The sequence below is a fragment of the Aquimarina sp. AD1 genome, from assembly GCF_003443695.1.
GTDB classification, from domain to species: Bacteria; Bacteroidota; Bacteroidia; order Flavobacteriales; family Flavobacteriaceae; genus Aquimarina; species Aquimarina latercula.
Genome location: NZ_CP031966.1, coordinates 3,554,557 through 3,669,899, shown reverse-complemented (window position 1 = coordinate 3,669,899; position 115,343 = coordinate 3,554,557). Strand labels below are relative to the sequence as shown.

Sequence of the window (115,343 nt, the reverse complement as noted above, 5' to 3'; positions counted from 1 at the left end):
ATCATTGGCAGAATACAAGGAAAAACTGTTGGAGGAGGAGTTGGATTAGCTTCTGCTTGCGATTATTGTATGGCTACAGAAGCAGCTTCTATTAAGTTAAGTGAATTAACGATTGGGATAGGACCGTTTGTAATAGAACCAGCTGTATCAAGAAAAATAGGATTAGCGGCTTTCGAAGCACTAGCTTGGGATGCTTCTCAATGGAAAAATGCCTATTGGGCAAAAGATCAAGGGCTATTTACTAGAGTTTTTGAAACGATAACAGAATTGGATAAAGAGGTACAATTGTTTGCCGAAAAATTAGCTAGTTATAATCCACGAGCTACTGAAAAAATGAAAGAAGTAAATTGGAAAGGAACAAGTCATTGGGATGAGTTATTAATTGAAAGAGCTGCTGTTTCTGGAGAGTTGGTGCTTTCTGATTTTACAAAAGAAGCATTAAAAAAATTCAAAAAATAAAACAAATGGATATTTTAAATTTTTTAGGAGGAAATGGACTATTCTTAATTCTGGGAATCATATTAGTAGTAGTTTACTTTTATAATAAAAGAAAGAGAAGATAAATATCAGGATGTAAGCATCCCGATATTTATACATTTGATTTTTATAAGAAATCTCTTTTTAAAACTGCTTCTAAACTTTCGGGTTCTTGTCCTGTTAGATCTTTTATAGCTGTTGTTACTTCGATTACTTTCCCTTGTTTAATCATTCCGTAAACAGGAATCATATAATCCGCAATGAAATCTGGAGCACCAGATTCTTTTAACACCTCTTTATAGGTGTTTTCATCTGGATTTGGATATGTGATTTCTCTTTCTAATAGGTCACTTAGCATAGAGGCAACATCAAAATGAGAATAGGCTTTTGCTCCTGTAAGTATATGAGTTTCTTTAACTCTATTCTGATCTGTAAGTAATTCAGCGATGGCACTTCCAACATCTCTAGAAGAAACAAAGGATGATTTACCTTCTCCTGCAGGAGAAAAAATAATATTACGATCTTGAATATTTTCTCGCTCATAGTTACCGAAATTTTGCATGAAAAATCCAGGACGAACGATATTCCAATCTAAAGAAGAACCCCTTAGCTTTTCTTCCATTTTTTTATGAAAAGGTAATTCTTCAAGATTTTCCATTCCATTCCCCGATAAATATATGAGTCGTCCGTTATAGTTATCCTGTAAATAATCAACAAAAGGTTCTAGTAATTCATAGAGCCTAGGGTTTAATGGAGGGCCTAATAAGAAAATTCCATCTGACTGCAAAACTTCCTGATACGATGCTTTATCCTCATAATCAAAGTACGCTCCAGTAACCGAATTTTCAAAAATGTCTTTGACTTTTTGGGTATTTCGAGTACCTGCAATTATATGTTCTTTTTTAGTAAGTAGGTTGTTTACTACTTCTTTTCCTATAGTACCTGTAGCACCAGTAATAAAATAAGTTGACATAATGATGATCTTTTTTGTAACAAGGTAAATACATTAGTATCTTAGTGCAAGTAGGTACATAAAAGTGCAGTAGTTTCTTTTTATATACTAATATTGATTATCAGTATTTTAAAAATTGAATTTTATGAGTTTTTTATCAAAAAAAGAATGTGAGGGTCCGATAAAATGCCCAGTAATGACAACACTTAGTGTTATTGGAGGTAAATGGAAGCCTGGTATTTTATGGGAATTGCAAAACAATGAAATACTGCGTTTTGGTCAATTAAAAAAAAGATTGGGAACTATTACTCAGAAAATGCTGACACAGCAATTACGAGAGTTAGAAACTGATGGTATTATAATAAGAAAGATTTATCCCGAAGTCCCTCCACGTGTGGAGTATTGTTTATCTGATTATGGTAAAAGTTTGGCTCCTGTACTCAATGAAATGGCAAATTGGGGTACAGGACATTTACAAACAATCACTAGTAAATAACTCTTATTTACGTTTTAAAATAAAATAGAAAATAATCTTCACTAACTTTGCAAAAAAGTTTGATCAAAAAATGAGTAAGATTAGAATTACCAAGAAGTTTACTTTTGAAGCAGGGCATGCACTGTATGGATATGATGGTAAATGTAAAAATCTACATGGACATAGCTACAAGTTAAGTGTAACTGTAATAGGAGAACCGATTACAGATACATCTCATGTAAAGTTAGGAATGGTTATGGATTTTGGAGATCTAAAGAGAATAGTAAAGAAGGATATAGAAGATGTATTTGATCATGCTACTATTTTTAACAAAAATACCCCGCACTTAGAATTAGCCCAGGAGTTAGAAAAAAGAGGACATCATGTTATTTTGGTGGATTATCAGCCATCTACTGAAAATATGATCATCGATTTCGCTGCTAAAATAAAAGCTAAACTTCCTGAAACGATAAAATTACACTCCTTAAAGCTCCAAGAAACAGAAACTTCTTATGCAGAGTGGTATGCATCAGATAATGATGAATAACGAATATTTTTTCACTTCATAGTATCTATAGAAATTAATGAAAAAGATAAGTTTATCCGAAGGTAAAAAAATATACTTTGCATCTGACAATCATTTAGGAGCGCCAACTCAAGAAAAAAGTTTTCCTAGAGAACAAAAATTTGTAAAATGGTTAGATGAGGTTAAAGAAGATGCAGGGGCTATATTTTTATTAGGAGATCTTTTTGATTTTTGGTTCGAATATAAAACAGTAATTCCGAAAGGTTTTACAAGAACTTTAGGGAAACTTGCAGAAATTACTGATGCCGGAATCCCGGTTTATTATTTTGTCGGAAACCATGACCTCTGGATGAATGGATATTTCGAAGCAGAATTGAATATTCCGGTATTTCATAAGCCACAAGAATTTACTTTTAATGAAACTACATTTCTTATTGGTCATGGTGATGGATTAGGTCCTGGTGATAAAGGATATAAACGAATGAAAAAAGTATTTACAAACCCTGTTGCAAAATGGTTTTTTCGTTGGTTACATCCGGATTTAGGAGTAAAATTAGCGCAATATCTTTCAGTAAAAAACAAATTGATTTCTGGAGATGAGGATGTCACTTTTCTTGGAGAAGATAATGAGTGGTTAGTACAATACTGTAAACGAAAATTAGAGATAAAACATACAGATCATTTTGTTTTTGGTCATAGACATCTTCCAATGGAGATAAACCTAAATGATAAATCTAAATATACAAACTTAGGAGATTGGATTATACATTATACGTATGCAGTTTTTGATGGTGCCGAAATGAAGATGATGAAGTATACAGAAAATGAATAAAAAACGGATGATCATTTTTTGATCATCCGTTTAAGATATTTATAAAAGTAACTAAGATTATTGTTTCGCTATTTTCTTAGTTATTATAGTATTATCCAATTGTACTTTGATAATGTAAAGTCCACTAGATTGCATACTTCTTCCCATGTCATCAAGTGAGATGGATTTAGTTCCAGATTCCATAGCTCCAGTATTTTTCTTAGCGATACTGTTTCCTTTTAGATCTATAATTTCTATAGAAGAATAAGAAACTTTTTGAGGTAGTGAGATTGTAATGCTAGCATTATCTAAAGTCAGTGGAACTGGATATACACTTATAGAATAAGATGCTTTACTTCCTTTTACTATTTCGTTTATTCTATTTGAATTTAGACCGCTAATTACAAATTTTTCCCAGTCACCAATGGCATTTCTATTGCAATTAATGGCCTTGTTTCCATTTTCATGACTTACGTATTTACCATTATTTCCTTTGATCGCATAAAGATCACCTCCCAAAGACTCTAAAGTAAATTTTTCCCAAGACCCAACTGCATTTCTGTTACAGTTCATAGGCTTTCCTCCATTTTCTGAACTTACATACTTTCCATTACTTCCTTTAAAACTCACTGTTCCGTTTCCGGCAGATTCCATAATAAATTGTTCATCTGTACCAGCATTGTTTCTGTTGGCTTGCATGGTTCGCGTACCTCCTTCAGAGCTTACATATTTATTAATACTTTGCCCAAGTATAGTTACAAAATCATCCGTTCCGTTATCGTTTCCAACGGTAAAAGAGATCGTTTTAGTGGTTTTAGCTCCTTTACTATCTGTTGCTTCAGCTCTTAACGTATAATTTCCTTCGCCAAGATTCTTTAAGGCGTTATCTTGATTATTGTTATTCCAAGTATAAGGGCTAACATTTTCTTGTCTGATAAAAGAATCATTAAGATATAATCGTACGTTACTAACACCGTCACTGTCAGTTGCAGTCACAATAGCCTCTATAGTTGCAGGAGCCGAAAAAGATGCATTGTTTGATGGAGTTGTGAATGAAGTGTTAGGACCAGTGTTGTCTCCGTTTCCGTCTCCATCACCTCCAAATCGAGGTCTAGAACTTAACCAGTCCATATCAAATTTAGGCCCTTTACATTGACACCCTTTGCTACCTTGGTCTACACGACCAGGACATACTTTTTCGTCTTTAATTCTCTTACCTTGTATAGTAATGGCGTCATCATGTCCAGGTTCGTTACCACATTGTATTGTATTATATCTAGGATCTCCGTTTGCTAAATCTCTATAACTAGGGTGTTTTTTAAGCTCATCACAAATATCTTTAATATTTCTGCCTTGTCCATTAATATCGATTTTGAAATTACCAACACCGTGATCAAAAGAGGAATTACAAAAACAAAAGCCATTTGCTTGATAACTATCTTTCCACGAATTTGCATTAGGAACAATTCTCACACCTTGGTCAAAAGTATCTTGACCAGTACAACCCGTATCTTCGACGTTGGCTTTAGAACTATTGGTTGGGCTTGGTTGTTGGGCTATTGAAATATTGACGACAAATAAAAGTGCTAAAAACTTTAAAATAAATAGTTTACGTTTCATGGTATATTGGTTTTAAGGGTTAATATTTTAAAAGATAACAATAATTATCGGTGATATATATAAAAAACACCAACTTTAAAGATATCTTAATAGAGGGAATCAAAATGTAATTAAATAGAATCCGTAGAGGATTAATTAGTCTACGTAGGATCTGGTTCGATCAAGTATTCAGGATACTATTTTTAAGCTCTGAATTTGATAGTCTTAGACTAAATATTTTTTGTTCTAGAAGTAAGTGTTTTTTCAGAGACATGTATCGCTACTTCTTTAGAATTTTCTATTGCGTATGGGTGTTCAATAAAAATAATTTTATTATTAAAAATAGCTTCAATTAGATAATGATTTCCATTAAAATAGGACTTTTTTACCCTGACTTTTATATCAGAGTTCTCGACAATTTGTAATTCGTGAGGATATAATAGGATTGTTTGATCGTTATTAAAATCTGGTAAAAAAGTATTGATCGGTAATTGATTTACTTCACCAAAAAGTGATGCAATGTAATAGTTTTCTGGATTATTATAAATATTTTTTGTATTCCCTTTACTGATAACCTCTCCATTGTGGATTACAATTGTTTCTTCGGCAAAAGAAAGTATATCAGTTTTATCGTGAGTAGCAGTGATACTAGTGATCTTATTTCTTTTTAGATACGTAAAAAGATTTCTTCTTAGGGAACTACGTCTGAAGTTATCAATATTACCAAAAGGTTCATCTAATAGTAATAATTCAGGTCTTTTAGCTAATGCTTTTGCCAATGCTACACGTTGTTTTTGGCCACCGCTTAAGTTTTCAACCTTGGTATCCGAAAATGGTAACATTTCTACTATTTCTAAAAGCTCATTAACACGACCAATTTTTAATTCAGGTTCAAAATTGGATAGATATTGTCCTATATTTTCAGAAACTGTTCTATATGCTTGTAGTTCGAAGCCTTGAGATAAGAATTTCATATTTTCTTGTCCTGGAACCAAGTTATAAGCAGGGCCTAATATTTCTTGATCATCCCAGAATAACGTTCCTTGGTTTGTGTCTAAGAGTCCGTAAATTATTTTTAACAAGGTGCTTTTTCCGCAACCACTTGCTCCAATAAGTGCAACGTGTTTTCCTTTTTCAATGGTAAAATTGATATTTTTTAAAACCGGAATGGTATTATAGGCAAAGGAAACATTTTTTACTGTAAGCATATTTCAAATATAAATAACTTCAATAAAAAAATCCGTCTCTTTTTAGAAAACGGATCTTTTAATTTTAATTATAAAAAAATTATCCTTTTACATTGTCACTTACTTGCTCTGGTAAAACTTCATATCCCATATTGTATAGCGTAAAGCTAAAAATATCAGCATATTGCTCTATTGTTTTGGCAACCGGTGTACCAGCTCCGTGACCTGCGTTTGTTTCAATTCGTATCAAAGTTGGGTTAGTACCTTGTTGTTTTGATTGTAATTCTGCGGCAAATTTAAATGAGTGTGCAGGTACTACACGATCATCGTGATCTCCCGTAGTTACTAATGTTGCAGGATATGATACTCCTTCTTTTACATTGTGTACTGGAGAATATCCTTTTAAGTATTCGAACATCTGTTTGTCATCTTCCGCAGTTCCGTAATCATATGCCCATCCTGCACCAGCAGTAAAGGTGTGATAACGTAGCATATCCATTACACCAACAGCAGGTAAAGCTACTTTCATTAAATCAGGTCGCTGCGTCATGGTAGCTCCTACTAATAACCCTCCGTTAGATCCTCCTCTTATGGCTAGATATTCGCTTGATGTATATTTATTTTCTATTAAATATTCTGCAGCTGCAATAAAATCATCAAATACATTTTGCTTTTGCATTTTTGTTCCTGCATCATGCCATTTTTTTCCATATTCTCCACCACCTCTTAGGTTAGGAACTGCATAAACTCCACCTTGTTCCATCCATACCGCATTCGTAATACTAAAAGAAGGAGTTAGACTAACATTAAATCCTCCATATGCATATAGGATAGTCGGATTTTTACCTGTTAGTTCTATTCCTTTTTTATGTGTAATGATCATTGGAATTTTAGTACCATCTTTAGAGTTATAGAAAACTTGCTTGCTTTCGTAATCTTCAGGATTAAAATCTATTTTGGGTTTGCGATATAGTTCTGAAGTTCCATTTGCAATATCATATTTATAAATGCTTCCTGGAGTTTTATAATTAGTAAAAGAATAGTATAATTCTTTATCTTCTTTTTTCGCTCCAAAACCACCAATACTTCCCACTCCTGGTAATTCTAAATCTCTTACTAATTTTCCTTCATAATCGTATTGTAATACTTTGGATACTGCATCTACCATATATTCTGCAAAAAAGTAACCTCCACCTGTATTTGGGCTTAGTACATTTTCTGTTTCAGGAATAAAATCTTTCCAGTTTTCTGGTGTTGGATTAGATGCATCAACCGTTACAATTTTTTGATTAGGAGCATTTAGGTTTGTAACTAGGTATAACTTAGAACCAACATTTTCAATTACATAGGTATCACTTTCTGTGTTATCTAGAATAGTAACAAGTTTATCATTATTACTAGTTAAGTTTTTTATAAATAATTTATTTCCAGAAGTAGAGGTGCTAGCAGAGATAATTAAATACTTATCGTCTTCTGTTACACGTCCACTTATATATCGATGTTTTTCTTCTGGTGTACCTCCAAAAATTAGTTGATCTTCTTTTTGAGCTGTACCAAGTTTATGATAATATACTTTATGCTGATCTGTTTTTGCAGAAAGCTCACTTCCTTTAGGTTTATCGTAGCTGGAATAATAGAAACCTTCATTTCCTCGCCAAGACATTCCAGAAAATTTGATATCTACAAGAGTATCTTCTATAATCTCTTTAGTCTCTGCATTTTTAACAATGACTTTTCTCCAGTCACTACCACCTTCAGAAATAGAGTAAGCTAAAAGTTTTCCATTTTTAGAAAAACTAACACCACCAAGTGAAGTTGTACCATCGTCACTAAAAGTATTAGGATCCAAAAATATTTCAGGTTCATCTCCTTCGTTTTTGAATCTATATATTACATATTGATTTTGTAAACCATCATTTTTATAGAAGTAGGTATAATCACCTTCTTTAAATGGTGAGCCAACTTTTTCATAATTCCATAATCCCGATAAACGATTTTTTAATTGATCTCTAAATGGAATACTATCTAGATATCCAAAAGTTACTTTGTTTTGTTCAGCTACCCAACTTTCAGTTTCTTTACTACGATCATCCTCTAACCATCGGTAAGGATCTTTGACTTCAGTGTCAAAATAAGTATCTACAGTATCTACTTTTTTAGTTTCTGGATAATTCAAAGGAATAATTGTTTTAGCAGTTTCTATTTTTGTTTCATTTTTACATCCTATTATAGATGCTAACAAAAATAGTATTAAAAGAGTTTTTTTCATGATGAGTTAAATTTTATAGATAAATAATTAAGTATTAATTATTCGTTTTTATTTTGGCAATACTTATAAAAACCAAATAAAGTAGTTTACAAAATTATCAAAACTTATAACTGTAAAGTGCTAAATAAAGCATAAAAAAAGACTGCTCTAGCAATGATCAGATAGCTATTACACATTTAGAGCGTTGCTTTGGGGTTTAGCAACTCAGTTGATCATTTTCGTAGAGCAGTCGGAATTTTCTGTCCTCTAAGAAACGAAAAATTTTACTTTTATACCAGTAATGTTTTAGAAGTAGTTTATCGAAACAGACTTTTAAAAGTATTCCAATTTTTGTAAATCAAGAACGCATTTGCGAGAAAAACAAATGCTCCAGGACCTATGTTAGCTGGATCAAGGGTAGCGTGAAATAGGATGATATTGACAGAAATAGGAGCCATCAATACCAGTGCAAATGGTACTGCTTTATTACTTACTAATAGCAATCCGACAATTATTTCAATAAGACCAACTGTTTTTAGAATATAACTATTTGCAAGAGCTCCAAATAGAATTCCTGCATCTGGATTTGTAAATTCAAAATCAGGTAAAAATCCTATAAATTTATTACTTCCAAAAACGATTAATAAGATACCTAATAGGATTCTTAAGGCTAAAATTATTTTAGTATTCATTGTTTGTTTTTTTATGATTAAGTGATTTATTAGAGGGCTAAATGTTAAAAACCTTACAAATGTTATTAAAAACTGAAGCTAAAAAAATATCTTACGGCTTCTGAAAACTAACTGATTGACCTAACTTTTTTAATCTTATTTCTAATGAAGATCACACAACTTTTCATACTCTCTTCCTTAATCTCTTTGTTCTCTATATCATCTATTGTAGGACAAGATTATTTTTTTAAGGATAAGGCTCCTTTTAATTCTGAAATACCGACACCAGAAGAATTTCTTGGATATCCTATTGGAGAACAACACACACGTCATGATCAAATTGTAGCATACTTAACTAAGCTGGCTGAAATATCAGATAGAGCCATTATAGAGAACTACGGAAAATCTCATGAAAACAGAAAATTAGTAATACTTACTATTTCTAAACCAGAAAACATTGGCAGTTTACCAAGTATAAAAAAACAACATCTTGCATTTACTGATGCTTTGGCTAACCCAACGAATTATAATGGCATACCTATTTTTGTTCAACTAGGTTATAATGTTCATGGAAATGAGCCTTCTGGTGCTGAGGCGGCTATGCTAACCGCATATACGCTTGTTGCTTCTAATAGTTCCGAAGTAAAAACATATCTTGATAATGCAATTGTATTTATTGACCCTACGATTAATCCAGATGGTCGAGATAGACATACGCAATGGGCAAATCAATTTAAGGGAAGTCCGTTGGTTAGTGACAAATATGATGCAGAACATAATGAAGGATGGCCTCGTGGGAGAACTAATCATTATTGGTTTGATCTTAATAGAGACTGGTTATTAGCTATTAATCCTGAGAGTAGAGGAAAATTAAAATGGTATCACGAATGGTATCCTAATGTGGTTACTGATTTTCATGAAATGGGAACGAATAGCACATACTTTTTTGAGCCAATGAAACCTATTGGTTCTTTAGATCCTATTATGCCAAAAGAGAATTATGAAGATTTAAACAATTTGTTTGCTCCTTATTTTTCGAAAGCATTGGATAATATTGGATCTTTTTATTTTACAAAAGAGGCATTTGACGGGACATATCCAGGTTACGGGTCGTCATACCCGGATCTTCAAGGAGCACTAGCATTATTGTTTGAGCAAGCTAGTTCTCGAGGACATTTACAAGATACTGATTACGGAACAATCTCGTTTCCTTTTACAATTCGTAATCAATATGTTTCTAGTATAGCCACAGTAAAAGCTGCAGTAGAAAATAAAGCTAGGTTACGAAAGTATCAGCAGGACTTTTTTAAATCATCGGAATCTGGGGTTGCTAAAAATAATTTTGCTGGTTATGAATTTGGAGATGCATATGATAATAATAGAAATAAAGCATTTATAGATAAATTATTACTACATAAAATAAAGGTTTATAAAAAAGGAAATAAATATGTAGTTCCTGTAAAACAAGCACAAAAAAGAATGGTTCAAACGGTATTTGAAACATACAACAAATATCGAGATAGTGTTTTTTATGATGCTTCTGCTTGGAGTGTAGCCAATTTTTATAACATGAAATATAAAGGGTTAAAATCTATTGATTTAGGGCAAGAAATAACATCTACAAAAGAGATAACCATCGTTTCTAAAGTATCTAAGTCCGATTATGCATATATTATGAATTGGGATGATTATAATGCACCGGCGGCATTGTATTACATGCAATCAAAAGGATTGTTAGTTGCTTCTGCATTTAAACCGTTTAGTATTATTACTTCAGAAGGAAATAAAAGCTTTAATTACGGAAGTATTTTAGTTCCGGTAAGTAAGCAGAAAAAAGATATTGATGAGGTGTTTGCTATTGTAAAAACAGCCCAAGAAAAATTTAACGTACCTATTTTTAGTACTAATACAGGATTTAGTTCATCGGGAATTGACTTAGGAAGTGGTAATTTTAGAAAATTAGAAACACCTAAAGCATTGTTGTTAATTGGAGAAGGTATTAATTCTTATGAGGCAGGAGAAGTATGGCATTTGCTAGATACCAGAATTCATATGCCAATAACTAAATTAAGAATGAATAGGTTTAATGGTATTCCATTAAAAGAATATAATACGTTAGTCATGGTGTCCGGAAGATATTATCAATTGGATTCTCTACAACAAAAAAGAATAAAGGAATGGGTTTCTCACGGAAATACGCTGATAACTATTGCAAATGCTTCTAAATGGGCTATTGATAAAAAAATCGTTAAAGAACAATTAACCAAAAAAGAAAAAGATACTTCTAAGAATAAAATTGTAAAACGATTACCATATGTAGATGCTGGAGAAAATATTGGGAGAGAGCAAGTAGGAGGTGCTATTTTTGAGGTGGATCTTGATACTACCCATCCATTAGGTTTTGGATATCGAGACAATTCATTACCTGTATATAAAAATAATGAAGTATTTATTTCGCCAAGTAAGAATCCGTATGCTACGGTGGCAAAATATACTAAAAATGCCCATATTGACGGGTATATATCGATTGATAATTATGAACATTATCTAAAACCTTCTGCTTCACTTGTTGTAAGTCCTATAGGAAGTGGCCGAGTTATTTTATTTGCAGATAACCCTAATTTTAGAGGTTCTTGGTATGGAACGAATCGTTTATTTATGAACGCTTTGTTTTTAGGAAAACATATGTATGTACCAAGAGTAAGAGAATAGATGTATTTCTAATCTAATAAAAATGAGAAAGCCCTTGTTATTTCTTTGATATAACAAGGGCTTTTTATAATAGTGGTTGGTTATTAGCCGATTAAATTATTTTCTACTAAATATTCTCCAATTTGTACTGCATTTGTAGCGGCTCCTTTTCTAAGGTTATCTGCTACAATCCACATGTTTAATGCATTTTCTCTAGAATGATCTCTTCTGATCCTACCTACAAAAACATCATTTTTCCCTTCCGCATAAATGGGCATTGGGTATGTATTAGTATCTGGATTATCCTGTACTGTAACTCCAGAAGTGTTATTTAAGATTTGACGAACTTCATTTTCCTGAAACTCGTTTTCAAATTCTAGATTTACACTTTCACTATGTCCACCAACAACAGGAATACGAATAGCAGTGGCGGTAACTGCAATAGTTCGATCATCAAGAATTTTTTGAGTCTCATTAACCAATTTCATCTCTTCTTTTGTATAACCATTTTCCTGGAACACATCACAATGTGGAATTGCATTACGATGGATTGGATAAGGATAAGCCATTTCACCTTTTTCTCCAGCGTATTCATTTTCTAATTGTTGAACAGCTTTTACTCCTGTTCCGGTAATGGATTGGTAGGTAGAAATAATAGCACGTTTTATCTTATATGATGAGTGTAACGGTCCTAGTGCCATTACTAGTTGTATAGTAGAACAATTAGGGTTGGCTATAATTTTATCTTCTTTAGTTAAATCTTTAGCATTAATTTCTGGTACAACCAACTTTTTGGTTGGATCCATTCTCCAGGCAGAAGAGTTATCGATTACCGTGATCCCAGCATCTGCAAATTTAGGAGCCCATTCTAGAGAAGTACTTCCACCGGCAGAAAACAAAGCTACATCAGGTTTCATTTCTATAGCTGTAGTTAAACCAACAACAGAAAACTCTTGACTTTTATACGATATTTTTTTTCCAATAGACCTTTCTGAGGCAACAGGAATTAATTCTGTTACTGGAAAATTACGTTCTTCTAATACTTTTAACATTACAGTACCTACCAATCCAGTGGCACCAACAACAGCTACTTTCATCTGCTTAATTTATTAATGACTTTTATAGACACAAAAATCGGTCTTTTTTTTAGATTCCAGCAAATGTGCTGATTATTTATAACAGTTTTATATTTTTTAATAAAATAATATTAATTTAAACAATTTGTTATATACATAACAAATTGTAAAAAAGAACCACTCAATTTCTTGAGTGGTTTAGTTAGAATATGTAGTATAGCGGTAGCTATAGATAATTCATTTAATAATAAGATTAGGTGTTACTTTTTAAGTAGATCTCTTATTTCTGCTAATAACTCTTCTTGACTTGGTCCAGCTGGTTCAGCAGGAGCTTCTTCTACAGGCTTCTTAGTTTTATTATATGCTTTAACAATCATAAACATTACGAATCCAACAATGATTAAATTAATAATGGTATTAATCCAAGCTCCATAAGTTATTGCGTTTTCAGCGGTAGTTATGGCACCTGTAGCATCTACAACTGCTTCTTGAAGAATGATTTTTTTACTGCTAAAGTCCATTCCTCCTGAGAAATAACCTACAACAGGCATTACAATATTGGATACAAAACCTTTGACAACGCCACCAATTGCAGTTGCCATGATAACAGCGACAGCAAATTCAACGACATTACCTGTCATTATAAATTCCTTAAATTCTTTAAGCATGATTATTTTATTTTAGTTAGTATTATTGATAACAAAATACGTAAAAAATAAATCAATATTTAAAAAAGTGTTAAAAAAAATAGACTGTAAATTCGATCAAATTCAATTATTACCGATAATAACACGTTTTACTCTTGGAGAAATAGCTGTAAGGAGTTCATAAGAAATTGTTCCTGCACTTTCAGCAATTATAGATGCAGAAGAAATGTTGTCGAATATAATTACTTCATCTCCTTCTTTACAATCAATGTCTGTGATATCAATCATTATCATATCCATACAGACATTTCCAAGGATAAAAGCTTTTTTTCCGTTTACAATAAAGAAACCTTTCCTATTTCCATATTGTCTTCCGATTCCATCCGCGTGACCGATTGGTATAGTTGCCGTTTTGGTATAGCCATTAGAAACAAAAGCTCTGTTGTATCCTAAAGTTTCACCAGGCTCTAGTGTATGAATCTGTGAGATAATCGACTTAAGGGATGCTATAGGTTTTAAATGAGTATCATAATCTGCATCATTCCCATAACCGTATAATCCTATTCCGGCACGAACCATATCAAAATGCGCTTCGGGATAATTCAATATTCCTGAGGTATTACATTGATGAAGTATAGGTTTATAACCTAACTTATTAATAATGTCTGAGCTTATTTTCTGAAATGAGTTGACTTGACTCACTGTAAACTTTTTCTCATTATGATCCTCACTTGCTGCAAGGTGAGAGAATAGCGATTTTACTTTAATAGCGTTGGTTTGATGTAAACAACTCATTATATAATCTACATCATTCTCCCAAAAACCTAATCGATTTAAACCCGTATTAAACTTAACATGTACAGGATAATCTTTTTGATTTTCCGCTTCTGCAACCTTTATGAATTCTTGTATAATTCTTGGACTATATACACTAGGTTCTAAATTATATTCAATTAGTGCTGAAAAATTTATGGGTTGTGGGTGTAGTACTAATATAGGTGTTTTTACTCCTGCTTTTCGTAAAATAATTCCTTCTGAAACATAAGCAACAGCAAAATAATCAGCACCTATTTTTTCCAGATGTTTTGCTATTGTTACAGCATCACTTCCATATCCTGCAGCTTTTACTACAGCTAACAATTTAACTTTTGAATCAAGCTTACTTTTTAAGTATGTGTAATTATGAGTAAGATGAGTCAGATTAATTTCAAGAATTGTTTCTTTTACTTTACTCATCAGATTTTTTAGAATTTTCAGATAATTCTTTGGGATCGGTAACTTCTATTTGTTTTACTTTTTCTTTTAAAGAAGCTTTATAGTAAGCTGCACGACTTAAAGGTTCGTATTCATCAGTTTCGCCAAGTAGTACTAAATCATCTTTTTTAGATTTTCGATAACTAAATTGAGCAAGATTACCAGTTCTTGTACAAACTGCGTGGACTTTGGTTACGTATTCTGCTGTAGCCATAAGTGCCGGCATAGGTCCAAAAGGATTTCCTTTAAAATCCATATCCAAACCTGCAACGATAACCCGAATACCTTTATTCGCTAAGTCGTTACAGACACTTACGATTTCATCGTCAAAAAATTGTGCTTCGTCAATACCGACTACATCACAAGTATCTGCAAGAATTCTAATATTTGCTGCTGCAGGAACAGGAGTAGAACGAATTTCATTGGCATCATGAGAAACAACCATCTCGTCATCATATCTGACATCGATAGCTGGTTTAAAAATTTCAACTTTTTGTTTAGCAAATTGCGCGCGTTTTAATCTACGGATCAATTCTTCGGTCTTTCCCGAAAACATCGAACCACAGATAACTTCTATCCAGCCAAATTGCTCTTTATGATTTACTGTATTTTCGAGAAACATTTTGTATTTTTCAGCATCAATTAAAAGAAACCCTACTCTTTAATAATACCAATTGAATTTTAAGATGATAATGGAAATAATCCTTCATTTCATTTTTACTTTTTGGTATTGCTTTAAAGATGAGGTAAATTTATTAAAAAACAAAAAGCATAGCCCAAACGAATAAGAAAGTTATGAAGAAGAAATTGGAAGCAGAATTGATAAGTATTGCACATAGGATATTGCAACTTAAAGATAGATCTACCTTACCACAATTGCAGGAAGAGGCAAGGTTGTTATATGAAAAATTAAGTGTTTTAAATTTTGCAGAGTCTCATTTTGCAGATATTCAACCAACAATAGGGAGTATCAAGGAGGCTTTAGAAGTAACAGATACATCAGATACTCATACAGAGGATGTTTCAGATGAGATAAAACCTAAACCAATTGTTAGTTTAGATCAAGAAATAGAAACAAATGAAGTTGCAGAGACTATGTTTAGTCTGGAAGATAAAGTTGCGGAATCAATACCTGAAGTAATTGAGGAACAAAAACCAGAAATCGTAATCGAAAAGATTAATGAGAAAGTTACAGAAGATCTTTTTGTCCCTGCTCCTAAGTTTACAGAAGAGAATGTTTCTTTATCCGAACCTGTTTATGAAAAAAATGATATGGAAGAAATAGGATCAGTACCTCAAAGTATGCCTATTTTAGAAAAGATGAATGATGTAGAAGAAAAACCAAAATCACTAAATGATCAATTAAAAAGGGGAATCAATATTGGATTAAATGATAGATTGGCTTTTATAAAACATTTGTTTGATGGGAGTTCTACAGATTATAATCGTGTACTTTCACAATTAAATACACTTAATAGTAAAAGTGGAGCGAAGCAATTTATTAAAAATATGGTAAAGCCTGATTATAACAATTGGCAAGGAAAAGAAGAGTATGAAGAACGTTTTATGGAGATCGTAACTAATAAGTATGAATTCTAGGTAAGGATTAACATTCTTTTGTTACTAATAACCTTAATAAAAATAAAACTATTTATATGAAAATTATCTACTGGATTGCCACGGTAGCGATGTGCGGAATTATGTTGTTTTCTGCACAGATGTACTTTAGAAATACAGAAATGGTAAGAGGTTTTTTTGAAAACCTAGACTATCCAACATATCTGGTTATTCCTCTGGCGATAGCAAAAATAGGCGGGATTATTGTAATTCTTACTAATAAAATAAAATGGTTGAAGGAATGGGCGTATGCTGGATTCTTTTTTGATATGGTACTTGCTTTTACCGCACATTATATGAAAGATGATGGGCAAGGATTATTCGCAACTTTAGGATTAATATTCCTTATTATATCATATACAATAGGAAAAAAAGTAAGACCCTAAAATATGTCCAAATTATTTATCGTCCCTACTCCAATTGGTAATTTAGAAGATATGACTTTTAGAGCTATTAAAGTGCTAAAAGAAGTGGATTTAATTCTAGCCGAAGATACCCGTACTAGTGGTAAATTGTTAAAACATTTCGAAATTACTACTCATATGCAAAGTCATCATATGCATAATGAACATAAAACTATAGATAGTGTCATTAGAAAGTTGCAAAGTGGAGAAAATATAGCTTTAATTAGTGATGCTGGAACACCTGCAATTAGCGATCCTGGATTTTTATTGACCAGGGCGTGTGTAGAAAATAGTATTGATGTAGAATGTTTACCAGGAGCTACGGCATTTGTTCCAGCCTTGGTTAATAGTGGTTTGCCAAATGATAAATTTGTTTTCGAAGGATTTCTTCCAGTAAAAAAGGGTAGGCAAACACGATTGAAAATATTGGCAGAGGAAACTAGAACCATGATATTTTATGAATCTCCACATAAACTTATTAAGACTTTAGGTAATTTTGTAGAATATTTTGGAGCTGATAGAATGCTTTCTGTATCGAGAGAATTAAGTAAACTTCATGAGGAAACCGTTCGTGGAACTGCACAAGAAGTATTATCACATTATGAAAATAAACCTCCTAAAGGTGAAATAGTTATTGTCGTTGGAGGAAAAAAATAATATATGAATATATCTGATTTTATTAAGAGACTTAGAAAATATCCTACAGAAATTACATTCCAGAATACTATGGATATTATTGAAGCTCACTATAGTTTTGAGCCTACATCCTTCATTAATGGAAATGTAACTAATGAAACTGGACAAAACTCTGGTTCTTGTAAGTTATTTTCGTTTGCAAAAATTCACGATTTAGAAGTAGAGGAAACATTGAATTGTTTTGGAGAACATTATAGAAATGTTTTGCAAAACCCTGAAGGAACTGATCACCAAAATATTCGGAATTTTATGAAAACAGGTTGGAGTGGAATTTCTTTTAAAGATCAGACTCTTACTAAAAGACTTGGGTAATTTGACTTAATTGTTTTTCAAATTTTCTTTGATTTCTTTCAAGGTTTTTAAATTAACCTTCGCTAAGGAATTCTTAGATTTAAATTCTAAAGAAAGATAAGGCTTATATATTGGCATTATAGGATCAGTATCATTAATAAGGGTGTTTTTTATTTGTTCATCTAACTTATAGTTGGGTTTATATATGGGCATTGTGGATTTTTCTGACGAAGATTTTTTGTTTGAAAAAAATGTTTCTTCTGTAACTTTTTCCTGGCCATATATACCAATAGTTAGGAAGCAAACTAGAATAGAAAGTAAATATTTGTTTTTTGGAGAGTTCATAAGAATGATTTTTGTGAATTTGAAGTTGCAAATTTTGCCTCTATACTATAAACTGTAAAATAATTTAAAAATTACAAGTATCTCTAAACGTTTCGATTATACTATAATTATCGTGGCTATTGTTGTAGTCATATTATGGCAGTTACCATATTTTGGATGGTTTCAATATCCCTTTAGATTATTGGGAACTTGGTTCCACGAAATGGGTCATGGCATTATGGCGGTATTACTAGGAGGTAGTTTTGAGCATTTAGAAATTTATGAGAATGGAGGTGGTGTTGCTTACTACCATTTAGGAGGAAGCTATGTTTCTCCTTTTATAGGTAATGCCTTAGTAGCGGCAGGAGGATTATTAGGACCAGCTGTAATTGGAGCTTTGTTAATAATGTCTGCAAAATCGCACAGAAATTCTATGATAGCACTTAGAGTATTAATAGGAGTTATGATACTTTCGTTGTTATTATGGATTAGATCTTTTTGGGGAGTATCTGTAATGAGTGGTTTTGCGATCTTTTTATTTGTTATTACCTTATTTAAGAGTAGAAAACTCGAAGTAGTTGTTATCTTGTTTTTAGGTTTACAATCTGTATTAAGTACATATCTTCAGCTGGATTATTTATTTACAAAACAGTTCGAAAGAGAAGGAGCAATTCAGATATCAGATACGCAGGCTATTGCAGAAAATACCTTTGGTACTTATTGGATGTGGGCTATTCTTATTATACTTATGAGCGCTTATTTACTTTGGGAAAGTTTTCGATTTTACTTTAAAAAATAACAACCTAAATCCAGTGATAAAGGTTGCTATATGGTTATAGAAGTGTAAGATGATTTTTTTCAAAATCGTTAATAAAACTAACAAGAGATTTTTGCGTATTTAGGATCTAAGGTAGTACCATACACCTTATAGCATTCTGTTACGGGCTTATCGTAGCTCTTTGTAAAAATAGTTGACCATCCAAATGCCCAGTTTTCTTCCACTTTTAAGTAAATAGAAGTAGCACCTTCTGGGATAGTTTCGGATTTATTCACTCCTAATGATATATCTCCAGAGTGTTTACTAAACTCCTTGCCATTTAATGTATAAGATAACGTAAAACGGGCTACGTATCCACCTTCACACCTTATCAGAATAGAGCCTGTTTGTTTTGCATCTAAATGAGTTAATACTGCTTCTTTTAATTCCATGATTTATGTTATTAATCCTCTACTCTGTTTAAAATTAGGCTTTTCGAATCCGCCGATGTAATCAAAAAAGTAGCTACCCTTTAATGTGTTTTTTAATTACATTCAAAAGTATTGTAACTGGTTGTTTTTCAATAGCGTATAAGTATCTGTTTTTATATTTAAGTATTTACTGCAATTATGCCGTAGAATTACCTGTTTGTAAAAATTAATGGTAGGTTCAACGAAATAAACACGTGGTAAATACGTGTTTTTTAATGGTTATTACTTGTTAATGCATTCATTATTAGCTCCAAAGGTGTTTTTTGTTTAGTTTTAAAGGAATAAACCAATTTAACGTATAAATTTTCACACAAATGGAACAGGCAATCCAACCAAAACAATTAATGACTTTAGAACAAGCAGAGAAAATTGAGAGATGGCAACAGGAAGAAGTATTGTTGTTAGCCAGACACTTTCAACGCCTAAATGAAACAAAAGGTAGGCCCTTTAGTGGATACTATACTAGAGCTAATTACTTTCAGATGGATGCTGTAGATGTTGCTATATTAAATAGCCTTAAAGATGATGGAAAAACTATTCAAAGAATTAAAACTCATATGGCATTAGAAGTAGAAGACAAAAAGAATTTCACTTTTGTGCCAATTATAGAAGTAGACCTAGAAGATACAATCAACAATTTGTTTTTTACTTTGATTCCAAAATATAAGGAACCGGTAGAGCCAATTCAGAATGGAACAATAGGAGATCTGGATACTGGAGGAGTATTGGTGCCAGGGATTTTTAAAGAGATGATTTTAACCAATTGGAACAATCTTGAAGATAATTTGATAGATGATCTTTTTGTAGCGGTTGATACAAAAACAAGACAAAGAGAGCGAGTAAATTATTATTTAATTGATAATATTGATATAATCGATCTTATTAATGATTCTTTATTGGGAGAAATTGAGGAGTTTATTCTCTATCCCGGAGTTGATATGAATAAGTTTCATAAAAGAGATATGATTTCGTTTACTCCAGTCATAGGAATCACTCCTGTGGGTGAAGTTATCACTGAAATTTTATCAAGGCATGCGTTATTAGAATTTACTGATGAAGAGATTTTTATAGAATATTCTAGTCCTTGTCCACCCACGTGTCCCGAAGCATAAAGGACAAAAATTCAATTCGAATGAGTAAAGAACTTTTTGATAGTTTACGTCTGATTTCATCTTTTATAGTGGTTATACCTTTAATATTATCAATATTTAAATTCAAATCATTATCCGCAACCCAACTAAAACTATTTTATTTACTCATAATCGTTTTTATAGTTGAATTCATTGCTAATATATTATGGTATCAAAAAATTAATAATCTCCCTCTTTATCACTTTTATGCAGTGATCGAGTTTATATTAATTATTAATATCTATAGAATTGTACTGTCAAAAATTTTCCCAAAACAGTTTTTTATTATTCTGGGGATTACATTTACTGTTTTTGCCATAACAAATACGCTATTTTTTCAAAATTTAAATACATTTAATTCTAATGTAACGACACTTTTAGGTATCATAGTAATATTTCTTTCACTTAGTTATTTTTATGCTTTATTAAAGGAAGTAAAATACAATGCGCTGGAAACCAATCCTATGTTTTGGATCAATGCTGGTTTTTTAATTTATTTTTCCAGTAACTTAATCCTGTTTTTTATTAATAACAATATGTTTCAAGGGTCTACAGAAGCTAGTTATCTCGTTTGGGGACTCCATGCTATTGTAAATATTGTATTGACAATTTTTTATACCATCGCTTTATGGGTGAATCCGAAGAAGCCATAGCATTAAAGATTATTATCATTGGTATGATAGTGATTTTTTTATTATCACTATCAGTGATTGTATTTTTTATTATTTATCAGCGAAGACTATTAGAACAACAAAAAAGGCATCAAAAAGCAGAGTCAGATTATCAAAAGGAGTTACTAAAAACAGCTATCCAAAGTCAAGAAGTAGAACGCAGCAGAATCGCAAAGGAATTACATGACGATGTTGGAGCTATGTTAACAACTACTAAATTATATATTGGTCAAATAACTCATGAATTAAATCCAGAAGAATTAACAACGATAGCAGATAAAATAAGTGGTTTTTTTGATGATATGATACAGAGTGTACGCAGTATTTCTAAAGATTTAAGACCTGTAGTATTAGAAAAATTGGGATTTATGGAGGCCATAGATAGTTTAGTGCAAACCATACGAGACACTGGTAAAATCAATATTTCTTTTATAAATAACACCACATATTCTGTATCTAAGACAAAAGAGCTAAATCTTTATAGAATTATTCAGGAGTTAATTACCAATACACTTAAACACGCAGAAGCTACAGAAATAAAAATCGAAATGAAAAATGAAAAAGAGACATTAATCATTGTTTATGAGGATGATGGAAAAGGTTTAAATCAAAAACAGCTTCAATATAGAAAAGGATTAGGACTAAAAAATATAGAAAGCAGGTTGTCCATTTTATCAGGAACCATTAGCTTTTTAGAAGAAAAATCTGGAATGAAAGTATTACTCAAAATACCATAGTAAATGCACTCTTAACAACCTAAATAAATACCCATGGAAATTATAAAACTAGGATTAGTAGATGATCATAATTTGTTTCGAGAAGGGATTAAATCACTTTTGGATAAAATGGACAATATAGAACTGGTTTTAGAAGCTGTAAGCGGCAAAGATCTATTAGCTAAATTAAATAAACTTGTTCCAGATGTGATTCTATTAGATTTAGAAATGGAAGAAATGAATGGAGTAGACGCTACGTTAAAAATAAAAGAGTCATATCCAAATATGAAAGTTATTATTCTCACTATGCATAAAGAAGAGCGAATGATATCATATTTGATGGAAGTTGGAGCTAATGGATACTTGCTTAAAGATACCAATCCACAAGAATTAGAGGATGCAATACGATCTGTATGTGATAAAGGTTTTTATTTTAATCCTTTTGTTTCTCAGGCGTTACTGAAAGGATTAAAGAATAAGTCCAACAAACCTCCTGTAATTGGAAAAGATTATCATCTTACTACTAGAGAGTTAGAAGTGTTGGAGTTGGTGACCAAAGAATTTACGACGGCAGAAATTGCGGCGGAATTATTTTTGAGTGTTCGAACCATAGAAGGCCATCGAAAAAATTTAATGATGAAATTAGAGGTAAAAAACACTGCGGGATTGATTATTAAAGCAGTACGAGAGAAGATTATTTCTGTCTAAAAACAATCATAAAAAGGCCTCACAGATTATTGAAATTTGTGAGGCCTGATATTTTAAGAGATAAGAAAACCTATATGTTCAATAGATATTATACGTGTTTTCCTTTTTCCCAACCGTGTTTTCCGAGATATTGTTCGCCAGATTCAATAGCGCCTTCTTCTACGGTAGTTCCCATAGAGTCATTCCAACGATTTAGATATCCAAACAAAGAAATCACACCAAGCATTTCTACGATTTCACCTTCATCCCAATATTTATAAAGTTCTGTTTTGATAGCCTCATCAACATTGTTAGGTACCAAAGAAGCAGCAAGTGAAAAATCTAGTGCAGCACGTTCCGCATCACTAAAAGCTGGGTGTGTTTTATATTCCCAAATATTATCTAACTGTTCCTGTTCTGCACCATAACGTTCTGCAGCACGTATAGCGTGCGCTTGACAATATCTACATCCTGTAGCATTACTACTTACCCAAGCAATCATACGTTTTAGAGCAGAGGTTACACGACCTTCATTTGCCATAACCGCTTTGTTAAGATTAATAAAGGCTTTAGAAATGGCTGGTCTTCGCTGCATGGTCAATACAGAATTTGGACAGAAACCTAAGGTTTCGTTAAAGAATTCCGCCAATTCTTTGGTTTCTATATCATGTTCTGCGGATAGAGGTGTAACTAATGGCATGTGTATGTATATTTTTTTGAGTTAATTTAATTTTAGCAAACCAAAATACAAAACTAATGTCAAACCGGAACGAGTAGCGATGTTTTTTGTACTTTGGTTTTTTAAATAATTTCGGAAGGATAATGCCAATGAGATGGACGCTTAGACCAAAACCAAATATTACTGCAATTACCAACCTGTCAAAAGCACTTAATGTAGATGAAATCATTGCTTCTTTACTAGTTCAAAGAGGAGTTGATACATTCGATCAAGCTAAACAGTTTTTTAGACCTTCCTTAAAAGATTTACATGATCCTTTTTTGATGAAAGATATGGATATTGCTGTTTCTAGAATAGAAAAAGCAATATCAGATGAAGAGAATATTATGGTTTATGGAGATTATGATGTAGATGGAACTACTTCTGTAGCTCTGATGTCTTCGTATTTAGAAACCATTACATCACAAGTAGCAACATATATTCCGGATCGATATGCAGAAGGATATGGGGTTTCTTATCAAGGAATTGATTATGCCTCTGATAATGATATTTCACTTATTGTAGCGTTGGATTGTGGTATAAAAGCAATAGAAAAGGTGGCATATGCAAAATCAAAAGGAATTGATTTTATCATTTGTGATCATCATAGACCGGGAGATATAATTCCAAAAGCAATTGCAGTATTGGATCCTAAGAGAGAAGATTGTGATTATCCTTATAAAGAATTATGTGGTTGTGGAGTAGGTTTCAAACTAATACAAGCTATTGCTTCTAAAAGAGGTGATTCTATAGAAGATCTTCTAATATATTTAGACCTTGTTGCTACAGCAATCGGAGCGGATATTGTTCCGATAACAGGAGAGAATAGGGTGCTTGCTTATTTTGGTTTAAAAGTAATAAATCAAAATCCAAGAACAGGTTTTAAAGCAATGTTATCGCAAGTAAAAAAGAAAACGCTAACAATTACTGATGTAGTATTTATGTTGGCTCCTAGAATTAATGCAGCAGGAAGAATGAAACATGGATTGCATGCGGTAAACTTGCTTAAGGAGAATGATTTAGAGCTTGCATTACAATATGCTTCTGAGATAGAAACGTATAATAGTGATCGAAAAGATGCTGATAAAAGTATTACTGAAGAAGCTTTAGAGCAAATAAGCCAAAATTCTGAAGAAGATAAATTCACAACAGTAGTTTATGATGAGAATTGGCATAAAGGAGTAATCGGAATTGTAGCATCCAGACTTACAGAAACATATTATCGACCAACCTTAGTTTTCACAAAGAGTGGTTCTAAGTTAGCCGCTTCTGCCAGATCAGTTAAAGGATTTGATGTATATAACGCATTGAATGAATGCGCAGAATATATAGAACAATTTGGAGGTCATAAATACGCAGCAGGATTAACATTGAAAGAAGAACAGTATGAGCCGTTTAAGAAAAAATTTGAAGAAGTAGTAGCTACCACTATCGACAAAAGATTATTGACACCAGAAATAATGATAGATACAACAATGGAGTTGGATCAAATTACACCTAAGTTTTTTAGAATTTTAAAACAATTTGCACCCTTTGGTCCAGGGAATCTGGCGCCTGTGTTTATGACAGAAAATGTAAAAGATACGGGGTATGCAAAATGCGTAGGAGCAGATGAGAAACATTTAAAGTGCAAGATGCAAAAAAATGGATTGGCAATAGGAGGAATTGGTTTTAATCTAGGACCTAAATTTAATTTGATATCCGATAATCAGAATGTGAAAGTAGCATATAACATTGATGAAAATGAGTGGAACGGAACAGTTTCTCTACAATTGAAGTTAAAAGATATAATTTAATCTATTTTTATTTAGATTAATTATAAATAATTAATATTTTTGAATCAAATATGATTCAGAATGAGTGCTATAGATAGAATTTACAGTAATAAAATTGGAATATCTTTCTTTTGGAGAAAACAAAAATCAGATGATTCGCCAAAAGTTCAATTGGTATTTAGGGATATTGGATTTTTACTTACCTTAAATGAACTTAAGGATTTTTCGGATTCATGCAGACTTACCGAGCAATCTCAATGTTGTGATCAATGTAGTCATAATTGCAGATCACTATTACTTAGAACGCCATCTGATAAAATTGATTTAGCAATAAGTAAAGATGAACTAGAACAAGTACATGAGTTAATCAACGGTACTGTTTTTAGAGTAGAATTACAAAAATGGATAACCAGTACTGGACGAAACTAATAGTATTTTTCTATCGAAGAAAATCCAAAATTTTATAAGATATTTCTTCTGCTTTAGTTTCTTGTATAAAATGTTTTTCATCTATAAAATGAATATCTGCCTCATCAATTTTCAGGGCATTTGTCACTTTAGTTTGTTGAGGAGTCCATTGTAACATGGTGTCATGAATCCCCCAAATAACTGCAACAGGAATTTCAATATTTTCAAAAACTAAAGAATAATCAGGAAAATAATTACAAGTTCTTGTAAAGAAATAATACATCCCATCAGTTTTACCTTCTAATAAAGGAGTTTTATAACCCTCTACATCTATTTCGTTTAAAGTATTTTCTTTAAGCCCTTCTTTGAATAATGATTTCAGAAGTGTATTGGTTGTAACTCCATTCCGATAGGACCACATTGCAGCTTTAGCAGCTGGACCAGGACTAAATCGTATTGGCGGATAAAAACCTTCCTCATACAATAATGTATTTAGTATAATAAGTTCTTCAATTCGTTTAGGAGCTTGATTAAAGAGCTCCCAAGTCCATACACCTCCTACATCGTGCATTACGTGAGACCAATATTCAATACCTAAACCATCCATTAAAGCGAGAAGCCTTTTAGCATGTTCTTTTTCACTATAAATTTTATATCCTTCTGGAGAATCGCTAGAACCATATCCTAACATATCTGGAACAATAACTCGATAGCCTCCAGCAACCAGAGGGTCTATCATTTTACGATATAGCCATCCAGAAGTAGGAACCCCATGAAGAAGTACAATTGCCGGTCCACTTCCTTTATCTATATATTTAATTATGCCATCTTTACTTGGAAATGATCGTTGTTGGGCTCTAAATTCTTCATAAGTCATTTGACCTTTTCTGATTTTAGTATTCTGATATGGTTTACACCCAAAAACAATTACTACGATTAGAAGTAATAAAGAAAGCTTCTTCATTTAGATTGACAATTTGTGAGGTAGCAATTTACTTAAAATCATTTTTTTATACTATTAGATTTAACAAATTTCTAGTACCTCTATTTATATATTATATTAATGGGGGCGTTTGATCTATTCTGTTATAACAATACCATTTAATAATTCTTCGGCAACGGGCTTATATTCCTCTAAAAGATTTTGAGATGTATATGCTAAAAATTGAACTGATCCTTCTTCATTCGAAAAATAGTACCCGTAATAAGAAATCTTTATTCCTTGCATGGTACCGTCCATCTGCATCAATAACATTTTCAATCCATTGACCATTCTGTATTCTTCTTTTACAACTTGTATGTCAGGAGCAATTTCTCTTCCATTTTCAAGTGCTAATTCTTTAAATGATTCTAGAGGAATTTCTACTTTTTCAGTAATAATTATAGCATATAAATCTTCTCCACGTAATTGAAGTTCGTACTCAGCATCATCATTATTAACCCCTTTTTTAAAAGACCATTTTTTGGGGTTTAACCAAAACCCTAATTTAGTACTGTTGCTTTTTAATAAGAAAGTTGATTTCTCACTTTTTTCGAATGTAGCAGGATTCGTAGTAATTTCTTTTTCAATTTCCTCTTCTTGATTTAGGTATTTCCATGTACCATCGGTATATAAAATTACTTCTTCACCAGTTTCTGTTACAGCTTTTGTTTGAGCTTGTAATGAACTAGTGATCAAAAGAATAATTATAGAAAGTAATGAGTAGTTGTTTTTCATTATTGTAGATGTTTATATTGTACAAATCTATTAGATTTTATTTTATAATTACACCAAATTTTTTATTTGTATTTCATTCCCATTAAAGTTAAAATAATCACCTATCTTTTTTCCTAATAGTAATTTTCCAATTGGAGTATTGGTAGCTATTGCGAAATACGTTTTATTGTCTATAATAATTTTCCCGGACGAAATGCTTAAGAAATAATTCCCTAGTGATGTTTCTATGATGTTTCCTAATCGTATTACTTTAGAAGACGAGTATATATCAATTTTAGCTAAGGTTTCTTGAAGTTTTTGAACCTCTGCTAATTGCGCTCCTGCTTTTTCTCTTTCTAATTGCAACATTGCCCTCCCAGTTTCATGTTTGTCACCAGCGGTACTTTTTGTCTCAGAGTTAAGAGATTCCTGAATATTAGCAATTCTATGTTCAATACGATTTAAGCGATCCTGTACAAATTGTTGACAATGATCATATAGAGTTTCTTTAATGTTTCCCAAAAAAAAATAGATTTAGAATTCTAATATAGAACAACTGTAATAATTGCACAAATATGAACTTCGTTAAGCAAAAAGAAGACTAATTTTAAACTAATAATTTTCTTCTTTAGTGGATTCACTAAAATTAAGTTTTTGGAAGAAAAACATCTACAATACCTTCTAGATATCCCATATTATTATAATTAAAATCGATAACTCTACAATTTTCTGCTACTATAGCAATTTCATCAATTAATATTCTTGGGTCGTCTTTAAAATAAATTTGAGTTTCCAATGAATGATGCCCTTTAGCAGAAATTTTATAATGAAAATGCCTAGCTCTATATCCATATACACCTGGTCGTATAGTTTTTATTTTATAAGCTCCAGATGCGTCCGTAATAATACATCCTGTTAACGTTGTTTGGGATGGAAAATAAAAATTACCATCATTATGATACGCACCTGCATCGTCTGCATGCCAGATTTCTATTTTTGCATTTGGTACTATCTGTTTGTTTTTGGTAAAGATTTTTCCCGATATTATTGTGGGAATTCCAGGTAGGTTTTTGGTATTTAGATTTACAAATTGAGGTGATGTAGAGAAGTCAGAATATTGGGTAGCTAAGCTATTTTTTATCCCATTCGTATGTTGTAAAAAGGTATTATTTCCTGAATTGGTTTTCATAATAAAGAATTTTAAGGGATTTACTTTAAAACAAACCACTCGGATTTTACCCTACCATCTGGAGATATTTTTTCTACTTAGAAATAGAAAAAGCTCCATAATTACGCATCTGTAGGAGAATCCATTTTTTTCTTTTTTGTATATAATTAGATGCTGGTTCTGCTAGATATTTTCTAGGGTTAGGAAGTATTGCTGCTACTGCGGCAGCTTCATTTTTAGTAAGACTTGTGGCAGGTTTATTAAACCAAAATATAGCGGCAGCTTCTGCACCATAAATTTGATTTCCCATTTCTATGCTGTTAAGGTATACTTCAAGAATACGTTCTTTACTCCAGAGAGTTTCTATCAAAAAAGTAAAATAACTTTCTAGCCCTTTACGTATCCAACTTCGTTGTGGCCATAAGAAAACATTCTTTGCTGTTTGTTGGGATATAGTGCTAGCACCTCTTAATCGTTTCCCTGTTTTGTGTTCTTTAATTGCTTTTTCAATTGCCTTGGTGTCAAAACCTCTATGTTCTAGAAAATGTTGATCCTCACTACAGATAACGGCAAGTTGTAAGTTTTTAGAGATATTTTTTAGGTCAACCCATTGATGTTCTATTGGGATTTTTTCGATGGATTGAGCGTTTCTAATAATCATCAGTGGAGTCACGGGAACATTGACCCATTTGTATATGAATACCCAGATTACACTAAGGATTAAGAAGGCTAAAAAACCTTTGAAAATCAAACGAAAGATTTTTTTCATAGTTAATCGGAAATTGATTTATAACAAATCTGCTAGCTCCATGCCAACCTGACTTCCAATTGCTATACCCATACCACCAAGCCGAACTCCGCAGAAAATATTATTGGATACTTGTTTGACAATAGATTTTTTTTGGGAACCAACTCCCATAATACCACTCCAGCGATATTCAATTTCAAAAGTAGTACCTGGTAAGATAGTTTCTTTTAAAATCTTTTCTAGTTCTTGTTGTACTAATTCTGTTTGACCTTGTTTAGTAGTCTCCTCAGCTTTGAAATCAAGATTTCTTCCTCCACCAAAAAGTATTCGATTATCAATATTTCTGAAGTAATAATACCCTTTGTCTAGGTGAAATGTACCCTTAATATTTAAGCCTTCAATTGGTTTGGTTATTACTACTTGTGCTCGCGCAGGCTTTACATTTTGAATTCCAAATTGAGAGGCGAAACCATTGGTGGCGATTAGTACTTTATTAGAGGAAAACGTAAAATGATTTGTTTTTATTTCGACAGTGTTCGGATTTTCAATAAGATCCTCGACAATACAGTTGTTTAATATCTTAACACCAGAAGTTTGAACTTTTTGCAGTAATGCGCTCATCATTTTACCGGTATCGATTTGCCCTTCAAATTGATTTACGATATAATGCGGTTGAATATTTTTGAAGCAGAAAGTATTCTTTGTTTCTAAAAATACGTCATCTTTAAAAACAGGTGTTAATAGGGAGTTTATATCTGAGATTTTAGAAATGCAATTTTCATATAGATTAAAATCAGTTTTTGTAAAAAGCTCGTAACCTCCGTTACGATGATAATCAATATTAGAATCACCGAGATTATTACGCAATAATTGAAGGCCATTTCTTCTCTTTTGTACTAAATCTAAAACTTCTTCTTGAGAGTGAGTCTCTAGGTCATCCAGAATTTCGGAGATACTTCCAAAACAGGCGAAACCTGCATTTTTAGTGCTTGCTCCATTAGGAAAAACTCCTCGTTCTAATATAAGTATTTTAGCCTTTGGAAACTTTTGGTGTATTCTTAGAGCACTGTTTAATCCAACAATTCCGCTTCCGATGATAGTAAAATCGACATTGGATAACCACGTTTTATATTCCCAATAGCTAAAATCCATTATAATAAGTTCATAAAAAAAGCCTCAGTAATGAGGCTTAATTGTTAGTTAGTTATCTTTTGGTTCTTCCATCTCAAAATCCTCCATAAACTTCGTGGTGTAATTTCCAGAAACATAATCGGGATGATCCATAAGTTGCCTATGGAATGGGACAGTAGTTTTTATTCCTTCTACTACAAATTCATCAAGAGCCCTTTTCATTTTATTGATTGCTTCTTCGCGAGTTTGAGCAGTGGTGATTAATTTAGCGATCATAGAATCGTAATTCGGTGGAATAATATAACCACTGTATACATGAGTATCTATACGTACTCCGTGACCACCTGGAAGATGTAAATTCGTTATCTTACCTGGTGAAGGGCGAAAATCTTTGTACGGATCTTCAGCGTTGATTCTACATTCAATAGAGTGTAATTGTGGGTAATAGTTTTTACCAGAAATTGGTACTCCAGCAGCAACTAGTATTTGTTCTCTAATTAAATCATAATCTACTACTTGCTCTGTGATAGGATGCTCTACTTGGATTCTAGTATTCATCTCCATAAAGTAGAAGTTACGATGTTTATCAACTAAGAATTCTACAGTTCCAGCTCCCTCGTATTTAATATATTCTGCAGCTTTAACTGCTGCTGCTCCCATTTCATCTCTTAGTTCATCTGTCATGAACGGAGAAGGAGTTTCTTCAGTAAGTTTTTGGTGTCTTCGTTGTACAGAACAGTCTCTTTCAGACAAGTGACAAGCTCTACCATTACTATCACCTACAACTTGGATTTCGATATGTCTTGGTTCTTCGATAAGTTTTTCCATGTACATATCATCGTTACCAAAAGCTGCTTTACTTTCTTGTCTGGCAGATTCCCAAGCATTTTGTAAATCTTCTTCTTTCCAAACTGCACGCATACCTTTACCACCACCTCCAGCACTTGCTTTAAGCATTACTGGGTAGCCTGTTTCTTTAGCAACTTTTATACAGGTTTCGAAATCAGGAATTACACCTTCGCTTCCAGGAACACAAGGGACTCCTGCTTCAATCATAGTAGATTTAGCAGATGCTTTATCTCCCATTCTATCAATCATTTCTGCACTAGCACCGATGAACTTTATCTCGTGCTCTTCACAAATTTTAGAGAATTTAGCATTTTCTGATAAGAATCCATACCCTGGATGAATAGCATCGGCATTTGTGATTTCTGCAGCTGCTATTATATTGGACATTTTTAAGTATGATTCGCTACTTGGTGCTGGTCCTATACATACAGCTTCATCAGCAAAACGAACATGTAAACTTTCAGCGTCAGCAGTGGAGTATACTGCTACGGATTTTATACCCATTTCTTTACAGGTTCTGATTACACGCATTGCAATCTCACCTCTATTGGCTATTAGAATTTTTTTAAACATAACGTTCTAAATTTAAAAATCTCAAATTCCATGTTCCAAATTCCATACTATTGGATTTTGGGATTTGTCAATTGGAATTTTAAAATTGGGTTATGATGGGTCTATTAAAAATAATGGTTGATCAAATTCTACAGGAGAATTATCATCAGCTAAAATCTTAACAATTTTACCTGAGACTTCACTTTCAATTTCATTGAAAAGTTTCATTGCTTCGATGATACAAAGCACATCTCCTTCTTTGATTGTGTCTCCAACTTCTACAAAAGTTGATTTATCCGGAGATGGTTTTCTATAAAGTGTTCCTATGATAGGAGATTTTATAGTAATGTATTTAGAATCGTCTTCTTCTTTTGCTGCGGGTGTTTCTGCAGCTGCAACTGGCGCAGCAGCTTGTACTTGTGTTACAGGTTGTGCTGCTGGGACTGCACTACCTACAGGTATTTGTTGCACAATTGTTGTTTCTTTGTTGTCTTCTGAAGTTGTTCTGATAGTAATTTTTACATCTTCCATCTCTAACTTCACTTCGCTAGCCCCAGATTTGGCCACGAATTTGATTAAATTCTGAATTTCTTTTAAATCCATAATGTTGGGTATTGTGTGTTTTAGTTGTTTAGGAATTATAGGCCCATTTTAAGAAAATGGAACCCCAAGTAAAGCCTCCACCGAATGAGGCAAATACTATATTATCTCCTTTTTTGAGTTGTTTTTCGTAATCACTTAATAATAAAGGTAAAGTTGCTGAGGTAGTATTACCATATCTATGAATATTCATAAGAACTTTACTATCATCTAGGTTCATTCTATTAGCAGTAGCATCAATAATACGTTTATTAGCTTGATGGGCAACAAGCCAATCTACATCATCTCCTGTAATATTATTACGCTCCATGATTTTAGTACTAGCATCTGCCATATTGGAAACAGCGTACTTAAAAACAGATTTACCGTCTTGTTGTACAAAATGTTGTCTATTTGCTATTGTTTCTTCGGTTGGTGGTAAAATAGATCCTCCGGCTTCAATTTTTAAAAATTGGCGACCCACTCCATCCGTACGTAAATATTCGTCTTGTAGTCCTAATCCTTCTTCATTAGGTTCAAAAAGGGCTGCACCACCTCCATCTCCAAAGATGATACAAGTCGTTCGATCTGTATAATCAATTATTGAAGACATTTTATCAGCTCCGATTAGTAATATTTTCTTATATCTTCCTGCTTCTATATAGCTGGCTGCGGTAGACATTCCGTATAAAAAGCTAGAACAAGCAGCTTGTAAGTCATAAGAAAAAGCGTTTATCGCTCCTATCTCAGATGCAGCATATGCTGCTGTTGCTGCTACTGGAAGATCCGGAGTAGCAGTTGCGAATATTACCATATCTATCTCTTTGGGATCGAGATTTTTTTTAGCAATTAAATCTTCTGCTGCTTTTATACCTAAGAAAGAGCTTCCTTTGCCTTCTTCTTTAAGTATTCTTCGTTCTTTAATACCAGTACGAGTGGTGATCCATTCATCGTTTGTATCGACCATGGTTGCTAATATATCATTAGATAACACATAGTCCGGCACATAAGCGCCTACAGCTGTGATAGCGGCTGTGATTTTACTCATATTTTGATTTTAGTTTCACCTGAATCTTTTATTTGGTTTCAGATGGAATTCGCTAATAACTCTGTTGCTTGCTCGCTTTTCAGGAATTAGCATCAATAAATTGCTTAGCTCATTTCGTTACTTGTTATACAAAACGCATAAAAAGTGGTTGAAAATACTAAATTACATGCAAATATGGCGCAAAATAATTGGATTTTGACACATATTCAACTAAAAACAAAAAAACTCTCACATTTGTGAGAGTTCTTGTTAGAATTTTAACAATATACTTAAGCTACTTCTTCTTCAGTATTGTCAATAATTACTTGACCACGGTAATATAATTTACCTTCGAACCAATGTGCTCTGTGGTATAAATGTGCTTCTCCTGTTGTAGGATCTGTAGCTATTTGTGGTACAGTAGCTTTATAATGTGTTCTTCTCTTATCTCTTCTTGTTTTGGAGATTTTTCTCTTAGGATGTGCCATTGCTTAGCTATTATTTATCGTTTAATAAGTTTTTTAATTTATCCCAACGAGGATCAATTTCCTCGTTATCATTTTCTAATGTTTTCTCTTTCGGGCTTAATTCTTCTAGTTTTTCAAGTATATCAGATTCTAATGTTCCATCTTCGACACCAGGGTGAACTCTTTTAGAAGGTACTCCTAATACAATAAGTTCATAAATATATTGTTGAACGTTGATTTCATATTCTCCGTAAGGAATAATAAGAATTTCTTCGTTCTCATTGTTGTACTCTTCTCCAAATTTAACAACTAAAAAGAATTCATTCTTAATAGGTAAATTAAAAGGTTCATTGGTGACATCGCAATTAACATTTATGGTACCATTGGCCACAAATCCAAGCTCTAACATTGTCGTTTTTTTATTAAACTCCAAATCAACTTTAATTGCAGATGCATTAAATTCATCATACTCAAAATGTTCAAAGAACGTATTGCCAATCTGATACTCAAACTTGTGTAATCCTTGCTTCAGTCCAACAAAAGGGATATTAAACTCTTTTAGTGGTTTCATTTCATCATCAGTTTTGAGTCTCTGCCAATTCGGCAAAGGCGGGTGCAAAGATAACAAAAAATCGTTATGAATGCATTTTTGTAAATAAAATTATATCAGAAAGTTAGTCTCTGACAATGTTTTAGCTCTTAAGTATGGATATACTCAATTAATTTTCTTTTTAATTATTGTTCTTTGTTGCTTTTATATTGGGGTTTTCGAGGTTGTTTCTTTAATGGGTTTTTTGTTAACTCTTTGTACTCATTTCTGTTTTTGAAAATTTTCAAAGCCGCAAACACAGCCTCCTTAAACGATCCATTATCAGCTTTATTTTTTCCTGCAATTTCAAATGCAGTCCCATGATCGGGAGATGTTCGTACTTTGTGTAAACCTGCTGTATAGTTAACGCCTTTGCCAAAAGATAATGTTTTAAAAGGAATCAAACCTTGATCATGGTAAGATGCAACGATCGCATCGAATGTTTTATAACTATTTGATCCAAAAAAACTGTCCGCTGCATAAGGTCCGTATACTAATTTACCGGACTCATTTATTTTCTTGATAGTAGGTTTTAGAATTTCTTCATCTTCTTTTCCTATGACACCATTGTCTCCACTATGAGGATTAATTCCTAAAATTGCTATTTTTGGTTTACTAATGCCAAAATCTTGTTTTAAAGTAGTGTAAATGGTATCAACTTTTTGCTCGATAAGTTTAGGAGTTATCGTATCAGCAATGTCCTTAACGGCTACATGATCTGTGAGCAAACCAACTTTTAATGTATCTGTAATCATAAACATTAAGCTGTTTCCCTCTAATTCTTTATCTAAATAATCTGTATGCCCTGGAAAATTAAAATCTTCTGATTGAATACTATGTTTGTTAATTGGAGCGGTTACAAGTACATCTATTTCATCATTTTTTAATGATTTGGTAGCTGCTTTTAGTGATTTTATAGCATAAGCTCCAATTTTTTCATCTTCTTCTCCAAAATTAATATCAACTCCTTCTTTCCAGACATTTAAGACATTTATTTTTCCATCTATAATTTGTGAAGTCTTATCAATTCCATGAAGATTAACATTAATATTATACTTCTTTTTAAGAAAAGAAAGAATTTTAACGGATGCAAAAATTACAGGAGTGCAGAAATCAAGCATTCTAGAATCTGCAAATGTCTTTAAAGCTACTTCACTTCCTATGCCGTTTAGATCACCTATTGATATACCTAATCTTATTTTTTCTTCTTTCTTCATTATAATCTACTTTATAAGTATTTTTGAAATCTAAAAAAAGATCTCAAATTTTGAGGTCACAAATTTAACTAAATAATTCGCATTTATGTTTACAGGAATCATCGAAGAATTGGGAACAGTTACTAATCTGAAAATTGATCAAGAAAATTTAGATATTACCGTTCGTGCGAATTTTACTTCAGAATTAAAAATTGACCAAAGTGTTTCCCATAATGGAGTTTGTCTTACTGTTGTTTCTATTTTAGATGACACTTATACTGTTACTGCTATTAAAGAGACTTTAGAAAAAACTAATTTAAATGATCTTACAGAAGGAAGTGTTGTGAATCTAGAAAGAGGAATGAAACTTGGGGCTAGATTAGATGGCCATATTGTTCAGGGGCATGTAGATCAAACTGCAGTTTGTAATAATATAAAAGAGGCAAATGGGAGTTGGTATTTTACTTTTGAATATGATCCTTTGCTAAATAATATCACGATCGAAAAAGGTTCTGTTACTGTTAATGGAGTTAGTTTAACAGTTGTGAATTCTAAAAAGAATGAATTTAGTGTAGCTATTATCCCGTTTACATATGAACATACTAATTTTAATACTTTTAATGTTGGTACTGTGGTAAATTTGGAGTTTGATGTTATTGGTAAATATGTGAAAAGAATTACAGAATTAGGTTAGGTAATAGTTAAGAAAATGAAGAAAAGGATTTTAATGATACTAGCTTTTTTGTCACTTCTTTCTTGTAATGAGACTAGTGAAGTTCTATATAAAGATAGTTTCGAGGCGTATTCTGTTGGAGAAACGCCAAGTGATCCTTGGGAAAAGACAGGTAATGGAATTGCTGTTATTGATGATACCAAATCGTTTAACGGAAATAAATCAGTCCATTTTGTAACGGGAGAAGGATATAATAACCGTGCTTTTTTAGGGATCAATCATATTTTTCCATTAAAAAATAATGCATACTATGGTAGTCTAAAAATGTATGTTCAAGAGGCTTCTCCTAACGGAATCCATTGGACAATGATCCAGAGTTCAGGTAAGGTAAAAAGTGAAGATTATTCTTCGGAAATTAGATATGGTGGTCAGCATAATAAAAAGTTGATGGCTAATTATGAAACACAAGGGGTAAAAAGTGATTGCTGGAAGCATTCTGATATAGAAATACCAGAAGGTAAATGGTTTACGTTACAATGGTATTTTAATGGAAATCAAGATACAATGCGGTTATGGTTGGATGGAGAATCAATAGAATCCCTAACTGTGGTAGGTAATGGAGAAGGTTGTGTGGAAAATGATACTAATGGTCAATGGAAATTTCCGATAATGGAAAATATACTACTAGGTTGGGTTGATTATCAAACTGGAGGTGGAACAAGAAATATCTGGATTGATGACTTGATCATATCTTTGGAAAAGATAGATTAATAATTAATTTAATAAACCTATGTTGAATTATGGAATTACTCCAGTCCAATTAAAAATCTGACGTATCAATTAATGATATATTTTAACTAGCAAGAATCGTATCTATTTTTTCTACTTCATTAAACCGAAAAAGAGAGAAAGTTTCTTCATCTATCTTTAAAATTACACCTCCTAGATCTTTAACATCGGCGCACGATTTAAAATCCAATACTTTACCAAAATGTTGGCTTTTAGTATCAATTACTTTATACTGCATAATCACAAGTTTTGATTTGTATTCCCTTATATCATTATAGCTGTTCTTTCCCCAAAAAACATACCATAATGTAGTGATCCTAGGTTGTAAATCTAAGATGAGTGATTCAAATTTAAAAATTATTTTATCAGGTTTTATTAACAATATTGGTTTAATGCTTTGATTTTCAAGGTTTAAGTAGGTTTTTAGGGTTGTTGGACTAAAACCTCCGAAAACCTTAGTTTTTTCTAAGGCTTTTAAAACTTGCTAACGGTTTTTCTTGTTTTGGATTTACTGATTGTCTATTAAAATAAGTGTACAATCTACCTTCTAGGAACTCTTTTTCTAGAAGACTTAGATATAAAAGACCATATGGTGTGGCTAATGTATAATGATCTTTGCTGCCTAAATAATAAATAGGATTGGATTTTAAAAAGTTGTCATTTGTAGTCTCTAATAATCCGTTTTTTTGATCAAACGAAAGTGTTCCTTTAAATTCTTTTGAACCTTTATTAGAGTTAAAAGTTAACTCGACTTTTTGATTTTTTATTCGTAGAAGTGAATTTGTTTTGTGATGCTCTCTCACGATTTGAGCAAATATATGTGCGGTTTCTTCAATAAGAACTTGACAACTGGTATTTACCATCAGGGAAATACTTACATTTTCTTCTGGAAAATAGGCGACTACAGTTCTAGCACCTAACCAATTGCCAGCATGTTCAATAACTTTGTTTCCAAAAGGATCAATTGAGGTGCGCCAAGCAATTCCTACATTGGTTTTTGTCCCATTTAGTAATTGATGACTTTTAAACATTTCTGCAACCACAGCTTCTGAAATGAAATCAGTGCTGTATGCATTCATCATTTTTACTAAGTCTATGGAGGTACTTCTAAAGCTAGCTCCAGGAATTTTATAACTTCCGTTAGTAATTCTCTCCTCGCGTAATTGGTTCTTTTTTATATAATATAATTGTGCATCTTTTTTAGATAGCATATTTATATTTTCAGCTTTGGTGTTAACCATTTTTAAAGGATCGAATATATATTTTTGCATATACTCCAAGTAGCTTTTTCCTGATGCACCTTCAATAACTGCTGCTAATAAATTATAAGCGTGCGTGGAATATTTATAACCTGTATCAGGTGGAAAAAGAAGCGGAGCCTTCATTAATTCTACTGTTTCCCTAATAGAAGTGTATTGTTTTTTTTTATACCGATTTCCTTTTGGACGGTGCTCTAATCCAGCAGTATGTCCTGCTAATTGCTGTGTAGTTAGATTAGCGTATGTTTCATTTATATAAGGAACATATTTTTTTATTGGAGCATCAAAATCTAATTTTCCTTCTGATGCCAAACGACCCAATGCGGTGGCGGTTATGACTTTGGCTACAGATGCTGTACGTACTCGTATAGTTGGTTCCATTTTAATACCCTCTTCAATATTTGCGTAGCCAAATCCATCTGCATATATCAGGTCTCCATTTTTACTAATGGCAATTGACATTCCTGCAGCATGGGTTTGTGCTAAAAAGGCTTTTGCTAAAGTTTCAATTTTAGAATTTACCGAATTTGAAAGTTTACTGCTGTTGTTTTGAGCCCGTACAACAAAAGTTGAAAATAATAATAGTAAAAAGTAGATATATATTGTTTTCATTAGTATGTAAATTATGAATTTATCTTACCGCTCCTTTGTCTACTAAATAACTAATAACCTCTTGATGATTTCCTCTCTTAGCCATTTTTAAAGCACTTCTTTTTTCGGATAGTATAGAGTAACTGTCTCGTACAGATTTATTTATATCAGCACCTTTATCAACTAGGAATTTTACTGTTTCTAAATGTCCATTCCACGCGGCTCCGATAAGAGGTGTTTCATCTCCAGAAACAAAAGCATTTACATCGGCACCTTTGTTTACCAAGAACTTAACGATTTCTAAATGGCCTCTTTTAGAAGCTACGATTAATGGATTTCCATCGCGATCACTTTTTTTATTCACGTCGGCACCAAGAGATACCAAAGCTTCTACCATCGCAAGATCTCCTTTGACTGACGCTTGTATCAAAGCAGTACCATCACCAATAGTTTCTTTATCAATATCTCCATTAGATGAAAGCAGTAGTTTTAAGATTTCGATATTTCCTGAAGCTCCTGCTAATTGAATTGGATTGCCATCTCCTTCTACTTCGCTATTGGGGTTAGCGCCTTCTTTTAAAAACAGTTTTACAATTTCGCTATTATTTCCTTTTACGGCGGACATTAATGGAGTTCCATCACCACTAATTTTTTGGTTTACGTCGGCTCCTTTTGTGATCAAGTATTTTGAGAATTCAAAATGACTGTTTTGCGCAGCAATCATAAGTGCACTTGCATCATTTTTATATCTATAAGAGGTTTTAGCTCCTGCGCTAAAAAGCAGTTTCGCGATAGGTAGATTCCCGTTTAAAGATGCCATTCCTAATGGAGTTCTTGGTTGTATTAATCCTTTATATGTACAATTGGGATTAACAGTTTTTAAAAGCTGTTCGACTTTGTTTTTATCATTGCTTTTAACTGCTTTTAGGAGATCTTCGCAAGTTTGAGATTTTGCAGATATACTGCTAATAAATAAGATGATCAAAAATGTAATTAAAGTTTTCATAAGTATTCGTTTTATTTTGATTATAAACCAAAAGTATTGGTTAAAAGACCACATAAAATATTAAATAGACAAACTGATGTTTTCTGCAAATAGAAACTTGATTAATAAGGATTGTTACATTGATCAGTTGGAAACAGCTTTCTGTACGGAGTTATTCAGTGTTAGGAGTTTTGTGCTCTATTACGCATCATTAATATGTATTTTTATGGTGTATGAAAAACAATAATTCATTTTTGGATAATGTTCTACAGAATAGAGTTCTTTCGCATATACTGTTTTGGTGTTCTTTTCTAGTGATATTTACAATATTAGGAGTTTTGGATTCAGGAACTTTTAAACCTAATGCGCTAAGCAATTTGGCAATGTTACCCTCGCAAATTGCCGCAGCTTATTTTCTTAATTATTATCAGTTACCTAAACTTCTTTTAAAAAAGCGATACTTTTTATTTTTTGTATCCATTTTTTTAAGTGTATATTTTCTATCTGCTTTTGCAAGGTTTAATGTAGTTCATATTGTAGAACCCTTTTTTAGAGAAAATTTTGAACAAGAAACTATTAAAGAAATCTTGCTAGATTTTATCTATATATTTTCTGTATACTGTCCTGCAGTGTATACATATGCCCTTATCATGTTAGCTGTTAAAGCTATTAAAACTCGATTCGAAGAGAAACATCAAATAGAAATATTGCAGAAAGAAAAAGCTACGAGTGAATTGAAATTCTTAAAGGCGCAAATTCAACCACATTTTTTATTTAATACACTTAATAATTTATATGCGCTTACATTGGCAAAATCAGATTTAGCACCAAAAGTAGTTTTGAAACTATCAGAATTACTTGATTTTATTTTATATCAAAGTGATCAGGCAAGTATCTCGATTGAAAAAGAAATTGAACTAATACAAGGTTTTATAGATCTTGAATCCCTACGATATGGTAATGCACTGGATGTTTCGTTTGAAAAGAGAGTAGATGATCTGAATACTCAAATAGCACCCTTGGTTTTATTACCACTTATAGAAAATGCATTCAAGCATGGAGTGAGCAGCGATCCTAAGAATGCCAAAATACATATTGATTTATTAGTTTCTGGTAATAGTATAAAGTTTAAAGTATTTAATACAAAACTTAATGATTCCGTAAAAGAAGTAACGAATACAAAATCAGGAATTGGAACTAGTAACCTTAAACGCCAATTAGAAATTAATTATCCTAACAAGTATACATTAGAAATAGATGAGAAACAGGATAGTTATTTTGTAGAATTATTGATAGATTTGAGTTAGACCATGAAAAAAATAAGATGTATAGCTATTGATGATGAACCTCTAGCGCTCGAAGTAATACAAGCTCATTTAAAGCAAATTCCGGATGCAGAACTTGTAGCAAGTTATACGGATCCTATTGAAGCTTTTGATAAGCTTAAAGATTCAACAATTGATCTTATTTTTTTGGATATTGAAATGCCTTTATTGTCTGGTTTAGATTTTGTTAAATCACTTAAAAACCCACCGAAAATTATTTTCACAACGGCTTATCGTAACTATGCTATTGAAAGTTATGAACTGCTGGATGTAGTAGATTATTTATTGAAGCCAATTTCATTTATGCGTTTTTTTAAAGCTATCAACAAATACAAAGCATTAGTTAATACTGTAGTTATAAGAGAAGAAATTAAGGAATCTGCAATTACTAATGATCATCTATACGTGAATTCTAATAAGAAGTTTATTAAAATTAATTTTGAAGAAATACTTTATATTGAAAGTATTAAAGATTACGTAAGAATCCACTTGAAAGATGCCTCTATTATGACAAAGGATTCGATTACTAATTTTAAACTTAAATTGCCTGATAATTTTTTAAGAATACATCGTTCATTTATCGTTAATATTATAAAAGTAACAGCTTTTACTAAGGTTGATGTAGAGATCGGGGATAAAGAAATTCCTATTGGAGCAAGTTATAAGGAATATGTTATGAGTTTTCTTTCTAGTGACCAATAATTCTATAAAACAAAAAAAACCCTAGTTTTCACTAAGGCTTTTCGGTGGTCCCACTTGGGCTCGAACCAAGGACCCCCTGATTATGAGTCAGGTGCTCTAACCAGCTGAGCTATGGGACCTAAAACGGAGGGCAAATTTAAGTAATTGCATCAAACACGCCAAACATTTTTTTAATTTAATTTATCTCTTGGCAAAGCTCTACCAAAACACCATTCGTAGTTTTTGGATGTATAAAGGCAACCAGCTTATTATCAGCTCCTTTTTTAGGAGTTTTGTTAATTAGCTGAAACCCTTCTTTTTCTAATCTTTCTAATTCTTTTTCGATATCATCTACATCAAAAGCAATATGATGTATACCTTCTCCTTTTTTAGAAATAAATTTTCCAATAGGTCCATCTTCTTTAGTACTTGCTACGAGCTCAATTTTATTTTCACCTACTTTAAAAAAAGAAGTAATAACAGATTCACTTTCTACTATTTCCTGTTTATAAGGAGCAACGCCCAATAATTGTTCATATAGACTGTTGGATTTATCAATATCCTTTACAGCAATTCCGATGTGTTCTATTTTATTAATATGATTCATGAGATGTTGTTATAACTTTGGAAGTAAAAGTACAAAATAGGTGTAAGCAAAGGATTTTATACCAAAAGAAAATCAATACATCACATATTTAGCTATTTTTGCAGTTATGGAAACAAATAGACAGAAAAAAATAGGTGGAGTATTACAGCGCGATGTTGCTGATGTAATACAACATGCATTACGTGAAGCAGGAGTACAGGGGATTTTAGTTTCTGTTACTAAAGTAAGTGTTACGACTGATTTATCGATCGCTAAAGTATACATGAGTGTTTTTCCGCATAACGAAGGAGAGAAAGTCTTAGAGGAAGTGAATGCGGTAAAATCACAAATAAAACATCAAGTAGCGCAGCGAACAAAGAATCAACTTCGTCGTATGCCAGAATTATCCTATTATATCGATGATTCTTTAGAGTATATTGATAATATTGATAAAGCAATAAAAGGAAAAGAAAACCCGTTAGAAAATCCAGATTTATTGCCACGTCGTAAGAAGAAGTAAAATTTTATCGTTCTTAGAAAATAAAAGTAGTTCATTATTCTATTATCTTTAATTAAAATTAAATTCACCTAAAACTTAGGATTTAACAATTTGAAATTTTCTTATTACATCGCTAAGCGTTATTTATTTTCTCCGGGTAGTAGTAATGCCATCAATATTATTACTGGTATTGCAGCAGCTGGAGTTGTAATAGGAGCTATGTCGTTATTTTTAGTGTTATGTGGGTTTGCGGGTTTGAAAGATTTTAGCCTTCAATTTTCATCTTATTTTGATCCGGATCTTAAGATTTTTCCAACAAATGGGAAAACATTTGTTTTTGCAGATGCTCAAAAGGAAAAACTAACCGATTTAAAAAGTGTAGTAAATTTTTCTGAAATTGTAGAAGAACGTGTGTTTCTTAAGTTTAAGGACAAACAAAAAACGGGCATTATCAAAGGTGTTGATATTAATTATAAGAATGTAATTCAGACCGATAGTATTATTATTCATGGGGAGTGGTTAACTGGTAATGATGCACAGGTGGTTGCTGGTTTTGGAGTTAGTAGAGAGTTAGGAATGGTTGTTGAGCAGGTTTATACTAATTTTTTAAACATATATGTACCAAAACCTGGTAAAGGAATCCCCAAGGATCCATCCAAAGCCTTTCGAAAAAAGAGCGCTGTAAATATTGGAGTTTATTCGGTAAATGAAGATTTAGATAAAAAGTATGTTTTTAGCACTATTGGTTTAGCAAGAGAGTTATTGGCTTTGCCAAATGACAGAGTTACTAATGTAGAGCTTAAATTAACACCTGAATCAGATCCAGAATCTGTAAAAAATGATATTTTAAAGATTTTTGATAATCAAGTTATTGTAAAGGATAGAGTACAGCTTAATGATACTTTGTACAAAATGTTAAATACTGAGAACCTTGCAGCATATTTAGTGATTACCTTGATAGCAATTATAGCTTTGTTTAATGTTGCTGGAGCTATTATTATGATGATTATTGATAAAAGAAAAAATATTAAAACATTGCATAGTGTTGGAGCATCATTACAAAATATTAGAAAAATATTTTTGTTTCAAGGATCTTTAATGACAATTCTAGGAACCTTATTAGGATTACTTTTAGGATTTATAGTGATTACGTGTCAGCAACAGTTTGGTTTGTTAATGATTACACCTACATTGCCATATCCAACTAAAATTACATTAGTTAGTTTTCTGCTGGTATTTTTTACAATAACAATCATTGGAGTTATTGCATCTTTATTAGCATCGGGTAGAATTAATCAAAAGCTAGTTAATTTTTAGATAAGAAGCTTTTTTTATACAAATTCAAATCCACTGAATTTTTCTTGTATTTCATCAAATGCATTAAATACATCGATAGAATCATCACTAGTTACCATTTTCATGCGATACTCTTTAAAGTGAGGAATTCCTTTAAAATAATTAGTGTAATGTCTTCTAGTTTCGAAAACACCTAGCTTTTCTCCTTTCCAATCAATTGCCATTTGCAGATGTCTACGAGCGGCAATTACTCTTTCTTCTATCGTTGGAGGAGGTAGATGCTCTCCTGTTTTAAAATAGTGTTTTACTTCTTTAAAAAACCACGGATATCCAATACTAGCTCGTCCAATCATTGCGCCATCTAATCCATATTGATCTCTCATTTCCATAGCACGTTCAGGGCTGTCAACATCTCCATTTCCAAAAACAGGAATATGCATTCTTGGATTGTTTTTTACTGCTGCAATTGGTTTCCAATCTGCATTACCTTTATACATCTGCGCACGTGTTCTGCCGTGGATTGCAATCGCTTTTGCACCAACATCTTGTATTCGTTCTGCCACTTCCACAATTTTGATAGAGTCATGATCCCAGCCTAATCTAGTTTTAACGGTAACTGGTAATTTGGTATGTTCTACCATTGCTTTGGTTAAGGATACCATTAGATCGATATCTTTTAGAATACCTGCTCCTGCACCTTTACTAACAACCTTTTTAACTGGGCATCCAAAATTTATATCAATAATATCTGGACCGGATGCCTCTACAATCTCTACAGATTTAAGCATGGAATCAAGATTAGCACCAAAAATTTGAATTCCTACAGGACGTTCTTTTTCGTAAATATCTAACTTCATTACGCTTTTTGCAGCATCACGAATCAGCCCTTCGCTAGAAATGAATTCAGTGTATACCACATCCGCCCCTTGTTCTTTGCACAAAGCTCTGAATGGTGGGTCACTTACATCTTCCATTGGTGCTAACAGCAACGGAAATTCTCCTACATCTATGTCTCCTATCTTTGCCAAAACCCTATGTTTTAATGAATTTTATTGTTGTAATAGGTAGCAAAAGTACGAATTATAAGTAATCTTCAAAGATGAATGAGATTTCAATTATCGTGTAGGTTTAAAAATGATGTAGTAGATGATATAAACCTTTTAAAATCGATTATATTTGCAGACTAAATGATTTTGGTTCAATTGGATCGAATTTTTTCGGACAGGGATAGAAGTGTCATCCTTTTTTGTTGCTGATGGAAAGAGCGGTGGTAAGCAAAAAAGATATAATGGATAGCCCGGTTCAGTCCGCCAAAAAAAAGAAAAATGAAAAACATAAGAAATTTTTGCATTATTGCGCATATTGATCACGGTAAAAGTACATTAGCAGATCGATTGTTAGATTTTACAGGGTCTGTTACAGCTCGTGAAGCTCAAGCGCAGTTATTGGATAGTATGGATCTAGAACGTGAGCGTGGAATTACGATCAAGAGTCACGCGATCCAGATGGAGTATACATATAAAGGGGAAGAATATATTTTGAATCTTATTGATACTCCAGGTCACGTGGATTTTTCTTATGAAGTTTCTCGTTCTATTGCCGCTTGCGAAGGCGCTTTGCTTATTGTAGATGCAGCACAAAGTATACAGGCTCAGACGATTTCTAATTTATATTTAGCATTAGAAAATGATCTGGAAATTATTCCAGTTTTAAATAAAGTAGATTTACCTAGTGCTAATCCCGAAGAAGTAACTGATGATATTGTAGATCTATTGGGATGTGATCCCGAAGAAGTAATTCCTGCTAGTGCAAAAACGGGTATTGGGATTGAAGAAATTCTTGCAGCTATTGTAGAAAGAGTTCCAGCACCAGAAGGAAATCCTGATGAACCATTGCAGGCATTAATTTTTGATTCTGTCTACAATTCTTTTAGAGGTGTAGAAACTTATTTTAAAGTAGTAAATGGTGAGATCAAAAAAGGTCAGCAAATCAAGTTTGTTGCAACTGGAAAAGATTATTCTGCGGATGAAGTAGGAACACTAAAGCTAAATCAAGTAGTAAAGAAAAGTATTAAAACGGGTGATGTAGGATATCTGATCACAGGTATTAAAGATGCCAGAGAGGTAAAAGTTGGAGATACTATTACAGATGCTAAAAATCCTACTCAGAATGCTATTGAAGGTTTTGAAGATGTAAAACCAATGGTATTTGCTGGTATTTATCCGGTAGATACGGAGGATTATGAAGAGTTACGTTCTTCCATGGAGAAATTACAGCTTAATGATGCTTCATTGGTGTTTGTACCTGAGAGTTCAGCAGCATTAGGATTTGGTTTTCGCTGTGGATTCTTAGGAATGCTACATATGGAAATCATTCAAGAGCGATTAGAGCGTGAGTTTAATATGACTGTGATTACTACAGTGCCTAACGTATCTTATCATGCATTTACTAATAAAAATCCGGATGATATTATTATCGTAAATAACCCTACTGATTTACCGGATCCTTCCTCTATGAATCGTGTAGAAGAACCTTATATAAAGGCAACTATTATTACCAAGTCAGATTTTGTAGGTTCGGTGATGTCTCTATGTATTGAAAAGCGTGGTGAGATAACAAATCAGACATATTTAACTACAGAACGAGTAGAGTTGACATTTGATATGCCACTAGCAGAAATCGTATTCGATTTTTATGATAGACTTAAAACAGTTTCTAAAGGATATGCTTCTTTTGATTATACGCCTATAGGAATGCGTCCATCAAAACTGGTAAAAGTAGATATGCTACTTAATGGAAATATTGTAGATGCTTTATCTGCATTATTGCATAAGGATAATGCTTATGGTATTGGTAAAAAAATCTGTGAAAAACTAAAGGAATTAATTCCTCGTCAACAATTTGATATTCCAATTCAAGCTGCCATTGGTGCAAAGTTTATTGCTCGTGAAACAGTAAAAGCATTGCGTAAAGATGTTACTGCTAAGTGTTATGGAGGTGATATCTCTCGTAAACGTAAATTATTGGAAAAACAGAAAAAAGGTAAAAAGCGTATGCGTCAGGTAGGTAATGTAGAAATTCCTCAGGAAGCATTTATGGCTGTATTAAAGCTAAATGATTAATTGCTTACAATTTATATTCGGTAAGAAAAAACCTATGTTAATCTGAAATAAAAAGGGTGAAATGCATTTTTTTAAGATAAAAAACTACTTTTAACCTTTTTTTTATATATTTGTACTCAGATACATAGTTCGAAAATTCACTTTTGTATCTGGAATTAATTAAATAACGATAATATAAATAGCTATGCAGAATTTTTTTACTAAGCAACCTATCTACGTTTATTTTTTCATTATTTCTATCGTATTAGCTTGTATTTCATAAAGAATTATCGATAATATAGAGAAACATTAAGTTTTCCTGTAGATGATGTATACTTTATTTAACAGCGTTTTTCTTTTTAGCTTCGATCATCTTCGATAGCATATATTCAACACCGTTTTCATCATTACTTTTGGTAGTATAATTAGCAGCAGCTTTTACATTAGGATGTGCGTTTTGCATTGCAAAGCTATATGTTGCCTGAGACATCATTTCTAGATCATTATTATAATCACCAAATACCATGGTCTCATTGGTAGAAATATTTAGACTTTTCTGAACATTTTTTAAGGCATATCCTTTATTGGCGTTATTATGAGATAAGTCTAGCCAGACTTTTCCCGAGACTTTTACTTTTAGTCGATTTTCTAGATGCTTAAGTGCTGGATATAGATATTTTTCTGCTCCTTTTTCATTGCATATAGCAATTTTTAGATATTGATCATCTATTACCTCCGATAAGTTTTTTACTATTTCGTATCTACCATAAAATTCGTCTAGCATATTTTCAAAATCTTTACCATAGTCTTCTATATATGCTTTTTTTCGTCCACATAGTATTACTTGAGAGCCTTTAAGATCTTTTGTAGCATCTAAGAGTTCTAAATAAGTTTTGCGATCAATCTCTGTGGTTTGTAATTCTTCATCTCTATGCATTGTTAAAGCACCGTTTTCTGCAATAACAATCATATCATCTTTAATGGCTTTTAGTTTATGAAGAATACTGTAGTATTGTCTACCGCTTGCGGCAACGAATGTAACCCCCAACTCTTTTAATTCATCAAATAAGTAAAAAAAGGATTGACTTACTTCCCCTCTTGAGTTAAGGAGAGTGCCGTCCATATCAGTAGCTACTAATTTTATTTGAGATAAATCCATTTTATAAAAGTTAAGATAGCAAAGGTATAGTAGTTTAAAATAAGAGACTACAATGTTATTGTAATATTTGTATTAAATAAGAAAAATTATCTTGGTCTTTAAGAAACTAAATTTTTCTTATTAAAACTTCCTTAAAGATATACTTAACAAAGTATAACGCTTTTTACAAAAAATATAACAGTTGTTAATCTTAAAAATAAATGATTTTACAGTAATTTTAGGGGAGAAAATACTTTTTACAATTTTCATTAACTCTTAAAATCAAGTAAATATGAAAAACTTAAAATCCTTAAAAAAATCATTATTATCTAAAAATCAAGGAAGTAGAGAATTGACAACTGAAGAAAGGAAAGTCATAAGAGGCGGTTACTATACTTCTGAAGAAGAATGTAAAGAAGATTGTAATGGATCAGGAGGTGGTTGGGGTTTTTGGTCACATAAAGACTATTGTGTTAGAGGTAGTGACGGATATTGGACTTGTTATGACAGCTAGAAGTTAATAATAAACTATTGATTAACAAAATACGATCTATTTTTATAGATCGTATTTGTTTTTAATATGTCTTGATTATAAAAAATGATATGGAGACAGAAATAATGTATTCTGAGCTTATTGATATTATAAAGGAAATCGTTGTTAAGAATTCAATAAAAGAAACTGAATTAAATACAGTATTACTTGTTGGAAGTAATCATCATATAAAAACTGTTGATGAAGCTCGTAATAGAGATTCTGATATAGATATTATTGTTTTATCAGAAGTGGATGCTTTTCAAATTCATACAGTACATAATGGAGTAAAATTTGATATATCTATTGTTAATCAGAATGAGATTATTAATCTCATTCTCACAGCTGTTAATGGTTCTCCTATGGCAGGTAAGATATTTTCTTCGAGTAGTAAAAAAACTATTATTAGAGATAAAAAAGGTGTAGGCGTATTTTTTATTAATATTGTAGAAAAAATTTATAGTATTTTTAACCAAGCTTGTTTGCCAAATTATAAGGCGAATCATATGTTTTTGCACAATATAGCAGCGAATCTTTCGGATACTCGAAAACAAAATCCTTCAGAATCGTTTTTTGCTTACCATAGATTATCCAACCATTTATTTGATTATATTTCTAAACTAATCTATCCTTTTTATACAAGTGGATCTTATCGAGGGAAAGTTTTTGAAAAATATCTTACTGATTTTCAGGAAAGAATATTTGAAAACACATACGATAATGTCAATACCATGGTTGTTTATTACCGTAATAAATTTTCTCCGATTTTTCAAAGTGATTACGAAGCAGTTGTATATTCCTCGGCTTTAGAAAAAGAAATTTTATCAAGTAATATAGTCTCTTTTTATTTTGGGATTGACAATCCAATTTCAGAATCCACAGTGATATTTCTGCCAAAGGAAGAGCTTCTGAAAAACAAAAATAGGGTATCGTATAAATTGCTTGAATTATATAGTATTATACCTTTTCTTTCACAAGATCAATTAGACGTATATAATTCATTTTTGGTAACCATATCTAAGGAGTACCTTTCTTTGGATGTAAACGAAAGAAAATTTGTACTGAGTTTAATTATTAATAGATTTGAAGAAGAAGGTTTTGGAAGGGTAATTCTAGAATCTTTAAAAGCAATATTGATTATAAAGACCTCTCAAGAAATCTCGAAAGAAAATATTTTTATAGGTTTAGAAGGTTTTAAAGAATGGATGCTGGAATTAGACATTGTTCTTCCTTCTGTAAAGCAGAATAATGATGTGCCTGAAAATATAGAATATACACTTTCGATACTTTTTGAATATATAAATTGTAGCGATTTTACAAAAGAAAAGGAAATTAAAGTAGGTTACATGTTTTTCGGTATCATGAGTGCTTTGAGAATACAAATTGCAGATCTTGATCTATGAAATTTTTCCAAAAAGAAATAAAACTACAGCCCTACTCTAGAGGTTTTCATTTGATTACAGATGTAATTCTTTCCGAAATTCCAGAGATTAGCAAAATTAAAATCGGACAATTGCAGGTATTTATCAAGCATACTTCTGCAAGCTTAACAATAAATGAAAATGCCGATCCAACAGTTCGTCAGGATTTTGAAAGTCATATGAATCAAATGGTGCCAGAAAACCAATCATACTATATTCATACCTATGAAGGTCCTGATGATATGCCTGCCCATATTAAGGCTTCATTAATGGGCGTTTCTGTACAAGTGCCAATTACTGGAGGTAAACTTAATTTAGGAACCTGGCAAGGGATCTATTTATGTGAACATAGAAACTATGGAGGTTCTAGAAAATTAGTGCTAACCTTATTTGGTTCTTAGAACCAGTTTGCCCAAGGAATTCTAGATAGCATTAATAACCATGCAATTGTATAAAAAATTGCCAACATTTTAAGTTTTGGAGTAGAGGTCAATTTCTTTTTATGCTTAGAATATCCAATAGTAATAAAAACAACCATAGCTATCATCATCATAGGGTGTTCTACATTGTACAATCTTAGTAAAGGATCTCCCATGATATCGCTTACAGAAACTCCCTCTGTAAACCACATGATACTTGGAGATACAAAAAAGATTATAATTCCTATTAATAACTGAAGATGCGTAACTATTAATCCAAAAAGAGATATTCTAAAATCTTTTGGAGCATATTCTCTTTTAGTAAAAAAACCAATTAAAGCGTTGAAGGTAGCAAGGGTAACAACAAGAACAACTAGGTATGCCCAATAAGAGTGAACGATTTGTATAGCTTCGTACATAATGATGTGTTTAGTTTATCCAAAGGTAAACATAATGTATAAAAAAACCTCGCTCAATTTGAGCGAGGTTTTTACAATAGCTTAATGGGAATTATTCTACTACGATTTTGCGAACATAACTTTTTTCTGGAGTTTCTAATAGAATAAAATATAACCCAGTTGGAATGGTTCCTTCCAGATTAAAGGGAATGGTATATTCTGTTTGTTGTTCATCGCTATATTGATAAATCAAACTGTTATTTGCTATGCTAAATAATTTAACGTCTATAGGAATCTCTTTGTCAAAAGATAATTCGATTGTAAAGTTTCCTCTTGTAGGGTTTGGATACATCATATATTGTTGTAATCCACTTTGATTTTCTTCTTCCTGATCAAATACTGATTGTCTTACAGTAATTCTTTTAGAGAAGAATGTTTCGCAATCTCCTATAATTGTTTTTAAAGTGATGATATATTCGCCTTCTTCGGTAAACATGATTTCTGCATACTGATCTGTGATATCAATTTGTTCTGCAGTTTCAGGAAGTATCCATTCTAAAGTATCTGGAATAGGATTACTAACATCTACAATAATAAAGCTTTCATTCACAAATAAGTCTGTAGAGACTAAGAATTCAGCAGATATCTCATCTTCTAAAGCAATAATTTCTATAGTATCTGTACTAACGCATCCGAGTGAGGTAGTAACAGAAACCATATACGTTCCACTTTCAGATAGTGTTACTTCTGATGAATTAGCTGTAAATCCATTGTCTCCTGTCCAGGAATATGTTGCTCCAGAATCCAAAATAACAGCATCTATTGTATAAGATTGTCCTAGACATAATGTTTTGTCAGGCCCTAGATCAATAATTAATTCTTCTGGATCAATAAGTTCAAAATCTTGAATGATAGAACATCCTTTACTATCGAAAATCTCTACGGAATATAATCCAGCTGAGAGTCCTGTTAGGTCTTCGGTGTTGGATCCGTTATCCCAAAAATAGGAGTATGGAGGAGTTCCACCATTAGGAGTTATATCAATGGTTCCATCATTACCTTCAAAACAAGTTGGATTGGTACTAGTAAATGTAGTGTTTAGCATTTCAGGAGGAACTAATGTAATATTTTCCTGAGTGCTACATCCTTGGCTATCTCTTACGATAAGTATATATGTTCCTGGTAGTACATCTGTTATGTTTGGAGTATTCTGATTTACATTTGTCCAAAAATAGGTGTAAGGTGCAGTTCCTCCAGTGACAGTGCTTTCTATCGTCCAATCAAATCCATCTCCACACAAAATAAAATCAGCAGATAAGCTAAGTGTTAACTCGTCAGGTTCAGAAACTAGTACGTCGCCACTTTGAACCATATTGGATTGCGAATCAGTAATAATTACATAATACGATCCTGCTGGAATATCTGATAATAGTTGGTCTGTACCTAATATATTAGAATTGCCGTTTTCAAACCATTGATAACTGTAAGGGCCAATTCCTCCAGTAGGAACAGCTCTTAGACTTGCTCCGTTATCTCCTTTACATAAAACAATATTTACAATTTCTACAGTTACTAATAACTCATCTGGTTGCGTTAATATATAAGTTTCAGAAGTTTGACATCCTAATGAGTCAGTGATCGTTATGGTGTATGTTCCTGTTCCTATATTAGTAATTGTACTACTTGTCTCAGTAAGCACACCATTAGTGTCTGACCATTCGAATATGTAAGGAGGCGTTCCTCCAATAATTGTAGTCGTTATGCTTCCATTAGTTAGCCCAAAACCAGTAGGATTATTTGGTACTACATTGCTTATTAAAAGCTCATCTGGTTGATTGATAACTATTGATAACGTTCCTATGCTACCATTATTTTCATAAAAACAACCGTTTCCATCCTGTAATTGTACTTGGTAAGTTCCATCAACGAGATTTCTAATTTGAGTGGTTGTTCCATTATCAAAAGAAATCCAATCGCTATACACACCATTTATTAATCGATATCTATAAGAATAGCTGTTGTTTCCTCCAGATGCAGTGATGGTAATACTTCCATCAGTTCCACCAAAGCAATCTGGATTATCTCCAACAAGATTTCCGGTTACAGCTGCTGGTTGTGTTACGTTAAATACAGCACTTTGTTCAGAGATTCCTTCTGCATTGCTTACAATGATATAGTAAGATCCTACAGAAATACCGCTAAGTATATTTGTGTTTCCTATCTGTGTATTGGTAGTTGCATCAAACCATTGATAGTTATTTCCACCCACACCTCCGGTAGTGATTACTTCCAGGATTCCATCGCTTCCTCCAAAGCAACTGATTTGCTGCGTTTGATTAATGTATACTAATAATTCACCAGGATTTGCTAAGTTATAAGTATCATTAATGGTACACCCATCGGCATCAGTAACTAGAATATTGTAAGTTCCTTCTGCTTGGTTAACTAAGGTACTTGAAGTGTTAGTTACATTAGATTCTAATAATATAACAGCATTTGTATTGTCTGTCCATTGATAGGTATATGGAGCTACACCTCCAGTAATAGAGATGGCAATACTTCCATCTGTGGTTCCTGTTGCTGAAGGACGTATAATAGCCACATTTGTGATATCATATACTACTGGTTGTGTTACTGTAATAACTCCACTACTCGCAGAACAATTGTTTTCATCAATAACAGTTACCGTATAATCTCCAGCATTTATGTTAGAGAGTGTATTGGTAGCGGAGCCTAATGTATTCCATTGATAGGTATAATTTCCTGTACCACCAGAGACTGTAATTTCTATATTTCCATCACTACCATTATAACACCCTACATTTGTGATGTTAATATTGGTAATTTCTAGAAGATCTGGTTGTGTTAGGTTGATATTGGTTAGTTCTGTTTGGTTTGTATTCGCATCGATAACTACCACACGATATACTCCTGCAGGAATAGCCTCTGTAGTATCGGTAGTACTTATTTCGGTATTACTAGCATCAAACCATTGATACGAATATGGCGGTACACCACCAGTTACATTCGCAATGAGTTCTCCATTTTCACCAAAACAAGCAATGGCGGTTTCAGAAGTTGTCACTAATAACGAGGCCGGTTCATCTACTGTATATGCTATAGGTCCAAGCACACAATTATTAGTATCTGTAAGTGTTAAAAAATAATTTCCAGCACCTACATTGTTTAATAGATTACTATTAGTTCCAATAGGGGTATTCGTGGTATCCGTCCAGTTATAGGTATAAGCAGGAGTTCCGCCATTTGCTACAACTTCAATACTTCCATTGCTGAGTCCATTCCCAGAGGCATCGATAATAGTAAAATCAGTAATATTTAATCCCACTGGAGGTTCTGTGATAGTAACGCTAAGAGTAGTTTCACAAAGATTGGCATCTCTAATGGTAAGATCATAAGTACCTATGCTAAGTCCTGAAATATCTTCGGTATTAGCTCCATTACTCCAGAAAAAGCTATACGCTCCAGTACCACCAGTAACCGTTACATCAATACTAGCATCATTTCCACCATTACAAGAAACATCTTCAGAAGTATAGGATGCTTCTAATAATGGAGGGTTGACTATTATAGTGGTTTCTGAAGTTCGATTTCCATTTGCATCTACGATTTCAACAATATAGGTTCCTTCTCCTAAATTGGCAATCGTATTAGTAATGGATAGATCATTGGTAGGATCTAGTGTATTGTACCATCTATAATTATAAGGGGTCACACCTCCAGCTACTGTGGCTATTAGTGATACAGAAGTATCTCCAAAACATTGCAAAGGATTATCCAATTGTATATTGGTAATTTCTAAAAGATCTGGTTCGTCTACAAAATAATCTTTGATTAGTATACAATCATTATCATCCATGATGGTAACTTCATAGGTTTCTGAAGCTAGATTCTCGATACGACTAGTATTTCCTATGACAGTAGTATTTCCTTGTACACGCCATTCATATCTATAAGGACTGGTACCTCCAGAAACCGTAATGTCGATACTTCCATTACCTGTTTGAAAACCAGAAAGTTCTGACACAGTTTCATTTGTAATTCCTAAGGGTGCTGCAGGCTGAGGTAAATTAATGGTAGAAGAAGAAAGTACGCAATTATTAGCATCAGTTACAACAACTGAATAATCGCCTGTAAGAAGTCCTGAAATATCTTCTGTAGTTTCTCCATTAGACCAGAGGTATCTATAAGGAGTGGTACCACCAGAAACGGTAATATCGATGGCACCCGTTGCATCACCAAAACACTTTATCTCGGTTTCTGCAACACTTATTGCTAAGGGATTCGGTTCATCTACATAAAATTCATCAAAAGTCATTGCTCCATTAGGATCGCCTATCTCTACTCGGTAATTTCCTTCATCTACTCCTATTAATAATGCTGAAGTATCTGATAATGGATCAAAAATCCCTGATCCTACAAAAGTCTCTTTAAACCAATTATAGGTATATGGAGTGTCTCCGCCTGATACCGCCGCGAATAGACGCGCATTATCATCGCCATTACATTTTAGATTGGTATTTAGTGTTTCATAAGCAATCGTTACTAGTAATTCATCAGGTTCTGTAACGGTAAATGCTCGGATTGCTTCGCAACCACTGTTATCAGAAGTGCTGCCAAAACGATTATCTTGTACGGTAACTGTGTAGGTTCCGGCAAATAAATTAGAAAGATCCTTATCGGAACTCGAAAATCCATTCGGGCCTGTCCAGCTATAGGTATATCCATTATTTCCACCTGTTGGATTGATGGTAATGACTCCTGTATTTTGACCAAAAATGGTCACAGGAGTTTCTGTTCCAGGAATGCTGATCGGATTGGTAGGTCCGGCTACCGTTTCGGTAAATACAGAAGATTCACAATTATTAGCATCTTTTACGATGATTTGGTACGTATTTGCAGCTAAGCCTGTAAAAGTAAATGTATTGGTGTTATTCGTTTCGTATGAAACACCATTATCAATAGAGTATTCTAAAGCACCAGTTCCACCTGTTGCATTTATGCTTAGTATTCCATCATTACCACCAAAACAATTAACATCAGTTACGCCAATGTTATTTATAATAATTTCTGGTTTACCTTCTAAATTAAATGTAGCTGAACGGTTCGAAATACTGTTGTTATCGGTAACTTCTACTTGATAAAAACCTGCTGATAAATTGGTAGCCACTTCATTAAATTGACCAATTGAAACAAATACGTTGGACGCATTTCTTCTAAACCAGTTATAACTATACCCAGTAATTGGGTTTGGAACTCCACCTGTTGCACCCGCTCGTAAAGCTCCAGTAGAATTAGAACCAGAAGAGCACAAAATTTCTATTTCTTCTGTAATAGAGGCTATTAGTGGCTCTGGTTCCTCAATTGAAATAGCTAAGATCTGATCACTACAACCTGTTACATTTTCCGTAACCGTTACATTGTATACTCCATCGGACAAACCAGTAATATCTTGGGTGGTTCTACTAAATCCTGGGTCACCGTTTTTGGACCACAAATAAGTATATGTCCCATTACTGCCACCGTTTACTTCTATATTAATACTACCATCTGCAGCACCGTTTGCACTTGGATTTTGTACTCCTCCTACTGGAATACTTACGGTAACAGCCGTTGGTGGTTCAATGATCTCTACAGAATATTCTACAACTGGATTTACAGGAGTACATCCTAAAGCGTCTACTAACTCCAATGTATATAGTCCAGCAGGAATATTACTTAGATCTTCTTGGTTATATACCGTTCCAGAATCCGAAGTCCATCTTAATCGGGAATAGCCCCCTGTATTTCCACCGGAAATGGTAAGATCGATACTTCCTGTTGAGTCTCCTCGGCAAACTACATCTGTTTTATTAGTACTAAATGAGAAAACAGGAGGTACCGTAATTTCAAGATCTGTACTGATGGTGATGCCAGTTCCATTATTATCCGTTGCAGTTACTCTGTACATGCCCGCAGATAAATTGGATCTTTGAAAATTAACTCCATCACCTAATGTTTGAGGAGCTCCTTGAGAGATATATTGATTAGATGCATTTCTTAAGAACAATTCATAGCGGTAGTTTGTTAGCCCGCCGATTGCTCTTACGGTAATTGTTCCATTATCATTAGAAGAGTCATTATCACCACAGGTTACATTACTTGAACTTTCGGTTGTGAATTGAAATAATGGGGGTTGAGTTATGGTAAAACTTCTAGAAGTACTACAACCTTCTGGGTTATCCGTAACGGTAAGCGTATATATACCTGCAGGTCGACCTGATATGTTTTGTTGATTAGATGAAAATCCATTAGGTCCCGTCCAGCTATAGGTAAGCGGTGGAGTGGTTCCTCCAGAAACATCAGGAGAAATACTTCCGTTATTGCCTCCAAAAACGGTTACGTTTGTAACAGGAGAAGGAGTACTTTCTATAGTTATGGCTGTGGCTGGATTAATAGTAACCGATGGTTGATTATTTCCTCCAGCAGTTCCAATACATTCATTACCATCCCTTATTCGAACGGTGTAGGTTCCATTAGTTCTGGAAATAGTTACATTATTACCAGAGAAAGATGTCCAAGCACCTCCAGATATGCTATATTCGTAAGATCCTGCTCCGCCTGATACACCACTGATAAGAATAGCTCCATTATTACTAGTTCCTTGACCCGATACACATGAAATATTGCGAGAAGAAACACTGTAAGTAACAGGAGTCGGTGTTCCTATATTAAAAATTAAAGGTTGATCTGCTGGTGGTTCTAGTGTTCCTAAGGGGTTCAATTGGTATTGGACTCTATATTGACCAGCTTCTAAATCGTTCCAAGTATAGAAGAATCGACCACTAACCTCTTGAATATCGCTAGGAAATACATCTCTATTTACTTGAGGTCTCGAAGGATTGATACCAAACAAATTAAAGTCAAGTTTTTCTCCTGCATCTATTGTTCTGTCTAATTCCAAGGTAAACGATCCACCACCAAGACCATCTGAGCAATCAGTTTCATCAGTTGAAATACCAAGAATTTCAGGAGATTGTATTGTCGATATACTAAAAATATACGTATCAAGGATAATAGTTCTACTATTAGTAGAGACTGTTGGAGGTGGATCAAAAGTGGGAAATTGTAAATCAATGTATTTTCCTGATCCTGATCCAAATAGTTTAAATCGTAAAATTACTGTATTCCCCAATGAAATAGTCTCTGGTATGATGGCATCAAAATCTTCTACTGATATGTCCAACGGGAATCTACTTCGATAGGTAGTATTGGTTAGCTCTTGAAAAGGAGCACCACCAATAGAATATTCCCAATAACCATCTTGAATATTTTGACCAGGAACTTCAAAAAATAAACTTTCAAAAGATCTGGTATTGTCAGCAGTTGGAACTTCTACAAAGGGTAATAGCCATACCTTACCATAGGTTCTTCCTCCGTTTGCATTTATTGTAGATCCAGTAGCGTCTCCATATTCCGAAGTTCCATAGAGACTTACATTTGTGTTTACAATATTATATGGGTCAAAACAATTATTAGTTGCAAATGAACATTCATCACTCCCAGGAAATCCATTTGTAGATGTATAATTTTGTGTTAATTCTTCGTGAAATCGTAAATCAATTAAATTTGAAGAATTATTAATATCTGTTCTTAATGACCCTGTAATAGAGGTGTAATCTGTTTCGCTAGGTAGCTTATAAGCTGCTCTATTAGCTATTGTTCTATCTAATTCTCTATCTCCGGAAAAACCAGTTCTTATATCAATTTCTACCTGAGCGTTAAAACCCATATAAATTATAGTTTGATCTTGACCATAAGCGGATAAAAAGAAGAATCCCAAAAATATACTTAGTACTAATTTCCTCATAACAATTAATATTCTACGGTTATTGTACTATACTTAGAGTATGTACCATCATAAAAAACAGCCCTGATAATGTATTTGTATGAAGAGTTAATGGTTAAGCCTGTGTCACTAAACCTTTTTGTTCCGGCAGGAAGCACTCGATACAATGAAGATGGTTGTTCATTCACAGCTCTGAATAATTCAAAACTCGAAACTTCTTCTTTTTTATATCGCCAACTTAATAAAATGGTTTTGTCATAGGTGTTGACATTTCCATAAAACCCTTTTACTGCCGGTTTTAATGTAGTTTTTGGAATTAATACAGAAACTGGAGGCGATGGTTGAGATTCTAAGCCACTGATATCTCTCGCCAAAATGGTGTAACTGTAATAGTTCCCTTCTTCTACTTGTTTGTCCGCAAAAGTAGTTGTTTTGTTTTTATCAGTACTATGTATAAACTGCCAATTGCTTTCGTCCTTAGCTTTTCTGTAGATATAGTGTGCTTCTACATCGTCACTAGAGCTATTAGCCCATTCTAAGTTTACTTTGCCATCAACAATTTTATAGGAGGTAAATACTGGGGATGTCGGTGGAATTACATCAGGTTTTACCAATTCTAGTACTTCAGAAAATTCAGACATATTATACCGCTTGTCCACAGCCATAATTTGATAATACACTTTGCTGTTCAAGCTTTCCACTTTTACCGTATCTATATACGTATTAGAACTATGTGGAGATTTAGTTACCTGTGAGTATTCTTCATTTTTAAGATTTCCACGATAGATTCTGTATCCTAATAAATCTTCTTCCTTGTTAGCAGTCCATTCTAAAGAAACGATACCAGTACTGTCTACAACTCCTTTAAGACCAATGGGTTTTTCCGGAGGAATAGAATCAATGGGTTGTACCAACATCGAAAAAGAATCTCGTTGATCATTATTTTTCCCAATTGCTGTAATTTTAAAATAATTAGAAGCTCTTAGTTTATCATAACTTATTTTTCGAGCAGTAGGTGGAATATTCGTAACAACTGGTTTATAAGCTCCGCGATCTGTATCTGATCTTTTTAAGGTAAATCCGGTTATGGCATCATTCCCTTCTTCTGGGAATTTCCAGGTGAGTTCCACTTCATCTTCAGATTTGATATGTTTTGTTTTTAAATGCGGTACATATTTTAATACTTCCTTTCCTTCACCTTCTACTATGATAGAGGCAGGACCTATTTCTCCAAAGGAAGAAACTCCTTTAATTCTATATTGATAATTGGTGTTATTAGCTATGGAGTCTATGTACACTGTACGGGCAGTTTCTTTTTCGTCTCTGTTGATAGCAGCATAAGGTAAATCTCCTAGTTTTTTGAAGGTACTACCATCTTCAGATCTTTCGATGATGTAACTGTTATAGGTGTTTTTTAGCAATTTAGAGTCCCAACTTAATAAGGTGGCACCATCCTGAAAAATCCCTACAAAATCCACCGGTTCTGGGAGTGGCTCATAGTCAATGATTCCAGTATACACACCACCTTCTTTGGTGGCTAGTTCTGTTTCGGGAATATTAGCAATTACTTTATACAAATATTTTTCATTGGGTTTTATAGCGGTATCTACATATCCTAATCCTGCTTTTTTCGCAATCTCAAAATCCTGATCTGCTGCATATAATCCAAAGGCAAAACGTTGTTGCTGCTCTTCGGCTTTATTAATAATAGAAGCAAAACCTCCACCACCTTCTACCACAAAACTCTCTCCATATAAGGCTTGTGCCATAATAGCACCGTTGTCACTAGTTTCGGCAATAGTTTCCCATTCCATCATTGGTGCAGGAATGAAGTTCTGACCAATGATCAACTTTTCGGGATCGGCTAAGGTTTTTCTATCTCTAGAAATGGTATAGCGTTCTAAGGTATATCCATATCTGTTTGCTTTTCGCCATGAAACAGGAGTGTTTAAGGTCCATCGCAATAGGATTCGATCTTCTTGTGCTCTTGCAATAACTCTTACTTCTGGAATCACCTCTGTTGATTGTGCAAAAGATAGTTTTGGTGTAATCAGAAGTAAAAGTATTGTTATGATTAATTTTTGATTCATTTTTATGTTTTTCAACTTTTTGTCTTGATCTGGATTTCGACAGGCTCAGTCTGACATTTTGTTTCTAGTTTTTTATCTTTTTTGTTACTCGTAGCCTTTCGAAGGGCTAGTTTGGGTTTACATATGTAAAATTGGCTGAGGTCCCATTAATTCCACCAGGTAATACATATCTGTAAGTACTATTGTAGTTTCCTGGTTTTATATATGGGAATATGCCATTTATGATGTAATGATATTGTTCTATTTCGTTTTGATATGATGATGGATTTCCTAGATAAGCATTCACCACTTTATACTGGATATCTATAAAGTCTGCTTTATAATAGATTGGCAAATTATACGTGTGTGGTAATCGTTCTCGCAGATAACCACTATTTACCTCATTTTCTAAATAGGTTTGATACCATGTCAATTGATCCATTCCTTTTTTAGGAGGTAATCCTAATTGATTGATATCTCTATCCACAGTAAATTGAGGTTTAATCGGATAATTTTTATAGATTAAAGGATAGATCTCATTTTGATAATAAGAATCATCTAGTTTAGCTTCTACCTGAATTAAAGGTTTGTTCTCAGAATATGTACTACCTACTAATTCTGTAAGGTCAAAAGCTTCTCCATCTGCCACCACGGCTTTTAGTTTATGCACATCGGCATAAATAATTTCTCGTAAAGAAGAAGTAAGGTTTTTATTTTCTACTTTTTCTCTAAAGGTATCGTGTGCACTTGTGGTAAATTCGTACGATAACATTTCAATCGTATCAGGATTTGTAGCAAGTCCTTCGATACTTACATTTCTGACTTCTAACGTATTTTCACCATCTCCTGTAGTGGTATAATTCTCAGTAGTATTACTTGATGCAGCACCTGGAGGAAGCGTGAGTAGTTTTATCATTAGCGTTTTGGAGTTTTCTATTTGTGGCATTGGAATATTCACCATTTTTTCACCAGCATTATAGGAAACAGAACTTTCTACTGCCATATCATATTCATCAGAGAAATAAGCACGTTGTGACCATCCTTCATCTAAACTAAACAGATAAGACTGCCCTCTTTTTAACTTTATATAGGCCTTATTATATTCTTTGGGGAAGAAATATTGTTGTCCAATCACTGGATAGCTGTATACAATATTCTCTAGCGGAATGTAGTCTGGTGCAGTACCCGTTACAAAAGAAATCGTTTCTTCTTCTTTCAGTACTTCTCCATTATACGTAGCAGGTACCCATTCTTTATTTACTTTTTGTTCGAAAGTAACCGAAACATGAAGGCTCATGGGTGTTTCTGGTGATAAGATTTCATCAGAAGTAAAACTTAACAGATCATTGGTGTTATTAAGTTTTGCATCACCAGAAATAATCTTTCCAGTATCATCTTTGATCCAGAAATCATCGAGTTTAAAGCGATAATAATTTACATTAAAGTCATCATCTTCTACAGGAATTTCGCTTCCAATTTGCATATTAAAGGCTACTTGTGGCACTGCGAAGACATCAACTTCATTTGTTTTATCTCTTGGAGAGATGCCTCCGATAATTTTGATATCTGCTAATGGAGATCCACCACTAATGACTTCACATTCTTCTCCGAACTGTAACTCGAATCTAAAACGTCCTTTTACTAAACCACCTAATAGGTTATAATATCCGCCAATATATCCTCTAAACCAAACCGGGTTAGGAAGTTTAGCTTGCATTAATGTGGCTGCTCCAGCTTCGATAATTGGAATCTTTTTTCTTTTTCCAAAAAGCTTGAAACTGATTCCTAAGGATCCTTGCAGATACACATAACTCTGTCCGTTGGCGTACCATCCGTTAATTCCAATCTGGCCGCTTCCTTTACAAGCAGTATCTCCGTAATCCTTGACCATAATGTCAAATCCAAATCCTGCATTGAATCGGGCATAGAACATTAAAAATGTCATGTCTCCTGTATCAAAATCAAGACTAGCACCAAATGCGACACCACGTCCTGCTTCTAATGCATTTTCATCACGCATATAATCTAATACTTCAGCATCTAAGCCAAGGATTTCTGCCACTTGAGGTGGAGGTGGAGGAGAAGGCGGCATGTAGTCTCCCATCATGAAATAACTTTTAGATGTCAGTGCTACGCTACCGACTCCAATTTTAATACCTACAGGATCGGAAGGAGTTCCGATATGAATATACCATTCTCCAGGTCCAAAATGAATCACTGCCCAGGCTGCTCTTCCGCCAGGACCAATTCCTTTGAAGACGCCTCCAAGGATATCTATATAAAGTTCAAAAGTACCATGGAAGGTATCCGCCTGAAAATCCATCTCAATCGCCATGTATGCATTTAACCCTTTTTGGCCCGTCATAACAGCTGGATAAATGGCTTTAGAGGCTTCTATCAGATCCGTTTCTTTTAGTTCATTTTCGACAGCATCGGGCATTTGGGATTCGTTCTCTACAATACCACCAAAATTTTCGGTGATTTCATCTCCGGCATCATCAAAACCTGGTATTTGTAGCATGTGAGCTTCTCCATAAAGGCTTACTCGATTAATTCCTCCTCTACTATTAAATGCTACTTCAAAGCCAAAACCACCATTAACTAGGCTATCGCCATTGGCTATAGAAAATAGCATCATTGCTTTTACGGTAAGTCCTGAATTACGATCAGGAACATAATTGGCACCGGATTTCCCGATTCCAATATTAGAACTAAATCCGTCTTTTCTCATGTGATAGGAAGCACCACCACCAAATCCGGTAATTGTAAATACAGGAGGGATAAGAATGGTCAATCCTTCGACCAGTCCATCTACATACCAATATCTAAAATCTGTTTTTCCAAAAGTAGCACTAATCGTAACTGCTATACCACCACTAAATGTAGCTTTAACCATGCCCGCAAAACCGTTTCCATAAACGGGATCATCTTCTCTAAACTCTACATAACCTTTGATCTTAAAGCCTATATCAGCGTCTATTTCTACACGACGGAGTTTAATTCTTTTAAATTTCCATTTTTCAAAACCATCTCCTTGTTTTAGATCTCCTTCTATAGATAGACTTGCTGCTCCAGAAAAGCCACCATCTCCAGATCCCATAAGGTTGATAGAAATGGTAAAATCTAAGGCTGCAATGTCATCTTCTGCTCGGATACCAATTTCGGATATGGTTACTGGGAATTTCCCAAAACTTACCTCACCTGTATATCCTGCATGGCCAATTGATATAATAGGACTTACAGTTTGTAATTGAAAGTCCCGAAAAGTAATCCCCTGAAAATCCGCCGTAGCGGTGGCCGATGAATCTCCGCTGTTAGACCCTTTGATCGCCATATTACCATGCAGAACAGCTTTGGGTCTAAATTTACCCTCAGTAAGCTTTAGTTCTACAAAACTATTACTCGTAAGTGTGGCTTTGGCTTTAAATACATTGAAAGCGATACTTTCTTCCGGACTTGCATTAAGAATATATTCTTCGTTTAATGGGTCAATTACTGCATTGTATACCAATACTGTAGCACCAGATTCGTAATCAATATTGCTTAATCTACTTTGTTCCTTACCATCATCATCGATATATTTTTCTGTTTGCGTGCCCGAAACAGTTTCTGTAGTTACAGGTAATACCAAAGCACCACCAAAGCCTGCACCCGATAAACTACCGGCCACAAAATTAAGCTGTAATCGGTCTACAGAAATTTGCCATCCGTCTGCGTTTCCTTGATTGATAGGTAATACGTTTTCGGCTTCGAAGTTTCCAGATACTCCATTGTTATCAATCAGTAGTTTTTCTGCTCCAAAACTAATCCGTTCATTACTACCTTTTCTTTGGAACTGTTCTGGTAATACTACGGTTACCGATTGCACATATACGCCACGCCATAAATCTTCTTCTCCGGCAATTAGATACGTTTCCTTATAATCTTTTGGCCATTGCATACCAGAAGAATTTCTAAGATCACTAAAATCAAAAATGGCAGTATTCAGTTCGAAAATGGTGTTTTTTAGAGAAGGCACCTGGAATCTAGGCATATTAATCTCTACTAAAATATCATTCCAATCGCTTGCCACTAACTCAAAGCTAGTGGTTACCTTTTTTAGTCTATTGGTACCAGGAATAGGAGTATTATCTACCTTGTTATTGGCATTAACGGGTAATAATTTATTTCTGGAAAATTCTACATCTACAGCTAATCCTAATTCTTTGAAACCGTCGCAGTCTATGGTAACGTATGTTTTTTTGTCCAGATCTCCTGTTTTAAGATCAAATCCTCCTTTGAGGATCATCATAACCTCTTTTCCTTGGAATGGGATACCTACATCACCCAATAATACCAAATCTGCATCGCCAAACAATCCACCTTTGTGTGAAAGTTTTACACCACTGGCTCCAAAAAACAATTGACGTCTTTTTCCTGTATCATCTACTTGTGGTAACATCAGTCGCACAAATACTTCTAGCTCAGAATAATCTTTCCCAATTTTAATCTGGCTTACGCCCATGATGAAATCAGAATTACCTACTTTTTTCTTGATTCCGATGGGTAAGGTTACAGGTTGCTGACCGGTTAAGTATTCTTTTAGTGACTCCAAAAACTTATCACCTTCGATAAGCTCATCGATCACAGCTTCTGCTTTGCCACGTAGATTATTTACGATGGTATCACTTTCGAAACGTTCATATAATTCGTTCTGCCAAAAATCTTGCCCTTCAGAACTTTTTACGAGCGTTTGTATATCTTTTTCGATTTTGATATCCAAATCTGCAAAAGAACGCCTCATCATCATAGCTGGCAAAGGTGCAGCCACTTCTTTTGAAGTAGTTTTTTTATCCTCACCGTCTTCCGTACTTGCCTGGGCAGGAACTACGAAGAGTAGTAATAACAATAGTAGGTAATATTGCTTCATATTTTGGGTTTTATATTTTGGAATTCGCCAAATCATTTCGTTGATCATTCTCAAAATTTCTGTGGCTCATTCTATATTCTTTTTTCTTTGGTCTTTTAAAGAGTTATTTTTTAAAGTACTTCTTCTATTATTATGTGCGGCTTTTGGGCCATTTGTTACCATCACTAAGCTGTATTTTACTCTTTTCTACTAGTTTGGTAACGCTTCGAACGAATATTGTAAGGGGCTTATCCTATTACTTTTATGGTTCGAAGGGTTGGTGTCTATTTATCTATTCCAGTTGTTATTTATTTTTAAATATTCTAAAAAATCTTTTAATTCCTTCCAATTTGTTTGGTATAAACATTTTAGTTCCAGATTCCCTATGGTCTTTAATTTGATGGTACATAGAAAAAGGTATGAGAAGTAAACCTACTCCAGATACTATTGTCGTAATGTATCCTCCTAATATCATTGCCCAACTTTGTAATTTTTTATCTCTTCCTTTTATTATTGTATTATTAATTTTCAAATAGTCTATCTTCTTTTTGTTTGTGTTGAGGATTTTATTAGAAACTTCTATATGTTTAATAAAATCTGTCTTAGACCCTACTATTTCTAAATTTGATTTTTTTGTCAAATCTTTTTCTTGTAGTACGTTGTTTTTCTCTAAAAAAGCAATGATTTTTTTATAACTCTCACTTTTTGAATTGAGTAAACTATATATCTCTAAAGTGTCTTTATAAAATATTAGTTCTAATTTTTTATCGATATTTTGTTTTAGTTTATAAGAATTCACGATAGGCAAAGAATCATATTCTTTTCCATTAAAAATGATTTTACGCTTAGTAACTTTTAGATTAATAGACACTTTATCCAAATTTTCAATCAGCAGGGTATTTTTATTAATCTCTTTTCCTTTTCGAATAAGGGAAGGACCAAAGCTAAAAGTAAGCCAAATAGCAATAGCTAAGTATATTAATGATGATATGATAAAGTTATTTTCTGACAATATTTTTTGTTTATCTAATTTTTATTTTGAGTTATCTCACTATATTTATTTAGTTTTTTCGTTTTTAGTTGTTCCACGAAGTTGAAAGGCTTTGCGGACTGATATTCTATCTGCGCCAATGATTTAATGTAATTAAAATAGATTTAAAGTAATTTAATCCGTAAGGCATGTCTAATAATTGATTTATGGTATAGTCAAGTTTATACTCTAGATAATTATCTGTTAAATCAGGTCTTGTCCAATAATTACTGTTAAACCAGTCTTGTAGACTACTTTCGTGTTTATCAAAAAAATGACTACCAGCCATAAAACCAATGAACTTTCGAGTCTCTTCATCTAAACGCTCATCTTTCTGTAAATCATTATAAAACATATTTTGCTTTATAAAGTCATGATCATCATAAGATGAATAACCAAAGTTTTTGATCATTTCTTCATATCGATCTTTACTAAACCCCGGTTCTATATATTTTGATTGCCATTTACTCCATTCTTCAGAGTTATAACTATTCATTGATTTATGATACTTGAATAAATATTCTTTAAATGGAAGATTATTTATATCATATAAATGCCTTTGCCATGTTTTTTCTTCGAAATCTTTATACTTTGAGTAATCTTCCATTATTTACTGATTTTTGTTGGAGTAATGCCTGATAAAATTTCATCAATATAGTTTTGATCAAAGATTATAACATTATCATAGTCTTTTGATCCTCGAGCACCATTCGCAATAATTCCATTATAGCCTTTTTTTCTGGCCCAAGATGCTATTTCATTAGTAAATTCATACATTTCTTTTTTGATTTGAGATAATTGATCATAAGGGATATTTTCAGGTATATCTATGACCTTAGTAAGTTGATCAAATTCGGTACCTAATTGTTTTCTGACAATATCATCCGTAAGATCAAGTAAATTATCAGCCTTTATATTTGAAAAATTATATGTATTATAATCAGTCCAATCTCCATAATGGGGTACAAGTTCTGTTTTGTTTCCAGATAGCGTTTTACTCAAGTACATGGCGTTTTCTTGACCGTCAAGATCATATCTTCCCCAGGAACTATAGACTGAATGATCTGTCATTTTATCCGGTTTTGCATTAAAATTGGTTTCTGCATTTTTTGAGAGAGAACGATACAAATCGCCTGTATATGTTTTTCCGTTTGGAATATAAGTAAGATCATTAAGGTGTTTTCTAAGCTCACTTGCACTTTTTGCAATGAATCTACTTCCAATATTATTAATATCTCGAAATCCAATCTCATTACCTCTTCTAAGAATGTCATCTTCAGGTTTAGTTCCATTTTTAGCAATCGTTACACCATCACCATCAGGAATAACTTTTCTTTTTTCTAGGATACCATCAATAAATCTGGCTACTTCATCACCATCACCGTTTTTATCTATAACCTTAGCTAGATCTTCAGTACTTTCGATATTAGCGATTACTTCTCCTCTTTTTACCCCACTAAATGTAACCGGTAAAGAAGAATCAAAAAGTTCATCTGCTTTATTTAAACCGTCAATTAATTTTTGCTTGCTGGCAGCACTACCATTAAATAAATCTGTTAAACCTTCGAAGGATGTTTTATTATTATATTTAAATCTTTTACTAACTTTTAGTAGGATGTCGATGTTTCCATTTGCGACCCTTATGTTGGGAAACTCTTTTAAAACTTCCCATGATTTAACTAGATCAGGTTGATTAGAGAATTTAGAAATAATAGACGATTTGCTAAAATCAAAATCTTTACCAAACTTAACTACATCATCTCCTAATTTATCTATTCTATCAAGTAACGTAGCATCTATATCATCAAGTTTGTTAATCCAATCTTTAAATGTTAATATTTTAGGGTCTGTAATACCATCTAATTTTGCTAAAATGCTATTTTTAGAAGCTGATACACCTAGTTTTAATTCTAATAGAATTCTTCGATATTCGGAACTCAAACGTTCATTGTCTCGAACTAAATTTTTGCTTTTGGTTATTAGTTCATCAAACTCTTTTAAAGTAATTTTTTGTCCTTCATTATTTAAAATTTCTAGGTCGTCTAAATACTTTTGCTTTTGAACAGCGGAGGCATTGTCAATCGTAGCTAGGCCTTTTAAGCCACCATTTAGCAAGTCATAAGTTGTTTTTGCAGCAAGGAAGTAGCCCACATATTCAAATGCTTTTGGAAGTTTATCTCCAGTACCAAACTGATAAGCTGTGCCACCTACTGTAAGTGATAAATCTATTAATGAATAGGATTGTCTTAAAATAGTTCTAAAGAGTATTTTTGTTCCAGAACTCGCAGCCACTCTTACAGCGGAAATAGCTGCGGCTCCTTCACCTAAAGTTGCTACGGTGATAACAACATTGAAAGTGTTCCATCCGAAGTTTTTAGCTATTTGTTCTCCTGTTTCTTTATACATATACTCAAGGAACACTATTGGAATTATATGTCCAGTAGCTTCCAAAGCTGGTTCATCATATAATCGGGTATCAGCTACTGGACTATATGGAGATGCGTTTTCATAAAAATACACCATAACCATGTCAAAAGGGGAACCACTTTCTTCCAACAAATTAATCTCATCTACACATCTAGTACCTCTTCTGGTATGTACTGTATTTTTACAAGTTAATAGTTGAACTTTATTTGTAGATTCATCGTAAACGTACTTGTAATCATTTTTATCTCGTACAAAACTTAGTAATACGTAGTCTCTATTTTCAACTTTCCAACTTATTTCAGCTTTTATACCATAGGTATTCGGACTTTCTAGGGATCTTTCTGCGCATAGTCTATTTATTTCTTTAAAAAATGAACTATATGCATCACTATCTGTGAAGAAATCTGTTAATCTTGTTTTTAAATGAAATACAAGAGGTTTTTCATCAAAACTTTTTGTAGGATCTTCTAAAGAAGTTAAAAATGATGCTGCTTCTTCATTTTTGACACTTTTAAGTAGCTTTGTAATAACATCTTGATAATGATACTTGGTCCCAAATAGTGAAAATATATTACCATTAAGCATTCTACTTAATGCTTCTGTTTTAATTTTTATATCAAGATCTTTTAATCTATTAAACTCAAGCGCATGGACTATTTCAAAAAGAACATCTCTTTTCTGCGATAGCCCGCTTTGTTCATCGGGAGCATATGTTTTATTTCCATTAACAATTTTATCAAGCAGAATATTGAGGTTATCATCTTCAATACTTCTAATAACTTTTTTTATTAAGGAAACATCACTTGTGCCATCAACAAAGAAATTTTCAGAAATGAAAATATTATGTTCGAATATTAGTTCTAATAACTTTTCTTTTTCTTCATAATTTAATGTTTTAATAAAATTATCATTTAGGTAGTATAGTGCAGAATAAAATTCTTCTTTTGAAACATTTGAACCAAGTTTTTCGTTATAAGCATTAATATTCTGGTTTACTTTTAATAATGCTTCTAAATAAACCGTGAAAGTACCTCCCCGATCCCAGAAACTATCTCTTGCTCTTTCAAATAATGCTCTGTCACTTCCCCAAAAAACATTATTTAACTGATCTGAAAAATCTTTGTTAATTTGAGCTACAAGAATATCATAATCAATATTGCCTCCCCCTTCAGCACAAATCAATGCTGCGATTGATTCTATCGACTCTTTTTCAGTAATATCAGAAACCTTATTAATATAGTTTTCTATAAACTTTTTCCCGTCTGGACAACTAGCACATTTTATTCTACCAGAATCTTTAATATTACTATTAGTACTATCATAAACTATAGAAGTTTTATTAGCGATTGCGTATTCATATGTTGTTTCATATGCGGTATTACAATTATCATCTCCTTTGACAAATAAATATACTTTATCAATATCCTTTTCATTAATACTAGTTATTTTATATTTATTACCATCGCTTTTTCCTCCTTCATAATATCCAGAAAAATCTCCAGTGCTACTAAATAAGGCAGTATATCGAATTCCATCAACTCTAAAACCAGGTAAAGTCCCTTTAACTTGAGAAGATTGAGAAGTAGAAACGATTCTAGAGCTCCCCTTTATTTTTATGGGCTCCCATTTAGGTGTAAACCAAACCTCTCCGGCCAATTCCCCATCCTCATCACCTTGGAACCAGTAGATTTGAATACCTGGCGCATGCATTTTTTCCCAATCCATATGAGATAAGCGCACTCCAGTACCATAATCCATTAATAAGTCTGTTGTTCCGGTAGTATTGTATTTTTTAAATGGGTGTTCTAATCCAAAGACTCCATGTCCCAATTCATGAGCTGCAGTTCGGCCTTTATCATCACCAGCGAAGACAAAACCAAATTGTCGTTTTAGAGGCATAAACCCTTCTGTACCCGAATCAGAAGGTGGAATATCGGTAACAAATAAATAATAGGTGTCTCGTTGATATCCTAGTAATGTTTTAAACTGGCTAATCCATGCTTTTTCACCTTCGGTATATTGCGATAATAAACTACTATCACCTACATCCAAGGTGGTATCTGATACTGTTAATGGCGAGGCAGAGGTAACATTAAATTGAACGCCTGCTGGGTTGTAAATTTTATTGATACGTTCACCAATACCAGATAAACTTGCGCCATTAACCGAGATTAATTTTACATTGATCGTGGTTACATCCTGATTTGCTAGATGCCATAAATTTGCTGCTCCCGCTACTTTATACTTATCCGTAGAATCCTTAGACCTAACCGTAGCGATGATCTGCTGTTTGGCAAAGTCAAAAGCTTTTTTAAGGGATAAGGTTGCGGTTGTGCTATCGCGATTCCATGAGGCTTGTACTTTGGTTCCTTCTTTGGTCTTAAAAATAATATCCGAAGCACTGTGATCATTTGTACTAATAGCTACTTCTGCTGTTATAAAATCTGTAGGATGATCTGGTAATGCAGCGATTGCTTTATACGGGATGTTATATTCTCCACCGCCAGATATCGGTACTTTGTCATATTCATTGGCAATGGAACCACCAGCATTTTCTGGTACCGTATCGAAGCTATAAAATCCGTTAGTATTGTTAAAGGTAACCGAAATCCCAACGGCTGTAATTTCATTAACACCACCACTGGATACTCCATCGGTGTTTCCTGAATTAGCAGGACCTCCTTCTGCTTGCTCTCCTTTAGATACATCGCCATCTGCATCTACATGCCACTCTTCTCCGGTATTGTCTACAAATATGATGTCATTGCCACCATCAAATGTATCTGGTAGTGGGCCATCTGAAGTAATAATGATAATATCTCCATTTTCATCAATCTTAATATCAGTAATATCTACATCTACATCGATCACCTGAACATCACCATCATCTCCAAGAATCGTATCTATGATAACGTCACCATCCACAATACTACCCCAGTTCGGGTCATAGGTAGTAACAACAAAACCATCTACCAGTTTCATCTCGGTATTGATTTTGATATTTTCGAATTTTACAGGAATACGTACTGTTGCCAACCAAGGTGTACTGATATACCCTTCTCCGGTAAAAGAAGTGGATCCTGATACTTCTTTCACATATACAGGAAAATCGCCAGCAGTAAATACATCGTTTACAAAAAGTTCGGTGAGTAGTTCTTGATTCGATAGATCCACAGGATCTGGTTGTATACCACAAGAAACATAATCTGCTAATTCTTCGCTAAGTGTTCTAAAGGTGTCTACTGGAGATTCTCCAAAACTATTCTGAGTACAGTTCCCAACAACCCTATATTCATAAACGGTGTCTGCTTTAAATTCATCGATGGTTACATAATCTCTTGGAGTAGTTTTACTATACCATCTGTCGCTACCGGCTTCTCGATATTTTATGGTATAATCTAAATGATCCGGATGTCCAATCCAACTAATAGTAGCATTGGTCATACTTACATCTTGCACCTGAATATTACTTGGTAATTCGCAACTAGCTTGGTAATCGAACCAGAAGATTTCACTATTTCCGTTATTATTAAATACTGAAACTTCTTCGCCATTATTAGTAGCAAATGCTCGTACGCGCCAAGCATATCTTTTGCCCGCTAATAGCAATGGTTGAAAAGGTCCGTACAACAAGGAGGTATTGGTTGTAACTTCTTGGTATAATGGTGGCGATGCTACAAAAATAGCTTGCGGATCTATATAAGGATCCCAAACTTCTACAAGACTAAATTCGTACGAAACATTCGGCACATTGATATGTCTTGGTGTCCATTGAAAAATAATATTCGTGGGGTTTTGCTCACTTATTTTAGCTTGGTTATCAGGTTTATTTAAAAATGGGGGATCGTTATTGATCAGAAAAATAGTGGCACAATTTTTTGATGACAATCGATTTCCCGTAAAAGCATCAAATACTTCAAAACAAAACCTATACGATCCATCCGGTAATGGACTGTTATATTGTACTGCGGATATCCCTCGTAAGTTTTGTTGTTCGAAATAGGGTGCTAATTCTGATATCGTTAGGTTTAAAGGAATACCACCATCTAAGATTAAAGTGGGTGCTCCGATAACTACTGGGGCACTAATGGCGTTGATTCCATTGCCTTCTATAGCCACTGCTAACCGAACTTCTCTGCTGGATGCCGTTACATCACTTAATACTAGTTGAACTCTTAGAGGACTATTGGTAATTCCAGAATTAGCATATCCAGACAGATTGGTAGGATATGGAGGAATGGCTTGTGGAGTAACACGAACAGGAAAAGTCTGCGCCAAGGCAACCTTTAGCTGGAATAGTGCTATTAGTATAAATAATAGTTTCTTCATAAGCGTTTTGGGGTAATTATCAACTAGTTATCCGAACTGCGATATAGCTCGTCGAAATAGATGATAATTTGCTCCTCTAAATATATGTTAATTTTTTCTAAATCTTTTTTCTCGGAATACATCCTAAATGTAGCTTCCTGAGTACGTTCTTTTATGTTTTTAGTGTGGTCACTGTTAGCGACTACCTTATTACCTTTTAATAATTGATCTACTTCTATTCTAAGGAATAGATATGCTTCAAACTTTTCTCCTTCTACCTCATATTTGGTATAGATCTTCATGTATTCGAATTGTGCTTCATCTGAGGCAGCATTTCTTTCTGATTCACTAAGGGTGCGTAATGGATTATTTTCTAATTCGAATTTTGTTTTAGCATATACATCCTTCATTTTTTGATCTTTATTCACAAGCTCTTTTTGTAAGCTTATTAGAACAGATTGTAAGCGTCTCTGATATACGGGGATATAATCTTTTCGCATGTATATGCTATCAAGAAAATCAATAGCAAGATTTTTGAAATCTTGATCGTTTCTTGCTTTTTCCTTAAGATCGGCAAATAATGATTTCAATTTATCTTTGGCAAAAGCATCCTCTTTGTTGTAATATTCTTTCTGAGCAATGGCTTCTATTTGATCTGCTACAGCATCCGCATTATTGTCATAGATCTCACCTCTATAACGGAATCGATAGTAATTTTGCTTATCAAGCTTTTCTTCTATTTGCTTAAGAGTGTCTTTTGATTTTTTAGTATTCTTTTTATCATTCGAAGAATTAGGATCTCTTTTTCTGAATCGTAAATCAGGTTTTTTAACATCAAATGAATAACTATACCCAAGAGTAACCGTAAAATCATTAGCACTGGCTGTCGAAGTATTATTTCTAAACAAGGCTAGTGCATTTAAATTCAGATTATGCTTTTCCTTATATACATAACCAGCATTGGCTCTAAAATTCGTGACATTTCCTTGTGAAGTTCCGTTGGCTAAACTTTGATTATAAGAAGCAGAAACCCCTGTTCTTAGTTTCTTGTCAAAAAACTGTTTATTAATAGATAATGTTGGGCCATAGGTTAGGGCATCGTTTTCTTCGATAACGTTGTAAGCAGCATTTATAGCTCCACTAATTGTTAAAGCACGTTCTGGATATGCTATAGAATAGTTAGCGCCCGCATTGTAAAAGTCTGTTTGATTATTCGTTTCATCTGCGGTGCCTTGTTCATCTTTGGTCGTTTGATATGTTAAACTAAGACCCACATTTTGTTGCTTTTGCTTGCTCTGAGATAAAATGTATCCCAAGTTTAACGATGCATTTTGGGACACTTGTTTAAAATCTAACGTATCTAAATTTTGCAACGGATCTACTTCATTGATGACATCAAATGCTGTTCTGATATTAGTATACGATTGGAAGTTAGAATAGGATGCTGCAATATTAAGTCGATCAGAAGCTTTGATGTTTGCATTGATTGCGGCAACGATCCTATTCGATTGCGATTCTTTTTGGTTTTTAAGATCATCACGCTGTAATCCGGCATTAACGGCTAAAGATACATAGCCATTAAATAATTCTTGAGAAGCATTTACGGTTATGTTTTCGAGATCATTATTAAAAAAGTATGCTCCGAACGTTCTGTATTGAGGATCGATACGTTCATACCCGACACCTAAACTTCCTTTTCCATAGGAATAGGTAACATCAGCATTAAAAGCCGTATAATAATCGGTAGAAGCTTTTTCTTTAATTAAAAAACCTAAAACATTAGCATTGGAATTCGTTTCTTCGTCCTCTAGGTTTTCTGTAACCGCACTTTGTGCTACTTCTAGATTAAAGCTTAACCCTTTGGTGATTTCTACAGAAGACTCTAAACTGACTACCAAATTTTCTTTGGGATCAATATTTAAGTCTTCGGGTATTGGAATATCTAACGATGAAGCTTGATCTTTTGCTTTGAAGAAGATCAATCCAACATTGAATCTATTAAAATCATAGGACGTTTTTAATCCATACCCTATTCTTTTATAGGCAGGAATTGCTTCAGGAATCTGATCATTATACTCAGTAGGTTTTAAAAATCTACCATATAAGGCACTTATTTTAAAAGGACCATTGGGTGTGAGATCGGTACCAAAACCTGTAAATTGATGTCCACTAACTGTATATGGAGAAAAAGTCATAGCAACATCTCCGATATGTGTTGCCACCCATTTATAGGACGGATGAATACTTAATCTATTAATCTTGAACGGTGTGCTGTACGCAAAATCCTGATTGGTATACGAAAAGGATAAAGGAATGTTATAAATTCCGCTAATATTGAAATTTAGATTACCATTAAGAAAGTAAGTGAATGGCTCTCTATTAGCTGTCCCATTATAGTACACAGAATTAGCAGAAATTCCCCCATTAATCTTGACTAAAGGAGCTTTTCCAATTTGACCAAGATCTTGACCAAGAAGGGGATAAGTGAGTAAAACCAGTAAATAAAGTAATCTTTTATTCAATATGAGGCTTGATTTGGGGTTGGCGAATTTAAGTTTTTTTTAACATTTAACAAAGGGAAAATTCTAACTTTCAGAACTTTAACAGAATATGTAATCTTATTCTTACTAACCTGATATTGTTTATGCTATTAATAAATGGTTTTATTATTAAGTGTACTTAATGACCATAATGTTACCCCTATAGAACAAGTTTTTTAATTTTTAAAATTAGATATGACAAATTATTATATAAAAAAACCTCGCTCAATTTGAGCGAGGTTTTCAATTCTATGTATATAATTTTTAGTTAAAGATATATCTTAAACCAATTTGCATTTGCCATCTTGATGATTGTAATCCAGCATCATCTAATTGCTCTAAACCACCTTCAAAAGAAGCAGGGTTAAAACTAAATTCTGGATCAGGACCAGCTTGTTCTGTTTCTAATAAACGAACATCACTTATAAACTTACGTTTTCCCCAATCTTTATTAAGAAGGTTAGTGAAGTTAAAGATATCTAAAGATACCTGAAGTGTGTTTTTATATTTTCCAGTATTGATATAAAAGTCTTGTAAGAATTTTAAATCAATAGTGTTACTCCAAGGACCTCTAGATCCATTACGCTCTGCATATTGACCTCTTCTACTTCTTAAGTAATCATTTCCTTCGATAAATGCATCTAAAGCATCCCACTGTTGTTGAGAACTTAATCCATTTTCTCCATCAACTAATACAATTTCACTCTGATTAGCTGGGATATAGATTAATGCGTTATCTCTAGAATCATCATTTAAAAGATCTCTACCTTCTCTGTAAATAAAAGAATAAGGAGAACCTTGATTAGCTTCGTAGAAAAGAGCAATAGTAGATTTCATGAATCCAAGATATTCTTTTTCATAACTTACATTTGCTGTTATACGAGATCCAGCTGAGAAATCAGATCTTGCTAGAGGTATATCTGCATTCTTACCGTTTACAGTTTGTATGTTTCTCCATTGAGAACTATTCTGAGAAGAAGTTCCATCAAAAATTGATTCAGCTTCACCATAAGAATAAGATACACTTCCTTGGAAACCATTAGAGAATGGTTTTCTTAAAGTAACAGAAGCGTTATAAGAGAAACCTTCACCTGTATTTGTTCCTAATGTAATTCTTCCATATGTGTTATCAATTAAATCACCAAAACTATCGCTGTAAAAAGGTCTGTTATCAGCACCATTCAAGAAACCTTCTGCTTCAGCAATGTTTAAGTTTTCATAATAGATATTTGTAATTACATCTGTATATAAGAAATCTGCGCTAGCAATTAATCCCCAGAATGGTAATTTTTGATCTATCGCAATATTATATTTCATGAATTGTGGTAATCTTAGGTCAGGACTAAAGATATCCACATTCCCAGCTAAACCTCCAGTACCTGGCTCTACTGCTACAGGCTGTTGGTTGATATCAGGATTAAAAGTAATCGTAGAAGGATCTAAGTTAAATCCACCTGTAAATCCACCTGTAATTCCATTATTGTTGTAAGATCCTCCAGGCCATACTAATGGAATTCTAGAAGTAAACATTCCTAATCCACCACGTATTTGAGTAGTTCTATCATTTTTTACGTCCCAGTTAAATCCAACTCTTGGAGATAAATGTGCTTTAGGATTAATTGCTTTACCAACTCTAGCTCCACGTAAATCTTTTCCAGCTGCTTCTAAGATAGGAATAGTTCTATTGTTAAAGTCATCATTTACTGGACCGTCTTCAAAAATAGGAACATCTACTCTTAAACCAGCAGTGAACTTAAAGTTTTCAGAAATACTAACTTCATCCTGAACATATACACTTGGCTGGTATAATTTAAATTCTGAAGCTCCATCAGACTCATCACCAACAGCAGTACCTCCAACTAGAGAATAACCTCTTTGATATTCGTCAATAATTCCAGCATAGAAATCACTAACACTATTAAAAGTGTAATCACCGTAGTTAAATGCAAAGAAAAGGTTCTTTATTTTAGAAAACTCGTGTTGAGTACCAATTGTTATGGTGTGTTTACCACTATAGATTTCAAAATTATCAGCAATGTTTAAGATATCCTGATCTAATAAGTTCGCTGTAGAGAACGGTTCTGCACCAAAAGTAATAGTACCATTACCATCTCTAATATCTACAGAAGGGAATGGGTCACCTGATGGGTCTCTATCATCTCTTACTGTTTTGTATCCTACTAATAAACTGTTAGATGCCCAGCTACCAAATGATGAGTTAAGCTCTAATGTTGTTTCGTTCTTTACACTTTCGAAAAGCTCAGATCCGTTGATGAAACCAATTCTTGTGTTACCACTGTTTCTAGCTTCTAGATTATCTGCACTAACATAATTATGTTTTACACTTAATTGATTGTTTTCATTAATATTCCAATCTAATCTTACTGTAAACTTGTTACTTTCTAGTGTTCTAGTATTGTTGTCAAAACCACCTGGATTAAATCCGTATGTTGTTTGTAAGAAGTTAGAAAGATCTTGAACTTCGGATAAACTAGAATCTCCTTGGTAATTACTAAAGTTAAATGGTTGTGGAGTTTCAGTTTCTTCTCTTTCGTAATTTACAAAATAGAATAATTTGTCTTTTATAATTGGACCACCGATTCTAACACCATAGATATTAGAAGAAAAGTCAGCTAATTTTTCTCTAGACTCTCCATCACCAACTAAGCTAGGAGGAGTTTTTCCTGCAAGATCTTGGTTTCTAAAGTATGTGTATGCAGATCCTTCGATTCTGTTTGTTCCAGATCTAGTAATTGCATTAATAGCACCACCAGCAAAACCTGATTGTCTTACATCAAAAGGAGCAATGTTAATCTGAAAAGTTTCAATCGCATCAATAGAGAATGGATTTACTCCAGTTTGTCCTCCATCTGTTCCCGAACCAGCTAAACCAAATACGTCATTACTTACACCACCATCGATGTATAATGCATTGTATCGGTTGTTTTGACCTGCTAAAGAAACTGAGAATCCGTCATCACCTTCAGTAATCTGTGCTTGCGGAGTAATTCTTACGAAATCCGCTACCGATCTAGATACAGAAGGCAGAGAGTTAATTTGTCTTTCGCTTACTGTAGTTTCAGTTCCAGTTTTACCAGAATCAAATACTCCATTACGATTAGCTGTAATTACAACTTCTTCAAGAGCATTTGCTTCTTCTTTCATTTGAGTGCTAATAGATTTAGAGCTTCCTAATTGAAGAAATACTCCATCCTGTACGAAACCTAAAAAACCAACATAAGAGATTGTTACTCTATATGGTCCACCGGTTCTCATATTGGCGATTCTATAATAACCATCAAAATCTGTAATTGCTCCATACTTAGTACCAGATGGTGTATGAATTGCAATTACATTAGCACCCGGAAGTGCGGCACCTGTATTATCTGTAACTTTTCCATTCATGGAAGATTTTGTAACACCTTGGGCAGACATTTCTGCAAACGTCGCCAAAAGAATTACAACAAATAAAAATGTAATCTTTTTCATTATAATGAATTGAGTTAATTGTTTGGCGCAAAAGAACGAATCTTTGTGCAATCTAAGTTTATCTAAACGTTAAAATTTTTCACATAAAAATTTAACGGTTTTAAGGTAACTCTATTTCGTATTTAATTGATTTGTAATTGGTTGAAAATATCAAAAAGTTATTAACCAAAAGAATAATTAATCTAAATACTTTTTTAACAATGTTTTTGTAGATGAATCATGGTCAGAAATCTGCGAATTATCGATTTCGTTTAGAATATTTGTAGCTAATTGCTTACCAAGTTCTACGCCCCATTGGTCATAACTGAAGATGTTCCAGATAACTCCTTGAACAAATATTCTTTGTTCGTACATGGATACGAGTTTGCCTAAACTTTTGGGAGTTAGTTTGTTGATAAGTATGGTTGTGGTAGGCTTATTACCTGTAAATATTTTAAAAGGTTTTAACTTATCTAATGTTTCTGTAGGAAGATTTTTAGACTTTAATTCTTGAACAACTTCTAACTCAGTTTTTCCATTCATTAAAGCTTCGGTCTGTGCAAAAAAATTAGCCATTAATTTATCCTGATGATCTTTATCAGCAAATAAGGACTTTTTAAAACCTATAAATTCTGCAGGAATAAGCTTTGTACCTTGGTGTATTAGTTGAAAGAATGCATGCTGAGCATTTGTTCCTGGTTCACCCCAAATGATGGTTCCTGTTTGATAGTCAATTGTTTTTCCGTTGCGATCTACACTTTTTCCATTACTTTCCATAATCCCTTGTTGTAGATATGCAGGTAATCTATGTAAATATTGAGAATAGGGTATAATGGCTTCACTTTCGGCTTTAAAGAAATTATTATACCATACGCTTAATAACCCTAAAATAACAGGTATGTTTTCTTCGAAATCAGTAGTTTTAAAATGCTCATCCATTTCGTGGGCACCTTCTAATAAAGCTTCAAAATTTTTATATCCAACAGATAAGCTTATAGATAGTCCAACTGCGCTCCAGAGAGAAAAACGACCTCCAACCCAATCCCATAATGGGAAAATATTATCTTCAGAAATACCAAATTTAGTAACGTTAGGAATATTACTAGATACTGCAACAAAATGTTTGCCTACAGCTTCTTGAGAAGCTTGTTTTATAAACCAACTTCTAGCAGTAGTAGCATTTGATAATGTTTCTTGTGTAGAGAAAGTTTTTGAAACTACAACGAATAATGTAGTTTCTGGATCTAGATTTTTTAATTTTTGATGTACATGATCACCATCAACATTGGATATGAAATGTACTTTTAAATGATTTTTATAATACTCTAAAGATTCTGTTATCATAGCCGGACCAAGATCCGAACCGCCAATACCAATATTTACGATATCTGTAAAAGCTTTATTGGTATGTCCTTTTAGTTCTCCATTGATAACTTTGTCACAGAATCCTTCAATTTTGTTTTTTACAGCGACTACTTCTGGAACAACATTTTTGTTATTAACAGTTATGGTTTTATCTGATGGTGCTCTAAGGGCAGTGTGTAAAACAGCTCTTCCTTCTGTTTCATTAATAAGATCTCCGGCAAAATAACTTTGTATAGCTTTATCCAGCTTAACTTCTTTTGCAAGATCGATTAATAATTTTTTAGTAGTTTCATCTATCCTGTTTTTAGAGTAATCGATATAAAAATCTTTCCATTCAATAGAGAGTTCTTCTGCACGATCTGGAGATCCTGCAAAAAGATCTTTTAGATGAGTGTCTTTAATATTTTTGTAATGGTTTTCAATTGCTTCCCAAGCTTTTGTGGTGGTGGGATTAATAGTTGGTAATGCCATGTGGTTATAATATTTCTTGTTTTGGTTTGAATACGATACTGTCTAGTCTAGTTTTAAAAGGTTCGATATGTTTGTAAAAAGCTGGCCGTAAGCTATCTTTTAAAGGTTTAGACGCTGGTAAATCTTGCTTAAATGGGTCTACTTCTTTTCCGTTTTTCCAGAAACGGTAGCAAACATGAGGCCCACTTGTATTTCCTGTCATTCCTATATAACCAATTACATCTCCCTGTCTAACATATTCTCCAACTTTTACTGCTCTTCTACTCATGTGTAAGTATTGTGTTTCGTATGTTGAATTATGTCGAATTTTTACATACTTACCATTTCCTCCTCTACGTTCGGACTTGGTTACGGTTCCATCCGCTGTAGCTAAAATTTGAGTTCCAATCGGTGCGGCAAAGTCTGTTCCTCGATGCGGTCTTATTTTATTTCCGTAGTATTTTATTCTTCTTTTAAGATTGTATCTCGAAGAAATTCTACTAAACTGAACTGGTGCTCGAAGAAACGCTCTTCGAAGATTATTTGCTTCTTGATCAAAATAATCTGAGGTTCTATTGATAGTGTCGTCTTCGAATTGGAATGCGTATATAGGTTTACTTCTATGCTCAAAGTAAGATGCTTTGATTTCTCCAATTCCTGCCGGAATTGTGTCATTTATATATTTCTCTGTATAAATTACCTTAAACTGATCTCCCGCCTGTAGTCTTGTAAAATCTATGGTCCATGCGTAGATGTCTGCCATTTTATAAGCAACAAGAAAACTAAGATCCATTTCATCAAAAGTTTGTGATAGATTGCTTTCTATAGTTCCAGAAGCTATTCTTTCTACAATCTTTACTGGTTTCGCACTTTTTCTTGCGACAATACTATCTCTAAAATCGACAACAGTATAATCTATAAGTCCGTTTTGATACACAAAAACTTGTGCTTTTTCAGTAGTGTCTTTTGATTTAAGAAGTGTGTATGCTTTTCCAGCAGTAATTCTGGCTACATTAAACGTGTCTTTAATTTTATTCGAAATTTCAAAGACTTTGGCTCTAGAAATACCGTGACTGTCCAAAATAGCTCCAAAACTATCTCCTGGTCGGACAGTATCCCTAACTACCATAAAATTATTAAGGTTGTATCCAAATTCCTTAACAACTGGCGGCTCTTTTATTTTTTCAATTATTTCAGGAACTGTAACTACTGGTTCTTTTTTCTCTTGCTGACATGAAATCAATACTACCGACAAAAGTAGTATGTAACCTAAATTCTTCAACTGACTTTATTTTGTGGTATTAAATTGATGGGTTACCCATTGTTGTCCCCAGTTTTCCTGTTCTTCTGCGCTCCAAAGATTAGGAAAAAACATGATCCTTTGAAAACTTGGTGGTAGAAACTTTTTCCAGTTAGTTCCTCCTGTAGCCAATACTTCGCCTTTATCTTTATTAAGATACCTGTAGGCGGCACCCATATGCATTAATAACCAATTAATATTTACATTGGTGTCAAAAGTACGCATTGCATTGATAAGCTGCACATTATTTTGCTCTTTTTCCGGAAGTTCCAAGTATTTGTGATAGATCGTACTTTGTTTTACTTGATTTGCAATACGCATCATTCTAGGAGTATAGCGATATTCAAATTGCTTAAGTGTCAATGTTTTTTCGCCGGTTTTAATATCTGTAGCTCCAGATTTCCAGTATAAATGTTCATATACTTCTTCGAGCGAATCTTGTTCAGAAAATTGATCTCTTTCTTTAGCGTTTACAAGATTTACTAAAGGAGTAGCATATATTTCTATCATTCTGAATTGTACAGACTGAAATCCACTAGCAGGTAAAAGAGACATTCGGTATTTTAAAAACTGATCTCTATCCATTCCTTTGATCATAACATCAAAAGAGTTTATGAGAACTCTAAAATACCTATTAATTCTATCTAATTTTTTTGTAAAAAACTCTGCGTTCTGCAGTTTGTCATCAATGATTTGTTTTAGTTCATGGATGATTAGTTTAAAATAGAGCTCGGTAATCTGATGGTACATTATAAAAATTTCTTCATCAGGGAAATGTGTTCTCGGAATTTGTAAACTAAGCAATGTGTCCAGATGAATATAATCCCAGTAAGTAAGGTACTTATCATGAAGTAAACCATCTAAATAGGATCCAAGATCCTGACCGGAATTTTTAAACTTTTTTTCGAGCTGTAATATTTTTTCAGCAATCTCGGGTTTTATGGATTGGTCCATTAATCTATAACAATTTTGAGAGGGTGTTTAAGACCTTTGTAAGCTATTAGATCTGCGTTAATAGATCCTACGAGAATATCAGCTTTTATTCTAATTGGCATGCGATTATCATCATCACTTACCCAAACAGTTAAACTTTCCTCTTCTTTAAATACTCTTTCGGCTTGTACAATTGGACGAAATTTTAAACAACGAATTTTGTTTCCATTCATTTTTATAGTTTCTCGTCCTAAAAAGCGTAATTTGAATAGGTAATTTTCATTATCAAAAAACATATTGACAAATTGTTCATCACCTTTCTTTAGCGAAGATACATCAATATTATTTCTTAGGTAATAAAATGAAGACATCATATCTTGTATGTTGTCTTTGGTATTGAATGTCTCTTTCTTGTTGTATTTTTTATTAAATACTTGCGCTTTTTTATTATCGTGATCAAAATTAATTTCAATATCCTTGGTATGGCCTCCTTCGTTGATCTTACGAATAAACCGATAAGGTTTTATTTCGTTTTTATCTACATATGTTTCATAGTAATCCTCTACTTTAAAAAACACACTTAAAAGCCCTGAAGATTTCCCCGTTCCTACAATATGATGGACGGGCATTCCATTAAGAATTTCATCTTTAACTTCTAAGGTAGCGTAACTGGCTGTAAAAACTCCGTAACGGATTTTAAATTTGAACCATTCGCCATTTTCAAAAGACTTGTGGTTTTCTTGAGCAACCGAAGAAGCTGAAATCATAATTAGTAATAAAAGAAGATATCTTTTCATGACTGTTTTGGGCATTGTTTTATTAACGTATGTGTTATTATGATGAATATTTACAATATCCATTCCAAAAATACTATATAATATAAACAGATAAAAATTAGTAGTATTACTTAATTCTTAAAAAAAGTTGATAAAAAAAGAGAGCCACCACAGCTCTCTTTTACTTTTATTAACCAACTAAAAACTTAAATTATGAGAATAATTATTGTTTTTGGTATAAGCAGTAACCACTCCGCTTATGATACAAACATCAGCTTTTTTTGCATAATTATCAAACGAAAACGTTTTTTTATTATGATATTTAACAAAAATTTAGGCAGAAACGCATTATTTTTCAATAATCTCAATTTATTAACAATGCTTGCTTTAATTATTCAAAAGGATTTAAGAGTTTTAAATGAAGTAGCTGGTTTACAGTGTCCCTCTTTGTTCTTGTTCTCTTTCTATTGCCTCAAATAACGCTTTAAAATTTCCTTTTCCAAAAGATTGAGCTCCTTTTCGCTGGATTATTTCAAAAAACATAGTTGGTCGATCTAAAACGGGTTTAGTAAAAATCTGTAATAGATATCCCTCATCATCTCTATCAATTAAAATTCCAAGTTCTTTTAAGGGTTGTAAATCTTCATCAATTTCTCCAACTCTATCCAAAACAGTTTCATAATAACTAGCAGGTACCGTAAGAAATTCAACTCCTCTTTGTTGAAGCGCAGAAACAGTTTCTATAATATTATCGGTCGCTAGCGCCATATGTTGTACACCTGCTCCGTTGTAAAAATCTATATATTCCTCGATCTGAGATTTTTTTCTTCCTTCTGCTGGCTCATTTATAGGGAACTTAATTCTACCGTTACCATTACTCATTACCTTACTCATTAAAGCGGTATATTCTGTAGAAATATCTTTATCATCAAAAGAGACTAATTGAGCAAACCCCATAACTTTAGCATAAAACTCACACCATTTGTTCATTTCATTCCAACCAACATTACCAACCATATGATCAATATATTTAAGACCTGTAGATTCGGTGTTGTATGGTTTATCCCAAGCGACGTATCCTGGTAAGAATACACCGTTATAATTTTTTCTTTCTACAAAAATATGAACTGTTTCTCCATAGGTGTGTATACCAGAAAATACAACAGTACCGTCTTTATCTTCTCTTGTAACCGGTTCCATATATGATTTAGCACCACGTTTAGTAGTTTCTTCATAACTTTTTGTTGCATCATCTACCCAAAGAGCTACTACTTTTACTCCATCACCATGTGCATTGATATGTCTATTGATATCTCCATCAGGTTGTAAAGGCGAAGTAAGTATTAATGTAATTTTGTCCTGTCTTAGAACGTAAGAAACACGATCTTTAAGTCCAGTTTCTAATCCAGCATAGGCTATAGGTTGAAATCCCCAAGCTGTTTGATAATAGTATGCGGCTTGCTTTGCATTACCGACATATAATTCTACATAATCAGTACCTAAAAGTGGTAAAAAGTCTTCAGCTTCGGGAATTATTTTTTCTAAATTTTGGGAAGTTATATTTGTTGACATAATATCTTATTTTATTGTTGTAAAAATTATATAATGAGACTATTCATCCAGAAAACTAAAAAATTATTTTCTGGATACAATCTACCACATAGCTCTAAGATGTGCCGAAATATCTTTTCTGTAATTCAACATGAATTTATATTTATAAAAACTGACTATTCTAACCAGGATTTGTGATAATCTTCATCAGCTATTTTCATTGCCTCTTTGGTAACCATAAGAGGTTTAAAAGTGTCAACCATTACGGCTAGTTCATCTGTTTTTGTTTTACCGATGCTTCTTTCAGCTGCTCCTGGATGCGGTCCGTGAGGAATACCCGCGGGATGAAGTGATATGTGACCAGCATCAATATCATTTCTACTCATAAAATCACCATCTACGTAATACAAAACTTCATCGCTATCGATATTACTGTGATTATATGGAGCAGGAATACTTTCTGGGTGGTAATCATATAATCTAGGAACAAATGAACAAACTACGAACGCATCTGTTTCAAAAGTTTGGTGTACTGGCGGTGGTTGATGAACTCTTCCGGTAATAGGTTCAAAATCGTGAATCGAAAATGCATATGGAAAATTGAACCCATCATATCCTACAACATCAAAAGGATGTGATGCATAGACCATATCAAAAATTTCGTCTTGTTTTTTTACTTTGATTAGAAAATCACCTTTTTCATCATTACTTTCTAGTTCATATGGAGCTCTTAAGTCTCGTTCACAAAAAGGAGAATGTTCTAACAATTGACCAAACCAATTTCTATATCTTTTTGGTGTATAAATTGGTCTTCTGGACTCTACAATAAACAAACGATTTTCAGTGGTGTCAAAATCTAACTTATAAATAGTACCACGTGGAATGAGAATATAATCTCCATACTTGAAATCTAAATTGCCTAAATGACTTCTAAATTTACCACTTCCTCGATGCACAAAAATTAATTCATCCGCATCTGTATTTTTATAGAAATATTCTGAAGTAGATTCCTGAGGAGCCGATAAAATAATACTCACATCACTATTGGTAAGTACATTTTTTCTACTATTTAAATAATCTTTTTCTGGTGCAACATTAAAACCGTGTAGTCTATACGATTTAATATTATTTTTAATTGCAATTTCTGGAGCTACACTATAGCTTCCTTTAATTTCTTTTACCTGAGTAGGTCGCTGATAATGATATAGATTGGTGGACATTCCGTCAAAACCAATGGTTCCGAATAATTGCTCATAGAATAGATTGCCATCGGGTTTTCTAAAGATGGTATGTCGCTTAGGTGGTATTTTACCTAGAGAATGATAAAAAGGCATGATTTTTTAAGATTATGGTGTTAACTATTAGTTTTGAAAAAAGTAATGCAATAGTAAACCGCTGCCTTATTCCGGATTTCGCTTAATAAGGTAGTGTAGTAGCAATAATAAATTCTGCCAGTACAAGCTCATAACAATACAAATATCGTAAATATTTCCATCTTTTGGATTATAAAAGGTATTAAAACCAAAAACCAATACTGAAATACCATTCTCCTTCTTTTTGTTCAGGAGAATAAGAATATTTTACTTGCACTGGACCTGCAAAAGTTTCTAGACCATATCCCAAAGCATATCCAGAATACTCTGGAGATTCTAACCAATCTCCAGAGTCAAATAATCTACTGCCAACATTAGCATAATTTGCTGCCAAATTAATATGGTTTTTTGGAAAGATTTCATAGTCCAACGTAACAGAAGCTTTAGCAAAACTATCTCCTACGATACTTAAGAAATCATATCCATAAAATGGAATATTATTATTGATCATTTTTGCACCAAAACCACCAACAAAGAAGTTTAAGCTTCTTACATTTTGTTCTTCCCATCTATTACCTGCACTTACCCCTAAACTAATAGCGGTTTTTTCAAAAACTTTAAAGGCATATCCAAAATCGGCTTTTGCAATAACAAAATTACTATCCGTGCTATTTGGATTATCATCAAATAAGTAATAATTAACTTGTCCATCAAAGAAAAATCCTGAAGAAGGAAAGTATTTATTATTATAACTATCAAATTTTAAGTAAGATAGTGCACTCCAGTAGTTACTATTATCAAATACAACCCTAGGCAATTGATCCTCATCTTCTCCGATGGTTTCAGAAATAAGTCGAAATCTTCTATATTCTGCTCCAAGGCCTAAAGAAAAAGTTTGGTTTAATAAAGTTTCTAAATAAAATTGGGTTTTAAAATCTAAGTAATCAAGATTTATCTTATTCACTTCGATATCCGGCAAGCTAAAATCCTCTCTAACCAATTCATATTCTACATTTCGATTAAAACGATTTAGACTATTTTTTAATCCAATACTCCAATAAAACCCTTTGTCAATATAATAGTCAAAATTGTATCTTATATTATCACCTAAAGCGACATCAAACGAAAGAACATCATTATTAAAAAGTAAACTTTTTTTAGTGAAGTTGACTAGAGCTGCTGTTTGATATAAATCATCATAATGCAATGCAAAACGTAACAGCATAGTATTTTCTGATTCTTTTACATTAAGAACTAGTTCTTTTCCATCTTTTTTATCGATTAGTCGGTGACTTACTCTATCAAAATTCCCAGTAGCGGATAAGTTATTAATTCCTTCATATAATTTCTTATACGTAGTGGTTTTCGGATTGTTTAATTTTAGTTTTAATTTACCTTTAATATATGACCTTGTGTATCTTTTATTTCCCGAAATGACTAGACTGTTAATTAGAAGTGTATCTGAGTTTTTAGGAATTTTTATTCTTGGGCTAGAAGTTTTTTGAAGCCTTTTTATTTCTCTCAATTTTTCATAACTGGCAAAAGCTGCTTTTTCTCCATTAGCAATTATTTTATCAGCTTGATCAAAAGATATTAGAGAAAATTCCGAAATAGAGGGTTTTATGTATATGTCTGTTTCAGGCATTTTAGATTTCATGTCATTAATAGTTCTAAAATTGCTGATCTGTAGCATTATGTTAGTTGCAGAGTTTAATTGATCTCTAGGTATTAGACTATCTTGAACATCTATTCCGATAACTATTTCGGCTCCTTTTTCACGTATTTCTTTAATGGGATAATTATTAGCAACTCCACCATCAGTCATTAAAACTCCGTTTAACTCGATTGGACTAAAAATAGATGGTAAAGCTCCACTGGCTGAAACAGCTTCAGGTAAGTATCCTTTGTCTAATAAAACCTGTTTTCCTGTTGCAATATCTGTAGACATACAAAAAAAGGGAATTGGAAGCTTACTGAAATCGTCAATTTCGTGTACATGAGATGTTAAACGGGCAAATTCATTAAAAAAGTTCTGACCTTTTGACAACCCTTGTGGTAGTCCAACTTTAAAATTGTCAAATGGTAATGTTAATGCATATTTTTCAGAATCCTCACGCTCATAAAAAGTTTTTGCTTTTCTTGGTAAATCATCTTGTATAAGCACATTAAAATCAACAGCTCTAAATATTGAATCTAATTCTTTAGCATTGTATCCAGAAGCGTATAGCGAACCCACAATTGCTCCCATGCTTGTTCCGCCAATATAATCTATTCTAATCCCAGCTTCTTCTATAATCTTTAATGCACCAATATGTGCTAACCCTTTAGCGCCACCACCACTTAGAACTAATCCTACCTTAACATCTTGTTCTTCTGATTTAACATCAATTTCTGGAGTGCCTTGATCTTGAGTCCAACCTGTTTTAAAAGTAAAGAATACCACAATTAGTAATAGTATATGTAAAACTTTGTTCGTGGTAGATCGCATAATAGGCTTATTCTTTTTTAGAAAGATAGTAATTATACACTTTGGTTGCGCGTGAATTTCCAACGACTTCTTCTAGTTCTTTTTTTGATGCTTCACTAATTCTTTTCACAGACCTGAAATGTTTTAGTAATTCTACAACGGTTTTTTCCCCAATTCCAGGTATAGAATCGAGTTCTGTATCTAAGGCAGCTTTACTTCTTTTTTGTCTATGGAAAGTTATACCAAAACGGTGTGCTTCATTTCTAAGATGTTGTATGATCTTTAAAGATTCTGATTTTTTATCTAAATATAGCGGTATAGAATCTCCAGGATAGTAGATTTCTTCAAGTCTTTTAGCGATTCCAATAATAGTAATTTTCCCTCTTAAATTAAGGTCGTCTAGAGCCTTTAATCCAGAAGACAATTGTCCCTTACCTCCGTCCACAATTATTAATTGAGGCAGTGGTTGCTTCTCTTCTAAAAGGCGTTTATATCTTCGATAAACAACTTCTTCCATGGATGCAAAGTCATTGGCTCCTTCTACTGTTTTGATGTTAAATTTTCGATATTCTTTTTTACTTGGTTTTCCGTTTTTAAAAACCACACAGGCAGCTACCGGATTTGTTCCTTGTATATTAGAATTGTCAAAACATTCTATATGTCTTGGTTCTTCTGGCAATCTAAGATCTTTTTTCATCTGAGCCATTAATCGTTTTACATGGCGATCTGGGTCAATGATCTTGATCTGTTTAAATCGTTCCTGACGATAGTATTTAGCATTTCTTAGTGATAAGTCTACAATTTTCTTTTTGTCTCCCAATTGAGGAATCGTAATTTTTAAATCTTCTCCAACGTCAACTTTTATGGGAACAAATATTTCTTTAGATCTCGAACCAAATCGCTGTCTTAGTTCAATAATAGCCAGTTCTAGTAATTCTTTATCAGTCTCTTCTAATTTCTTTTTGATTTCTGTTGTATGGGATCTTATAATAGCACCATAAGAAAGCTGAAGAAAATTCACGTATCCATATGACTCATCAGAGATTATAGAAAAGACATCTACATTACTGATTTTGGGATTAACTACAGTGGACTTTGCTTGATACTTTTCTAAAACTTCAATTTTTTCCTTTATTCGTTGGGCATCTTCAAACTCCATTTTTTCGGCATGAGTAATCATTTGTTTCCGAAATCTATTGAGCGAATCTTTAAAATTCCCTTTAACGATTTCTCGAATTGCATCTATGTTTTGATGGTATTCCTTTTCGTCTTGTAATCCTTCACATCCACCTTTGCAATTTCCTAAATGATACTCAAGACATACTTTATATTTTCCACTATCAATTTTTTGTTGCGATAAGTCGTAATTACAGGTCCTTAACTGGTATAACCCTTTGATAAGTTCTAATAACGTATTTACTGTTTTAAAATTAGTATAAGGCCCAAAATATTCAGAACCATCTTTAATAAGATTACGGGTAGGAAAAACTCTGGGAAAACGTTCTTTTTTAATGCAAATCCAAGGATAGGTTTTGTCATCTTTAAGCATCACATTAAATCGTGGTTGATGTTTTTTAATTAAGTTGTTTTCTAATAGTAAAGCATCTGTTTCTGTTTCTACAACAATATGTTTTATTGTATTGATTTTTTTAACAAGTACTTTGGTTTTGTAGTTGTCATGACTCTTAGTAAAGTAGGAAGTAACTCTTTTCTTAAGGTTTTTAGCTTTACCTACGTATAGTAATTTATCGTCTTTGTCATAATATTGATAAACACCAGGATCAGTTGGTAACGTTTTAACTTGTATATCTAAAGAAGGTTTCTGCATATTCTAAATGTAAATTTAGTGCTTTACCTGAATTATTAAATATACTTAACGGGAATATTATGTTAAAAACAAAAAAAGTGAATTTAGCTATTAAAAAGTGTTATAGTATAAAATGCATCTGGTTTTTTATTACTTTAGTAATTATATTATTTCAAAGACATTTTTTTGGAAGATCATAAAAAAATAATTGGTAGGACAGATAAGGTGGACTTTCCTCTTTTGGATTTACAAGATATAGATGCAAAAATCGATACAGGAGCATATACTTCCTCTATACATTGTAAGGAAATCAAGGAGGTTGGTCAGATTCTGGAATGTCGTTTTTTAGACCCTACTCACCCCGAATATAATGGCAAAAAATTTACTTTCAAGAACTACGATATAACAGCAGTTAAGAGTAGTAATGGAAAGGTAGAAGTTAGGTATGCTATTAGAACTAAAATCACATTGTTTAATAAAACTAATTCTATAACACTTACATTGTCTTCTCGTGATGATATGCGTTTCCCATTATTAATTGGGCGTAAATTTCTTAGCGGAAAATTTTTGGTAGATCCACAGTTAGAAGATCAGTCTTATAATTTAAAATCCTAATGAATATAAAAATTCTTTCTCGCAGTGCGAGTTTGTTTTCTACTGATGCTTTGGTTCAAGCTGCAGTAAAACGTAAACACAATGTACAAGTTATAGATCCACTAAACTGTGATATTGTTATAGAGAAAAAAAAACCAGAGATCTATTATAAGGGGAAAAAGCTAGACCATGTGGATGCTGTAATTCCTAGGATAGGCTCTTCTATTACTTTTTATGGTACAGCTGTGGTAAGACAATTCGAAATGATGAATGTTTTTACTACGGTTCAATCTCAGGCATTGGTAAATTCTAGAGATAAATTAAGAAGTCTTCAGATTTTGTCAAAAGCTGGATTAGGATTACCAAAAACAGTGTTTACGAATTACTCCAAAGATGTTTCTGAGGTGATCTCACATGTAGGAGGCGCTCCGCTTATTATTAAATTATTGGAAGGAACGCAAGGATTAGGTGTGGTTTTAGCAGAAACTAAAACGGCAGCAGAATCTGTATTAGAAGCTTTTAATGGACTACAGGCCAGAGTTATTGTGCAAGAATATATTAAAGAAGCCAAAGGTGCTGATATTAGAGTGTTAGTAGTAGATGGTCAGGTGGTTGGAGCGATGAAAAGACAAGGGAAAGAAGGTGAGTTTCGATCGAATTTACATAGAGGAGGTAGTGCTAAAATTATTGAATTATCTGATGAAGAAGAGAATGCTGCTATTAAGGCTGCAAAAGCATTAAAATTAGGAGTTGCAGGCGTAGATATGCTACAGAGTGAAAGAGGTCCTTTAATTTTAGAAGTTAACTCTTCTCCAGGACTTGAAGGTATACAAACTGCAACTGGTAAGGATATTGCCAAATCAATTATTCGCTTTATAGAGAGAAGTGTGTAGATCAATATGACGAAAACAGGAGAAAAAGATGTCCTAAATATTTTAGGAGAGTATATTCCATTAGGTACAAGCAAAACGATTAATTTTAACATTGCTAATTTATATACTTCAACAAAGGTAGAAATCCCAATTATTATTGAACGGTCAAAGAAGATTGGCCCTACAATATTAATAACTGCAGGGATTCATGGAGATGAGATCAATGGGGTGGAAGTTGTACGCCAGATTATTGCTAAAAAAATAAATAAACCTGCAAAAGGAACGATTATTTGTATTCCTGTTCTTAATGTATTTGGTTTTCTCAGTATGAATCGTTTTTTTCCGGATGGGAGAGATTTAAATAGAGTGTTTCCAGGAACAAAAAGTGGATCATTAGCAAGCCGGTTTGCATATCAATTTGTAAATGAAATTTTACCAGTTGCGGATTTTTGTTTAGATTTTCATACAGGGGGTGCAAGTAGATTTAATGCTCCACATATAAGAGTAGATGGTAAAAACGAAAGGTTAGTAACATTAGCTAAAGTTTTTAATGCTCCTTTTACGCTATTATCAAAAAATTTGGATGGATCATATCGTGCTACTTGTACTAAAAAGGGAGTAGATATTTTATTGTTCGAAGGCGGAAAATCTCAGAATAGTAATAGAGATATTGCAAAAGAAGGTGCTCTAGGGGTGATGCGAATACTTAGATATTTAGAAATGTTAGGAGCTTCTTTTTCAATACCTGAACCAGAACAAGACACTATTGTTGTAGAAAAGAGTTTCTGGATTAGGGCTAAATATAGTGGGTTACTTCATATTAAAATTCCTTATGGAAAACTTGTGGAAAAAGGAGAAATTCTTGCAACTATAACAGACCCTTATGGTAAAATGAGGCATGAGGTAAAGGCAACCAATCCAGGATACATAATTAATGTAAATGAGGCTCCAATAGTATATAAAGGTGATGCTATTTTTAGAATTACTACACAATTAGTTTCGTAGAAAATGAATAAAAAAGAGTTGAGGATTAAGTATAAAAACGTGAGATCATATCTTAATGAAGAAGAGATTGATGATCTTAGCATGGATATCGCCAATAATCTACTGAGTTTGCCAATTTGGGAGCAATCTTTCTATCATATTTTCTTATCTATTAAGAAGCAAAGGGAAATAAATACAGAGTTTATACTTCATATTCTTCAAGGAAAAGATAAAAATATTGTGGTGTCGAAAAGTGATTTCGAAGAAAATACTTTAGAACATATATTGCTTACTGATGGCACTATTCTTAAAACAAATCGCTATGGAATTCCAGAACCCAAGGATGGAATTCCTATTCCTGAGTCTAAAATTGATGTCGTTTTTGTTCCCCTACTAGCTTTTGATAAAAAAGGAAATCGCGTCGGGTACGGAAAAGGTTTTTACGATAAGTTTTTGTCTAATTGTAATCCGGAAACGATAAAGATTGGTCTTTCTTTTTTTTCGGTAGAAGAAGAAATTGGGGAAATTTTACTAACTGATATTAAATTAGACTATTGTGTAACTCCAGTTAAAATTTACAGTTTTAACGATTGATGAACCCTTATTAATTGGAAGAGTAGTTATATTGCAATAAGATTTTAAATATTACCCCAGCATGCCCCAGAATACTAAAAGTGTTTGCATCATAGATGATGACAATATGTACATTAATTTAGTGAGTAAAATTATCAAGTTAAAAAAATTATCGGAGAATGTTATAGTCTTTAAAAATGGTAAGGAAGCTTTAGATTTTTTTATAACATCTATTAATGATGATATGAATAATAGGATCCCTCAGGTCATATTCCTTGATCTTAATATGCCTATTATGGACGGTTGGGAGTTTCTTCAAGAGTTTGATAAAATCAAAGACAAAATAGAGGAGTCGATAGATTTATACGTGGTAAGTTCATCTATTGATAGTAGGGATATTAATAAGGCTAAATCTATTGATTTGGTATCAGATTATTTGACTAAGCCTATTAAGTTGGGTGATTTCGAAAAGATCCTGGTTTAAAACCTATGATACTCCTTCTTCTTTCTTGGGAAAAGCTCTTTTGTTAAAAATAAGTAATAAGAAAACACCAATACTAATTGCAGAATCTGCAATATTGAATACAGGATCAAAGAATGAGAAATGTTCTCCTCCCCAAAAAGGTATCCAGTCTGGTAAGATGTCATCATAAAACGTAAACTGAATCATATCTACTACTTTTCCGTAGAATACGCTTTCATATCCACCACCTTCTGGAAGAAACTGAGCAATCTGTGTAGATGTACTTTCATTAAAAATTATTCCATATAGAATCGAGTCAATAATATTTCCGAAAGCTCCTGCAAATATTAAAGCAATACAAAATGTAAGAATTCTAGAACTATTTTTACGAACAGAATCATACAACCAGTACCCAATTCCAGTTATTGCTACCAGTCTAAATAATGTAAGTATAAGCTTGCCATAATTTCCTGGAAGTTCAAAACCCCAAGCCATTCCTTTATTTTCTACAAATACAATTCGAAACCAGCTAAATACTGGCACTTCTTCATGTAATGAAAAACTAGTTTTGATATATATTTTGGAAATCTGATCAATTAGCAGAACTACGATTATAACTAAAATAGACTTCTTGAGGGACATAAATTTCTCTTATTTCATACAGTGACGGACAAAAATAGTGTTTTATTTTGTTTTGTAGACACTTATATCTCCACTTATAGATTTTAACTCAATGAGATGTTCACCAAAAATTTTTTCAGCAGAAAGAATCCCCTTTTTTGTTGATGCATTTATTGTAGCATTTTTTGTGTATATCGTAATAGATCCGTCTAAAGTATTGATTACAGCATTCCCTATAAAATCGTTCAAGAAACAATCTCCAGAATTAAGTTCTACAAACAAAGATTTGATTTTAGCGTTTAAATTTAATGATGCAAGCCTGGAAGTGATAACAACATTTAGATGTTTGGGTAATTGTATTTTAACCTTTAATACAATAACTTTATGAGCACTTAATTTATCATTGTGGTTTTCTGAAAATGGTTGGATGTCGTCGATTATAGAAAGTGAATTTTCGTTTCTTTTTGTGTTGATAAACACATTGTTTTGATATTCTCCCTCGGAAACAGCAGTTACTATGATTTTGTTTTCTGAAGTATTTGTAACTTCTATTTGAAATGTGTTATCTAGAGTTATAGAAACTTCGGTTAGATCCGTAGCATCAATACTTTTGTTAAAACTTGATTGTGATTGCATCCAATTAAACACAAACAAAAAGATTAAAAAGAAAAAAGACTTCCTCATATTTTCTAAGGTAGCCTTTTTCCTGATTTTAATTTATATTTTAAACTTGATTTTTTTAGAATAGAAGGTTAAATTTATAAAGCGTGTTTCATTATTGTTTTCTTATAAAAATGTCACCACTTACTGTTTGAAGTGCCAACTGACTTTTAGTATCTCCAAAAGTACCTGTTACCTTGCTTCCTACTATTCTGTTTTTTCCTTGATCAAATTCTAATTCTTTGTCAGAATAGATCATTCCTGTAACAGTTTCTGCTTTTAGTTTAGATTTTGCAATATGAATATCGATAGTACCGCTTATTGTCTTAAGACTTAAATCTCCCTGATATTTTTTAATATCAATATCACCACTTATGATATCAATTTCTAGTTCTCCTTGATAGTTTTCTGATGCAACACTTCCTGATATACTTTTAACTCTTAGGCTCATATCTTCTGGCAAGTATAATGTGTAATTGGCATCCATATCTAGATTATTACAAGGGCCCCAGTTATTGTTTTTGTTTGATCCTTTCTTTTTATTCCATTTTTTGAATAAATCACCATAACTTGATTCGATATCCAGGAAAGCATCAGCGTTGTTTATTTTTAGATCAAAATAGTCATCAAATTCTCCATCGTTAATACTTACTTCGGCTTTAAGGTAAACAGTGCTTTTATCCCAAGTTTTGATAACGATATCTTCGGCAAATTTAAATTCTACCCGAACTTCATTGGAAGAAGGAGTGATTTCTTTTTCTATTACTTTTTGTGCACTTACTTGAGATAAAGTGAAGCATACTGCGATTAGGTTTACTAAAATTTTCATGATTTTCTTGTTTTGATTGATGATTGACCTCTTTATTGTTTTCTTAGATATATATTACCGGTGGCTGACCTTAAGCTAATTTCTACTCCACCTTTATTAAGTTTTGTTTTTATTGTCCTTCTTGATCCTACAATTTTCATATTATTTTCTTCTTTAGGGAAGGCAAGTTCAAAGTCTGTAAAGATTTCACCCATTGTAGTTTTGAGTTCAAGGTTTGTTGCTGTATTTGAAGGAAGACTAACATCTATAGAACCTGCTGCAGATATTAAAGAGATAGGAGATTTTTGGCTAACTTTCTCAAAAACAACATTGATTTCTCCTGTCGCTGTTCTAGCTACTACAGGTCCGGTGATATCTTTAAGAGTTATCTCTCCTATATTAGTAGAAGCTTCAATTTCTGAGGAAAATCCAATTAATTTGATATCTCCGAGATTACTCCTTTCAATAGAAATGTTGACGTTTTTTGGGAGGTATATTTTTAGAGTATTACTATGCATACCTTTTAGGTTTTTTACAATCAATGTTTCACCTTCTCTTTTAGTAAAAATACCAACACCGGTATTGTCAGAACCACCCGCATATACTGCTTTGAGACCTTTTGCTTTCTCAGGTAAGCGTCGGTTTTCTCCGATTATTGTTATTTCATTCTTGTCGTGAGCAGTTATCGATAGGCTAGCGTCTGAACTAATTTTTACCTTTTTAACACCTTTTAAAGGTTGTGTATAGTTCTCTTGTGCTTTTAGTTGCCCTATAGTAATAAAAAGTACTATGGCGATTGCTATATTTTTCATCTGTTCTGTTTTAATGTTTTTTGATTGAAATTTTAAATTAAATTAGGGAGACCAATGTTTACTTGATCTTTTACATAACTTGGAGTTTCTTCATTTTGAAGTAACTTTTCCATAGAAGGAACTGCGCGTTTTTCCTGTATGGATACTAATATTTGAATTAATTCAATTTGCATGCCTGGATCTTGTTCTGTTTCCAGTGCATTTATAAATGATTTACGTACCATTTCTAAATCCGAAAATTTAGCAAGTGCTTCTGCTGCAGCTAGTCGCACATTGATATGATCATCATAAAACATTTTACTTATTAAAGCTTCTAATATGTCATTACCTGGTTTTTCGAATTCTTCAGCATAGTTTACAGCTTGCAAACGTTTACTTGCCGATTCATTTTCTATTAGAGAAATAGTAACTTCTTGTTTTAGTTGTATTTTTTCTTTTTCCAATACGGCCATTTCTTTATAAAAAGATGCATTGTTTTGTTGCTTTCCATAGAAATATGAAGAAATGATTAGCGCAATTGTTGCCGCGATTTGTAAAGCTGTTTTCCAATATTTTTTTGAAGAATTATGAAGCGATATTACTTTAGATTCTGACAATAACTTTTTTTCTTGCTCAAGCATTTTTTCAAAACCTTCTTTCAGGGTTTTATTTGGTAATTCTTGGTCAGTATTGTCTATTCCATTAAGAATGAGACGTAATTCATTTAATGATTCTTTACAGCTATTACAGTTTGTTAGATGAGCTGTAATAGTTTCGCGTTCTTGTTGATCTAAGTTGTCATCAAGATAATCGATGAATTCTTCTTCTATTTGTTTACAGTTCATAATACTATATATTTTGTAAGTAATGATCTTTTAATTTATGAATTGCACGATGTACTTTGGTTTTAACGGCTCCTGTTGTGGATCCTGTAATTTCTGCAATTTCTTGATACTTGATTCCTTGATATCGATTCATGATTACTAATTCTCTATCGTTAGGGTTTAGCTCTTTTAATGCGTTATCAAGTTGTTCTTTAATTTCTTCTTTTTCTATATGATCGGTTTCTTTTCGTTCTATTTTGTATTCGATTTCATCTAATCGCTGATCTTTATTTTTCTGATTTTGATAGTGATCAGAAAAGATATTCCTAGCAATTGTATAAATCCAAGATGAAAACTTACCTTTTTTATAAGACTTTCTGTATTTGATAGCTTTATAGAAAACCTCTTGAGTGATATCTTGGCTGACATCTTTATCTCGAGTCATTTTCAATAAAAAATTAAATATTCTTATATGGTATCGATCAAAAAGGATACTCATCATATCTAAATCATCATTAGATACTAGAATCATTAATTCTTCGTCAGTTAGATTTTTCAAGATGTTACTCTTTTTGGTTAGTCTCTATAAGTAATACCAGAATTTTTTAAAAAGGTTACATTAGGGTATAAAAAAAGTGCTTTCCGATTGAGAAAGCACTTTAAATTTACAATATTTTGATATTTATTTCTGCATATTCTTAGCTTCAATACTAAGAGTAGCGTGCGGAACTAGTTTTAACCTTTCGGGATTAATAAGCTTTCCAGTCACACGGCAGATACCATATGTTTTATTTTCTATGCGTAAAATCGCATTTTTTAAATCACGGACAAATTTTTCTTGTCTAATAGCTAATTGAGTGTTTGCTTCTTTAGACATAGTTTCACTCCCCTCTTCAAAAGCTTTGAATGTAGGTGAAGTATCATCTGTACCATTGTTACCGTCGTTTTTGTAAGCGCTCTGAAGTAATTCTAAATCCTTCTGAGCTTTTTCCATTTTTTCAACGATGATTTCCTTGAACATCGTTAAATCGGCGTCGCTATACCTTACTTTTACATCTTCTGCCATACTCTTATTGTTTTTTTATTACCAATTGGGTTGCAATGTCGTCAAACGCAATTTCTGTACCATTTATTACATCTGTTGCAAATTCAATTGTATCGGTTAAGGTTTCATTCTTGATGTATGCCTCATTAGTTGCTACAGCTTCTTGTATAGATTTGTTTTCTTTTATTACAACTTCTATACGATCAGTCACTTCTAATCCGCTATCCTTACGGATATTTTGGATTCTATTTACAAGTTCTCTTGCGATACCTTCTTTTTTAAGCTCTGGAGTTATGGTTATGTCCAGTGCTACAGTGAGAGATCCAGAATTTGCAACTAACCAACCCTCGATATCCTGAGAGCTAATTTCTACATCATCGGTACCTAATGTAATAATTTTATCATTAATTTCTATGTCAAAACTTCCAGTTTGTTCAAGAATTTTAATCGCTTCTTGGTCAAAAGATTGTATCTTATTGGCTATCAGTTTCATATCTTTTCCGAAACGTGGGCCTAAATTTTTGAAATTTGGTTTGATTTGTTTTACCAATATACCAGATGCATCATCTAATAGTTCTATTTTCTTAACATTGACTTCACTTTTAATCAGGTCAGCGATGTCATTTATCTCGGCTTTGTCCGCCTCATTTAATACAGGAATCATAATTCTCTGTAGTGGTTGACGTACCTTAATTTTTTCTTTTTGACGTAAAGAAAGTACTAAAGAACATACGGATTGCGCTTTTCTCATTTTGTGTTCCAAAACTTTATCTACGAAAGAACTATCATATTTCGGGAAATTCGATAGGTGAACACTTTCAGAAGATTCTTGAGCTGAATTAGAAACAAGATCTTTATAAAGACGATCCATAAAAAATGGTGCTACTGGAGCTCCTAATTTAGCTACGGTAACCATACATGTATATAGTGTTTGGTATGCCGATATTTTATCTTTCTGATAATCACCTTTCCAATATCTTCTTCTGCTTAAACGAACAAACCAATTACTTAAATTTTCCTGAACAAAATCAGATATCGCTCTAGAAGCCTTAGTAGGTTCGTATTCGTTGTAATATTCATCGACACTTTTTATTAGCGTGTGTAATTCACTTAGAATCCATCGATCAATCTCTGGGCGTTCAGATAATGGTATATCCGCTTCTGCATAAGAGAAATTATCAATATTTGCATACAATGTGAAAAAAGAATATGTGTTATACAAAGTACCAAAAAATTTACGGCGTACTTCAGCTATTCCTTCTAAATCAAATTTTAGATTATCCCAAGGGTTAGCATTACTAATCATATACCATCTAGTAGCGTCTGGGCCGTAAGCTTTAAGGGTTTCGAATGGGTCTACTGCATTACCAAGTCTTTTAGACATTTTTTGACCATTCTTGTCTAGTACAAGTCCATTAGATACTACATTTTTGTACGCAACATCATCAAAAATCATAGTTCCAATAGCGTGTAAGGTGTAAAACCATCCACGAGTTTGATCGACACCTTCTGCAATAAAGTCTGCTTTTCTTTCTCCAGATTCTACTTTTTCTTTATTTTCAAATGGATAGTGCCATTGTGCATATGGCATAGATCCAGAATCAAACCATACATCAATCAAATCACTTTCTCGCTTCATTGCCTTCCCTGAAGGAGAAACTAAAGTGATTTTATCAACAACATTTTTATGAAGGTCTATTTTGTCATAGTTTTCTTCACTCATGTCCCCAGTCACAAAATCTGCAAAAATATCTGCTTCCAGAACACCAGCTTCTACCGCTTTTTGCATTTCAGTTTTCAACTCTTCTACAGAGCCGATCATTATCTCTTCTTTACCATCTTCCGTTCTCCATATAGGTAAAGGGATTCCCCAGAAACGAGATCTGGATAAATTCCAGTCGTTAGCATTTGCTAACCAATTCCCAAAGCGTCCTTCTCCTGTAGCTTTTGGTTTCCAGTTGATGCCTAAATTTAATTCGTGCATGCGATCCTTAAAGTCGGTTACTTTTATGAACCAAGAATCTAATGGGTAATATAATATAGGTTTATCTGTACGCCAGCAGTTAGGATAACTGTGAACATATTTTTCTACTTTGAAAGCCTTATTTTCTATTTTTAATTTGATAGCAATTTCAACATCAACAGACTTTTCAGGAGCTTCACCATCATTGTAATATTCATTTTTTACATATTTCCCACCAAATTCACCAACATGTTTTGTGAACTTACCTTGTAAATCGACTAATGGGACTAAATTGTCGTTATCGTCTTTAACAAGCAAAGGTGGGATCTCTGGAGTCGCTTGTTTGGCGACCAAAGCATCATCCGCACCAAAAGTTGGAGCAGTATGTACAATTCCAGTACCATCCTCTGTGGTTACAAAATCCCCGGAGATAACTCTAAATGCATTTTCTGCATTATCGTTTGGTAATGCGTAGTCAAGTAATTGCTCATAACGAATTTCTACAAGATCAGCTCCTTTAAATTCTGTAAGAATATGATATGGAATTTTTTTGTCTCCTTCTTTAAAAGTATCTACTTCCTTCTCATTTTCTACTAGGATAAACTTGCCTCCAAACTGTTTTCCAACTAAATTTTTAGCAAGGATTACATTAATTGGTTCAAAAGTATATTGGTTAAATGTTTTTACTAATACATAATCAATTTTTGGACCGACAGTTAATGCCGTATTAGAAGGTAATGTCCATGGAGTTGTCGTCCAAGCCAAGAAATAAATATCCTCTGATACATCTGTTAGGAACGCAGGTAATGTTTCTTTCTTTGCTTTAAATTGAGCAACAACTGTAGTGTCGGTTACATCCTGATAGGTTCCTGGTTGATTAAGTTCGTGCGAACTTAATCCTGTTCCTGCTTTAGGAGAATATGGCTGTATCGTATAACCTTTGTATAATAATCCTTTCTTATAGATTTCGGAAAGTAACCACCATACAGTTTCCATATACTTAGACTTATAAGTAATATATGGATCTTCCATATCTACCCAATATCCTATTTTTTGAGTTAGATTATTCCAAATATCCGTATATCGCATCACGGCTTTTTTACAAGCTTGGTTATATTCTTCGACAGTAATTTTCTTGCCGATATCTTCTTTAGTGATACCTAATTCTTTCTCGACTCCTAATTCTACAGGAAGTCCATGAGTATCCCATCCAGCTTTACGCTTTACTTGAAATCCTTTTTGAGTTTTATAACGACAAAAAATATCTTTAATAGCACGAGCCATTACGTGGTGAATTCCGGGTAATCCATTCGCTGATGGTGGTCCTTCAAAAAATACAAAAGGAGTTGCATCTTCTCGCTCAGAAATACTCTTTTCGAAAATATTATTCTGTTGCCAGAATTCTAGTATATCGTCTGCCACTTTTGGCAAGTCAAGTCCTTTATATTCAGGAAACTTCGTGCTCATTTGATCGTTCTTTCTGTTAAGTCTGCGAAAATAAGGATTTTCTATAAAAAAGAAGAGCGAAACAATACATCGATATGAATTATTTCGTATCGATGTATTGTTTTTTAACACCACCTTTACTATTTGTTAAAAAAGCAGGATGTATTTATGATCTTTTTAGTCTTTTAAAAATCTATAACAATTCCAAGACTAGGTATGATTTGGCCAGTTTCTGTTTCTATCTCGGTTAAACTTCTGGGCTCTACAATAGTTCCATTTGTATTACGAGTAAGCCCAAATTGGGTAGGTTGTGGAGCTTGCTGGGCTAATATGTTTTGTGCCTCTATAAATACATTCAGGGATAAGTTTTTAAAATTCCATTTTTTATCAATTCGTAAATCAAGTTGACTAAAGACATCTAACTTTTCCTCACCTAGTCTATCATAATCTAATATAACTTCTGGATAATTGGCAAGTGTGGCATCTTGATCTGTGGGTACAAAAGGAGTTTTACCTGCAAAACGATATCGAGCACTTATTTCCCAATTTCGTTTTAGTTTATATCCTCCCGTAAATGAAACTAGATGACTACTGTCCCATACCGAGGGGAGATATACATCTCGGTTGAAACCTGTAAATTCGCTATGAAACCAGGTATATGCAAAAATTCCGTAAAAATTGTTAGAAAGCTTTTGCTGAAATTGAAGTTCTGCCCCATAGCTTCTTCCTCTGCCAACTGTAGCAACATCTTCACTTCCTAAAATTTCAAAACCTGCTCCCTTGTTGGCAAGTGACACCCCGTCTAAAACAGAAACTGGATAATCATCATAACGTTTGTAAAACCCTTCTAAAGAGATGCTTGAAGAAGGACTAAAATCGTGTTGAAGTCCTAAAACATAATGATCGCTTACTGTATATTCTACATCTTGATTTATAAGTGTATTGTCATTGTTTCTAAAGCCTAAGATGGTATATGGAGGTATTTTATAATATCTTCCTAAAGAACCATTTAGTCTCCAGTTTTCTTTAAATTGGTATGAAAAAGAGAATCTGGGAGAGAATGTGGAGAGTAAATTATCCTCTTTCGTAAAATTATCATCATCTATTCTAAAACCAAACGATAGATCTAACTTATCATTAAAAAATGATTTTGTCATATTTGCAAATAGACCATATTTAAAGAAGTCAATTTCTGTATTAAAAATATTATTATCTGTTAGATTTATTGTTTCGTTACTATAATCAGAATATTGTGCATTAAATCCTGTGGTTAATTTCCAATCACCAAAAAATTTCGTTAATTGATATCTAAGTTTTGTTTCAGATTCAGTAGCATCATTGCTAAAAATTACACCCGTTTCGTTTTCAGGATCTTCATATCGGGTAAATTTATTGATTAATGTATTGTTACTTAGGGTAGTTTCCATAAAACCAGAGCCATCTTTAAATCTATTTTTCCAGGATAACCCAATCGCATTAGTGCGTTGGTCAATAAATGGAGCTTGTTCTAACTGAGCTTGTTGTTCAGCATCAAAATCTTCAGGTGATTCGACAGAGAAGTCATCGATTGATCCTAAGCCGATAAGACTGATATCATTGTATTTATTAATCTTATGGTTTATTTTATATTGATAATCCCAATAATTAGGTCTAAAAGGAAGTCCAATCACTTCGAATAAAAATTGAAGATAACTTCGTCTTGCAGATACTAAAAATGTAGTTTTTGATTCTTCATTTTTCTTTCCTTTAAAAAGAGGCCCCTCTAGTGTTAGTGCTGCCTCACTAGCACTTATTCTAAAATTACCACTAAAATCCTTGCTGTTTCCTTTGCGTTGACTGAATTGTAATACGCCAGAAAGTGGGTTGTCATACTGAGCACCAAAGGCAGAAGTAGATAAGGTGACATTGTCTATAAAAGATACATTAATAAGCCCCACTGGACCTCCAGAGCTTCCTTGTGTGCTAAAATGATTAATATTTGGCACTTCCATTCCGTCTAGATAGTAAACAGTTTCATTTGGAGCACCACCGCGAATTATCAAATCATTACGAAAGCCACCAATGGAAGGAGAAACACCTGGAAGTGTTTGAGCAACCTGCACAACATCATTATTACTTCCTGGATATGTAGCGATTTCTACTGCTGAGAGCGTTTGAATGGAAAGCGGTGTTTCTTTTGGTCTACTAATTCTATTTATGTTGCTGATTACAACTTCATCTAAAGCTTCTGCGGACTCCTTTAAAACGAAGTTATAAGCAGGAGTTCCTTTTGATTTAACAATGATATTAAATTTTGTTTGTGTTTGAAACCCGATATAACTGATGGTTAGGTTATAGGAACCAGGAATAATGTTTTCGATGCGATAATTACCATCAAAATCTGTTTGTGTACCTTTTTCAGTACCTTCAATAAGAACAGAAGCCCCTAGAACGGGTAGGCCTGTTTGATCTACAACATTACCGGATAGTTCCCCATATACCTGAGCTCGTATCTGATTTATAAATAGTAAAGAAAGTATTAAAGCAGTATTTTTGATATTCATGACAATAGGTTTAAAATGTTTTAAAATACATTTGTTTAATTTTTTAATACAAATATTAAACAAATAGGTATTATATAATAATAATTTTACACAATTTGGTGTTAAAAAATAGTTTTAATGAAAATTTACGAATTAATTAAGCAGTTGATAGATCTAGTAGGAGAGTTTGTGAATGAGCGAAAAAGCAATGATATACATCTAAAATCCTTTGTGAATTGGATGTCTAAGCGTATGGATCAAACTAGTGCTTCGGAAAATTATACTATTACGGGGCATAGTAGAGAAGCAGAAATAGCCGCACACATTGGTAGATTAAGTAGATATTCTAATACGTATATTAAATCGGCATTAGTTGATTTGCCATTTACTACTGATATGGATTTTGCTTTTACTGCTATTCTTCATCGATCGGGAGAGATAGGAAAAACGGATTTAATAAGAAAAATGGTGTATGATAAATCTTCTGGAATGGAGGTAATTAAGAGACTTCTCAAAAATGAAATCATAGAACAATTTCCAAATCCCGATGATAAAAGAAGTAAACTTTTGCGTCTTACAAAAAAAGGAGAAGAATATGTAATTATGGCATATGGTGAAGCAAGTAAAGCTGCAAAGGTAGTAAGTGGTTGTCTTACAGAAAATGAACAGATATCATTATTGAATACTTTGAAAAAATTAGATGATTTTCATTTACCTATCTATCTGGAAGAAGAAAAGGATTTAGAAATAATTAGGGGGAAGTATTTTTTATAAAGTAAGATAAATCTAATCTTTAAAAATCTTAGTTGTAATATCCTAATGAATTAAATGTGTAAAATCTAAATCAGTATGTTTATCGTTCCAAATGAAAAGTTATTTTTGAAATCTAAATTATAATGATGGGTTTAAAACATTCAATTCTTAAAGTACAAGCTGCCTTGGGTAATGTTAGGGCTATGGAAAAATTACACGTTGATAGCCATACAGAGGATATAATCATTAAAGTTGAAGGTACGCGGTTTGCTACCTCACAATTAAATGAAATCTATATGGACATTGTGGAGTTGGCAGGTTATTATTATGTAAAGACTATTGTCTTAGGTAGTTTTCATATTAAAACTTGGAAAGGAGCTAATCTGTTAATTGGTGGAAGGGATTTTGAGTTGAATTTGGTTTCGGATATGCAGGAGATAGAGTCTGATTTTTCAAACGTATCGAATAGAAGTATTACCCAAATAGATTTTATTATTGAAGAACAGGATCTTGATAAAATCAAACCATCGAAAATAAATTCAATAACGTTAACCTCAAAAAAGAAAACTGCTCATTTTGAAAACATTGTAATTCACGATGAAGAAGAATAGTTCGTTAAATCTTTTTTGAAAAAATGTGATTTCACTATTTTTAAACTATGAATACTACCTTAAATGTTGTTTTAATCCAATCTCATTTGGCCTGGGAAAATCCCATACAAAATAGAGCTGTTTTTGAACAAAAAATAAATGCTATTGATCAGGAAGTAGATTTGATTGTTTTGCCAGAAATGTTTACTACTGGGTTCACAATGAATGTTATCGATGTTGCTGAGTCTATGAAAGGAGAAACAATCAGTTGGCTCCAGAGGTTAGCTAAAGAAAAAGAGAGTGCAATTGCAGGGAGTATTATTGTAAAGGATGGTGAAAATTATTTTAACCGTTTTTTGTTTGTAAGTTCTGATGGGACTATTCAGAAATATGATAAGCATCAATTATTTACCCTGGCTAAAGAACAAGAAGTTTTTACGGCAGGTAATGATGAGGTAATTATCACATATAAGGGTTGGAAGATTAAACCACAAGTATGTTATGACCTTAGATTCCCTGTTTGGGCCAGAAATACTTCTGGATATGATGTGTTACTTTATGTAGCAAGTTGGCCAAAGCCGCGAGTAAATGCTTGGGATGCTTTATTAAAAGCTAGGGCAATCGAAAACATGTCATATTGTATAGGTGTTAATAGGGTAGGTCTTGATGGTAAAGGATATGAATATAATGGACATTCTGCAGTCTATGATGTGTTAGGACATTCTGTTTTAGAAGAAAACCCTGTTGAAAAAGAAACTATATTATATACAACTTTAAGTAAGTCTTATATAGAGAGAGTTCGTGAAAAATTACCATTTTTAGAGGATGCAGATTCCTTTCAGATTACTCCAAAATAAAGGTTTGTTTTAACTCCCAATTAGCTCGTACTTCTATTGCTTCTGGGAAATAAACCACTTTTTCTGGCTGGATTCCTTTAAGAAAATTACCAGTATCCCATATTCCATTTTTATTGGTATCTAAGATTACTCGTAAGTTATATTTTCCAGGGTCTAAGTTATCAAAAACAGTAGTCTCTTGTTTTGCAACTATTTTTTCAGATATAAATTTTCCTTGTTCATCAGTAACTTGAATCAATACGGGATACTCCTTTACATTTTCTAATGTAAAAAATATAGTACCATAATCTGCCAATTTCTTAGTTCTGAAATTAATACTGATAGTGTCGTTTACATTTCCTATAAAATCTTTAACAGCTTCTGGTAGTAATTGAATATTATATGCATTGCTCTCTGTTCTTTCGAAAGAAAACCTCGCCTCATTATTAATTTTATCTACTTCCATAGAAAATGGAACTTCTAAGGTATCTTTATCGGTTAATTTAATTAATTTCTCATTAACGGTTTCTATAGGTGTACTAGAATAAAGCGTAAAATCTTGGTTAAAAGCTAGGTTTCCTTTAACATTACTGCTAAGCTTTATAGAATCTTTATATTGATCTTTAAATCTTGCAACAAGAGTATCTTTGAAATTTCTAGTATTGGTTACTTCAAAAAGTAAAGAATCAGCTTCAAAAAAAGGTTTGAACCAATAGTGCAATGTGTCCTTAACTTTATCCGGAAAAATTCTAGTTTCAAAGTTTTCAGGAGCTTTACTTACAAGGTTAATTTTCATAGCTTCTAATTCACCTTCATATCCAAATACAAATTCATTTTTAGAAACTTGTTTTGGCTTAAGTGCCTTAAAGTCTAAAACTTCTTTGAATAAATTTATCTTAAAGACTTTCGCGGTATCCGCAGGTAGTGAAATAATTTCATCATAGAAACCAATTTTGTCTTGCTTGGGTTGATACGTGTAATTGGTAGCTGCATCTTTTAGTGCTATCAATTTGTATGTACCTTCTTTTAGGTTTTCTAGATTAAAATTAATACTATCCAAAGTACTTGTAATATACCTTGGAACTTCGTTAAACACTAAAGAATCCGAATACTGTTCGTTTATTTCATATAATGCTACGGTCACAAAGGGATCTGCTTTTTTTTCTAAAGCATCATCAACTATTCCCTTAATACTAAGTGAATCCAAAGAATCACCGGTAGAGAATACGTATTTGAAAAAAGGATTTGGATTTCCCTCGTTATTGTCAACTATACTTTGACCAAAATTGATGCTATATGTAGTGTTTTCTAATAAAGTGTCTAAAAATTTTACTTTTAGATACTTGCTAGCACCTCCCAAAGGAGTTATTTCTGGTTTAGGGTCCATGGGAGGAGATATGATAATTTGCTTTTGAGGATCCTTTAGTTTTACATACTCATCAAAATAAATTCTAATTTCATTTTTGTTAAAATTAGTTGAGTAGTTCGGAGGAATAGCTTTCACAAACTTTGGAGGAATTTCATCCTTTTCTCCACCTGTTATAGTACCTTTTTTGGCACAACCAACGATTAACAAAAAAGAAAAAGTAGTTAGCAATAACGCGTGGGATCTTTTATACATAGCTCCGTTACAATTTTTAAAGACACAAAGAAACGACTATTTATAACAAACAAAAAATCTATGTAGTGATAGCCATAGTTGCAATACTTATTTTAATACCAGGTATTGATTTGAGAACTTGGATGCAAGCTTCTAAAGTGGCACCTGTAGTTACTATATCATCAACAATCAAAATATGTTTATTTGTTAATAAAGACTCGTTTTGTATTCCAAATGTTTCAGAAGTGTTTATCCAGCGTGTAAGACGACTATTTTTCGATTGTTTTTTATTGTAGGAATTTTTTTTCAAAACAAAATCAACGTATTCTGCGTTCAATTTTTCTGCAATCTCTTGTCCAAACTTTTCCACCTGATTGAACCCTCTTTCGCGTAATCTCTTTGGATGAAGAGGTACTGGTATTATAGTATCAATATTCTGATAAACAGAAGATTGACTTAGTTCTTGACCTAGCCAAACACCGAGTTCTTTTCCTATTTCCTCTCTACCTCTATACTTAAGATTATGAATCAAATTTTGTACTAAACTATCCTTCTCAAAGACCAATAAAGAGGTTGCATTTTCTATTTTAGCACGCCCATAAAATACTTTTTCTATCTTTTTAGCGTTAACCTTATGGAAATTACCTAAAGGAAGTTTATGTCTACAAGAAGTACATAAAATTCTTTCGTTTTTGTATAACGGGTTGTCACAGGCAGCACAATATATAGGATAAAATAAATAAGCTAAGTCGCTTAACATATTAGGTGAATTAACATTAATTATTATATTTAACTAAATTTACTATTTAACGTAACCATCAAAAATTAGAAATTTATTATGACAACTCAAAACAATAACTTGACCCTTAAGATACTAATCGGTGTTCTGGGAGCTCTTTTATTAATTCTGGGGATCTTCACGTATAAGTTTTACAACGAAGAAAAGAGAGAAAAAGCAATTTTGCAACAGGAAAAGGATTTAATTGAGAGTGAGCTTGGGGAATTAATTACAAAATATGATAATGCTATTGCTCTAAATGAAGTAATGGATGATCATTTATTAAAAGAAAAACAGCGTGTTGTTGTTTTGCTAGATAGTTTAAAAGACTATGATGCTAACGTAGCTTTGATCGCAAGATATAGAAGAGAAGTTAGTAAGTTGAAAAAAGAACGAGAAAGGTTATTTAAACTAGCGGATAGTTTAACAACTGCAAATGCGCAGTTAGCTACCGATTTAGATAGTACTTCTACAGCATTGACAGAAAGAATTGTTTTTTCCGATTCTTTAGCAACACAGAATAGTAAATTAGCTGAAATAGTAGAAAGAGGTTCTGCTCTTCAGGCTTCAGGAATTAAAGCCGAAGGAGTTAGAGTTCGTAATAGTGGAAAAATCACTACTACTTCTAGATCTAGTAGAGCAGAGAAGGTAAGAGTTTGTTTTACACTTTCACCAAATAAGTTAACCGAAAAAGGAGATAAAGAATTATTTGTTCAGGTAATCAATCCAGAAAATAATCTAATTGGAGATAAAATTTCTGTAAATTTTGACGATGCTGTATTAACATATAGTGGTCGTAATAAGGTATTTTATGAGAATGACGCCTTAGATGTGTGTGTTTTAGTAGATACTGCAGAAGGTGAATTGATGAAAGGTAATTATGTAGTAAATTTATTCTCTGGACCTAGAATGATATCTAATACACAGTTTGAATTGAAATAAGATAGTTAAATATATAAAAAATGAACCACCATGTTATTATTGATATGGTGGTTTTTTTATGTTTTTGTCAGAAATTACTTTATACGGTCATTAATTAAATAAATTCGTTTCCAATTCTTGTAAATTCGGTTATTTTTGCGCAATGGCAAATCAAGAAGATAAATTTAAAAAAGTTATAGCCCACGCTAAGGAGTATGGGTATATTTTTGGTTCTAGTGAGATCTATGATGGATTAAGTGCGGTATATGATTACGGGCAAAATGGAGCAGAACTTAAAAAGAATATTAGAGAATATTGGTGGAAAAGTATGGTGTATATGCATCAGAATATTGTAGGTTTAGATGCAGCCATATTTATGCACCCTACAACATGGAAAGCTTCGGGGCACGTAGATGCATTCAATGATCCATTAATAGATAATAAAGATTCTAAAAAAAGATATAGAGCAGATGTGTTGTTGGAAGATTATGCAGAAAAACAATATCAAAAGGCTCAAAAAGAGATAAACAAAGCTAAAAAGCGATTTGGAGATTCTTTTGACGAGGAGCAATATGTTACAACGAATCCTAGAGTTGTAAAATATCTTTCGGAACAACAAAGAGTGTTGAAACGTATGGCGAAGTCTTTAGAAAACGAAGATTTAGCTGATGTAAAAGCATTGATAGAAGAGTTAGGTATTGCAGATCCCGAAACAGGATCTAAGAATTGGACAGATGTTAGACAGTTTAATTTAATGTTTGGGACAAAACTAGGAGCATCTGCAGAATCTGCTACAGATTTATTTTTAAGACCTGAAACTGCTCAAGGTATTTTTGTGAATTTTTTGAATGTTCAGAAAACTGGTAGAATGAAGATTCCTTTTGGAATCGCACAAACAGGTAAAGCATTTAGAAACGAAATAGTAGCACGACAGTTTATCTTTAGAATGCGTGAGTTTGAACAAATGGAAATGCAGTTTTTTGTTCGCCCAGGAGAAGAAATGAAATGGTATGAGTACTGGAAAGAAACACGTTTAAACTGGCACTTATCATTAGGATTAGGAAAAGAAAATTATCGTTTCCATGATCATGATAAATTAGCGCATTATGCAAATGCGGCAGCTGATATAGAATTTAATTTTCCATTTGGGTTTAAAGAATTAGAAGGGATTCATTCTAGAACTGATTTTGATCTAAAAGCACATGAGGAATTTTCTGGTAAAAAATTACAGTTTTTTGATCCTGAATTAAAAGAAAGTTATGTGCCATACGTGGTAGAGACTTCTGTAGGATTAGATAGAATGTTCTTGGCTGTTTTTTCTACCGCTTTACAAGATGAACAACTAGAAGATGGATCTAGTAGAGTAGTATTAAAACTACCTGCTGTTGTTGCACCTGTAAAGGCTGCAATTTTACCACTAGTTAAAAAAGATGGTTTACCAGAGGTTGCAGAGCAAATTGTAAAAGATCTTAAATGGAAATTCAATGTTGCTTACGATGAGAAAGACGCAATAGGACGCCGTTATAGAAGGCAAGATGCTGCAGGAACTCCAATATGTATTACTATAGATCACGATACTTTAAATGATCAGACAGTAACTATAAGAGATAGAGATACTATGGAGCAGAAACGTGTTCCGATTTCAGAACTTAAATCTATTATTTCTGAAAAAGTTGATGCAGAAAATTGGTTGAAATAAGAGTTTAACATAAGACATTTCAATACTGGAATTAAATAAATAAAAAGAGGTCTAAAAATTCAATTTTTAGACCTCTTTTTTGGGTTATAATGTAACTACAATTATCTAACTATAAATCTTTTTATTTTAGATTTGTTTTGCTTGTCTTTAATTCTTACCAAATATATACCAGCAGAAGCATAAGACATATCAAGGTCATATACATAACCAATGTTGTTTGTTTTATTTAGTCTATAATTTAATAGCCTTTGACCATTTAGGTTAAAAATATCCATTTCTAATTGATCTGTAACAGCGTCAGAATCAAATCGTATTTCGAATTGATTATTTTCTCTATAAATAATTTTTAAGTCGGTATTTGGATCTAGGTTTTCGTTAATACCAAGTGTAATATCTTCAACTTCACAGAATTCAATAGCCCAATCTAACAATTGTCCACCATCCTGATTTGCTCCATCCGCTATGGTAAGTGTCCAAGTTCCTGCAGAAGATAATCCGTTAAAATCGGCAAGATTTCCTTCTGGCTGAAAGGTTCCTGTAAAAGGTCCCGTTCCTCCTGTAATTGGATTTCCTGCTTGGTCATCAAACATAGTATTTGTGTAATTATCACTATTACCTCCGTTAACACTTGTTAATTCAACTATAGTTGTGTTATCTGGCGCTGTTAATGTAATAGTAAGATCTTCATTCCAAGTGTGTTCTATATTAAGAGATACATTTATGTCAGAAATTATAACACTCTCTGTTATTTCTATTTCAGAAGTTATCGTTGGAGTACCACTTTCACTTATCGCAACAGGTGTTGTATTGTTTTCCGAGTTACAAGTGAAATTTTCTACAGTGGCAGTAAAACTATCATTACTAGTATTAGTGTCATTCGATAGCACTGTAGTAGCAACTATTTCATAAGACCCTGATTGTGATAGATCTGCAGTTTCTGTAAAAGTATAATCTATTGTGCTATCCGCTGCAAGTGGTCCTGCTACTGTTTCCGTAACCACAGTTCCGCCGTTAATAACATAGGATACATCAAAGTTTGATTGTTCTTGAGTACCGAAATTCTCTATAGTTATTGTTATTGCTTCTGTTCCCAATCCATCACTGGATATAGGTGCTGGTATGGCGATAATTCCTATATCGTTTTGAGCTAAATGATTAACTACAATAGAAGTTTGATCATTTGTGTCTAATTCATCGTTTGTTAAATTCGTAGATGCTGTGATTGTGTAAGTCTGACCTTCAGTAGATAAATCTGCTGTTTGCGTAAATGTATAAGTAGCTATACTGGAGGATTCGATAGTGCCAGTAAATGTTTCAGTTATTATAGCACCACTATCCACCTGATAAGTTACATCGAAATTAGAAATTGGAGCACTTCCGAAATTACGAATTTCAATAGTGATATCTTCTGCGTTAGTGAAGCTTCCCTCCTGAGGTATATCAATTGATACTACGCCAACATCATTTGTGTTGCTAGGAGCAATCTGAAAAACACCTGCAACATTAGCTCTATTACCTGTGGTATTTACATATTCAGTTACAAACCAGAATTTTTCTCCATTGGATGGATCTAGATCAATTTTACTGTAATCCCCATATCTTTCGGAACCAGGTATGTTTCCACCACCAGCTGCAATTAATGTTTCATCTATGGTCATTGTCCCTAAGGGATCATCTGCAAACCTTCCAGTATAATAGGAGCTTACAAAGGTATCGGTAGTACCACCCATACCAGTGTATCCCATTCCTATATTTCCGTTGTCATCCATAATTAAACTAGCGTTCCAAGCATTTTTCCCATCAGGTGAAGTATAGGTGCCTTCTTGATAGATAGTCCACGGTTGACCATCACCAGATTGCCTTAATTCGAACCAACGTACTCCAGCAATTTCTCCAGCTCCACCATCTGTATCTACAACAAAATTGAATAAGGCCGAGTTATGAGTAGGAAATTTTCGAAACTGTGCTTGATTCATGATTGTATTTTGTAAAGCATCGATATCTTGTCCACCTGGCTGAGTAAGATTTGCAAAGGAGCCTCCATCAAAAGCTCCAATGAAAGGCGTAGTAGTTAATTCCGTGGGTTGAGAAATAGTAGAATTGGCAGGAGTTGTAAAATCTACATTAATTGTCCATATTTTGATATGATCTTCTGTAATTCCATTAAAAGCATCATCCTGCATATATACGATTGGTGCGTTTCCTGTTGCAGGTAAGTTATCATCACTAATATTAAAAGCTTGAGGAGCGTAAAAACCATCAGTAGCTATTCCTGGTAAAGGAAAACCAATAATCTGTGCGCTGGTTGCTCCCGCTAACATAGCATCTCTTTCTAGAGCAAAAACTGAATTTTGAGTATCTGCAGAACCGGAGTTTACGTTGGCAGTCATATAATAACCATCTGACCATACAGATACTTTTTGGTAATCGTCAATACCTGCGAATGAATATACAGACCAAGCGTCATT

Annotated in this window: 95 protein-coding genes and 1 tRNA gene (2 of these 96 only partly in view); 36 read left to right on the top strand and 60 right to left on the bottom strand. The window is 33.1% G+C overall.

The genetic code is table 11. From position 1 onward, the window contains the following. Nucleotides 1–459 carry the 3' portion of an enoyl-CoA hydratase/isomerase family protein gene (locus D1815_RS15855; RefSeq protein WP_027394657.1) on the top strand. 309 nt of this gene lie to the left of the window's left edge, so only the last 459 of its 768 coding nucleotides appear in the window; the start codon falls outside the window, past its left edge; it ends in the stop codon at nucleotides 457–459. A gap of 145 nt (nucleotides 460–604) precedes the next feature. Here the strand turns inward: D1815_RS15855 and D1815_RS15850 are convergent, their stop codons facing one another. After that, nucleotides 605–1,450: an NmrA family NAD(P)-binding protein gene (locus tag D1815_RS15850; protein ID WP_118388125.1), complete on the bottom strand. Its 846-nt coding sequence runs from the start codon at nucleotides 1,448–1,450 to the stop codon at nucleotides 605–607. Nucleotides 1,451–1,574: 124 nt separating this feature from the next. On the opposite strand from D1815_RS15850, the gene D1815_RS15845 reads away from it, so the two are divergent. The 3 genes from D1815_RS15845 (at nucleotide 1,575) to D1815_RS15835 (ending at nucleotide 3,262) form a co-directional block, all read left to right on the top strand. Further along, the gene (locus D1815_RS15845; protein ID WP_118388123.1) at nucleotides 1,575–1,925 is read left to right on the top strand and encodes a helix-turn-helix domain-containing protein; all 351 of its coding nucleotides are present in this window, start codon (nucleotides 1,575–1,577) and stop codon (nucleotides 1,923–1,925) included. 70 nt (nucleotides 1,926–1,995) lie between these two features. Then, nucleotides 1,996–2,451: a 6-carboxytetrahydropterin synthase gene (locus tag D1815_RS15840; RefSeq protein WP_027394659.1), complete on the top strand. Its 456-nt coding sequence runs from the start codon at nucleotides 1,996–1,998 to the stop codon at nucleotides 2,449–2,451. 37 nt (nucleotides 2,452–2,488) lie between these two features. Further along, nucleotides 2,489–3,262: a UDP-2,3-diacylglucosamine diphosphatase gene (locus tag D1815_RS15835; protein ID WP_369899310.1), complete on the top strand. Its 774-nt coding sequence runs from the start codon at nucleotides 2,489–2,491 to the stop codon at nucleotides 3,260–3,262. 57 nt (nucleotides 3,263–3,319) lie between these two features. Here the strand turns inward: D1815_RS15835 and D1815_RS15830 are convergent, their stop codons facing one another. The 4 genes from D1815_RS15830 to D1815_RS15815 form a co-directional block, all read right to left on the bottom strand. Next, on the bottom strand, nucleotides 3,320–4,861 hold the full coding sequence (locus tag D1815_RS15830) for an Ig-like domain-containing protein (RefSeq protein WP_118388121.1): 1,542 nt from the start codon (nucleotides 4,859–4,861) through the stop codon (nucleotides 3,320–3,322). A 209-nt stretch (nucleotides 4,862–5,070) separates the two neighbouring features. Continuing rightward, a complete protein-coding gene (locus tag D1815_RS15825; RefSeq protein ID WP_118388119.1) occupies nucleotides 5,071–6,048 on the bottom strand; it encodes an ABC transporter ATP-binding protein in 978 nt (325 codons plus the stop codon). A gap of 79 nt (nucleotides 6,049–6,127) precedes the next feature. Next, on the bottom strand, nucleotides 6,128–8,296 hold the full coding sequence (locus tag D1815_RS15820) for a prolyl oligopeptidase family protein (protein ID WP_118388117.1): 2,169 nt from the start codon (nucleotides 8,294–8,296) through the stop codon (nucleotides 6,128–6,130). Nucleotides 8,297–8,592: 296 nt separating this feature from the next. Beyond that, nucleotides 8,593–8,967, bottom strand: coding sequence for a DoxX family membrane protein (locus D1815_RS15815; RefSeq protein ID WP_118388115.1), 375 nt, complete (start codon nucleotides 8,965–8,967; stop codon nucleotides 8,593–8,595). 144 nt (nucleotides 8,968–9,111) lie between these two features. On the opposite strand from D1815_RS15815, the gene D1815_RS15810 reads away from it, so the two are divergent. Then, nucleotides 9,112–11,658 (top strand): M14 metallopeptidase family protein, encoded by a 2,547-nt coding sequence (locus D1815_RS15810; protein ID WP_118388113.1) that lies wholly within the window; start codon nucleotides 9,112–9,114, stop codon nucleotides 11,656–11,658. A gap of 83 nt (nucleotides 11,659–11,741) precedes the next feature. Here the strand turns inward: D1815_RS15810 and D1815_RS15805 are convergent, their stop codons facing one another. The 4 genes from D1815_RS15805 to D1815_RS15790 form a co-directional block, all read right to left on the bottom strand. Further along, complete coding sequence (locus tag D1815_RS15805; protein WP_027394666.1) at nucleotides 11,742–12,734, bottom strand: aspartate-semialdehyde dehydrogenase; 993 nt, start codon at nucleotides 12,732–12,734, stop codon at nucleotides 11,742–11,744. 239 nt (nucleotides 12,735–12,973) lie between these two features. After that, nucleotides 12,974–13,381 carry a large conductance mechanosensitive channel protein MscL gene (mscL, locus tag D1815_RS15800; RefSeq protein WP_027394667.1) on the bottom strand — a complete coding sequence of 136 codons (408 nt, stop codon included), beginning with the start codon at nucleotides 13,379–13,381 and terminating at the stop codon, nucleotides 12,974–12,976. Between the two features lie 102 nt (nucleotides 13,382–13,483). After that, complete coding sequence (gene alr / locus D1815_RS15795; protein WP_027394668.1) at nucleotides 13,484–14,596, bottom strand: alanine racemase; 1,113 nt, start codon at nucleotides 14,594–14,596, stop codon at nucleotides 13,484–13,486. After that, nucleotides 14,589–15,236, bottom strand: a complete 648-nt coding sequence (locus D1815_RS15790; protein WP_027394669.1) for a thymidine kinase — start codon at nucleotides 15,234–15,236, stop codon at nucleotides 14,589–14,591. The genes alr and D1815_RS15790 overlap by 8 nt, the downstream gene beginning before the upstream one ends. Before the next feature lie 173 nt (nucleotides 15,237–15,409). Between D1815_RS15790 and D1815_RS15785 the strand changes: the two genes are divergently transcribed. The 4 genes from D1815_RS15785 to D1815_RS15770 are packed head-to-tail and all read left to right on the top strand — an operon-like array spanning nucleotide 15,410 to nucleotide 17,643. Then, nucleotides 15,410–16,213, top strand: coding sequence for a hypothetical protein (locus D1815_RS15785; RefSeq protein ID WP_118388111.1), 804 nt, complete (start codon nucleotides 15,410–15,412; stop codon nucleotides 16,211–16,213). 56 nt (nucleotides 16,214–16,269) lie between these two features. After that, nucleotides 16,270–16,617, top strand: a complete 348-nt coding sequence (locus D1815_RS15780; RefSeq protein ID WP_035086114.1) for a DoxX family protein — start codon at nucleotides 16,270–16,272, stop codon at nucleotides 16,615–16,617. 3 nt (nucleotides 16,618–16,620) lie between these two features. Further along, entirely contained in the window at nucleotides 16,621–17,292 is a 672-nt protein-coding gene (gene rsmI / locus D1815_RS15775) for a 16S rRNA (cytidine(1402)-2'-O)-methyltransferase (protein ID WP_027394672.1), read from the top strand. Between the two features lie 3 nt (nucleotides 17,293–17,295). Then, complete coding sequence (locus tag D1815_RS15770) at nucleotides 17,296–17,643, top strand: HopJ type III effector protein (protein ID WP_118388109.1); 348 nt, start codon at nucleotides 17,296–17,298, stop codon at nucleotides 17,641–17,643. 6 nt (nucleotides 17,644–17,649) lie between these two features. Here D1815_RS15770 and D1815_RS15765 read toward each other — a convergent pair whose 3' ends face one another. Then, on the bottom strand, nucleotides 17,650–17,967 hold the full coding sequence (locus tag D1815_RS15765) for a hypothetical protein (protein ID WP_027394674.1): 318 nt from the start codon (nucleotides 17,965–17,967) through the stop codon (nucleotides 17,650–17,652). Nucleotides 17,968–18,079: 112 nt separating this feature from the next. Here D1815_RS15765 and D1815_RS15760 point away from each other — a divergent pair, with 112 nt between their 5' ends. Beyond that, complete coding sequence (locus D1815_RS15760) at nucleotides 18,080–18,745, top strand: M50 family metallopeptidase (RefSeq protein WP_233557448.1); 666 nt, start codon at nucleotides 18,080–18,082, stop codon at nucleotides 18,743–18,745. Nucleotides 18,746–18,822: 77 nt separating this feature from the next. Here the strand turns inward: D1815_RS15760 and D1815_RS15755 are convergent, their stop codons facing one another. Beyond that, a complete protein-coding gene (locus D1815_RS15755) occupies nucleotides 18,823–19,155 on the bottom strand; it encodes a hypothetical protein (protein ID WP_027394676.1) in 333 nt (110 codons plus the stop codon). Nucleotides 19,156–19,508: 353 nt separating this feature from the next. Between D1815_RS15755 and D1815_RS15750 the strand changes: the two genes are divergently transcribed. From D1815_RS15750 to D1815_RS15735, 4 genes are read left to right on the top strand one after another with little or no spacing between them, the layout of a single operon-like run. Continuing rightward, a complete protein-coding gene (locus D1815_RS15750) occupies nucleotides 19,509–20,306 on the top strand; it encodes a hypothetical protein (protein ID WP_027394677.1) in 798 nt (265 codons plus the stop codon). Between the two features lie 20 nt (nucleotides 20,307–20,326). After that, entirely contained in the window at nucleotides 20,327–20,977 is a 651-nt protein-coding gene (locus D1815_RS15745; RefSeq protein WP_035086116.1) for a hypothetical protein, read from the top strand. After that, entirely contained in the window at nucleotides 20,953–21,732 is a 780-nt protein-coding gene (locus D1815_RS15740; protein WP_051336253.1) for a sensor histidine kinase, read from the top strand. The genes D1815_RS15745 and D1815_RS15740 overlap by 25 nt, the downstream gene beginning before the upstream one ends. A gap of 33 nt (nucleotides 21,733–21,765) precedes the next feature. Beyond that, nucleotides 21,766–22,419: a response regulator transcription factor gene (locus D1815_RS15735; RefSeq protein ID WP_027394680.1), complete on the top strand. Its 654-nt coding sequence runs from the start codon at nucleotides 21,766–21,768 to the stop codon at nucleotides 22,417–22,419. Between the two features lie 88 nt (nucleotides 22,420–22,507). On the opposite strand, the gene D1815_RS15730 is transcribed toward D1815_RS15735, so the two are convergent. Next, nucleotides 22,508–23,098: a carboxymuconolactone decarboxylase family protein gene (locus tag D1815_RS15730; protein WP_027394681.1), complete on the bottom strand. Its 591-nt coding sequence runs from the start codon at nucleotides 23,096–23,098 to the stop codon at nucleotides 22,508–22,510. 128 nt (nucleotides 23,099–23,226) lie between these two features. Between D1815_RS15730 and recJ the strand changes: the two genes are divergently transcribed. Together recJ and D1815_RS15720 are read left to right on the top strand one after the other, a co-directional pair. Further along, entirely contained in the window at nucleotides 23,227–24,912 is a 1,686-nt protein-coding gene (recJ, locus tag D1815_RS15725) for a single-stranded-DNA-specific exonuclease RecJ (protein ID WP_118390036.1), read from the top strand. Nucleotides 24,913–24,972: 60 nt separating this feature from the next. Next, nucleotides 24,973–25,320, top strand: a complete 348-nt coding sequence (locus tag D1815_RS15720) for a hypothetical protein (protein WP_027394683.1) — start codon at nucleotides 24,973–24,975, stop codon at nucleotides 25,318–25,320. A 10-nt stretch (nucleotides 25,321–25,330) separates the two neighbouring features. Here D1815_RS15720 and D1815_RS15715 read toward each other — a convergent pair whose 3' ends face one another. The 12 genes from D1815_RS15715 to pdxA form a co-directional block, all read right to left on the bottom strand. After that, nucleotides 25,331–26,263 carry an alpha/beta fold hydrolase gene (locus D1815_RS15715; protein WP_162897368.1) on the bottom strand — a complete coding sequence of 311 codons (933 nt, stop codon included), beginning with the start codon at nucleotides 26,261–26,263 and terminating at the stop codon, nucleotides 25,331–25,333. A gap of 114 nt (nucleotides 26,264–26,377) precedes the next feature. Then, nucleotides 26,378–27,016 carry a hypothetical protein gene (locus D1815_RS15710; protein ID WP_108804744.1) on the bottom strand — a complete coding sequence of 213 codons (639 nt, stop codon included), beginning with the start codon at nucleotides 27,014–27,016 and terminating at the stop codon, nucleotides 26,378–26,380. A gap of 48 nt (nucleotides 27,017–27,064) precedes the next feature. Then, entirely contained in the window at nucleotides 27,065–27,517 is a 453-nt protein-coding gene (locus D1815_RS15705; protein WP_027394685.1) for a 3-oxoacyl-ACP synthase, read from the bottom strand. A gap of 124 nt (nucleotides 27,518–27,641) precedes the next feature. Further along, nucleotides 27,642–28,184: a hypothetical protein gene (locus D1815_RS15700; RefSeq protein WP_118388105.1), complete on the bottom strand. Its 543-nt coding sequence runs from the start codon at nucleotides 28,182–28,184 to the stop codon at nucleotides 27,642–27,644. A 73-nt stretch (nucleotides 28,185–28,257) separates the two neighbouring features. Continuing rightward, nucleotides 28,258–28,932 (bottom strand): monofunctional biosynthetic peptidoglycan transglycosylase, encoded by a 675-nt coding sequence (gene mtgA, locus D1815_RS15695; protein ID WP_118388103.1) that lies wholly within the window; start codon nucleotides 28,930–28,932, stop codon nucleotides 28,258–28,260. 18 nt (nucleotides 28,933–28,950) lie between these two features. After that, complete coding sequence (locus tag D1815_RS15690; protein ID WP_118388101.1) at nucleotides 28,951–30,063, bottom strand: FAD-binding oxidoreductase; 1,113 nt, start codon at nucleotides 30,061–30,063, stop codon at nucleotides 28,951–28,953. Nucleotides 30,064–30,111: 48 nt separating this feature from the next. Beyond that, nucleotides 30,112–31,464, bottom strand: a complete 1,353-nt coding sequence (accC, locus tag D1815_RS15685; protein ID WP_027394688.1) for an acetyl-CoA carboxylase biotin carboxylase subunit — start codon at nucleotides 31,462–31,464, stop codon at nucleotides 30,112–30,114. A 90-nt stretch (nucleotides 31,465–31,554) separates the two neighbouring features. Further along, nucleotides 31,555–32,046, bottom strand: a complete 492-nt coding sequence (gene accB, locus D1815_RS15680; protein ID WP_118388099.1) for an acetyl-CoA carboxylase biotin carboxyl carrier protein — start codon at nucleotides 32,044–32,046, stop codon at nucleotides 31,555–31,557. Between the two features lie 28 nt (nucleotides 32,047–32,074). Beyond that, nucleotides 32,075–33,070, bottom strand: a complete 996-nt coding sequence (locus tag D1815_RS15675) for a beta-ketoacyl-ACP synthase III (protein WP_027394690.1) — start codon at nucleotides 33,068–33,070, stop codon at nucleotides 32,075–32,077. 269 nt (nucleotides 33,071–33,339) lie between these two features. After that, nucleotides 33,340–33,537, bottom strand: coding sequence for a 50S ribosomal protein L32 (gene rpmF / locus D1815_RS15670; RefSeq protein ID WP_027394691.1), 198 nt, complete (start codon nucleotides 33,535–33,537; stop codon nucleotides 33,340–33,342). Between the two features lie 10 nt (nucleotides 33,538–33,547). Further along, nucleotides 33,548–34,087 carry a DUF177 domain-containing protein gene (locus tag D1815_RS15665; RefSeq protein WP_027394692.1) on the bottom strand — a complete coding sequence of 180 codons (540 nt, stop codon included), beginning with the start codon at nucleotides 34,085–34,087 and terminating at the stop codon, nucleotides 33,548–33,550. Between the two features lie 164 nt (nucleotides 34,088–34,251). Then, nucleotides 34,252–35,322 (bottom strand): 4-hydroxythreonine-4-phosphate dehydrogenase PdxA, encoded by a 1,071-nt coding sequence (gene pdxA, locus D1815_RS15660; RefSeq protein WP_118388097.1) that lies wholly within the window; start codon nucleotides 35,320–35,322, stop codon nucleotides 34,252–34,254. An 85-nt stretch (nucleotides 35,323–35,407) separates the two neighbouring features. Here pdxA and D1815_RS15655 point away from each other — a divergent pair, with 85 nt between their 5' ends. Both D1815_RS15655 and D1815_RS15650 read left to right on the top strand, forming a co-directional pair. Continuing rightward, nucleotides 35,408–35,995, top strand: a complete 588-nt coding sequence (locus tag D1815_RS15655; RefSeq protein WP_027394694.1) for a riboflavin synthase — start codon at nucleotides 35,408–35,410, stop codon at nucleotides 35,993–35,995. Between the two features lie 15 nt (nucleotides 35,996–36,010). Beyond that, nucleotides 36,011–36,745, top strand: a complete 735-nt coding sequence (locus D1815_RS15650) for a hypothetical protein (protein WP_120650119.1) — start codon at nucleotides 36,011–36,013, stop codon at nucleotides 36,743–36,745. An 82-nt stretch (nucleotides 36,746–36,827) separates the two neighbouring features. Here the strand turns inward: D1815_RS15650 and D1815_RS23710 are convergent, their stop codons facing one another. The 3 genes from D1815_RS23710 to D1815_RS15635 form a co-directional block, all read right to left on the bottom strand. Beyond that, on the bottom strand, nucleotides 36,828–37,001 hold the full coding sequence (locus D1815_RS23710) for a hypothetical protein (RefSeq protein WP_155839739.1): 174 nt from the start codon (nucleotides 36,999–37,001) through the stop codon (nucleotides 36,828–36,830). A 217-nt stretch (nucleotides 37,002–37,218) separates the two neighbouring features. Beyond that, entirely contained in the window at nucleotides 37,219–38,634 is a 1,416-nt protein-coding gene (locus D1815_RS15640) for a serine hydrolase (protein WP_118388093.1), read from the bottom strand. Between the two features lie 19 nt (nucleotides 38,635–38,653). Continuing rightward, a complete protein-coding gene (locus D1815_RS15635; RefSeq protein ID WP_158594396.1) occupies nucleotides 38,654–39,619 on the bottom strand; it encodes an ankyrin repeat domain-containing protein in 966 nt (321 codons plus the stop codon). A gap of 212 nt (nucleotides 39,620–39,831) precedes the next feature. Here D1815_RS15635 and D1815_RS15630 point away from each other — a divergent pair, with 212 nt between their 5' ends. Continuing rightward, nucleotides 39,832–40,905 (top strand): sensor histidine kinase, encoded by a 1,074-nt coding sequence (locus D1815_RS15630; RefSeq protein ID WP_027394699.1) that lies wholly within the window; start codon nucleotides 39,832–39,834, stop codon nucleotides 40,903–40,905. 3 nt (nucleotides 40,906–40,908) lie between these two features. After that, nucleotides 40,909–41,625 (top strand): LytTR family DNA-binding domain-containing protein, encoded by a 717-nt coding sequence (locus D1815_RS15625; RefSeq protein ID WP_118388089.1) that lies wholly within the window; start codon nucleotides 40,909–40,911, stop codon nucleotides 41,623–41,625. 45 nt (nucleotides 41,626–41,670) lie between these two features. On the opposite strand, the gene D1815_RS15620 is transcribed toward D1815_RS15625, so the two are convergent. Beyond that, nucleotides 41,671–41,744, bottom strand: a tRNA-Ile gene (locus D1815_RS15620). Nucleotides 41,745–41,800: 56 nt separating this feature from the next. After that, nucleotides 41,801–42,202: a methylmalonyl-CoA epimerase gene (gene mce, locus D1815_RS15615; protein WP_199726761.1), complete on the bottom strand. Its 402-nt coding sequence runs from the start codon at nucleotides 42,200–42,202 to the stop codon at nucleotides 41,801–41,803. A gap of 115 nt (nucleotides 42,203–42,317) precedes the next feature. Here mce and rbfA point away from each other — a divergent pair, with 115 nt between their 5' ends. After that, nucleotides 42,318–42,710, top strand: a complete 393-nt coding sequence (rbfA, locus tag D1815_RS15610) for a 30S ribosome-binding factor RbfA (RefSeq protein ID WP_108804763.1) — start codon at nucleotides 42,318–42,320, stop codon at nucleotides 42,708–42,710. 90 nt (nucleotides 42,711–42,800) lie between these two features. Continuing rightward, nucleotides 42,801–44,006: an ABC transporter permease gene (locus D1815_RS15605; protein WP_118388087.1), complete on the top strand. Its 1,206-nt coding sequence runs from the start codon at nucleotides 42,801–42,803 to the stop codon at nucleotides 44,004–44,006. Nucleotides 44,007–44,020: 14 nt separating this feature from the next. Here D1815_RS15605 and dusB read toward each other — a convergent pair whose 3' ends face one another. Continuing rightward, on the bottom strand, nucleotides 44,021–45,013 hold the full coding sequence (dusB, locus tag D1815_RS15600; protein WP_027394704.1) for a tRNA dihydrouridine synthase DusB: 993 nt from the start codon (nucleotides 45,011–45,013) through the stop codon (nucleotides 44,021–44,023). 297 nt (nucleotides 45,014–45,310) lie between these two features. On the opposite strand from dusB, the gene lepA reads away from it, so the two are divergent. Next, complete coding sequence (gene lepA / locus D1815_RS15595; protein ID WP_027394705.1) at nucleotides 45,311–47,107, top strand: translation elongation factor 4; 1,797 nt, start codon at nucleotides 45,311–45,313, stop codon at nucleotides 47,105–47,107. Between the two features lie 316 nt (nucleotides 47,108–47,423). Here lepA and D1815_RS15590 read toward each other — a convergent pair whose 3' ends face one another. Beyond that, nucleotides 47,424–48,245, bottom strand: a complete 822-nt coding sequence (locus tag D1815_RS15590) for an HAD family hydrolase (RefSeq protein WP_118388085.1) — start codon at nucleotides 48,243–48,245, stop codon at nucleotides 47,424–47,426. A gap of 271 nt (nucleotides 48,246–48,516) precedes the next feature. On the opposite strand from D1815_RS15590, the gene D1815_RS15585 reads away from it, so the two are divergent. The 3 genes from D1815_RS15585 (at nucleotide 48,517) to D1815_RS15575 (ending at nucleotide 50,578) form a co-directional block, all read left to right on the top strand. Next, nucleotides 48,517–48,738, top strand: a complete 222-nt coding sequence (locus D1815_RS15585; protein WP_118388083.1) for a hypothetical protein — start codon at nucleotides 48,517–48,519, stop codon at nucleotides 48,736–48,738. An 89-nt stretch (nucleotides 48,739–48,827) separates the two neighbouring features. Then, a complete protein-coding gene (locus D1815_RS15580) occupies nucleotides 48,828–50,159 on the top strand; it encodes a hypothetical protein (protein WP_118388081.1) in 1,332 nt (443 codons plus the stop codon). Further along, entirely contained in the window at nucleotides 50,156–50,578 is a 423-nt protein-coding gene (locus D1815_RS15575) for a secondary thiamine-phosphate synthase enzyme YjbQ (protein WP_118388079.1), read from the top strand. Before D1815_RS15580 ends, D1815_RS15575 begins: the two co-directional genes overlap by 4 nt. Here the strand turns inward: D1815_RS15575 and D1815_RS15570 are convergent. The 17 genes from D1815_RS15570 to uvrC all read right to left on the bottom strand — a co-directional run bounded on the left by D1815_RS15570 (nucleotide 50,575) and on the right by uvrC (nucleotide 91,553). After that, nucleotides 50,575–51,015, bottom strand: a complete 441-nt coding sequence (locus D1815_RS15570; RefSeq protein WP_027394708.1) for a hypothetical protein — start codon at nucleotides 51,013–51,015, stop codon at nucleotides 50,575–50,577. The genes D1815_RS15575 and D1815_RS15570 overlap by 4 nt on opposite strands. 91 nt (nucleotides 51,016–51,106) lie before the next feature. Next, nucleotides 51,107–58,861 (bottom strand): T9SS type A sorting domain-containing protein, encoded by a 7,755-nt coding sequence (locus D1815_RS15565; RefSeq protein ID WP_118388077.1) that lies wholly within the window; start codon nucleotides 58,859–58,861, stop codon nucleotides 51,107–51,109. Between the two features lie 5 nt (nucleotides 58,862–58,866). Continuing rightward, nucleotides 58,867–60,930, bottom strand: coding sequence for a hypothetical protein (locus D1815_RS15560; protein WP_118388075.1), 2,064 nt, complete (start codon nucleotides 60,928–60,930; stop codon nucleotides 58,867–58,869). A gap of 106 nt (nucleotides 60,931–61,036) precedes the next feature. Further along, entirely contained in the window at nucleotides 61,037–65,818 is a 4,782-nt protein-coding gene (locus D1815_RS15555; RefSeq protein ID WP_147404147.1) for a hypothetical protein, read from the bottom strand. Nucleotides 65,819–66,101: 283 nt separating this feature from the next. Further along, on the bottom strand, nucleotides 66,102–66,809 hold the full coding sequence (locus D1815_RS15550) for a hypothetical protein (protein WP_118388071.1): 708 nt from the start codon (nucleotides 66,807–66,809) through the stop codon (nucleotides 66,102–66,104). A gap of 106 nt (nucleotides 66,810–66,915) precedes the next feature. After that, nucleotides 66,916–67,434: a hypothetical protein gene (locus tag D1815_RS15545; RefSeq protein WP_118388069.1), complete on the bottom strand. Its 519-nt coding sequence runs from the start codon at nucleotides 67,432–67,434 to the stop codon at nucleotides 66,916–66,918. Next, complete coding sequence (locus D1815_RS15540; protein WP_118388067.1) at nucleotides 67,434–73,583, bottom strand: fibronectin type III domain-containing protein; 6,150 nt, start codon at nucleotides 73,581–73,583, stop codon at nucleotides 67,434–67,436. Before D1815_RS15540 ends, D1815_RS15545 begins: the two co-directional genes overlap by 1 nt. A 23-nt stretch (nucleotides 73,584–73,606) precedes the next feature. Then, on the bottom strand, nucleotides 73,607–76,084 hold the full coding sequence (locus D1815_RS15535; RefSeq protein WP_118388065.1) for a hypothetical protein: 2,478 nt from the start codon (nucleotides 76,082–76,084) through the stop codon (nucleotides 73,607–73,609). 282 nt (nucleotides 76,085–76,366) lie between these two features. Further along, nucleotides 76,367–79,591 carry a TonB-dependent receptor gene (locus D1815_RS15530; protein WP_118388063.1) on the bottom strand — a complete coding sequence of 1,075 codons (3,225 nt, stop codon included), beginning with the start codon at nucleotides 79,589–79,591 and terminating at the stop codon, nucleotides 76,367–76,369. 177 nt (nucleotides 79,592–79,768) lie between these two features. Then, a complete protein-coding gene (gene pgi / locus D1815_RS15525) occupies nucleotides 79,769–81,406 on the bottom strand; it encodes a glucose-6-phosphate isomerase (RefSeq protein ID WP_118388061.1) in 1,638 nt (545 codons plus the stop codon). Between the two features lie 4 nt (nucleotides 81,407–81,410). Next, nucleotides 81,411–82,667, bottom strand: a complete 1,257-nt coding sequence (locus D1815_RS15520; protein WP_027394716.1) for a peptidoglycan DD-metalloendopeptidase family protein — start codon at nucleotides 82,665–82,667, stop codon at nucleotides 81,411–81,413. Between the two features lie 6 nt (nucleotides 82,668–82,673). Continuing rightward, nucleotides 82,674–83,639: a tryptophan 2,3-dioxygenase family protein gene (locus D1815_RS15515; RefSeq protein WP_027394717.1), complete on the bottom strand. Its 966-nt coding sequence runs from the start codon at nucleotides 83,637–83,639 to the stop codon at nucleotides 82,674–82,676. After that, entirely contained in the window at nucleotides 83,639–84,415 is a 777-nt protein-coding gene (locus tag D1815_RS15510; protein WP_027394718.1) for a DUF3108 domain-containing protein, read from the bottom strand. The genes D1815_RS15515 and D1815_RS15510 overlap by 1 nt, the downstream gene beginning before the upstream one ends. 411 nt (nucleotides 84,416–84,826) lie before the next feature. After that, nucleotides 84,827–85,966, bottom strand: coding sequence for a 4-hydroxyphenylpyruvate dioxygenase (hppD, locus tag D1815_RS15505; RefSeq protein ID WP_027394719.1), 1,140 nt, complete (start codon nucleotides 85,964–85,966; stop codon nucleotides 84,827–84,829). 155 nt (nucleotides 85,967–86,121) lie between these two features. Beyond that, a complete protein-coding gene (locus D1815_RS15500) occupies nucleotides 86,122–87,279 on the bottom strand; it encodes a homogentisate 1,2-dioxygenase (RefSeq protein ID WP_118388059.1) in 1,158 nt (385 codons plus the stop codon). A gap of 181 nt (nucleotides 87,280–87,460) precedes the next feature. Further along, entirely contained in the window at nucleotides 87,461–89,746 is a 2,286-nt protein-coding gene (locus D1815_RS15495) for a patatin-like phospholipase family protein (protein ID WP_118388057.1), read from the bottom strand. Between the two features lie 7 nt (nucleotides 89,747–89,753). Further along, a complete protein-coding gene (gene uvrC / locus D1815_RS15490; protein ID WP_118388055.1) occupies nucleotides 89,754–91,553 on the bottom strand; it encodes an excinuclease ABC subunit UvrC in 1,800 nt (599 codons plus the stop codon). A 165-nt stretch (nucleotides 91,554–91,718) separates the two neighbouring features. Here uvrC and D1815_RS15485 point away from each other — a divergent pair, with 165 nt between their 5' ends. The 5 genes from D1815_RS15485 (at nucleotide 91,719) to D1815_RS15465 (ending at nucleotide 95,039) form a co-directional block, all read left to right on the top strand. Then, nucleotides 91,719–92,147: a RimK/LysX family protein gene (locus D1815_RS15485; protein WP_027394723.1), complete on the top strand. Its 429-nt coding sequence runs from the start codon at nucleotides 91,719–91,721 to the stop codon at nucleotides 92,145–92,147. Further along, nucleotides 92,147–93,019 carry a 30S ribosomal protein S6--L-glutamate ligase gene (rimK, locus tag D1815_RS15480; protein ID WP_027394724.1) on the top strand — a complete coding sequence of 291 codons (873 nt, stop codon included), beginning with the start codon at nucleotides 92,147–92,149 and terminating at the stop codon, nucleotides 93,017–93,019. Before D1815_RS15485 ends, rimK begins: the two co-directional genes overlap by 1 nt. A 6-nt stretch (nucleotides 93,020–93,025) precedes the next feature. Continuing rightward, nucleotides 93,026–94,003, top strand: coding sequence for a succinylglutamate desuccinylase/aspartoacylase family protein (locus D1815_RS15475; protein ID WP_118388053.1), 978 nt, complete (start codon nucleotides 93,026–93,028; stop codon nucleotides 94,001–94,003). A 3-nt stretch (nucleotides 94,004–94,006) separates the two neighbouring features. Then, a complete protein-coding gene (locus tag D1815_RS15470; protein ID WP_118388051.1) occupies nucleotides 94,007–94,576 on the top strand; it encodes a 5-formyltetrahydrofolate cyclo-ligase in 570 nt (189 codons plus the stop codon). Nucleotides 94,577–94,637: 61 nt separating this feature from the next. Beyond that, on the top strand, nucleotides 94,638–95,039 hold the full coding sequence (locus tag D1815_RS15465) for a response regulator (RefSeq protein WP_118388049.1): 402 nt from the start codon (nucleotides 94,638–94,640) through the stop codon (nucleotides 95,037–95,039). Between the two features lie 3 nt (nucleotides 95,040–95,042). Here D1815_RS15465 and D1815_RS15460 read toward each other — a convergent pair whose 3' ends face one another. The 9 genes from D1815_RS15460 to D1815_RS15420 form a co-directional block, all read right to left on the bottom strand. Further along, nucleotides 95,043–95,660 carry a lipoprotein signal peptidase gene (locus tag D1815_RS15460; protein ID WP_118388047.1) on the bottom strand — a complete coding sequence of 206 codons (618 nt, stop codon included), beginning with the start codon at nucleotides 95,658–95,660 and terminating at the stop codon, nucleotides 95,043–95,045. 42 nt (nucleotides 95,661–95,702) lie between these two features. After that, nucleotides 95,703–96,323 (bottom strand): hypothetical protein, encoded by a 621-nt coding sequence (locus D1815_RS15455; protein ID WP_035086129.1) that lies wholly within the window; start codon nucleotides 96,321–96,323, stop codon nucleotides 95,703–95,705. A 91-nt stretch (nucleotides 96,324–96,414) separates the two neighbouring features. Further along, nucleotides 96,415–97,128 (bottom strand): DUF4097 family beta strand repeat-containing protein, encoded by a 714-nt coding sequence (locus D1815_RS15450; protein WP_118388045.1) that lies wholly within the window; start codon nucleotides 97,126–97,128, stop codon nucleotides 96,415–96,417. A gap of 32 nt (nucleotides 97,129–97,160) precedes the next feature. Beyond that, entirely contained in the window at nucleotides 97,161–97,919 is a 759-nt protein-coding gene (locus tag D1815_RS15445; RefSeq protein ID WP_027394731.1) for a DUF4097 family beta strand repeat-containing protein, read from the bottom strand. Between the two features lie 32 nt (nucleotides 97,920–97,951). Then, on the bottom strand, nucleotides 97,952–98,743 hold the full coding sequence (locus tag D1815_RS15440; protein WP_118390030.1) for a zf-HC2 domain-containing protein: 792 nt from the start codon (nucleotides 98,741–98,743) through the stop codon (nucleotides 97,952–97,954). A 4-nt stretch (nucleotides 98,744–98,747) separates the two neighbouring features. Next, nucleotides 98,748–99,281 (bottom strand): RNA polymerase sigma factor, encoded by a 534-nt coding sequence (locus D1815_RS15435; protein WP_051336257.1) that lies wholly within the window; start codon nucleotides 99,279–99,281, stop codon nucleotides 98,748–98,750. 123 nt (nucleotides 99,282–99,404) lie between these two features. Then, nucleotides 99,405–99,788 (bottom strand): TraR/DksA C4-type zinc finger protein, encoded by a 384-nt coding sequence (locus D1815_RS15430; RefSeq protein ID WP_027394734.1) that lies wholly within the window; start codon nucleotides 99,786–99,788, stop codon nucleotides 99,405–99,407. Nucleotides 99,789–99,792: 4 nt separating this feature from the next. Beyond that, nucleotides 99,793–103,197: an isoleucine--tRNA ligase gene (ileS, locus tag D1815_RS15425; RefSeq protein WP_118388043.1), complete on the bottom strand. Its 3,405-nt coding sequence runs from the start codon at nucleotides 103,195–103,197 to the stop codon at nucleotides 99,793–99,795. A 164-nt stretch (nucleotides 103,198–103,361) separates the two neighbouring features. Beyond that, complete coding sequence (locus D1815_RS15420) at nucleotides 103,362–105,719, bottom strand: TonB-dependent receptor (protein WP_118388041.1); 2,358 nt, start codon at nucleotides 105,717–105,719, stop codon at nucleotides 103,362–103,364. A gap of 117 nt (nucleotides 105,720–105,836) precedes the next feature. Between D1815_RS15420 and D1815_RS15415 the strand changes: the two genes are divergently transcribed. The 3 genes from D1815_RS15415 to D1815_RS15405 all read left to right on the top strand — a co-directional run bounded on the left by D1815_RS15415 (nucleotide 105,837) and on the right by D1815_RS15405 (nucleotide 107,898). Further along, complete coding sequence (locus D1815_RS15415; RefSeq protein WP_118388039.1) at nucleotides 105,837–106,472, top strand: MarR family winged helix-turn-helix transcriptional regulator; 636 nt, start codon at nucleotides 105,837–105,839, stop codon at nucleotides 106,470–106,472. Nucleotides 106,473–106,594: 122 nt separating this feature from the next. Next, nucleotides 106,595–107,062, top strand: a complete 468-nt coding sequence (locus D1815_RS15410) for a hypothetical protein (RefSeq protein WP_035086132.1) — start codon at nucleotides 106,595–106,597, stop codon at nucleotides 107,060–107,062. A gap of 47 nt (nucleotides 107,063–107,109) precedes the next feature. After that, nucleotides 107,110–107,898: an amidohydrolase gene (locus D1815_RS15405; RefSeq protein ID WP_118388037.1), complete on the top strand. Its 789-nt coding sequence runs from the start codon at nucleotides 107,110–107,112 to the stop codon at nucleotides 107,896–107,898. Here the strand turns inward: D1815_RS15405 and D1815_RS15400 are convergent. Together D1815_RS15400 and D1815_RS15395 are read right to left on the bottom strand one after the other, a co-directional pair. Further along, nucleotides 107,885–109,498, bottom strand: coding sequence for an Ig-like domain-containing protein (locus D1815_RS15400; RefSeq protein WP_118388035.1), 1,614 nt, complete (start codon nucleotides 109,496–109,498; stop codon nucleotides 107,885–107,887). The two genes, D1815_RS15405 and D1815_RS15400, sit on opposite strands and share 14 nt — an antisense overlap. Before the next feature lie 58 nt (nucleotides 109,499–109,556). Next, nucleotides 109,557–110,237, bottom strand: coding sequence for a ComF family protein (locus tag D1815_RS15395; RefSeq protein WP_118388033.1), 681 nt, complete (start codon nucleotides 110,235–110,237; stop codon nucleotides 109,557–109,559). 78 nt (nucleotides 110,238–110,315) lie between these two features. Between D1815_RS15395 and D1815_RS15390 the strand changes: the two genes are divergently transcribed. Both D1815_RS15390 and D1815_RS15385 read left to right on the top strand, forming a co-directional pair. Continuing rightward, nucleotides 110,316–111,197 carry a hypothetical protein gene (locus D1815_RS15390; protein WP_035086134.1) on the top strand — a complete coding sequence of 294 codons (882 nt, stop codon included), beginning with the start codon at nucleotides 110,316–110,318 and terminating at the stop codon, nucleotides 111,195–111,197. A 142-nt stretch (nucleotides 111,198–111,339) separates the two neighbouring features. Further along, nucleotides 111,340–112,875: a glycine--tRNA ligase gene (locus tag D1815_RS15385; RefSeq protein WP_027394741.1), complete on the top strand. Its 1,536-nt coding sequence runs from the start codon at nucleotides 111,340–111,342 to the stop codon at nucleotides 112,873–112,875. A gap of 101 nt (nucleotides 112,876–112,976) precedes the next feature. Here the strand turns inward: D1815_RS15385 and D1815_RS15380 are convergent, their stop codons facing one another. Continuing rightward, a protein-coding gene (locus D1815_RS15380; RefSeq protein ID WP_118388031.1) for a proprotein convertase P-domain-containing protein crosses the window boundary here: on the bottom strand, nucleotides 112,977–115,343 show its 3' portion. Its footprint extends 597 nt past the window's final position; 2,367 of the gene's 2,964 nt are visible here — the last part of the coding sequence; its start codon lies off the right edge, out of view; it ends in the stop codon at nucleotides 112,977–112,979.

Bases quoted from the DNA above. Each gene is read 5' to 3' on its own strand.
- D1815_RS15745 (WP_035086116.1), top strand. From the start codon at position 20,327: ATGAGTAAAGAACTTTTTGATAGTTTACGTCTGATTTCATCTTTTATA.
- D1815_RS15625 (WP_118388089.1), top strand. From the start codon at position 40,909: ATGAAAAAAATAAGATGTATAGCTATTGATGATGAACCTCTAGCGCTC.
- mscL (WP_027394667.1), bottom strand. From the start codon at position 13,381: ATGCTTAAAGAATTTAAGGAATTTATAATGACAGGTAATGTCGTTGAA.
- D1815_RS15810 (WP_118388113.1), top strand. From the start codon at position 9,112: ATGAAGATCACACAACTTTTCATACTCTCTTCCTTAATCTCTTTGTTC.
- D1815_RS15395 (WP_118388033.1), bottom strand. From the start codon at position 110,237: ATGTTAAGCGACTTAGCTTATTTATTTTATCCTATATATTGTGCTGCC.
- D1815_RS15665 (WP_027394692.1), bottom strand. From the start codon at position 34,087: ATGAAACCACTAAAAGAGTTTAATATCCCTTTTGTTGGACTGAAGCAA.
- D1815_RS15580 (WP_118388081.1), top strand. From the start codon at position 48,828: ATGGAGACAGAAATAATGTATTCTGAGCTTATTGATATTATAAAGGAA.
- D1815_RS15565 (WP_118388077.1), bottom strand. From the start codon at position 58,861: ATGAGGAAATTAGTACTAAGTATATTTTTGGGATTCTTCTTTTTATCC.
- D1815_RS15510 (WP_027394718.1), bottom strand. From the start codon at position 84,415: ATGAAAAGATATCTTCTTTTATTACTAATTATGATTTCAGCTTCTTCG.
- D1815_RS15700 (WP_118388105.1), bottom strand. From the start codon at position 28,184: ATGAAAACCAATTCAGGAAATAATACCTTTTTACAACATACGAATGGG.
- D1815_RS15730 (WP_027394681.1), bottom strand. From the start codon at position 23,098: ATGCCATTAGTTACACCTCTATCCGCAGAACATGATATAGAAACCAAA.
- D1815_RS15835 (WP_369899310.1), top strand. From the start codon at position 2,489: ATGAAAAAGATAAGTTTATCCGAAGGTAAAAAAATATACTTTGCATCT.
- D1815_RS15430 (WP_027394734.1), bottom strand. From the start codon at position 99,788: ATGGCAGAAGATGTAAAAGTAAGGTATAGCGACGCCGATTTAACGATG.
- D1815_RS15440 (WP_118390030.1), bottom strand. From the start codon at position 98,743: ATGAACTGTAAACAAATAGAAGAAGAATTCATCGATTATCTTGATGAC.
- D1815_RS15450 (WP_118388045.1), bottom strand. From the start codon at position 97,128: ATGAAAATTTTAGTAAACCTAATCGCAGTATGCTTCACTTTATCTCAA.
- uvrC (WP_118388055.1), bottom strand. From the start codon at position 91,553: ATGCAGAAACCTTCTTTAGATATACAAGTTAAAACGTTACCAACTGAT.
- D1815_RS15415 (WP_118388039.1), top strand. From the start codon at position 105,837: ATGAAAATTTACGAATTAATTAAGCAGTTGATAGATCTAGTAGGAGAG.
- D1815_RS15545 (WP_118388069.1), bottom strand. From the start codon at position 67,434: ATGGAAGATTACTCAAAGTATAAAGATTTCGAAGAAAAAACATGGCAA.
- D1815_RS15445 (WP_027394731.1), bottom strand. From the start codon at position 97,919: ATGAAAAATATAGCAATCGCCATAGTACTTTTTATTACTATAGGGCAA.
- D1815_RS15830 (WP_118388121.1), bottom strand. From the start codon at position 4,861: ATGAAACGTAAACTATTTATTTTAAAGTTTTTAGCACTTTTATTTGTC.
- alr (WP_027394668.1), bottom strand. From the start codon at position 14,596: ATGAGTAAAGTAAAAGAAACAATTCTTGAAATTAATCTGACTCATCTT.
- lepA (WP_027394705.1), top strand. From the start codon at position 45,311: ATGAAAAACATAAGAAATTTTTGCATTATTGCGCATATTGATCACGGT.
- hppD (WP_027394719.1), bottom strand. From the start codon at position 85,966: ATGTCAACAAATATAACTTCCCAAAATTTAGAAAAAATAATTCCCGAA.
- ileS (WP_118388043.1), bottom strand. From the start codon at position 103,197: ATGAGCACGAAGTTTCCTGAATATAAAGGACTTGACTTGCCAAAAGTG.
- D1815_RS15570 (WP_027394708.1), bottom strand. From the start codon at position 51,015: ATGTACGAAGCTATACAAATCGTTCACTCTTATTGGGCATACCTAGTT.
- D1815_RS15765 (WP_027394674.1), bottom strand. From the start codon at position 17,967: ATGAACTCTCCAAAAAACAAATATTTACTTTCTATTCTAGTTTGCTTC.
- D1815_RS15720 (WP_027394683.1), top strand. From the start codon at position 24,973: ATGAGTGCTATAGATAGAATTTACAGTAATAAAATTGGAATATCTTTC.
- D1815_RS15590 (WP_118388085.1), bottom strand. From the start codon at position 48,245: ATGGATTTATCTCAAATAAAATTAGTAGCTACTGATATGGACGGCACT.
- recJ (WP_118390036.1), top strand. From the start codon at position 23,227: ATGAGATGGACGCTTAGACCAAAACCAAATATTACTGCAATTACCAAC.
- rbfA (WP_108804763.1), top strand. From the start codon at position 42,318: ATGGAAACAAATAGACAGAAAAAAATAGGTGGAGTATTACAGCGCGAT.
- D1815_RS15405 (WP_118388037.1), top strand. From the start codon at position 107,110: ATGAATACTACCTTAAATGTTGTTTTAATCCAATCTCATTTGGCCTGG.
- D1815_RS15390 (WP_035086134.1), top strand. From the start codon at position 110,316: ATGACAACTCAAAACAATAACTTGACCCTTAAGATACTAATCGGTGTT.
- D1815_RS15410 (WP_035086132.1), top strand. From the start codon at position 106,595: ATGATGGGTTTAAAACATTCAATTCTTAAAGTACAAGCTGCCTTGGGT.
- D1815_RS15845 (WP_118388123.1), top strand. From the start codon at position 1,575: ATGAGTTTTTTATCAAAAAAAGAATGTGAGGGTCCGATAAAATGCCCA.
- pdxA (WP_118388097.1), bottom strand. From the start codon at position 35,322: ATGAAGAAAGAAGAAAAAATAAGATTAGGTATATCAATAGGTGATCTA.
- D1815_RS15710 (WP_108804744.1), bottom strand. From the start codon at position 27,016: ATGAAAAACAACTACTCATTACTTTCTATAATTATTCTTTTGATCACT.
- D1815_RS15555 (WP_147404147.1), bottom strand. From the start codon at position 65,818: ATGAAGCAATATTACCTACTATTGTTATTACTACTCTTCGTAGTTCCT.
- D1815_RS15785 (WP_118388111.1), top strand. From the start codon at position 15,410: ATGAAGAAGAAATTGGAAGCAGAATTGATAAGTATTGCACATAGGATA.
- D1815_RS15825 (WP_118388119.1), bottom strand. From the start codon at position 6,048: ATGCTTACAGTAAAAAATGTTTCCTTTGCCTATAATACCATTCCGGTT.
- D1815_RS15385 (WP_027394741.1), top strand. From the start codon at position 111,340: ATGGCAAATCAAGAAGATAAATTTAAAAAAGTTATAGCCCACGCTAAG.
- rimK (WP_027394724.1), top strand. From the start codon at position 92,147: ATGAATATAAAAATTCTTTCTCGCAGTGCGAGTTTGTTTTCTACTGAT.
- D1815_RS15840 (WP_027394659.1), top strand. From the start codon at position 1,996: ATGAGTAAGATTAGAATTACCAAGAAGTTTACTTTTGAAGCAGGGCAT.
- D1815_RS15630 (WP_027394699.1), top strand. From the start codon at position 39,832: ATGAAAAACAATAATTCATTTTTGGATAATGTTCTACAGAATAGAGTT.
- D1815_RS15690 (WP_118388101.1), bottom strand. From the start codon at position 30,063: ATGGATTTTAGCTATTGGGAATATAAAACGTGGTTATCCAATGTCGAT.
- D1815_RS15735 (WP_027394680.1), top strand. From the start codon at position 21,766: ATGGAAATTATAAAACTAGGATTAGTAGATGATCATAATTTGTTTCGA.
- D1815_RS15530 (WP_118388063.1), bottom strand. From the start codon at position 79,591: ATGAAAAAGATTACATTTTTATTTGTTGTAATTCTTTTGGCGACGTTT.
- D1815_RS15715 (WP_162897368.1), bottom strand. From the start codon at position 26,263: ATGAAGAAGCTTTCTTTATTACTTCTAATCGTAGTAATTGTTTTTGGG.
- D1815_RS15640 (WP_118388093.1), bottom strand. From the start codon at position 38,634: ATGAAAACAATATATATCTACTTTTTACTATTATTATTTTCAACTTTT.
- D1815_RS15455 (WP_035086129.1), bottom strand. From the start codon at position 96,323: ATGAGGAAGTCTTTTTTCTTTTTAATCTTTTTGTTTGTGTTTAATTGG.
- D1815_RS15460 (WP_118388047.1), bottom strand. From the start codon at position 95,660: ATGTCCCTCAAGAAGTCTATTTTAGTTATAATCGTAGTTCTGCTAATT.
- D1815_RS15755 (WP_027394676.1), bottom strand. From the start codon at position 19,155: ATGGAATTAAAAGAAGCAGTATTAACTCATTTAGATGCAAAACAAACA.
- D1815_RS15560 (WP_118388075.1), bottom strand. From the start codon at position 60,930: ATGAATCAAAAATTAATCATAACAATACTTTTACTTCTGATTACACCA.
- D1815_RS15650 (WP_120650119.1), top strand. From the start codon at position 36,011: ATGAAGAAAAGGATTTTAATGATACTAGCTTTTTTGTCACTTCTTTCT.
- D1815_RS15635 (WP_158594396.1), bottom strand. From the start codon at position 39,619: ATGAAAACTTTAATTACATTTTTGATCATCTTATTTATTAGCAGTATA.
- D1815_RS15675 (WP_027394690.1), bottom strand. From the start codon at position 33,070: ATGAGTAAAATCACAGCCGCTATCACAGCTGTAGGCGCTTATGTGCCG.
- D1815_RS15655 (WP_027394694.1), top strand. From the start codon at position 35,408: ATGTTTACAGGAATCATCGAAGAATTGGGAACAGTTACTAATCTGAAA.
- D1815_RS15790 (WP_027394669.1), bottom strand. From the start codon at position 15,236: ATGTTTCTCGAAAATACAGTAAATCATAAAGAGCAATTTGGCTGGATA.
- D1815_RS15400 (WP_118388035.1), bottom strand. From the start codon at position 109,498: ATGTATAAAAGATCCCACGCGTTATTGCTAACTACTTTTTCTTTTTTG.
- D1815_RS23710 (WP_155839739.1), bottom strand. From the start codon at position 37,001: ATGCAGTATAAAGTAATTGATACTAAAAGCCAACATTTTGGTAAAGTA.
- D1815_RS15805 (WP_027394666.1), bottom strand. From the start codon at position 12,734: ATGAAAGTAGCTGTTGTTGGTGCCACTGGATTGGTAGGTACTGTAATG.
- D1815_RS15780 (WP_035086114.1), top strand. From the start codon at position 16,270: ATGAAAATTATCTACTGGATTGCCACGGTAGCGATGTGCGGAATTATG.
- mtgA (WP_118388103.1), bottom strand. From the start codon at position 28,932: ATGAAAAAAATCTTTCGTTTGATTTTCAAAGGTTTTTTAGCCTTCTTA.
- D1815_RS15495 (WP_118388057.1), bottom strand. From the start codon at position 89,746: ATGCGATCTACCACGAACAAAGTTTTACATATACTATTACTAATTGTG.
- D1815_RS15820 (WP_118388117.1), bottom strand. From the start codon at position 8,296: ATGAAAAAAACTCTTTTAATACTATTTTTGTTAGCATCTATAATAGGA.
- D1815_RS15740 (WP_051336253.1), top strand. From the start codon at position 20,953: ATGGGTGAATCCGAAGAAGCCATAGCATTAAAGATTATTATCATTGGT.
- D1815_RS15420 (WP_118388041.1), bottom strand. From the start codon at position 105,719: ATGAATATCAAAAATACTGCTTTAATACTTTCTTTACTATTTATAAAT.
- D1815_RS15575 (WP_118388079.1), top strand. From the start codon at position 50,156: ATGAAATTTTTCCAAAAAGAAATAAAACTACAGCCCTACTCTAGAGGT.
- pgi (WP_118388061.1), bottom strand. From the start codon at position 81,406: ATGGCATTACCAACTATTAATCCCACCACCACAAAAGCTTGGGAAGCA.
- D1815_RS15475 (WP_118388053.1), top strand. From the start codon at position 93,026: ATGACGAAAACAGGAGAAAAAGATGTCCTAAATATTTTAGGAGAGTAT.
- accC (WP_027394688.1), bottom strand. From the start codon at position 31,464: ATGTTTAAAAAAATTCTAATAGCCAATAGAGGTGAGATTGCAATGCGT.
- D1815_RS15500 (WP_118388059.1), bottom strand. From the start codon at position 87,279: ATGCCTTTTTATCATTCTCTAGGTAAAATACCACCTAAGCGACATACC.
- D1815_RS15470 (WP_118388051.1), top strand. From the start codon at position 94,007: ATGAATAAAAAAGAGTTGAGGATTAAGTATAAAAACGTGAGATCATAT.
- rsmI (WP_027394672.1), top strand. From the start codon at position 16,621: ATGTCCAAATTATTTATCGTCCCTACTCCAATTGGTAATTTAGAAGAT.
- D1815_RS15515 (WP_027394717.1), bottom strand. From the start codon at position 83,639: ATGGACCAATCCATAAAACCCGAGATTGCTGAAAAAATATTACAGCTC.
- D1815_RS15850 (WP_118388125.1), bottom strand. From the start codon at position 1,450: ATGTCAACTTATTTTATTACTGGTGCTACAGGTACTATAGGAAAAGAA.
- D1815_RS15815 (WP_118388115.1), bottom strand. From the start codon at position 8,967: ATGAATACTAAAATAATTTTAGCCTTAAGAATCCTATTAGGTATCTTA.
- D1815_RS15750 (WP_027394677.1), top strand. From the start codon at position 19,509: ATGGAACAGGCAATCCAACCAAAACAATTAATGACTTTAGAACAAGCA.
- D1815_RS15465 (WP_118388049.1), top strand. From the start codon at position 94,638: ATGCCCCAGAATACTAAAAGTGTTTGCATCATAGATGATGACAATATG.
- D1815_RS15540 (WP_118388067.1), bottom strand. From the start codon at position 73,583: ATGAAGAAACTATTATTTATACTAATAGCACTATTCCAGCTAAAGGTT.
- accB (WP_118388099.1), bottom strand. From the start codon at position 32,046: ATGGATTTAAAAGAAATTCAGAATTTAATCAAATTCGTGGCCAAATCT.
- rpmF (WP_027394691.1), bottom strand. From the start codon at position 33,537: ATGGCACATCCTAAGAGAAAAATCTCCAAAACAAGAAGAGATAAGAGA.
- D1815_RS15585 (WP_118388083.1), top strand. From the start codon at position 48,517: ATGAAAAACTTAAAATCCTTAAAAAAATCATTATTATCTAAAAATCAA.
- D1815_RS15770 (WP_118388109.1), top strand. From the start codon at position 17,296: ATGAATATATCTGATTTTATTAAGAGACTTAGAAAATATCCTACAGAA.